This window comes from Streptomyces tauricus (genome assembly GCF_014650955.1).
In the GTDB taxonomy this organism is placed as follows: Bacteria; Actinomycetota; Actinomycetes; order Streptomycetales; family Streptomycetaceae; genus Streptomyces; species Streptomyces tauricus.
The window spans coordinates 1-115,343 of record NZ_BMVY01000029.1; the positions used below are offsets into that span (position 1 = coordinate 1).

At 70.9% G+C, this 115,343-nt stretch carries 94 protein-coding genes and 1 pseudogene (1 of these 95 running past the window's edge); 41 read left to right on the forward strand and 54 right to left on the reverse strand.

All coding sequences use genetic code 11. The features are described from left to right. The 4 genes from IE278_RS31725 to IE278_RS31740 all read right to left on the reverse strand — a co-directional run. The coding region (locus tag IE278_RS31725) for an SAV_2336 N-terminal domain-related protein (protein WP_189777100.1) at nucleotides 1-4,809 on the reverse strand (4,809 nt) is incomplete at its 3' end. Further along, nucleotides 4,799-5,833, reverse strand: a complete 1,035-nt coding sequence (locus IE278_RS31730) for an AAA family ATPase (RefSeq protein ID WP_189777102.1) — start codon at nucleotides 5,831-5,833, stop codon at nucleotides 4,799-4,801. The genes IE278_RS31725 and IE278_RS31730, both read right to left, overlap by 11 nt. Before the next feature lie 100 nt (nucleotides 5,834-5,933). Continuing rightward, nucleotides 5,934-7,721: a VMAP-C domain-containing protein gene (locus IE278_RS31735; RefSeq protein WP_189777104.1), complete on the reverse strand. Its 1,788-nt coding sequence runs from the start codon at nucleotides 7,719-7,721 to the stop codon at nucleotides 5,934-5,936. Continuing rightward, nucleotides 7,718-8,146: a CU044_2847 family protein gene (locus IE278_RS31740; protein WP_220451693.1), complete on the reverse strand. Its 429-nt coding sequence runs from the start codon at nucleotides 8,144-8,146 to the stop codon at nucleotides 7,718-7,720. Before IE278_RS31740 ends, IE278_RS31735 begins: the two co-directional genes overlap by 4 nt. 247 nt (nucleotides 8,147-8,393) lie before the next feature. Between IE278_RS31740 and IE278_RS31745 the strand changes: the two genes are divergently transcribed. Beyond that, nucleotides 8,394-12,164 carry a S8 family serine peptidase gene (locus tag IE278_RS31745; RefSeq protein WP_189777106.1) on the forward strand — a complete coding sequence of 1,257 codons (3,771 nt, stop codon included), beginning with the start codon at nucleotides 8,394-8,396 and terminating at the stop codon, nucleotides 12,162-12,164. An 89-nt stretch (nucleotides 12,165-12,253) separates the two neighbouring features. On the opposite strand, the gene IE278_RS31750 is transcribed toward IE278_RS31745, so the two are convergent. The 3 genes from IE278_RS31750 to IE278_RS31760 all read right to left on the reverse strand — a co-directional run bounded on the left by IE278_RS31750 (nucleotide 12,254) and on the right by IE278_RS31760 (nucleotide 16,605). After that, on the reverse strand, nucleotides 12,254-13,708 hold the full coding sequence (locus IE278_RS31750) for a carboxyl transferase domain-containing protein (RefSeq protein WP_189777108.1): 1,455 nt from the start codon (nucleotides 13,706-13,708) through the stop codon (nucleotides 12,254-12,256). Further along, nucleotides 13,701-15,185 carry an acyl-CoA synthetase gene (locus IE278_RS31755; protein ID WP_189777110.1) on the reverse strand — a complete coding sequence of 495 codons (1,485 nt, stop codon included), beginning with the start codon at nucleotides 15,183-15,185 and terminating at the stop codon, nucleotides 13,701-13,703. The genes IE278_RS31750 and IE278_RS31755 overlap by 8 nt, the downstream gene beginning before the upstream one ends. Nucleotides 15,186-15,252: 67 nt before the next feature. Beyond that, the gene (locus tag IE278_RS31760) at nucleotides 15,253-16,605 is read right to left on the reverse strand and encodes an SLC13 family permease (protein WP_189777112.1); all 1,353 of its coding nucleotides are present in this window, start codon (nucleotides 16,603-16,605) and stop codon (nucleotides 15,253-15,255) included. A gap of 205 nt (nucleotides 16,606-16,810) precedes the next feature. Between IE278_RS31760 and IE278_RS31765 the strand changes: the two genes are divergently transcribed. Then, complete coding sequence (locus IE278_RS31765; RefSeq protein ID WP_189777114.1) at nucleotides 16,811-17,533, forward strand: FadR/GntR family transcriptional regulator; 723 nt, start codon at nucleotides 16,811-16,813, stop codon at nucleotides 17,531-17,533. Between the two features lie 222 nt (nucleotides 17,534-17,755). Then, nucleotides 17,756-18,430 carry a Type 1 glutamine amidotransferase-like domain-containing protein gene (locus IE278_RS31770; protein WP_189777265.1) on the forward strand — a complete coding sequence of 225 codons (675 nt, stop codon included), beginning with the start codon at nucleotides 17,756-17,758 and terminating at the stop codon, nucleotides 18,428-18,430. Between the two features lie 139 nt (nucleotides 18,431-18,569). On the opposite strand, the gene IE278_RS31775 is transcribed toward IE278_RS31770, so the two are convergent. Then, nucleotides 18,570-19,679 (reverse strand): MerR family transcriptional regulator, encoded by a 1,110-nt coding sequence (locus tag IE278_RS31775; protein ID WP_189777116.1) that lies wholly within the window; start codon nucleotides 19,677-19,679, stop codon nucleotides 18,570-18,572. A 146-nt stretch (nucleotides 19,680-19,825) separates the two neighbouring features. On the opposite strand from IE278_RS31775, the gene IE278_RS31780 reads away from it, so the two are divergent. Next, on the forward strand, nucleotides 19,826-20,710 hold the full coding sequence (locus IE278_RS31780) for an ATP-grasp domain-containing protein (protein ID WP_189777118.1): 885 nt from the start codon (nucleotides 19,826-19,828) through the stop codon (nucleotides 20,708-20,710). A gap of 31 nt (nucleotides 20,711-20,741) precedes the next feature. Here the strand turns inward: IE278_RS31780 and IE278_RS31785 are convergent, their stop codons facing one another. The 10 genes from IE278_RS31785 to pgfA form a co-directional block, all read right to left on the reverse strand. Continuing rightward, nucleotides 20,742-21,398 (reverse strand): hypothetical protein, encoded by a 657-nt coding sequence (locus IE278_RS31785; RefSeq protein WP_189777120.1) that lies wholly within the window; start codon nucleotides 21,396-21,398, stop codon nucleotides 20,742-20,744. Continuing rightward, entirely contained in the window at nucleotides 21,367-22,194 is an 828-nt protein-coding gene (locus IE278_RS31790; protein ID WP_189777121.1) for an FkbM family methyltransferase, read from the reverse strand. Before IE278_RS31790 ends, IE278_RS31785 begins: the two co-directional genes overlap by 32 nt. Continuing rightward, a complete protein-coding gene (locus tag IE278_RS31795; RefSeq protein WP_189777123.1) occupies nucleotides 22,191-22,520 on the reverse strand; it encodes a Trm112 family protein in 330 nt (109 codons plus the stop codon). Before IE278_RS31795 ends, IE278_RS31790 begins: the two co-directional genes overlap by 4 nt. Then, a complete protein-coding gene (locus tag IE278_RS31800; protein ID WP_189777126.1) occupies nucleotides 22,420-23,439 on the reverse strand; it encodes a DMT family transporter in 1,020 nt (339 codons plus the stop codon). The genes IE278_RS31795 and IE278_RS31800 overlap by 101 nt, the downstream gene beginning before the upstream one ends. A gap of 3 nt (nucleotides 23,440-23,442) precedes the next feature. After that, nucleotides 23,443-24,201 (reverse strand): class I SAM-dependent methyltransferase, encoded by a 759-nt coding sequence (locus IE278_RS31805; protein ID WP_189777128.1) that lies wholly within the window; start codon nucleotides 24,199-24,201, stop codon nucleotides 23,443-23,445. After that, entirely contained in the window at nucleotides 24,198-25,574 is a 1,377-nt protein-coding gene (locus IE278_RS31810) for a condensation protein (protein ID WP_189777130.1), read from the reverse strand. The genes IE278_RS31805 and IE278_RS31810 overlap by 4 nt, the downstream gene beginning before the upstream one ends. Continuing rightward, on the reverse strand, nucleotides 25,571-30,361 hold the full coding sequence (locus IE278_RS31815) for an alpha-(1->3)-arabinofuranosyltransferase (protein WP_189777269.1): 4,791 nt from the start codon (nucleotides 30,359-30,361) through the stop codon (nucleotides 25,571-25,573). The genes IE278_RS31810 and IE278_RS31815 overlap by 4 nt, the downstream gene beginning before the upstream one ends. After that, nucleotides 30,358-31,155, reverse strand: coding sequence for a class I SAM-dependent methyltransferase (locus tag IE278_RS31820; protein ID WP_373312138.1), 798 nt, complete (start codon nucleotides 31,153-31,155; stop codon nucleotides 30,358-30,360). Before IE278_RS31820 ends, IE278_RS31815 begins: the two co-directional genes overlap by 4 nt. Then, nucleotides 31,152-32,303: a glycosyltransferase family 4 protein gene (locus IE278_RS31825; protein ID WP_189777132.1), complete on the reverse strand. Its 1,152-nt coding sequence runs from the start codon at nucleotides 32,301-32,303 to the stop codon at nucleotides 31,152-31,154. The genes IE278_RS31820 and IE278_RS31825 overlap by 4 nt, the downstream gene beginning before the upstream one ends. A 339-nt stretch (nucleotides 32,304-32,642) precedes the next feature. Continuing rightward, entirely contained in the window at nucleotides 32,643-33,620 is a 978-nt protein-coding gene (gene pgfA, locus IE278_RS31830) for a cell envelope lipid trafficking protein PgfA (RefSeq protein WP_189777133.1), read from the reverse strand. Between the two features lie 335 nt (nucleotides 33,621-33,955). Here pgfA and IE278_RS31835 point away from each other — a divergent pair, with 335 nt between their 5' ends. The 4 genes from IE278_RS31835 to IE278_RS31850 all read left to right on the forward strand — a co-directional run bounded on the left by IE278_RS31835 (nucleotide 33,956) and on the right by IE278_RS31850 (nucleotide 37,269). Further along, nucleotides 33,956-34,108: a hypothetical protein gene (locus IE278_RS31835; protein WP_189777135.1), complete on the forward strand. Its 153-nt coding sequence runs from the start codon at nucleotides 33,956-33,958 to the stop codon at nucleotides 34,106-34,108. A 2-nt stretch (nucleotides 34,109-34,110) separates the two neighbouring features. Beyond that, nucleotides 34,111-35,352 carry a PucR family transcriptional regulator gene (locus tag IE278_RS31840; RefSeq protein WP_189777137.1) on the forward strand — a complete coding sequence of 414 codons (1,242 nt, stop codon included), beginning with the start codon at nucleotides 34,111-34,113 and terminating at the stop codon, nucleotides 35,350-35,352. Nucleotides 35,353-35,542: 190 nt separating this feature from the next. After that, nucleotides 35,543-36,316, forward strand: coding sequence for an IclR family transcriptional regulator (locus IE278_RS31845; protein WP_189777139.1), 774 nt, complete (start codon nucleotides 35,543-35,545; stop codon nucleotides 36,314-36,316). Next, nucleotides 36,313-37,269 (forward strand): SMP-30/gluconolactonase/LRE family protein, encoded by a 957-nt coding sequence (locus IE278_RS31850; RefSeq protein ID WP_189777141.1) that lies wholly within the window; start codon nucleotides 36,313-36,315, stop codon nucleotides 37,267-37,269. The genes IE278_RS31845 and IE278_RS31850 overlap by 4 nt, the downstream gene beginning before the upstream one ends. A gap of 129 nt (nucleotides 37,270-37,398) precedes the next feature. On the opposite strand, the gene IE278_RS31855 is transcribed toward IE278_RS31850, so the two are convergent. Next, entirely contained in the window at nucleotides 37,399-38,094 is a 696-nt protein-coding gene (locus tag IE278_RS31855) for a GntR family transcriptional regulator (RefSeq protein WP_246570948.1), read from the reverse strand. Nucleotides 38,095-38,206: 112 nt separating this feature from the next. Here IE278_RS31855 and IE278_RS31860 point away from each other — a divergent pair, with 112 nt between their 5' ends. From IE278_RS31860 to IE278_RS31895, 8 genes are all read left to right on the forward strand, one after another. Next, nucleotides 38,207-38,800, forward strand: a complete 594-nt coding sequence (locus tag IE278_RS31860) for a YbhB/YbcL family Raf kinase inhibitor-like protein (RefSeq protein ID WP_189777143.1) — start codon at nucleotides 38,207-38,209, stop codon at nucleotides 38,798-38,800. A gap of 45 nt (nucleotides 38,801-38,845) precedes the next feature. Further along, complete coding sequence (locus tag IE278_RS31865; RefSeq protein ID WP_189777145.1) at nucleotides 38,846-39,757, forward strand: SCO6745 family protein; 912 nt, start codon at nucleotides 38,846-38,848, stop codon at nucleotides 39,755-39,757. Nucleotides 39,758-39,995: 238 nt separating this feature from the next. Beyond that, nucleotides 39,996-41,354: an extracellular solute-binding protein gene (locus IE278_RS31870; protein WP_189777153.1), complete on the forward strand. Its 1,359-nt coding sequence runs from the start codon at nucleotides 39,996-39,998 to the stop codon at nucleotides 41,352-41,354. Then, nucleotides 41,351-42,292 carry a carbohydrate ABC transporter permease gene (locus tag IE278_RS31875; protein ID WP_189777155.1) on the forward strand — a complete coding sequence of 314 codons (942 nt, stop codon included), beginning with the start codon at nucleotides 41,351-41,353 and terminating at the stop codon, nucleotides 42,290-42,292. Before IE278_RS31870 ends, IE278_RS31875 begins: the two co-directional genes overlap by 4 nt. Then, on the forward strand, nucleotides 42,289-43,200 hold the full coding sequence (locus IE278_RS31880) for a carbohydrate ABC transporter permease (protein ID WP_246570951.1): 912 nt from the start codon (nucleotides 42,289-42,291) through the stop codon (nucleotides 43,198-43,200). The genes IE278_RS31875 and IE278_RS31880 overlap by 4 nt, the downstream gene beginning before the upstream one ends. Before the next feature lie 49 nt (nucleotides 43,201-43,249). Next, a complete protein-coding gene (locus IE278_RS31885) occupies nucleotides 43,250-44,215 on the forward strand; it encodes an arabinan endo-1,5-alpha-L-arabinosidase (RefSeq protein WP_189777157.1) in 966 nt (321 codons plus the stop codon). Between the two features lie 117 nt (nucleotides 44,216-44,332). Next, entirely contained in the window at nucleotides 44,333-45,847 is a 1,515-nt protein-coding gene (gene arfA, locus IE278_RS31890) for an arabinosylfuranosidase ArfA (RefSeq protein WP_189777159.1), read from the forward strand. Nucleotides 45,848-46,070: 223 nt separating this feature from the next. Next, nucleotides 46,071-46,976, forward strand: a complete 906-nt coding sequence (locus IE278_RS31895) for a sulfite exporter TauE/SafE family protein (RefSeq protein WP_189777161.1) — start codon at nucleotides 46,071-46,073, stop codon at nucleotides 46,974-46,976. Nucleotides 46,977-47,161: 185 nt separating this feature from the next. Here the strand turns inward: IE278_RS31895 and IE278_RS31900 are convergent, their stop codons facing one another. After that, nucleotides 47,162-48,718: a helix-turn-helix domain-containing protein gene (locus tag IE278_RS31900; RefSeq protein WP_189777163.1), complete on the reverse strand. Its 1,557-nt coding sequence runs from the start codon at nucleotides 48,716-48,718 to the stop codon at nucleotides 47,162-47,164. A gap of 65 nt (nucleotides 48,719-48,783) precedes the next feature. Beyond that, nucleotides 48,784-49,689 carry a LysR family transcriptional regulator gene (locus IE278_RS31905; protein ID WP_189777165.1) on the reverse strand — a complete coding sequence of 302 codons (906 nt, stop codon included), beginning with the start codon at nucleotides 49,687-49,689 and terminating at the stop codon, nucleotides 48,784-48,786. 163 nt (nucleotides 49,690-49,852) lie between these two features. Between IE278_RS31905 and IE278_RS31910 the strand changes: the two genes are divergently transcribed. Next, nucleotides 49,853-50,065 carry a hypothetical protein gene (locus tag IE278_RS31910; protein ID WP_189777167.1) on the forward strand — a complete coding sequence of 71 codons (213 nt, stop codon included), beginning with the start codon at nucleotides 49,853-49,855 and terminating at the stop codon, nucleotides 50,063-50,065. A gap of 62 nt (nucleotides 50,066-50,127) precedes the next feature. Here the strand turns inward: IE278_RS31910 and IE278_RS31915 are convergent, their stop codons facing one another. Next, on the reverse strand, nucleotides 50,128-50,889 hold the full coding sequence (locus IE278_RS31915; protein ID WP_189777169.1) for an intradiol ring-cleavage dioxygenase: 762 nt from the start codon (nucleotides 50,887-50,889) through the stop codon (nucleotides 50,128-50,130). Nucleotides 50,890-51,166: 277 nt separating this feature from the next. Here IE278_RS31915 and IE278_RS31920 point away from each other — a divergent pair, with 277 nt between their 5' ends. Then, nucleotides 51,167-52,159, forward strand: coding sequence for an arabinan endo-1,5-alpha-L-arabinosidase (locus tag IE278_RS31920; protein WP_246570954.1), 993 nt, complete (start codon nucleotides 51,167-51,169; stop codon nucleotides 52,157-52,159). After that, entirely contained in the window at nucleotides 52,141-53,574 is a 1,434-nt protein-coding gene (locus IE278_RS31925; protein WP_189777174.1) for a family 43 glycosylhydrolase, read from the forward strand. Before IE278_RS31920 ends, IE278_RS31925 begins: the two co-directional genes overlap by 19 nt. Nucleotides 53,575-53,749: 175 nt before the next feature. On the opposite strand, the gene IE278_RS31930 is transcribed toward IE278_RS31925, so the two are convergent. The 8 genes from IE278_RS31930 to IE278_RS31965 form a co-directional block, all read right to left on the reverse strand. Then, complete coding sequence (locus IE278_RS31930; protein ID WP_189777176.1) at nucleotides 53,750-55,321, reverse strand: pyridoxal phosphate-dependent aminotransferase; 1,572 nt, start codon at nucleotides 55,319-55,321, stop codon at nucleotides 53,750-53,752. 152 nt (nucleotides 55,322-55,473) lie between these two features. After that, nucleotides 55,474-56,532 (reverse strand): aldose epimerase family protein, encoded by a 1,059-nt coding sequence (locus IE278_RS31935; RefSeq protein WP_246570957.1) that lies wholly within the window; start codon nucleotides 56,530-56,532, stop codon nucleotides 55,474-55,476. Nucleotides 56,533-56,628: 96 nt separating this feature from the next. Further along, nucleotides 56,629-57,876, reverse strand: coding sequence for a multiple monosaccharide ABC transporter permease (gene mmsB / locus IE278_RS31940; RefSeq protein ID WP_189777177.1), 1,248 nt, complete (start codon nucleotides 57,874-57,876; stop codon nucleotides 56,629-56,631). Nucleotides 57,877-57,881: 5 nt separating this feature from the next. Next, entirely contained in the window at nucleotides 57,882-59,423 is a 1,542-nt protein-coding gene (mmsA, locus tag IE278_RS31945) for a multiple monosaccharide ABC transporter ATP-binding protein (RefSeq protein WP_189777179.1), read from the reverse strand. 35 nt (nucleotides 59,424-59,458) lie between these two features. Further along, on the reverse strand, nucleotides 59,459-60,571 hold the full coding sequence (gene chvE, locus IE278_RS31950; protein ID WP_189777182.1) for a multiple monosaccharide ABC transporter substrate-binding protein: 1,113 nt from the start codon (nucleotides 60,569-60,571) through the stop codon (nucleotides 59,459-59,461). Nucleotides 60,572-60,706: 135 nt separating this feature from the next. Then, nucleotides 60,707-61,675, reverse strand: a complete 969-nt coding sequence (locus IE278_RS31955) for a hypothetical protein (protein WP_189777183.1) — start codon at nucleotides 61,673-61,675, stop codon at nucleotides 60,707-60,709. Nucleotides 61,676-61,810: 135 nt separating this feature from the next. Continuing rightward, the gene (locus IE278_RS31960) at nucleotides 61,811-62,824 is read right to left on the reverse strand and encodes a zinc-dependent alcohol dehydrogenase (protein WP_189777185.1); all 1,014 of its coding nucleotides are present in this window, start codon (nucleotides 62,822-62,824) and stop codon (nucleotides 61,811-61,813) included. 142 nt (nucleotides 62,825-62,966) lie between these two features. Continuing rightward, nucleotides 62,967-64,127, reverse strand: coding sequence for a mandelate racemase/muconate lactonizing enzyme family protein (locus tag IE278_RS31965; protein ID WP_189777187.1), 1,161 nt, complete (start codon nucleotides 64,125-64,127; stop codon nucleotides 62,967-62,969). A 264-nt stretch (nucleotides 64,128-64,391) separates the two neighbouring features. Here IE278_RS31965 and IE278_RS31970 point away from each other — a divergent pair, with 264 nt between their 5' ends. After that, entirely contained in the window at nucleotides 64,392-65,141 is a 750-nt protein-coding gene (locus IE278_RS31970; protein WP_189777189.1) for an SCO2400 family protein, read from the forward strand. A gap of 196 nt (nucleotides 65,142-65,337) precedes the next feature. Here the strand turns inward: IE278_RS31970 and IE278_RS31975 are convergent, their stop codons facing one another. Continuing rightward, the gene (locus IE278_RS31975) at nucleotides 65,338-65,775 is read right to left on the reverse strand and encodes a MarR family winged helix-turn-helix transcriptional regulator (RefSeq protein WP_189777191.1); all 438 of its coding nucleotides are present in this window, start codon (nucleotides 65,773-65,775) and stop codon (nucleotides 65,338-65,340) included. Nucleotides 65,776-65,888: 113 nt separating this feature from the next. Here IE278_RS31975 and IE278_RS31980 point away from each other — a divergent pair, with 113 nt between their 5' ends. After that, nucleotides 65,889-66,911 (forward strand): NADP-dependent oxidoreductase, encoded by a 1,023-nt coding sequence (locus tag IE278_RS31980; protein WP_189777193.1) that lies wholly within the window; start codon nucleotides 65,889-65,891, stop codon nucleotides 66,909-66,911. 108 nt (nucleotides 66,912-67,019) lie between these two features. On the opposite strand, the gene IE278_RS31985 is transcribed toward IE278_RS31980, so the two are convergent. Both IE278_RS31985 and IE278_RS31990 read right to left on the reverse strand, forming a co-directional pair. Beyond that, nucleotides 67,020-68,180 carry a serine hydrolase domain-containing protein gene (locus IE278_RS31985; protein WP_189777195.1) on the reverse strand — a complete coding sequence of 387 codons (1,161 nt, stop codon included), beginning with the start codon at nucleotides 68,178-68,180 and terminating at the stop codon, nucleotides 67,020-67,022. Between the two features lie 58 nt (nucleotides 68,181-68,238). Beyond that, a complete protein-coding gene (locus IE278_RS31990; RefSeq protein ID WP_189777197.1) occupies nucleotides 68,239-70,797 on the reverse strand; it encodes a M14 family zinc carboxypeptidase in 2,559 nt (852 codons plus the stop codon). 224 nt (nucleotides 70,798-71,021) lie between these two features. Here IE278_RS31990 and IE278_RS31995 point away from each other — a divergent pair, with 224 nt between their 5' ends. Both IE278_RS31995 and IE278_RS32000 read left to right on the forward strand, forming a co-directional pair. Beyond that, entirely contained in the window at nucleotides 71,022-71,885 is an 864-nt protein-coding gene (locus IE278_RS31995; protein ID WP_189777199.1) for a hypothetical protein, read from the forward strand. A gap of 187 nt (nucleotides 71,886-72,072) precedes the next feature. Beyond that, nucleotides 72,073-72,870 (forward strand): EI24 domain-containing protein, encoded by a 798-nt coding sequence (locus tag IE278_RS32000; RefSeq protein WP_189777201.1) that lies wholly within the window; start codon nucleotides 72,073-72,075, stop codon nucleotides 72,868-72,870. Here the strand turns inward: IE278_RS32000 and IE278_RS32005 are convergent. Further along, the gene (locus IE278_RS32005; RefSeq protein WP_189777203.1) at nucleotides 72,860-74,155 is read right to left on the reverse strand and encodes a pyroglutamyl-peptidase I; all 1,296 of its coding nucleotides are present in this window, start codon (nucleotides 74,153-74,155) and stop codon (nucleotides 72,860-72,862) included. The two genes, IE278_RS32000 and IE278_RS32005, sit on opposite strands and share 11 nt — an antisense overlap. A gap of 145 nt (nucleotides 74,156-74,300) precedes the next feature. Beyond that, nucleotides 74,301-74,888, reverse strand: a complete 588-nt coding sequence (locus IE278_RS32010; protein WP_189777205.1) for a TetR/AcrR family transcriptional regulator — start codon at nucleotides 74,886-74,888, stop codon at nucleotides 74,301-74,303. A 150-nt stretch (nucleotides 74,889-75,038) separates the two neighbouring features. Between IE278_RS32010 and IE278_RS32015 the strand changes: the two genes are divergently transcribed. Continuing rightward, complete coding sequence (locus tag IE278_RS32015; RefSeq protein ID WP_189777208.1) at nucleotides 75,039-77,477, forward strand: glycoside hydrolase family 3 protein; 2,439 nt, start codon at nucleotides 75,039-75,041, stop codon at nucleotides 77,475-77,477. Between the two features lie 160 nt (nucleotides 77,478-77,637). Here IE278_RS32015 and IE278_RS32020 read toward each other — a convergent pair whose 3' ends face one another. After that, entirely contained in the window at nucleotides 77,638-78,552 is a 915-nt protein-coding gene (locus IE278_RS32020) for an SGNH/GDSL hydrolase family protein (protein WP_189777210.1), read from the reverse strand. A 198-nt stretch (nucleotides 78,553-78,750) separates the two neighbouring features. Here IE278_RS32020 and IE278_RS32025 point away from each other — a divergent pair, with 198 nt between their 5' ends. Next, the gene (locus IE278_RS32025) at nucleotides 78,751-79,245 is read left to right on the forward strand and encodes a DUF3145 domain-containing protein (RefSeq protein WP_107018521.1); all 495 of its coding nucleotides are present in this window, start codon (nucleotides 78,751-78,753) and stop codon (nucleotides 79,243-79,245) included. A gap of 249 nt (nucleotides 79,246-79,494) precedes the next feature. Here the strand turns inward: IE278_RS32025 and IE278_RS32030 are convergent, their stop codons facing one another. The 5 genes from IE278_RS32030 to IE278_RS32050 form a co-directional block, all read right to left on the reverse strand. Further along, nucleotides 79,495-80,799, reverse strand: a complete 1,305-nt coding sequence (locus IE278_RS32030; protein WP_189777212.1) for a beta-ketoacyl-[acyl-carrier-protein] synthase family protein — start codon at nucleotides 80,797-80,799, stop codon at nucleotides 79,495-79,497. Nucleotides 80,800-80,884: 85 nt separating this feature from the next. Continuing rightward, a complete protein-coding gene (locus tag IE278_RS32035; protein WP_055611752.1) occupies nucleotides 80,885-81,133 on the reverse strand; it encodes an acyl carrier protein in 249 nt (82 codons plus the stop codon). Between the two features lie 71 nt (nucleotides 81,134-81,204). Continuing rightward, nucleotides 81,205-82,236 carry a ketoacyl-ACP synthase III gene (locus IE278_RS32040; protein WP_189777213.1) on the reverse strand — a complete coding sequence of 344 codons (1,032 nt, stop codon included), beginning with the start codon at nucleotides 82,234-82,236 and terminating at the stop codon, nucleotides 81,205-81,207. Between the two features lie 22 nt (nucleotides 82,237-82,258). After that, a complete protein-coding gene (locus IE278_RS32045) occupies nucleotides 82,259-83,176 on the reverse strand; it encodes an ACP S-malonyltransferase (protein ID WP_189777215.1) in 918 nt (305 codons plus the stop codon). A gap of 89 nt (nucleotides 83,177-83,265) precedes the next feature. Next, nucleotides 83,266-84,471 (reverse strand): PucR family transcriptional regulator, encoded by a 1,206-nt coding sequence (locus IE278_RS32050; protein ID WP_107018517.1) that lies wholly within the window; start codon nucleotides 84,469-84,471, stop codon nucleotides 83,266-83,268. A gap of 85 nt (nucleotides 84,472-84,556) precedes the next feature. Between IE278_RS32050 and IE278_RS32055 the strand changes: the two genes are divergently transcribed. After that, nucleotides 84,557-85,213 (forward strand): pirin family protein, encoded by a 657-nt coding sequence (locus tag IE278_RS32055; RefSeq protein WP_189777281.1) that lies wholly within the window; start codon nucleotides 84,557-84,559, stop codon nucleotides 85,211-85,213. A 15-nt stretch (nucleotides 85,214-85,228) separates the two neighbouring features. Here IE278_RS32055 and IE278_RS32060 read toward each other — a convergent pair whose 3' ends face one another. Next, entirely contained in the window at nucleotides 85,229-86,065 is an 837-nt protein-coding gene (locus IE278_RS32060; RefSeq protein WP_189777217.1) for a helix-turn-helix domain-containing protein, read from the reverse strand. A 145-nt stretch (nucleotides 86,066-86,210) separates the two neighbouring features. Here IE278_RS32060 and IE278_RS32065 point away from each other — a divergent pair, with 145 nt between their 5' ends. Further along, entirely contained in the window at nucleotides 86,211-87,299 is a 1,089-nt protein-coding gene (locus IE278_RS32065) for an aldo/keto reductase (RefSeq protein WP_189777219.1), read from the forward strand. A gap of 25 nt (nucleotides 87,300-87,324) precedes the next feature. Here the strand turns inward: IE278_RS32065 and IE278_RS32070 are convergent, their stop codons facing one another. Both IE278_RS32070 and IE278_RS32075 read right to left on the reverse strand, forming a co-directional pair. Then, nucleotides 87,325-88,146, reverse strand: coding sequence for a serine hydrolase domain-containing protein (locus tag IE278_RS32070; protein WP_189777221.1), 822 nt, complete (start codon nucleotides 88,144-88,146; stop codon nucleotides 87,325-87,327). Nucleotides 88,147-88,212: 66 nt separating this feature from the next. Then, the gene (locus IE278_RS32075; protein WP_189777223.1) at nucleotides 88,213-88,683 is read right to left on the reverse strand and encodes a GNAT family N-acetyltransferase; all 471 of its coding nucleotides are present in this window, start codon (nucleotides 88,681-88,683) and stop codon (nucleotides 88,213-88,215) included. 95 nt (nucleotides 88,684-88,778) lie between these two features. Here IE278_RS32075 and IE278_RS32080 point away from each other — a divergent pair, with 95 nt between their 5' ends. Continuing rightward, nucleotides 88,779-89,243 (forward strand): MerR family transcriptional regulator, encoded by a 465-nt coding sequence (locus IE278_RS32080; RefSeq protein WP_189777225.1) that lies wholly within the window; start codon nucleotides 88,779-88,781, stop codon nucleotides 89,241-89,243. After that, nucleotides 89,240-90,256 (forward strand): aldo/keto reductase, encoded by a 1,017-nt coding sequence (locus tag IE278_RS32085; protein ID WP_189777227.1) that lies wholly within the window; start codon nucleotides 89,240-89,242, stop codon nucleotides 90,254-90,256. The genes IE278_RS32080 and IE278_RS32085 overlap by 4 nt, the downstream gene beginning before the upstream one ends. 212 nt (nucleotides 90,257-90,468) lie before the next feature. Here the strand turns inward: IE278_RS32085 and IE278_RS32090 are convergent, their stop codons facing one another. From IE278_RS32090 to IE278_RS32100, 3 genes are all read right to left on the reverse strand, one after another. Beyond that, entirely contained in the window at nucleotides 90,469-91,371 is a 903-nt protein-coding gene (locus IE278_RS32090; protein WP_246570965.1) for a DUF4429 domain-containing protein, read from the reverse strand. Nucleotides 91,372-91,429: 58 nt separating this feature from the next. Beyond that, nucleotides 91,430-92,653 (reverse strand): alpha/beta hydrolase, encoded by a 1,224-nt coding sequence (locus IE278_RS32095; RefSeq protein ID WP_189777231.1) that lies wholly within the window; start codon nucleotides 92,651-92,653, stop codon nucleotides 91,430-91,432. Nucleotides 92,654-92,755: 102 nt separating this feature from the next. Then, nucleotides 92,756-93,433 (reverse strand): TetR family transcriptional regulator, encoded by a 678-nt coding sequence (locus tag IE278_RS32100; RefSeq protein WP_189777233.1) that lies wholly within the window; start codon nucleotides 93,431-93,433, stop codon nucleotides 92,756-92,758. 149 nt (nucleotides 93,434-93,582) lie between these two features. Between IE278_RS32100 and IE278_RS32105 the strand changes: the two genes are divergently transcribed. Both IE278_RS32105 and IE278_RS32110 read left to right on the forward strand, forming a co-directional pair. Continuing rightward, nucleotides 93,583-95,199 (forward strand): MFS transporter, encoded by a 1,617-nt coding sequence (locus tag IE278_RS32105; RefSeq protein ID WP_189777234.1) that lies wholly within the window; start codon nucleotides 93,583-93,585, stop codon nucleotides 95,197-95,199. Between the two features lie 330 nt (nucleotides 95,200-95,529). After that, entirely contained in the window at nucleotides 95,530-95,838 is a 309-nt protein-coding gene (locus tag IE278_RS32110) for a small hydrophobic protein (RefSeq protein ID WP_189777236.1), read from the forward strand. A gap of 405 nt (nucleotides 95,839-96,243) precedes the next feature. Here IE278_RS32110 and aceE read toward each other — a convergent pair whose 3' ends face one another. Then, the gene (gene aceE / locus IE278_RS32115) at nucleotides 96,244-98,991 is read right to left on the reverse strand and encodes a pyruvate dehydrogenase (acetyl-transferring), homodimeric type (RefSeq protein ID WP_189777238.1); all 2,748 of its coding nucleotides are present in this window, start codon (nucleotides 98,989-98,991) and stop codon (nucleotides 96,244-96,246) included. Nucleotides 98,992-99,497: 506 nt separating this feature from the next. Between aceE and IE278_RS32120 the strand changes: the two genes are divergently transcribed. The 6 genes from IE278_RS32120 to IE278_RS32145 all read left to right on the forward strand — a co-directional run bounded on the left by IE278_RS32120 (nucleotide 99,498) and on the right by IE278_RS32145 (nucleotide 104,248). After that, nucleotides 99,498-99,935, forward strand: a complete 438-nt coding sequence (locus IE278_RS32120; protein WP_055519877.1) for a DUF3052 domain-containing protein — start codon at nucleotides 99,498-99,500, stop codon at nucleotides 99,933-99,935. 130 nt (nucleotides 99,936-100,065) lie between these two features. Beyond that, nucleotides 100,066-100,533 carry a peroxiredoxin gene (locus IE278_RS32125; protein WP_189777239.1) on the forward strand — a complete coding sequence of 156 codons (468 nt, stop codon included), beginning with the start codon at nucleotides 100,066-100,068 and terminating at the stop codon, nucleotides 100,531-100,533. A 139-nt stretch (nucleotides 100,534-100,672) separates the two neighbouring features. Beyond that, entirely contained in the window at nucleotides 100,673-101,248 is a 576-nt protein-coding gene (locus IE278_RS32130) for a TerD family protein (RefSeq protein WP_055617911.1), read from the forward strand. A 138-nt stretch (nucleotides 101,249-101,386) separates the two neighbouring features. Continuing rightward, the gene (locus IE278_RS32135; protein ID WP_189777241.1) at nucleotides 101,387-101,962 is read left to right on the forward strand and encodes a TerD family protein; all 576 of its coding nucleotides are present in this window, start codon (nucleotides 101,387-101,389) and stop codon (nucleotides 101,960-101,962) included. Between the two features lie 279 nt (nucleotides 101,963-102,241). After that, a complete protein-coding gene (locus IE278_RS32140; RefSeq protein ID WP_189777243.1) occupies nucleotides 102,242-103,387 on the forward strand; it encodes a DUF475 domain-containing protein in 1,146 nt (381 codons plus the stop codon). Nucleotides 103,388-103,510: 123 nt separating this feature from the next. Further along, a complete protein-coding gene (locus IE278_RS32145) occupies nucleotides 103,511-104,248 on the forward strand; it encodes a TerD family protein (RefSeq protein WP_189777245.1) in 738 nt (245 codons plus the stop codon). Nucleotides 104,249-104,624: 376 nt separating this feature from the next. Here IE278_RS32145 and IE278_RS32150 read toward each other — a convergent pair whose 3' ends face one another. Then, nucleotides 104,625-105,551 carry a TerD family protein gene (locus IE278_RS32150; protein ID WP_189777247.1) on the reverse strand — a complete coding sequence of 309 codons (927 nt, stop codon included), beginning with the start codon at nucleotides 105,549-105,551 and terminating at the stop codon, nucleotides 104,625-104,627. 212 nt (nucleotides 105,552-105,763) lie between these two features. On the opposite strand from IE278_RS32150, the gene IE278_RS32155 reads away from it, so the two are divergent. From IE278_RS32155 to IE278_RS32165, 3 genes are all read left to right on the forward strand, one after another. Beyond that, a complete protein-coding gene (locus tag IE278_RS32155; protein ID WP_189777249.1) occupies nucleotides 105,764-106,927 on the forward strand; it encodes an HpcH/HpaI aldolase/citrate lyase family protein in 1,164 nt (387 codons plus the stop codon). Between the two features lie 61 nt (nucleotides 106,928-106,988). Next, nucleotides 106,989-109,610: a phosphoribosyltransferase gene (locus tag IE278_RS32160; protein WP_189777251.1), complete on the forward strand. Its 2,622-nt coding sequence runs from the start codon at nucleotides 106,989-106,991 to the stop codon at nucleotides 109,608-109,610. Beyond that, complete coding sequence (locus tag IE278_RS32165; RefSeq protein WP_189777253.1) at nucleotides 109,610-110,428, forward strand: HAD family hydrolase; 819 nt, start codon at nucleotides 109,610-109,612, stop codon at nucleotides 110,426-110,428. Before IE278_RS32160 ends, IE278_RS32165 begins: the two co-directional genes overlap by 1 nt. On the opposite strand, the gene IE278_RS32170 is transcribed toward IE278_RS32165, so the two are convergent. The 3 genes from IE278_RS32170 to IE278_RS32180 all read right to left on the reverse strand — a co-directional run bounded on the left by IE278_RS32170 (nucleotide 110,412) and on the right by IE278_RS32180 (nucleotide 112,067). Next, nucleotides 110,412-111,107 (reverse strand): DedA family protein, encoded by a 696-nt coding sequence (locus IE278_RS32170; RefSeq protein WP_373312141.1) that lies wholly within the window; start codon nucleotides 111,105-111,107, stop codon nucleotides 110,412-110,414. The two genes, IE278_RS32165 and IE278_RS32170, sit on opposite strands and share 17 nt — an antisense overlap. 72 nt (nucleotides 111,108-111,179) lie before the next feature. Next, entirely contained in the window at nucleotides 111,180-111,401 is a 222-nt protein-coding gene (locus tag IE278_RS32175) for an FmdB family zinc ribbon protein (RefSeq protein WP_189777255.1), read from the reverse strand. 9 nt (nucleotides 111,402-111,410) lie between these two features. Next, a complete protein-coding gene (locus IE278_RS32180; RefSeq protein ID WP_189777257.1) occupies nucleotides 111,411-112,067 on the reverse strand; it encodes a DUF4383 domain-containing protein in 657 nt (218 codons plus the stop codon). A 577-nt stretch (nucleotides 112,068-112,644) separates the two neighbouring features. On the opposite strand from IE278_RS32180, the gene IE278_RS43425 reads away from it, so the two are divergent. Continuing rightward, nucleotides 112,645-113,717 (forward strand): IS630 family transposase gene (locus IE278_RS43425; RefSeq protein WP_444546117.1). Its coding sequence is split into 2 segments (ribosomal slippage): nucleotides 112,645-113,088 and nucleotides 113,091-113,717, totalling 1,071 coding nucleotides; the frame shifts between segments, so codons are not numbered across the junction. Between the two features lie 8 nt (nucleotides 113,718-113,725). Here IE278_RS43425 and IE278_RS42525 read toward each other — a convergent pair. Continuing rightward, nucleotides 113,726-113,889 (reverse strand): annotated as a pseudogene (locus tag IE278_RS42525) (GntR family transcriptional regulator); the annotation flags it as partial. A gap of 1,182 nt (nucleotides 113,890-115,071) precedes the next feature. After that, on the reverse strand, nucleotides 115,072-115,343 hold the 3' portion of the coding sequence (locus tag IE278_RS32195; RefSeq protein WP_308434956.1) for a DUF6082 family protein. The gene runs 409 nt beyond the window's last position; 272 of the gene's 681 nt are visible here — the last part of the coding sequence; its start codon lies off the right edge, out of view; the stop codon is at nucleotides 115,072-115,074.

A 115,343-nucleotide genomic window follows, 5' to 3' on the forward strand; every position in this document is an offset into this window, starting at 1 on the left:
CGCCGGCCCGGCCGACCGCGCGACGTCGGCCTGCCGAGGGGGCGCGGCCTGCCGGGTGGTCGCGGGCGGCTGGGCGGGCGCGGGGAGGGTGGCCTCGGGGCGACGGGGGGACTGGGACCGGTGCGGGGTCCCGGACCGTTCGGCGGCCCCGGACTGTCGGGCTGTCTCGGACGGCGAGGGTGTCTCAGGTGGAGAGGGTGTCTCGGACGGTGGGGTGGTCTCGGATGGTGAGGCGGCCTCGGGTGGAGAAGGTGTCTCGGACGGTGACGCGGTCTCGGGGGGCGGTGGGGTCTTCGGATCGTGGGTGGGGGGTGGTTCGCCCTCGGGGGTCAGGCGGATCGAGCACGCCACCGAGAGCCCCGGCACCGGCCACCCGCGTAACCCGCTGTGCAGCGCGTGCTGGGCCGCGCCCGCGCGCCGGAGCGGATGGCGGCGCGTGATGCGGCGCGCCTCCCTGAGCAGGTGGTCCAGGAGCCGTTCGGACACGTTGGCGGTCTCGCCGTGCACGAAGGCCACCGGGTCGTCGACGTGCCAGGACAGCTCGACGGACGCGGTGAAGGCACCACCGCCCGAACTGGGCAGGGACAGCTCGTGGCTGGCCTGCCGCGTGGTGAGGTCGACCTCGTAGTACGTGAGGCGGGGCCCCGACGTGGGCGTACCGCTGAACGCGTCGGGGTCGAAGAGCGCCAGTGCGCCGTCGGGCGGCTGGAACACCACGGCGGTGCGCCCCGGCTCGGGGAGGGGGATCGACACCCGGCGGCGGGTGCTGAACGGGCCGCGTACGAGGTCGCGCTGCCCCGGGGGAGGGTCCGGAACGCGGTCCGGGATCTCCAGACGGCAGGACCAGGCGAGGGGCGGCCCGTCGTCGCCCTCGGGACGCAGGGGCCGGAAGTGGACCGGGCCCACCGGGACGTCACCGCTCGTCAGCTCCTCGTAGAGGACGGGGGAGACGACCACGGCGATGTCCGACTGCTCCAGAGAGGGGGGCAGCGGGGTGGTGAGGGGAGGGCGCGCGGTGTGCCAGAACGTCAGCCGGATCCTGGGCGGGTCCGGTACCTCCAGGAGGATGTCGGGCAGATCGCGCAGCGTCGCGGTCAGCACGTTCAGCACGGATGCCCCGGGCGAGGTGAGGACGAGGTAGCCGTTGTCGACGGCCTGCATGTCGTACTGGTCGGAGGTCAGACCGCTCAGCGAGAGCAGCCAGGCCATGGTGTGGGAGAGCGTGCTGTGGGCTCCCCGGTGGCCGCCGGGTTCCGTGAACTCCATGGTGACGGTCGGCCGGTTGTCGTCGGGGGCGGCCCGCAGTTCGCGGTACAGCTCCAGCAGCGTGGGGTCGGGCTCGCCGAACTGCCGGTCCTGCAGCTCCTCGTACGCCTCGTACGAGTCGATGGCCTCGGCGACGCGGCCCTGGCCCTTGAGGGCGAGCATGTGCAGGCGCCGGAAGTCCTCGCGGTCGGGGTGGAAGCGGAGCAGATCGCCGAGGTCGGCGGCGGCCTGCTCGAACCGGCCCAGTTCCAGGTCGAGTTCGGCGCGCGTGACGCAGAGCGTGAGCCGCAGGGCGCGCAGGCGGGTGCGGGTCGTCTCCGCGGCGGGCCCGGGAACGTCGTCGACAGGGTGGCCGTCCCACAGGTCGAGCGCGCGCTGGACGGCGTCGCGGGCCTCGGTCGGATCTCCGGCGTCCCGGCGGGACTTCGCCGCGGCGATCAGTTCCTGGCAGCGGTTCACGTCGATGGTGTGCGGGGTCGCGTACAGGGCGTAGCCGTCGGCGGTGGTGGCCACTACCCCGGGGCCGAGGGTGTCGCGCAGTCCCCCCGCGTACGTGGCCAGGAGTCGTCCGGCGCGCTGGGGAGGGCGCTGTCCCCACAGGCCGGCCGTCAGTTCGTCGTACGTCACCGTCCGGCCGTGCCAGAGGAGCAGCATGCTGAGCAGGGCCTGTTCGCGCGGGGAGTTGGCGGGCAGGGTCCGGCGCCCCCGGCTGATCCGTACGGGTCCCAGCAGCCGATAGCGGTACTCGTGTGCGGTGACGGCGTCCAGCAGCCGGGAGTAGGACGGGGTCAGGAACAGGTCCCTGCCGCGGCGCTGGGTCGCCAGGTCCGTGGCGACGAGGGGCCGGACGGCGTCGTCGAACCCCGACCGGAACTCACCCGGAACGCCGCCCAGCTCGCCGGGCGGCTCTCCCTCGGCCAGTTCGCGCAGCAGGTGTCCGAGGTCCTCCAAGTCTTTCGATTCGCCCCGCGTATCGTCCGCCGCCGACGCGTGGGGCGAGATCTGCGCGCGGGATGAGATCTGCGCGGGGGGCGAGATCTGCGCGAGGGGCGAGATCTGTACGGTGCCGTCCGGGCGCAGCAGCAGGCTGTGGGGGGTGAGTCCGCCCTGTACGACGCCGTGTGCGTGCAGCGCCTTCAGACCTTGCGCGACCTGCTGGGCCAGGGGTGCGAGCAGGGTGAAGGGGAGCTGGAAGCCGCCCTCGGCGGTGAGTTCCGCGACGGTGAGTCCTTCCATGAACTCCGTGACCAGGTACGCGGTGCCGTCCTCGAAGCCGTCATCGAAGCCGTAGTCGTGCACGGCGAGCACATTCGGGTGCTCCACGCCCGCGAGGGTCCGCGCGGTCTCCAGGAACCGCTGCCGCCGTTCCGGCGCGACGGTGTACCGGTGCACCGTGACCGTCCGGTCGAGCCGGGTGTCCCGGGCGTGGGCGTGCGTCACGTGTGTGCCCGGGCCCAGGGGGCGTTCGAGCCGGTATCTGCCGAGCACGAGTTCCGCGGTGCTCTTCGAGGGCGGGCCGCCCATCCGCCGTACGGACTCCTCCCGCACGGCGGCGAACGGTTCGCCCGCAGCCTCCTCGCCCCCGGGGCCCGTACCCCTGCCGCCCGGGGCGAGCACGCGGAACTCACCGGCCGACAGGCCGGCCCGTTCGTCGATCAACGCGCCCACGCGGGACAGGAGTTCGGAGGTGCGGCCGTACGCGGAGCGGGGCAGGGTGCGGCGCAGCAGCTCCCGTACACCGGGCCGGAAGACGTATGATCCCGTCGCCCCCGGGAGCGCGATCAGCGCGCCGCTGAGAATGACCTCGGCCAGGTGCTGGGGCCGGGGGTGCCGCTCGATCGCCGCGTGGACCAGCCGCATCACCGGCAACTCCGTTGCTCCGACGGCCAGATGACCGGCCAGCCGGAAGGCCTCCGGGGAGGCGAGGGAGCGGAAGCGCAGCAGCAGTTCCTCGGCGGAGAGCCGCTCGACGTCGCTGAGGCCGTGCTCGTCGACCGGTGCGGGTGGCGGGCCGGTCCCCAACAGGCCTACGGCGCCCGGTAGTCGGCCGCCGCCCGCGACCAGGGACGACCAGTTCGCCAGCCAGGGTGCCGAGGCCTCCAGTACGGGGAGGGGGAGGATGCCGTGTGGCAGGTCCTCCAGCGCGTACGAGTCGACGGCGTACGAGGAGTTGGGCGTCGCCGGGCCCGGTGCGGTGATCCGCGCGGTCGTGGCCGGGAGGGCGGTGGTGCGCCACAGGCGTTCCGGCAGCGGCTGGACCAGGGCGACCGGCATCCGGGCCGACCAGCGGCGCAGTGTGCCGTACCAGCGGGCGCCCGGCGGGCCGTCCCGCCACTGCGGGCCCATGCAGTCGCTGAGGAGGAGGGTGACCGTACGGCCGTCGGCGAACGACTCCTGCGAGCCGGGGCGGCGTACCGTGCCGTCGGCTTCCAGCCGGTGCAGTTCCACCGTGCGGAAGATGCCCGACTGTGCGAGTGCGGTGTGCAGTTCGCGTACGAGCGGGCGCCAGACGGGCATCGTCGGGCCGGTGTCGTGCACGAGGTGCAGGGTCAGCCAGCGCTCGGTCATCGGCCGCAGCACGGGCAGCCACCACTGGGGTGCGGCTCCGAGCCGGGCGATGCGGTGCGCTGTGGCCGCCTCGTCGAGTTCCTGGCCGACCGGGGCGGGGACGCTTCGCTTGAGGGGGCGGAGGGCTCGTTGGAGGGTGAGGGGGTGGGGGAGCATCGGGGGTGCGGGGGCGAGGAGGGAGGTGAAGGGGCCTTGCGCCTCCCGGCCGCCGGTCGGTGTGCCGGGGCCGGGGCCTGGCAGGCGGAGGGGGACGCGGGTGTCCGAAGGCTCGGGGCGGGCCGGGATCTCGGGTGCGGGTCCGCTGGGGCCGGCCGCGCGGTTCCCCGCGCCCCTCAGGTCGGTCGGGGTGGCCGCCTCGGGAGAGTGCGGCCGGTCCGTGGCGGGGGATGCCGTGGGGCGGGGCGGGGGAGCGGGTGTCTCGGGGGGCGGGATATGGGCCGCCAGCCAGAGGACTTCGGCCAACTCGACGGCGGTGGGCACCGGGCCGCTGCGCGCTTGAGCGAGCAGGCCGGCGAGGAGGGCGACGCCTGTGGCGCGAGCGGCATCCGTGCCGCCCGTGCCACCTGTGCTGCCTGCGGCACCCGTGCCGTCCGCGCTGCCCGTGCCGCCTGCGGCTCCCGTGGCGCCCAGGTCACCCGCAGCGCCCGCCCCGCCTTCGGCGCCCGTGCTGTCCGTGCCACCTGTGCCGGCCGCGCTGACCCCGCTGGCCGCAGCTCCCGTGCCCCCTGCGGCTCCCGTGCCGTCCGTGGCGCCCGGGCTGTCTGTGCCGCCCGCGCTGCCCATACCGTCCGCAGTGTCCGTACCGCCCGTGCTGCCCGCGCAGCCCGTGCCACCCGCAGCGCCCGTGCCACCCGCAGCGCCCGTGCCGCCCGCGTCGGCCGTGTCCGCCGCGCCGCCCGCAGCGTCCGTGGGGCCCGCGTTGCCTGCGGCTCCCGCAGCGGCTCCGCCCTCGCCCGTCTCAGGGTCAGAACGCATCCGGTTCTTCTCCTGGGTGGCTTAGGTAGGGCATTAGTTGGTCGGCCAGGTCGTTGCGGGATGTGGCGTCTGTGCCTGCTACGCCCGTCAGGTAGATCGCGTTGAGGAGTTGGTCCGTGGCCAGTTCGCCTTCGGTTCCGCGGGAGAGGAAGCGCTCGATCAGGGCGCGGGCGTATGCGTCGGGTTCGCCCAGGTGGGCGCGGACGATGTGTTCCAGGTGGGCGGCGCGGGGCTGGTGGAGTTCGAGGCGCACGCAGCGGCGCAGGAAGGCCGGCGGGAACTCGCGTTCGCCGTTGCTGGTCAGGACCACGAAGGGGAAGGCCCGGCAGCGGACCCGGCCGCGCGAGACCCCGACCCGTTCGTCCGTGCCGTCGATCATGACCTCGGCCGTGGGGGTGTGCCGGGCGGAGCGGACCAGCTCGGGGATCTCGTACTGGCCCTCCTCCAGGATGTTGAGGAGGTCGTTCGGCAGGTCCAGGTCGCTCTTGTCGATCTCGTCGATCAGCAGCGCCCGCGGACGGCCGTACGGGAGGAGCGCCGTGCCGAGCGGTCCGAGCCGCAGATGGTCCTGCAGCTCGCTGTCCTCCGGGAGCACGGGGCCGGCCGCGGAGTCGGGACGGGCGTCGCGTGCGGCCGCGTACAGGCGGGACAGCGGGTCGTACTGGTACAGGCCGTTGTGCAGCGTCGTGCGGCTGGTGATGTTCCAGCGGAGGACGGGGCCCAGCCGCAACTCCCTCGCCACCGCGTACGCCAGGCTCGACTTCCCGCTGCCCGGCGGGCCCGTCACCAGGAGCGGCCTGCGCAGATAGAGGGCCGCGTTGACGAGCTGCACGGCGCGGTCCGTGGCGCGGTACGTGCGAGCCCGGTGCCGGCGGTCCGGCGACGTGGCCGACGCGTCGTCATCCTCGGCGGGCGTCGCCAGCTCCGGGCCGCCGTCGAAGTCACGCCAGGGCGGCGGCGCGGGCAGCTCGGCGATGCCGTCGTGGGGCTCGCTCGCTCCCGTGTAGACGGGCCACAGGGACATGGTCTCTCCGAACGTGTTCCGATGTGCGGTTCTGGCTTCCGTTGTGCGGTTCTGGCTTCGGTGGTCTGTTCAGCAGGGCTGTGCGTCTGTTCGGCGTGGTCTAGCCGACCGGGTTGTGCAGGTAGCCGGTGGGATCAGGCAGGCATTCGGGGTCCTCCCACAGCAGGGCCAGGTCGTACGCCCAGTGCGGCTCCGGGGCGTCGGATGCGTACGCCGTCTCGCGCAACTCGTGCACGAAGCGCGGCAGTTCGCGGGGCGGCAGTTTCGCCAGGTGTTCGGCGAGGCGGTCCAGGAACTCCGCGCCCCGGCAGTCACCCGACTCCCCGCACCGGTGCTCGCCCCGGCAGCCGGTGCGCGGCCACAGCATCACCGGCACCGCCGCGTTCAGGCTCGCCTGGAACAGTCGCCGGACCCGGTCCGCGCGCGGCGGCGTGGCGAAACCCACCATGTCGGCGTCGCGGCGCAGCCCGATGGTCAGTTTCACCTGGTCCTGGCCGACCGACCAGCAGTCGATACGGTGCAGCCGGGCCGCCGGCCGCTCGTCCAGGTACTGCCACTTCTGCCGGAGCTTGTGCTGCAGACCGCCGCTGCGCCGACGCTCCAGGTCCAGCACGACGAGCGGTGCGAAGGAGCCGAGCGGGCTGTCGTCGTCCGCGCTGCGCTGCCAGTGCGCCACGTCCGTGTTGAGCCAGCGGCGCGGCAGCACGAAGGCCAGCAACTCGCGGGCTCCGACCGACAGTTCGCGGTACGCCTCGTCGATCCGCTCCAGTGTGTACGGGCGTACCCGGTCGACCGGGAGGCGGCGCGAGCCCACCACCCGCCGGTGCCCGCCGTTGTACGCGGACACCTCCACCAGGAAGGACCCGTCGCCGGAGCCGCTGGGCGCGATCTCGACGAGGATCGGCGACCAGGTGTGCGCGGCGTCGCGGGCGGCCCCGCGCGAGGGTCTTCCGGGGGCCGGGTCGGGACGGTGGGCCTGCGGCGCCGAGGGCCAGGCGCGCAGGGCGGTCCGGGTGGGGGCGTCGTCCACGAAGTCGGCGAGGCGGGCCGTGAAGCGGGTGACGGCGGCCGGGTCCGGTACCTCGGAGAGGAGGTACCAGGCCGCGTCCCAGAGGGAGGTGAAGCGGTGGGGAGGGAGCGGGGGGCCCAGGGGGCCTACGGCGTCCTGGTACAGCCGTTCGGGACCGTATTCCGGGGCGCCGGTGGGAGCGGGGGCTGCGGAGGCTGGTTGGTCCAGTTGTCGCAGTAGGTGTCTCAGGTGTTCCTTCTGCTGCTGGTCGTAGTCCGGGGTCGGGATCAGGTCCGCCAGGCGGGGCCAGTAGCGGGCCATGACCTGGGCGGGGAGCATCCGGCCGTTGCGGATCTCGGGGCTGCGGGCGGCGGCCGAGACCATGCCCACGACCCGGCCGGTGTCCGCGAGGGTCACGGCCGCGCCGCTGAACCCCGGCGCGAGCGGCTGCCCGTGCGCGGCCCACGACTCCAGCTGGACCCACTCGCCGGCGATCAACTGCCGCGCGGTGGCCCGGTATTCGGCGAGCGTCCCCTCGTCGTACCGCTTGGGGAAGCCGTAGGCGAGGAGCCTGCGCGGCGGATCCCCGTACGCGTCGGTCGGCGTCGCGAACTCCGCCGGCTTCAGCGGCACCGGCCGGTCCAGCTCCAGTACGGCCAGATCGCCCGGGTCGCTCTCGCGGCCGTCCCAGCCGCCGTGCGCGACCACCCGGGCGGGGATCTCCTCGTAGCCACCGTGCGCGAAGGACACCGCGACCGAGTCGGTGTCCCTGCGCGCCACGACATGGGCGCAGGTCAGAACGTGCCGCTCGGTGACGAGGAAACCGGCACCGGTGTCCCGCCCGCAGCTGATTCTCGCGTGCCAGGAAGCGCTGCTCATGGGCGCGGGGTGGTCTCCGGGGAAGTGGGGGCGGACTCGGGTGGGGCGAGGACGGCGGGGGTGGCGGGGGTTGCGGGGGCCGCGGAGGCGGGATCCGGGAGGTCGGCCGGGCGCTCGGGCGACCAGGCGAGCTTGACCACGAGGTGGCCCTCGACCGCGCTCTTCGCGATCAACGCGCCCGCCTCCGCCGTGAGTTTGACGCCGAACTCGATCTCCACGGAGTCGGGCTTCAGCGAACCGTCCCTGAACACGCGGAGCGCGGCGCCGGCGGCGGCCCGTACCCCCTCCAGCGAGCCCTCGAAGGTGCGGGTCGCCGCGACCGTACCGTCCGCCCGGGCCACCAGGCGGGAACCCGACTCGTCCTCGGCTCCCTCGACGACGACCACGGCCCCGTCATCGGTCTTGAACTCCACTAATCCGTCCATGGCACCGCACATCCCCCGTGTCCGTCACTGGTGAGCACCTTCATTGTCACGGACGGTACTTGGCGCTGTCGCGGTTTCCACCGGTCGTTCACCGCTCGCTCGGCGCAACCTGGCGGAAAACCGCCAGGGCAGCTTCCCGCCAGGCTCCGTCCGCGCCACCGCGACACCGGCCCCCCGACACTCTTCGCAGCACCTGGGCACCACCAGACCCGGCAAGCTCCGAGAAGGTCAGAGACGAGGGGCACGGATGAACATCAGAGGATCCGCGAGACACGGGGCGGCGCTCGCGTCGGCCGGGCTCGTACTCGCCCTCCTTCCCGCGGGCGGGGCCCACGCGCAGGACCCCGGCGCCCGGCCCCGTACCTCCACCGCGTCCGCCGCCCACACCGTCACCCTCGTCACCGGCGACCGGGTCACCGTCACCGAACTCGGCGGCGGCAGGCGGACGGTGACCGTCGAGCGGGCGAAGGGGGCGACCGGCGCGGTCCGTACGCAGACAGCGAACGGCGCCCTGACCGTCGTACCGGACGAGGCGCTGCCGTATCTGCGGGCGGGCACCCTGGACCGGCGGCTGTTCGACGTGGACGAGCTGATACGCCAGGGCCTCACCGACCGGAAGACCGACGAGCTGCCCCTGATCGTCACGTACGAGAAGGGCGCGCGGGCGGTGACTCCGCGCGGAGCCGAGCGGAGCCGCGCGCTGCCCAGCATCCGCGGGGCCGCCGTCGCGGCGGACAAGGGGCGTACGTTCTGGCAGGCCCTCACCCGGCAGGACGGGACCGGCGACGACGGGTCCGGCGACGACGGGTTCGGGGCGGACGGGTTCGGCGCGGACGGGATCGGCAAGGTCTGGCTCGACGGGCGCGTCCGTGCGGAGATGGCCGAAAGCAACGCCCAGATCGGTACGCCGGAGGCCTGGGAGGCGGGGCTGACCGGCAAGGGCGTCACCGTCGCGGTACTGGACACCGGGGCGGACGTCGGCCATCCCGATCTCGCCGGGCGGGTCTCCGTGACGAAGAGTTTCATCGAAGGGGAAGAGGTGGCCGACCGCAACGGCCACGGCACGCACGTCACGTCGACCGTCGGCGGCAGCGGCGCCGCGTCCGGCGGCAAGGAGAAGGGCGTAGCACCCGGCGCCACGCTCGCCGTCGGGAAGGTGCTCGGCGACCAGGGCTCGGGCAGCGAGTCGCAGATCATCGCGGGCATGGAATGGGCCGCGCGGGACGTCGGCGCCACGGTCGTCTCCATGAGTCTCGGGTCGACGGAGCCCAGCGACGGCACCGACCCCATGGCCCAGGCCGTCGAGACGCTCACGAAGGAGACCGGCGCGCTCTTCGTCGTCGCCGCAGGCAACACCGGCGCCCCCTCGTCCATCGGCTCGCCCGGCGCGGCCGACTCCGCGCTGACGGTCGGCGCGGTCGACTCCGCGGACCTGGCCGCGTACTTCACCAGCGCGGGCCCCCGCCACGGCGACAACGCCCTGAAGCCCGACCTGTCCGCCCCGGGCGTCGACATCCTCGCCGCCCGCTCCCAACTCTCCGCGGGCAGCGGCGACTACACCGCCATGAGCGGTACGTCGATGGCGACACCCCATGTCGCGGGTGTGGCCGCCCTCCTCGCCGAACGGCACCCCGACTGGACCGGCGCGCGGCTCAAGGACGCGCTCATGTCGACGTCCCGGCAACTCGACTCCTCCGCCTATGTCTTGGGGGCCGGACGCGTGAGTGTGCCCGACGCGGTGAAGGCGGAGGTCACGGCCACCGGGAGCGCCGATCTGGGCTACTACCGCTGGCCGTACGAGTCCAACCGGCCGGTCACCAGGACCGTCACCTACACCAACTCGGCCGACAAAGCGGTTGAGTTGAGGCTGACCGTGGCGGGCGTGCCCGACGGGGTCGCGACGCTCGCCGACTCCACCCTGACCGTCCCCGCGCACGGCACCGCCGCCACGACCGTGACGGGGGACGGCGGCAAGGCCCCGGTGGGCAACACCAGCGGGCGGATCGTGGCGTCGACTGCGGACGGCACGCCCGTCGCGCACACCGCCTTCGGGCTGGTCAAGGAGGAGGAGCGGTACACCCTCACCGTCCACGTCAAGGACCGGGACGGCGACGCCACCGCCGCCGACCTCGTGGTGCAGCGACTCGCCGAGGGCGTCGATCCGTTCCCGGAGCACGTCGGTGAGACGGGCACGGTCGAACTGCGGCTCCGGCCGGGCACGTACAGCCTGAACACCTTCCTCGACGTGCGCGGCAGCCGTGGCGCCGACTCGCTCGGGCTCGGCTTCCTCGCGGCACCCGAGATCGAACTCGACCGGGACCGTGAAGTGACGCTCGACGGAAGCCGGTTGAGGGAGATCGCGGCCCGCGTCGACCGGCGTACCGAGACCCGGCAGCTGCTCATGGAGTACGCCCGGGCGGCGAACGGCTCGGACGTGTTCGGGGCCGTCCAGGTGCCCATCAAGTACGACAGTGTCTTCGCGGCGCCCACCGCGAAGGTGACGAAGGGCAGCTTCGAGTACCGGACCGTGTGGCGGCTCGGGAAGCCGGTGCTGGAGGTCAGGGGCGTCGGGGAGGCCGTGGTGCAGCCCGGGGGCACGCTCGTCGAGGGCCGCCGCAAGCTCCCGCTCGTCGATGTCGGCACCGGCGACTACGGCGGGCGGAACGTGCGGGGCAAGGCCGTCCTCATCCGGATGAAGGAGGGCGCGGTGCCCTCCGGCATCGCCCAGGCCGCCCAGGACGCGGGCGCCGAGGCGCTGTTCGTGACGGACGACGTCCCGGGGCGGCTCAACGCCTGGTTCGGCACCGACGACAACGCGGACCGGCCGCTCCAGATCGCCACCGTCGACGCGGCGGACGCGGCGCGACTGCGGTCGGCGGGACGGGCCGAGATGAACGGGACACGCAACACGCCCTACACGTACGACCTTTCGGAAGGCCACAAGGGGAGCATCCCGGCGCGTGACCTCACCTATGAGCCGTCACGCCGCCAACTCGCCGTGCTGGACACGGATTTCCACGCGGTGAAGCCCGTCGCGGGCAGTGAGTTCCGGTACTCGCTCACCGACGACTCGTTCCCCGTCGGCATCGGCTTCCAGGAACGGGCCGACTTCCCGGCCGAGCGGACCGACTACGTGTCCACGGGCCCCGGCCAGCTCTGGCACGAGTCCGTCACCATGGGCGCCGGGGACCTGGAACAGCGCAGCGGGCTCGTCCGCTACCGAGGGGGTACGAGTGCGGACCTCGACTGGTTCCGGCCGGTCTGGCATCCCTGGCTCGGCACCGGGCTCGGCTGGGGGCAGCAGCGCTCCGGCTCGACACTGCAGTTCAACGTCCCCGGCTGGGGCGACTCCGGGCCCGACCACACCGGCTTCGGCAACGTGTGGGACGAGAGCAGCGGCATGACGCAGTTCACCGAGGTCTACCTCGACGGGGAGTCGGTCGACCGGCGGACCGGCTCCGGTGCGTACGTCTGGGACGCGCCCGCCGACGAGCACACGTACAAGGTCGTCACGGACACGACCCTGGACGCGGACCGCTGGGAGGTCGCCGTGAAGGGCCGCTCCGAGTGGACCTTCCGGTCGGCGGCCACCCCGGGGGACCGCTGGACGACCCTCCCACTGATCAACCTGGGCTTCGACATCGACACGGACCTCGCGGGCCGGGTACGGGGCGGCAGCCGCCTGCCGGTGAGCATCAGTGCCTCGCACGTGACGGACGCCGCCGCCGACTCCGCGGGGGCGCGGGGAACTGCGCGGCCGGCCCGGAGCGACCCGCGGCCGACAGCGGACGCTCCGTCCCCCGGGACCATCGGCGGGGCGAGCCTCGAAGTCTCGTACGACGAAGGCAAGTCGTGGCGGACGGTGAAGGTGTCCGGTGCCGACGCTGGCGCTGGCGTCTGGCGGGGGACTCTGCGTGTGCCGCGCGACGCCGAGTACGTGTCGCTGCGGGCCTCGGCGGCCGACGACCGGGGCGGCTCGGTGAGCCAGGAGATCATCCGGGCGGTGGGCGTGCGGTAGCCGCGAGGTGAGCGGGTGGTGGGGGGACGGGAGCGGGTGGTGGGCGGATGCTGGACGCCGCCCACCACCCCCACTACCCACCGCCCGCGCTACGAAGCTGGTGGCGCCGGTGACGCTGAGGGCTCCGGTGACCGCAGCGGCTCCACTACTCCGCGCACGACCCCCAGCTCCACCAAGTCCTGCGGCCGAATGTGGAGTTGGTCGGCCGTGGCCCGTACCTCCGCCGCCGGGCGCTTGAGGATGGCAGCCGCGAGTTCGGGGGCGATGACGGAGAAGTAACTGTCGGGCGTGGCCCATGTGTTGTCGGGGGCCGCGAGAGCCAGCGCACCACCCGAGCCGCCCTCCCCGATCAGCAGCGTGGTGACCGGGGTCTCCGCGGCTGCCACCGCTCCGAACAGCTCCGCGATCGCCGCCCCCGCGCCCTGCCGCTCCGCCTCCGCGTCGTTGGCGGCACCCGGGGTGTCCACCAAGGTCAGTACGGGGATACGGAGTTGGTCCGCGAGCCGGATCAGCCGGGTGGCGGTGCGATAGCCGGCGGGGCGCGTGGCGGTGCCGGTCTGGGCCGCGTAGGCGACCGTACGGCCGTCCTCCGCCCGGACGCCGAAACCGCAGAGCATGCCCTCGTCGCTGCCGCCGCAGCGGTCACCGCTGATCGCCGCCCGATGGATGAGGAAGGCGTCCAAGTAGGCCTCGGCGCGCGGTCGTTGAGGAGCGCGGGCGGCGCGTACCGCCTCCCAGCCGGTGGCCGGGAGACCGGCGTCGCCCAGCGCCGGGGGCGGCGGCACGGGGTCCGTCGACGGGTTGCTCAGGAGCCGGAGCCAGAGCGCCAGCGCCGCCGGCAGCTCCCGCTCGGGCACCACCGCGTCGACCGCCCCCGCCGCGCACTGCGCCTCGGCCGTGTACGCGGCCGGGTCGGCGTCGGGCGGGCGGACCCGCGAGCCCGCGAAGCCCACCTGCGCGCCGGGCAGCGCGAGGATCACATCGGCGCCCGCGCCCAGGGTGGCCCAGCCGCCGCCCGTGGTCGGGTCGCGCAGCACGGCGATCTGGGGGAGCCGGGCCGCCCGGGTGAGCGCCGACTGCCGCGCCACGCGCTGGAGTTGGACGAGTGCGCGCATGCCTTCCTGCATACGGCTGCCGCCCGTCGCGACGAGGGAGACGACCGGGAGGCGGTGTTCGCGCGCGTAGGTGTGCGCGGCCTCCAGCCGGTCGCCCGTGCGCTCGCCCAGCGAACCACCGAGGAACCCGAACTCGAAGGCGATCAGCACGGCCGTGGTCGTACCGCCGTCCTCGCCGCCGATGGCGGCGGTGCCGCAGACGACGGATTCCTCCTCGCCGGTGCGGCCCGCGGCCCGGGCACGCGAGGCGTCGTACCCCTGCCAGGCCAGGGGGCCGTCGGGCCCGTACGAGCCCGGTGAGTCGGGGGCGGGCAGTTCCGTGAAGTCGGTGAAGTCGGTGAAGTCGGTGAAGTCGGTGGCGACCAGGGCGATCGCCTCGCGGGCCGTGCACCGCCGGGAGGCCTCGGGCGCCCCGGGCGGCTCAGTCATGGGCCAGCGCACGCTTCATGATCTTGCCCATGTCGTTGCGGGGCAGGGCGTCGAGATGGTGGACGACCCGGGGACGCTTGTGCGGGGCGAGACGGTCGGCCACATGGTCCGCCAACTCTGCGGTGGAAGGCGGGTTTTGCGGGTCGGAGGGCACGATCCACGCCACGATCCGCTCGCCGAGGTCGGCGTCCGGCTCGCCCGTGACCGCGGCCTCCCGTACGCCCGGGTGCTCGATGAGCGCGTTCTCGATCTCGCCCGCCCCGATCTTGTAGCCGCCGCTCTTGATGAGGTCGGTGGCCTTGCGGCCGACGATGCGTACGTATCCGTCGGGGTCGCGCACCGCCATGTCGCCGGTGCGGAACCAGCCGTCCTCGGTGAACGCCGCCGCCGTCGCGTCGGGGCGGTTCAGGTACTCGGTGAAGAGGTTCGCACCCCTGACCTGGATCTCGCCCACGGTCTCCCCGTCGTACGCCTCCACGGCCGTCGTGCCGTCCTCCTCCGTCAGCCGCAGCTCGACGCCGGGCAGCGGTACGCCGACCGTGCCCGCGCGGGGCTCGCCGTCGGCGCGGACACTGGTGTTCATCAGGGTCTCGGTCATCCCGTACCGCTCGATGACCCGACGGCCCGTCGCCCGCGCGATCCGCTCGTGGTCGTGCATCGGGAGGGCCGCCGAACCGGACACGAGCAGCCGTGCCCCCGCCAGCGCCTTCGCGAGCGCCGGGTCGTCGGGCAGGGACTCCGCGATCCGGTGGTACATCGTCGGCACCCCGAACAACATCGTGGCCCCGCCGCTCAACTCCCGTGTCACGCCGGCCGTCTCGAAGCGGCCGAGGTGCCGTACGGAGCCGCCGCGGCGCAGCGGGCCGAGGATGCCCAGGATCAGGCCGTGCACATGGAAGAGGGGCAGGCCGTGCACGAGGACGTCGTCGCCGGTCCACCGCCAGGCGTCCGCGAGGGCGTCCAGGGTGGTGGCGACGGCCCGGCGGGGGATGACGGCACCCTTCGGGGGGCCGGTGGTGCCGGAGGTGTAGACGACGAGGGCGGGCAGCTCATCGGCGAGGTGGCGCGCGTCCGGGGCGGGGGACGTGGCCGGCCCCGTGGCGCGTACGTCGATGTCGACGCGCGCCAAGGAGGCCAGGGCGGCGGGGAGTTGGTCGTCGGGGGCGGCCAGCACCAGGCTCGGCGCGCTGTCCGCCACGATGTGCCCCAGCTCGCTCCCGCCCGACCTCGGGTTGAGCGGCACGGCGGGGACACCGGCCAGCAGCGCGGCGACCACGGCGACGGCCGTCTCCAGGGTGGGCGTGGCCCATACGGCGATCCGGCCCGCCTCCCCGATACGGGCTGCCAGCGGGGCGGCCGTCGCCGCGAGTTCGCCGTAGGTCAGGGAGCGGTCGCCGAAGCGCAGGGCCGGCCGGTGCGCGGCGGTGCCGTCCGGGTCCGCCAGAGCCTCGGTCAGGGCCGGGAAGAGAGAGGACACGCGTGCGTACTCCTTGATCGTCGGTCGTTCGTACGAGGGTGCCGGACCCGGCGGGGCGTGCCGGTGGTCACCCCCAGTCGGGTACCACCAGCGCGAGCCACACCACGGCGGGGACCACGGCCACCACAATCCCTCCATACATCATCAGCTGCCGGAAGAAACGCTCCCGGTCGACACCGGGTGCCGCGGCGAGAACCAGGGCGCCGTTCGTCGAGAACGGGCTCACGTCCACCACGGTCGCCGACACCGCGAGCGCCGCGACCATGCCGATCGCGCCGATCTCGCCCTGCGCGAGGAACGGCACCGCCAGCGGGATCAGCGCGCCCATGATGCCGACCGAGGAGGCGAACGCGGAGACCAGCGCGCCGATGTAGCAGAGCAGGACGGCCGAGAGCAGGGGTACGCCGATGTCGCTGACGCCCTCGCCCGCCCAGTCGATCGTGCCCATCTCGTCGAGGACACCGACGTACGTCAGCACACCGCAGATCAGCAGGACCGTCGGCCAGGCGATCTGACCGACGGCGTTGCGGCTGTCCTCGGGCCAGGCGGTGCTGAGCAGGACGGCGAGGGTGATGGAGGTGAGCCCGGCGTCCAGGTCGAAGGCGAGCACGGCGACGACGAGTGCGACGAGGGCGGCGAGGGTGGCGATACGGGCGGGGTTGAGCCGTGAGGTGTCGTCGTCGGGGACCAGCCTTTCCCCGTTCTCCTTCTCCTTGTCCTTGTCCTTGTCCTTGTCCTCTTCCTTCGTCTTCTTCCCGTCCTCGTCGCCGTCCCGGTCGGCTTCTGTGGCCTTCTGCCGGTCGGTCTCCTCGGCGCGGCTCAGTTTCAGCCCTCCGAACAGCACGAACACCACGGCGGCGATCACGAGGTTGACGATGAGGGAGGCGAGGAAGAGGGCGATCTCGCTGCCGGGGAGGTCCTCGCGCTCGACGATGCCGTTGACGATCGACCCGTAGATGCTGATGGGGGAGAAGCCGCCGCCCTGGGCGCCGTGCACGACCATCGCGCCCATCAGCAGCGGGCTGATGGAGTAGCGCGCGGCGAAACTCAGGGCGATCGGCGCGACGATGGCGACGGCGGCCGGACTGACCGCGCCGATCGCGGTGAGCGCGCCGGTCAGCACGAACATCACCCACGGGATCAGCACGACGCGCCCGCGCACGAGCCGGATCGAGGCGTGCACCAGCCAGTCGGTCGTGCCGTTGGCGCGGGCGATCGCGAAGAGGTACGTCACGCCGACGAGTACCACGAAGAGGTCGCCGGGGAAGCCGGCGAAGATCTTGTCGGCGTCGAGGTCGGCGACGAGTTCGCCCACTCCGAAGGCGGCGGCGAAGGCGAGGGCGCCCATGTTGATGGAGCGGGTGGTGGCGATCACGAACACCACGACGAGCACGAGGATCGATATCAGTTCGGCGGACATACGGGCTCCCGTCTTTGGGTCCCTTGTCGAGTGGGGAGGGGGGTACGGCGGCGGGGTGGGGGGCGGCGGTACGACCGGGCAAGTGGCTGAGTGGCCAAGTGGCTGAACCACATTGGGCGGCCGTGGTGGAGAGCGTCAAGAGAGATGACGTAAATTGGCTCAGCCACTCATCCACCAGATCGAGAGGTAAGGGGGAAGACCGGACATGACCGACCCGTTGCGGCCCATGGGGTCCAAGCCGCGCCTGTACGAGCAGGTCCTCGACCGGCTGCGCAGTTACGCCGCCGAGGGCGGCCTCGGTGCCGGTGACCGGCTGCCGCCCGAGCGCGATCTGGCGGCCAGGCTCGGGGTCAGCCGCGCCTCCGTGAAGCAGGCCATAGTGGTCCTGGAGGTCCAGGGGCTGGTCGAGGTCCGCCACGGCGGCGGCACGTACCTGCTCCGCGACACCCTCGACGCCGAACCGGTGGAGCAACTCGTCGACCGGCGGCGCCGGTTGCCCGACGTACTCGACGCGCGCGAGGCCCTGGAGACCAAACTCGCGGAGCTGGCCGCCGAGCGGCGCACCGACGAGGACGTGGCCGCCATGGACTCCGCGCTCGCGCACATGCGGGCCGAGATCACGGCGGGCGGACACGGGGTGGAGGGCGACCGGCTCTTCCACGCGGCGGTCACGGCCGCCGGGCACAGCACGATACTCGCCGAGTTCATGCGCTCCATCGCCGACCAGATCACCGAGAGCCGGCACGAGTCGCTGCGCCAGCCGGGGCGGCCGACGCGTTCCCTGACCCAGCACCGGGCGATCTTCGACGCGATCGTGGCCCAGCAGCCGGGGCGGGCCGCCGCGGCGATGCGGCGGCACGTACAGACGGTGGCGCGGGTGCGGTTGCTGGACTGGGACCCCGAGGACAGCGAGCGGCAGGGGACCTGAGGGCGTGGTGGTGAGCGGCGAGGCGGTGAGCGGCGAGGTCACCGACGGGCGTGATTAGGATCGGTCGTCATGACCGAGTCCACAGCAGCAGAGTCCGAACCCGCCGCATCCGCCTCAGTCTCAGCCTCCGGCTCCGGTTCGGGCTCCGGTTCGGGCTCCGGCACCAGGCCGCCGACCATCCTTGCCACCTCCGGTGGCCACCGGGGCTGGGGTGCCCGGACCATGGTGGAGTTCGACGCGCTGGTGCATCACGCGGTCGAACTGTCGGGTGCGCACGGGCGCCGTCCCCGGGTGATGTACGTCGGTACGGCGATCGGGGACGCCGAACACTTCGCGGCGCGGATGGCCGAGGCCGCGCGGGTCGCGGGGTTCGACCTCGTGCCTCTCAACCTCTTCCCGAGGCCCAACTTCGACGACGTCGAAGGCGCCGTCCTTGAGCAGGACGTCGTGTGGGTCATGGGCGGCTCGGTGGCCAACCTTCTCGCGGTGTGGCGGGTGCACGGCCTCAACGACATCCTGCGCAGGGCCTGGCGGTCCGGAGTCGTGCTGAGCGGGGTCAGCGCGGGGTCGATCTGCTGGTTCGAGGGGGGTACGACGGACTCGTTCGGGCCTGAACTGCGGCCGGTGACCGACGCGTTGGGGTTTCTGCCGTACGGCAACGGGGTGCACTACGACTCCGACGCGGGCCGCCGCCCCCTGATCCACGACCTCGTGGCGGACGGGACGCTTCCCACGACGCACTGCACGGACGACGGGGTGGGGCTGGTGTACCGGGGGACGGAGCTGGTGGAGGCGGTGGCGGAGGTTCCGGGGAAGGGGGCGTATGTGGTGACGCGGGACGGTGACCGGGCGGTCGAGGAGCGGGTTACCCCGCGGCGGTTGCCGGGGGTTGGGTAGGCCCACGGGGCCCACGGGGCCCACGGGGCCCACGAGGTCCACGGGGGTGGGGGTGCGGGGTGTTCGGCGGGTGCGGGCGGTGGGGGCTGGCCGCGCCGTTCCCCGCGCCCCTAAAAGATTGCGCCGTTCCCCGTGCCCCTTATATGGGTGGTCGGGGTGTTGTTGTTATGTGTGCGACCACGCAGCTCACGTTGTCCGGGGCGCCGGCTTTGTTTGCCTTGGTGATCAGGGTGTGGGTTGCCTCGGAGGGGGTTGTGGATGTTTTGAGGGTCTGTTTCATGACGTCCTCGGGGACTGTTGTCGAGAGGCCGTCCGAGCACAGGAGGTAGCGGTCGCCGGGGCGGGCGTCGTGGAGGCGGATGTCGGGGGGCGCTGCGCCGGTGCCCGTCAGGGCTTTCGCGAGCAGCGTGCGCTGGGGGTGGGACGTGGCCTCCTCCGGAGTCAGGCGGCCCTCGTCGAGCAGCGACTGGACCACCGTGTGGTCGTGGGTGATCCGGAAGAGTTCGCCGTCGCGGAGGAGGTAGGCGCGCGAGTCGCCGATGTGCACCAACGCCAGTTGTGAGCCCGTCCACACCATCGCGGTGAGGGTCGTGCCGGTCTCCGGGTCCGTCGGGCCCGCCACCTCCCGCACCGCGTCCGTGGCGCCCTGGACCGCGTCCTCCAGGAGGTTGAGGACGCTTCCGGCGGCCAGCGGTTCGGCGTCCAGGAACTTCAGGGCCTCCACGGCGGCGCCGCTCGCGGGCGCGCCCCCGGATCCGAAGCCGTCCGCGACCGCCAGGACGCGCGTGCCCGCGTACGCCGTGTCCTGGTTGGCGGGGCGGACCCGGCCGGTGTCGGAGAGGGCGGCGTACCGCAGTTCCAGCGAGGGGGTGGGTGCAGGGGTGTCGGGAGTGCCAGGGGGCATGGTGGTCTCCTTGCTCGGGAGAGAGGGCGTGAGGTGGGTCACCAGGAAGGACGCCAGGTCTCGGCGTGTGGCCGTCTCCCTCTCGATCCGCGACCAGAACGCTCGGATCTCCCGTGCGGCGGACGCCGGTTCCAGGGTGCTGACCTCGCGGATCTCGGCCAGCGGCATGCCGAGGCGGCGCAGCCACGCCACCAGGCGTGCCTGCTCCAGTTGCTCCGGCGCGTAGTAGCGGTAGCCCGTCTCCGGGTCCACCCGCGCGGGACGCAGCAGCTCCAGCTCGTCGTACAGCCGGAGTGCCTTCGGCGACAGTCGGCATGCCTTCGAGAAGGCCCCGATCGTCATCATGGCGTTCCTCCCTTTCGACACCGATGGTGTGGTCTCACCGAAGGTGAAGGTCAAGCGGCCCTCTAATTCCCGTGCCGCTCCGTGGGGCGGTTGTTAGCCTGCGACCGGTATTACCGGAGTCGGTCCATCTTCTGAGGAGCCCCCCCGTGGCACGCACCACACCCCGCATCGCCCTGGTCACCTGCCAGGAGGTACGGGACACCGGGTACGACCGTGATCTGCCCGTCCTCGCGGACGCGGTGCGGGAGGCCGGGGCGGACGTCGCCGTCGTGTGCTGGGACGACCCCGACGTCGAGTGGGGCGGTTTCGACCTCGTCCTGATCCGCTCCACCTGGGACTACAGCTGGCGGGCCGCCGAGTTCCTGGCGTGGGCCGACCGGTGCGGCGCCGCGACGACGCTCGCCAACCCGCCGGAGGTCGTGCGGTGGAACGCCGACAAGCGGTACCTGGGCGACCTGGCCGCCGCCGGTGTGCCCGTCGTCGACACCCGCTACCTCGCTCCCGGCGACCCGGCCGACCTGCCCGGCGACCGCGAGTACGTCGTCAAGCCGACCTCGGGGGCCGGGGCCCGGTACGCGGCCCGCTACACCCCCGACGAGCACGACACCGCCGTACGGCAGCTGGAGCGGATGCACGCCGAAGGGCTGACCGCGATCGTGCAGCCGTACGTGCGGAGCATCGACACGGCTGGTGAGAGGGCCCTGCAGTTCTTCGGGGGGCGTTTTCTCCACGCCATCCGCAAGGGGGCCGTCCTCGAATCCGGCACCGCCTTCGACGACAAGAAGGTCCCGCACCCGAACCTGCGCGCCTGGCAGCCGAGCCCCGCCGAACTCGCCGTTGCCGAGCGGGCGTTGGCCGCCGTGCCTGGTGCGCCGGAGCTGCTCTACGCCCGCGTGGACCTGGTGGACGGCGACGACGGGGCGCCCCGCGTCATGGAGCTGGAACTCGTCGAGCCCAATCTCTTCCTCTTCCTGCACGAGGACTCGGTGCCGGTCGTCGCCCGGGCCGTCGTCGAGGCCGCCGCCCGCTGACGAGCCGGAAGGCCCCGGGTCCCGCGGGTCCTCAGCGGAGCGCCACGCGCTGCAGCAGCCCCCAGGTGAACTCCGCCACGCAGTCCCGCCGTACGCCGTCCGGGCCGCCAGTGCCACCCGTGCCGTCCGTGCCGTCCGTGCCTTCCGTGCCACCAGGGCCCTCCGGTGCCGTGAACGCGAGTCCCCAGCGCGTCGGCGCCGAGCCCTCCAGCGGTCTGGCCGGGGCGAAGGCGCGGGCGGCCTCGTCGACCGTGCACGACCACGGCGTCAGGTCGGACAGCGACCGCAGCTCCGGGGCGGGGGCACCCGGCGCGCGGACCAGCCACTCGTTCCAGGCCACCCCGCCCGGCGCCACCAGCACCTCGAAGCGCAGGTCCGGCCAGAGGGGTACCGGCCACAGGTACGCCTCGCAGGACAGATCGCCGATCCGCCGGGGCGTCACCGACTCCGGGTCGCCCAGGATCGAGCGGTAGCGAGTGACCGCGCCCCGGCTTCTCGGCGCGTGCCGCATCGCCTGCCAGCGCCGGTTGGCCTCGCGCATCTCGGCGACTGAGGCGCCCAGCGTGTGGCGGGCGTCCTCCACGAGGTCCGGATTGTGGTCGGCCATACGGCGCAGCAGGACGAGCTGGAAGTCGAGCGGGGTGAACGGTCCGGCGCTAGCCGGCTTGGCGGGAGGCATGCCTCCCATCGTGGCCCACCTGCCGCGCGTGCCGCCCGCCCGGGCACCGGCCGTCGGGGAGGAAGAGCACCGAGTTCACGTACCGGACGTATCCCGGGCCCCGGAACAGCACCCGGCGCAGCAGGCCCTGCGAGACCACGTGGGAGGCGCGCGCCTGGTGGGCCTCCAGGTCGAAGGAGGACAGCGGCAGCCAGGTGTCACCGGGCAGCACCCAGCCCTCGTACCCCCGCTCGGCGAGGTGGGAGACGACCGTGTCGATGGGCTGGATGCGGGCCTCCAGCTCGATGAACAGGGCCGGGCGGTCACGGGTGAGGAGGGTGCCCGCCCCGCGCAGCACCGCGAGTTCGCTGCCGTCCACGTCGATCTTGATGAAGCCGACGTCGTGGAGGTTCAGGCTGTCCAGGGTGAGGCAGGGGACGTCCAGGGCGCGGGCGTGGATGTCCCGCCGGACCAGGGAGGAGACGCCCCGGTCGCCCTGGTCGCCGGGCGGCAGCCACAGACGGGCCGTGCCGGACCGGTCGCTCGCGGCGGCGCGGACGACCTGTACGTTCCCGGGCGTCGCGGCGGTGATCAGCCGGGCCAGATGCGGGACCGGTTCGACCGTCACCACGCGGCGGGCCCGGGCCGACAGACGGCGGGTCCAGGGGCCGTACCAGCCGCCCACGTCCACCGCGGTCCTGCAGTCGGGCGGGCAGAGCTCGCCGAGCCGGGCCAGTTCGGGCTCGAAGCGCGGATAGACGAACCGGGCGGCCGAGGCGACCAGCCGTACCGGCACGAAGGGGGCCAGACGGGCTGCCAGGGTCATGGCGTCATCGACCCCGGCTTCCGGGGCCCGCCGCTGGAGCCGCTGAGGTCGCCGCGGGAGCCGTCGAGGTCGTCGCCCCCGGTGATCCGCAGCAGCAGGTCCTCGTGCTCGTCGTCCGTCACCTGCTCGCCGGAGGACGGGAGGAGCTGCGGGATGCCGTCCACGATCGGATAGCGGCGCCGCAGCCGAGGGTTGTAGAGAGCGGCCTCGGTGCCCTCGGCGGCCTCAGGGTCCCGCGTACTCCCCGTCTCCTTTCCGAGGAGATGCAGCGGTCCCTTGTCCAGCGGGCACGCCAGTATCTTCAGCAGCGGGTCGTCCGGGTTCATGGCTGGTCAACTCCCTTGTGGGGGATAAGGGTTGTGGTGTGGGCGGTGGGTCGTGCTTGGGCATCGCGAGGAGTACGGAGACCGCCAGCGCCGTACCGCCGATCCGCAGCGCCAGCCGCAGCGGATCCTCGGGCAGCGCCTCGCCGAACGAGACCGTGCCGAGGACCGCCGTGAACAGGCAGGTCACCGTCGTGCAGACCGGCACGATCAGCGAGGCCCGGCAGCGCTGCAGCGCCGCCTGTGACATGACGAGGCCGAACACCCCGGTGAAGACCAGGAGATACGGGTACGGGGAGCGCAGCACGCCCAGCACCGCGCCGCCGAACCCGCTCCCGGTGAGGTGGTTCGACACGCCCTTGATGGCCAGCGAACTGACCCCGTACAGCAGGCCCACCGCCACGCCGTACTCGACACCCGTCGTCGGCATGCGGTGCCGGTGGCGGGCGCGGCGCTCGGCCGACGAGTACAGCCAGACACCCAGCGCCAGCGACGGTACGCAGACCAGCAGGATCAGCGGGGCGGGGGCGCTGCGGCTGACCGTGTCGGAGCCCTCCTTCAGGGACAGCACCACCATCAGGAGCGCGAGGAGGATCGCCCCGAGCGCGTACCGCTCACGGCCGGAGGTCTCCTCGCCGAGCAGGACCGAGGAGAGCAGGACGAGGATGACGAGCCCGGAGACGAAGATGCCCTGCGCGGCGGCGATCGGCAGGGTGCGGTAGACGACGAGCTGCGCGCCGAAGCCCGACGCCAGGGCGAGGGACCCGCCGATCCACAGCCAGCTGCCGAGGACCAGCCGCAGCAGCCGGGCGGGCCGGCGGACGCTCACCTCGGGCAGCGACGACAACGCCCGTTTCTCCAGGACGAATCCCGCGCTGTAGAGCACGTTCGCCAGCAGTGCAGCGGCCACCCCCCACCACATGGTCTACGTCCTTCGCGCGTGCAGGAGGAGGATCGAGGCCGTCGACGGGACACGGCACGCGAGGCGGTCCAGCGGGCGCAGCGGCCGCGGTACGCCATGGAAGGGCGCACCCCGCAGCCGTACGACCTCGAAGCCCGACGCGGTCACGAACTCCCGTAGGGCGCGGGGGGTGTAGAGCCGCAGATGGCCCACCACCTCCTTGCCGGGGCGGCCGTGGATCGCGCGCAGGCTCACCTCGGAGAAGACGGGCTGGACACCGGCGAGGAGCAGGGCCCGGTTGTACCAGGCGGCCAAGTTGGGTGTGGAGAGCATGAGATGACCTCCGGGGCGCAGGATCCGGTGGATCTCGTCGAGCGCCGCGTCCGGGTCGACGAGGTGTTCCACGACCTCGCTGAACAGGACGGCGTCGGCACTGGCGGACCTGAACGGCAGTCCGCCGTCGGTGAGTTCGCCGCGTACGGCGTACGGGAGCCGGGCGTGGGCACGTCTGAGGGCGTCCTGGGACCAGTCGACGCCGACGATACGGTGACCGGCGAGCAGCGGTGCGGCCGTCGCGGCGGCGGTGCCGTCGCCGCAGCCGATGTCCAGGACCGTACGCGGGCCGGAGGTGGCCGGGCCGAGTGCGTCCGCGAGCATCCGGGCCTGCCGCAGACTGCGGGGCGTGCCGGAGGCGACCGGGACGGCCGGGTCCTCGTAGAAGTCCCGCAGTCCGTGCGGTCCGTGCGGTCCGTGGGTCGGCCTGCGGGGTGGGGCCGTGGTCATGGGGTACTCCCCGGGTGGCGTCCTGAGTGACGATCCGTGGCGCGTTCCGTGGCGTGTTCCGTCGCGTGCAGGTAGTGCTCGAAGAGGTCTCGCAGGTGGCTGCCGTCGCCGTGGCTCAGCAGGGCGCGGGACCAGCGGAGCGCCACGTGCAGGCGGCCCGCCGTGGCGGCCGTCGTCACCGTCAGCCCGCGCGGCATCCGGGCCGGCGCCGAGAACCACACGGCGTGCGCCCGCCCGGCCTCCTCCCCGAAGTCCAGGGCGTACGGAACGCGGCCGATGTTGCTCAGCAGCGTGGTCGACGTCCACGGCCCGGCGGCTCTGCGCAGGCCCCTGGTGAACGCGGCCCGCCAGGCGACGGGCACCACCGGGGCCGTCAACAGGGAGGCGCCGCGGCCCAGTTGGGGGCGTGGCTGCGCCTTGAGGGCGCGGGTGCGGTCCGCCGTGCGGCGCAGCAGCGCGGCCATGTCCGAGGCGTCCAGCTCCTCGGGGGCGAAGGGGACCTCGACGAGCCGTGTGCCGTTGCCGATCGGCATGTCCGTGCCGCGCGGGCGGTCGTCCACCGGCATCGTGATGCGCAGCGGACGCGGCCGGGCCCCGTGCTCCCGGTTCCAGTGCGCGATCATCAGCGCGGTGGCGGCCATCAGCTGGTCGTTCACGGTGTACGGGGAGCCCTTGGGCCGCCGCGGGACGCTCAGCTCGGTGACGAGCATGCCGTTGCCGTGGTGCTGGGGAGGTTCCGGGGTGCCGTGCGCGACCCGGGCGGGCGGTGCCCAGGATGAGGGGGTGTCGGTGGCGCGCGGGGCCTCGGCCGTCGTGTCGCGGGTCGGGGGCGCGGCCGGGGAGTTGTCCCGGCCGCCGTACAGCTCCGCCGCGGTCGCCAGGACCCGCAGACAGGCCGGGCCGTCGAGAGCTGTGTGGTTGATGGTGAGGAACAGGACCGTGCCGTCGGCCGCCGGGTCCCGGACCATCTCCAGCCGGATCGGCGGCGCGGCCGAGAGCGGCGGGGCGTCGCGCAGCGCCCGGTCCCGGGCGTGCTTCAGCGCGTCCCGGTCGGGCGCCGGGAACAGGACCGCCTCCACATCGGCCGCGGGGGTCAGCTCCCACTCGTACCGCCTCCCGTACCAGGGGCGCGCCGCCTCGCGCATCAGGATGCGGGGGTGGCGGTGCAGGGCCCCGGCGAACGCGGCGCGCAGGCGGTCCGGGTCGAGGTGGCCCGGCAGGTGGACCTCGATGTGGACGGTCTCCGGTTCCTCCTCCTGGAGGCAGTGCCGGGCGACCTCGTCCACCACGGGGAACGGGATGCGGGCGGGTGGCCCCGCCGGGCCGCCGGGGCCGTCGGTGCCGTCGCGTGCGGGGTGGTCCAGCGCGGTCATGTGGGTTCACCCTCCCTGGAACTCCTACGGCTCCCGGCCTTCCCGCGGCCACCGGTCCCTCCGCGGCCACCGGTCTCCCCGCGGTCGGCGGACCGCGCGGTCCCCGTCCCGCCGAGCTCCGGCGGTCGCGGGTACCCCGGCCCCCGGGCCGAGACGGTAGGACCGGACTCGGCCCGTGGCAATCCGGACGGAGCGCCCGGCCGGGACCCGCTCCGCGCCGCTCCCACCGGTCCTGTCGGAGCCGCCGGTCCCGCCGGATCCGCTGGTCCCGCCGGTCCTGTCGGTCCCGCCGGCGTCGAGGGACCGGACCCGGTCCACAGCGCTCCCGGCGCTCCCGCCGGCCCCGTCGCTCCCGCCGGTCCCGGCGGAGTGATCGGACCGGACTCGCTTCGCGGCGGCCCCGTCGGTGTGAAGGGCGGCGGCAGTGTCCCCGGAGCCCCTGGCGACCCTGGGGCCCCCGGAGCGCCTGGCGCCCCAGGCGCCCCCGGCGCACTGGACGCCGCCGTCGCTCCCGGCCCCGCGTGCTGCCCCCGGCTCCGGTGCGGCAGGGGTGTAGTCGGGGCCTCGGAGCCCGGCGGCGGGGCCGGGAACGCGCCCCGGTCCGGCCGGTCGGGATCGCCGAAACGGTCCGGGCCCCCGGGCCCCGACCCGCCGTCGCCCCGCGTCCCGTACGACGCCTCGCCGACCGTCACCAGACCCGCGAACAGGCCGATCAGCGCCAGCAGTTGGGCGGTGCGCCCGAACGCCCCGGCGCCCTCGGCGACCGGCTCCCCGGCCCCCGTCGCGGCGGCGATCCCGGCCCCCGCGAGCGCGAGGAAGGCGAGGGGTACGAGCAGTTCGTGCCGTCGCCGGGCGAGCAGGGCCAGGACCGGCACCAGCAGCGCGAAGAACCCGGCGATCACGATCCCCACCAGGGTGAGCGCGACCGTGCCCAGGATCAGGCCGGGCGCGGGCGGTACCGGCGAGGGCGCGTCCGGATTGGGCGAGCGCCGCCGGAACAGTACGAGCCCCGCCAGGACGAGGATCCCGACGCCGCCGCCGATCAGCCCGGCCTCGTACACCGTGGACGGCTCGTACGAGAGCTTCACCGTGCCGCCCTCGCCCGCCGGGATCCGCCAGCCCTGCTGCCAGCCGTCGAGGCGGACCGGGTCGAGTTCGCGGCCGTTCAGCGTGGCCTTCCAGCCGTCGTTGAAGTTCTCGTACGTCGTCAGGTAGGAGGCCGCGCCCGAGCCGACGGTGACTTCGCGGCGGTCGCCGAGCCAGTCCCGTATGCCCAGTTCACGGCTGACCGCGGTCGGGGCGGTGACCGTGCCGCGGGTCAGCGTGACGTCGGTGACGGCCAGCGGTCCGGCGTCACCCGCCTCGACCCGGTGGGAGCCCGAGCCGAGTGACAAGTCGGCGTCCGCGCGCCCCTCCTGGCAGAGCGTCAGCTCGACCGGGCGCCGCTCCACCAGGTCACCGACCGTTCCCTTGGCGCTCGTCTCGTACAGCTCGTCGTCCACGGCGAGCGTCGGGCCCTTCCCGCAGGGCAGCTCGAAGGCGCGGGAGGAGAGGGCCTTCGGGGTGCGGTAGCGGTCGTCCAGGGCGGGGATGTACGCCTCGGTCAGGCCGACCGGAAGCTGCATGTCCTCGTCGGCGAGGGGGTTGTGGACGGTCAGCGGGGCCGTCTCGGTGACGGTGATGTCGAGCCGGTCCGTGGTGATCGGGTCGAAGCGGACGGCGCCGTTCTCGTCGACCCCGGCGACGACCGCGCCGTCCGGGGAGCTGATGTTGACCTCGGTGGGCCGGGTGGACAGCCCGCCGGCCGGGGCGAGGACGACCTCGTCCACCGGCTGCTTGCCCGTCCAGCTCAGCCGGATGGTCGGGTCGTCGCCGGCGATCCACGCGGTGGTCAGGTCGCCGTCGGTGAGGTTGCGCGGTGACAGACCGGTGCCGAGGCGGGCCGTCGAGCCGGCCGCCGCGGTGATCCGGTCGTTCTGCTCGGGCGCCACGTCGTACAGCAGCGCGTCGAGCGCGTCACCGGGTACGGGGATCGCGCTCGCCTTCACCTCGTACGTACCGGCCGCGTCCGAGTTCCAGCGGCGGTGCAGCCCGACCTCCGTGCCCGTCGGGGAGAAGCTGCCCGGGTCGGAGGTCCGGTGCAGGGAGACTGTCTCGGCCGCCGCCTCGGCGTTCTCGGCGTCCCTCGGGAGCCGCAGCATGCGGGTCACCTGGACGTCCGGAACGGTGATCTCGGAGAAGCCCGCGCCGGACAGACCGGAGTGCCGGGCGGTCGACTCGACGACGGTGATCCTCAGCCAACTCGTCGGCCCCTCCGGGGCCTTGACGGCCTGCCGCGAACCGTCGGCCCGCAGCGTGCTCGTCTCCGAGCCGCGTTCGGTCTCCACGCGCACCCGGGTCGGCGCCGAGCGCACACTCTCCTGCGGCAGCGGGGTGACCCGGATCGACGCCGGGACCTCCGTCTCGTCCGTGAAGCCGATCCGCAGCCACTGCCCGTCCGCCGAGCCCACCGCGCCCTCGGCCCACGCCGTGTCGGGGTTGCCGTCGAAGGCGTTCACCGGGTCGTACTGCGGCAGGTAGTAGAGCCAGTTGCCGCTCGACGACGCGGTCACGGTGCGCGCCCCGCGCAGCTCGGCGACCGTCTGGTGCCGCAGCCCGTCCGAGGGCAGGATCTGGTGCGGTTCCTCCCCGGCGTCCTGGTAGCTGCCGGAGTGATTGCGTTCGTTGCGGGTGTACGTGTACGAGGTGTTGGCGCCGACCAGGCCGAACCGGGTGTCGGCGCGCCGCAGCCCGTCGCCCGTCACCTGGAGGCCGGGGGCGCCGAGACCGGGATGGTTGTCGCCGGTCAGCACGCTCGCCCGGTCCCGCATCGCCGGGTCGGCGGCCAGCGGCAGCAGCGCCTCGGGCCCGCCGGACACGACGGCGGTGTCGGCGACGGCCTTCAGCCCGGCCTGGCCCGGCCGGGGCACGTCGGCGGCCGGCTCGTAGATCTCGACGGCCCGCTGCCGCGGGTACAGCCCCTCTATCTGGATGGGGGTGTTCTCCGCGATGCGCCCGCCCGTCATGAGCGGGCCGAAGCCGGTCAGGCGCCGGTAGCCCGACTGCTCCAGGGTCCGCTTCACGGTCGTGGTCGGTACGTAGCCGACCTGGTCCGGGTCGAGATCGTTGCGTACGACGATGTAGTGGACGCCCGCCCGGCCCAGGTAGTCCGCCAGACCCGGCACTTGGCCGCCGGTCTGCAGGGACTGCTCGACGGCGTCCATCGCGCGCCGGTTGCCCGCGGTGCCGAACGGCACGTAGTCCCGCTGGGCCCAGCGGGAGTCGGCGAGCACGTCCAGGGGCTGGTCGATGGTGGCGCCCCACGTGAAGATGCCGTGCGCGGTGGCGGGCACGACCAGGGCGCGGGAGTCCGGCGAGTACTTCTCCAGCCAGCTCGCCGTGGACTTCCAGTACTTGGGCAGCTCCTGGAACGAACCGGGCTGCAGGATCGACCCGTTGAGGTAGGGCCAGGCGAGGCCCGGCAGGACGAGGATCGCCGCGATCAGTGCCGCGTACCGGCGGCCCCGTACGGGACGGGCGCCCTGGGCCCGCGCGGCGACGCCCACCAGATGTGCCAGGCCGAGGACCAGCGCGAGAGCGAGTCCCGTCTGGAACTTGTAGATGTTGCGGAAGGGGGCGAGCCCGCCGTCCAGCCAGTCCTGGACCACCCCGTGGAAGGGCGCGCCGAACGAGCCGCCGTAGCCGGCCAGGGTGATGAGTGCGGCCGTCAGCACGGTCAGCACCAGCCAGCGCCGCTCGGGCATGTCACGGCGGGCCAGCCCGGCGAGGCCGAGGCCGGCCGCCAGCGCCGAGGAGACGACGGCGACCGCCGAGGCCGTCACGGTCCAGCCCGCGGGCAGCCAGGCCTCACCGAAGTGCAGATAGGCGACCCAGTTGCCGGCGCCGCGCAGGGACTCCGTCGCCGACATGGTGTCCGTCGTGGTCTGCGAACTCTCCACGTAGGGAAGGAAGTTCTCGCCGTAGATGCCGAGGACCAGCAGGGGGACGACCCACCAGGCCGTCGCCAGGAGCACCCCCGGCACCCACCAGGTGATCAGCTTGCGCTGCCGCGGACCGCGCGGGCGGGACAGGAGATACAGACCGACGGGCAGCAGGGAGGCCAGGGTGGAGGCCGCGTTGACCCCGCCCATGAAGGGGATGAGCAGCGCCGAGCGCAGGGCGGCCACCCGGGCGCTGTAGCGGTCGTTCGTCAGCGGCAGCAGCACCCACGGCAGGAAGGCGCCGGGCAGGGCCGCGGCCGAGGTCGAGCCGACGACGATCGTGAACACCGGCCACAGCGCGTACACCACCGCGCCCAGCAGCCGGGAGGCGGAACTGCCGATGTTCAGGCGCTCCGCGAGCCGCAGCGCGCCCCAGAAGGCGACCGCGACGATGAGCGACATCCACAGCCGCTCGGCCAGCCACACCGGCAGCCCGACCAGGTCGGTCAGCCAGTAGTACGGCAGCATCGGGAAGGCGTAGCCGACGTACTGGTCCGCGATACCGCCGAAGCCGCCCCGGTCGTGCCACAACTGGCCGAGGTCGGCCAGGAACTGCCCGGGGTCGAGCGCGACACCGAGCTTGGTGTCGAAGGTCTGCCGGCCCGGGTCCACGGCCAGGAACAGCACGAGGACCACGGCCCAGAAGCCCACCAGCCACCGCCGCGACCGGGGCCCCCGCTCGGGGCCGGGGTCCGGGGCGAGGGGACGGGTCGCCGCCGGGGGAGGGGCCTGGACCGTGCTGGTCATGGACACCGCCGGAGAATGAGGAGGAGGTTCCAGGTGGCGAATTCACGCAGTCCCGGCGCTCTGGCCACGGTCTGGGCGAGGAACGGCCAGTAGCGGGAGCGTGCCGAGACGACCGTGACGTCGTCCCGGGCACGCACCTGCCGCAGGGTGGATCCGATGTGCACGGCGAAGAGGTTCTCGCCGAGGGTGTGCTTGGCGGGCCTGCCCGTACGGCGCCGGTAGCGGGCGCGGGCCCGTTCGGCGCCCAGGTAGTGCCAGGGCGCCCACTCGTGACCGCCCCAGGGGGACAGCCAGTTGGTGAACGACACGTAGATCAGCCCGCCGGGGCGGGTGACGCGGACCATCTCGCTGAGGAAGGTCTGCGGGTCGGCGACGTGTTCGAGGACGTTGGAGGAGAAGCAGACGTCGGCGACGCCGTCCGCGAGAGGCAGCAGATACCCGTCGGCGACGACGGAACCCTCGGGCGGCTTCGGACCGAGTTCGCGCATGTCCGGCTCGAAGAGATAGCCGTGCGCGCCCCGCCTGCGGAACTCCTCGGTGAAGTAGCCGCCCCCGCCGCCCACGTCCACGACGGTCCGGCCCTTGACCGGACCGTCGTACGCCTCCACCTGGTCGGCGGCGTCCCGGGCGAGCAGCGAGTAGCAGCCCTCGGGGTCGTCCTGCTCGTGGCGGAAGGCACGGAAGAGGGCGAGGGAGCGGCGCAGGGAGGGGTCCCGCAGGCCCGTGCCGGGCCCGGGGCCCCCGCTCCTGCGCCGAGGAGCCCTCTGCCGTGGGTTCTTCCGCCAGGGGGTCATGGTGTCCAGCCCCTCACCGCCTCCGTCGCCACGGCTCTGAACTGGCGAACCGTGCGGTGCCACCGGTACTGGGCGGCGCGGTCGCCGGCCGCCTTGCCCATGAGGGTGCGACGGTGGGTGGACAGGGCGAGGGTGCACCAGGCCGCGGCGAACGAGGACTCGCCGCGGGCCAGCAGGCCCGTCTCGCCGTTCACGATCGAGTCGCGCAGGCCGGGTACGTCGAAGGCGATCGCGGGTGTCTCGCGGGCCGCCGCCTCCGTGACCACCAGACCCCAGCCCTCGACGGCGGAGGGGTGCAGCAGCAGCCAGGCGGCACAGAGCAGGCGGTGCTTCTCGGCCTCGGAGACATGGCCGGTGAACTCGACGCCGGGACCGGCGAGTTGCTGGAGCCGTTGCCGTTCGGGTCCGTCGCCGACGATCACCAGCCGGCCGCCGGTGACCGGGCGGACCCGTTCCCACAGGCGCAGCAGGAGATCGATCCGCTTGTACTCGACGAGCCGTCCCACGGCCACGAACAGCGGTTCCGGCGAGCGTCCGGCCGGTGCGCCCGGCTCCTCCACGCCGTTGTGGACGACCCGGATGCGTTCGCGCTCGACGCCGATCGCACGCAGCGCGTGGGCTGTCGACGGGGAGACGGCGACCAGCAGGCCGCCGCGCTGCCCGCCCGCCAGTGCCCAGTGTTCGAGTCTTCGTCCGAGCCGGGCGGCGGGGGCCAGCGGTCCGCCGAACCGCATCCGCCACAGGTCGGTGTGTACGTGGTTGACCAGGCACAGGGTCGGTCCTCGGTGCCACAGCGGCGCCAGGTACGGCATGCCGTTGCAGACCTCGACGAGCAGGTCGCAGTCGCCGACCTGTCGCTGGAACGCCGATCTGGCGCGCAGGTAGTGGCCGAGGTCGCCGCCCGCCGACACGACACGGTAGTCGCGGTACGCGGCGGGGCCGCCGCACAGCAGGGTGACCTGGTGGCCGAGGTGGGTCAGGCCCTCGGCGAGTCTGTCGACGAGGAGTTCGGAGCCGCCCGCTGCTTCGTTGCCGTAGTCACGACGGGCGAGGAAAACGATTCGGCGCGGCTGTGGGGGGAGCGCCAGTTGTCGCTGCGCGGAGCGGGGGAAGGCGGCGCGCAACGACGAAGGCACGTGCTGGGGCATGGGTGCTCCAACTCGTCTCGGGGTGCGGAACCAGCGTGGGGCGTGGGGGGTTGGTGCGTTCCGGTGCGTGTGAGGGTGTGCGTTCGGTGCGGGAATCCTGAATTTCCCGCGGTGGCTGTCCGTATGGAGGGGTGGAGCCGATCTGCCGGTACTTCGGTGGGGTCTGTGCGGGTTTCTGCGGGACTTCTGTGGGGTGTGATCCGTGGGGGTGATCGGGGACCGCTGTGACGGGGGTGTGGGTGGACTGTGTTCGGGTGGGGTGGACAGTTTTCGCCCGCTGGTTCGCTGCGGCTACTCACCGAAGTGACAATTTCGGGGCTTTGTGGAGCTGACGTCTCATCACATTGTGAGCGCTTGCTGGGAGCTCTCGGGCGTATCGGGATGCGGACGTCGTCGAGCGACCAAAACGGCACCCACCGCGGTGAGGACGAAACCGGCGATTCCCGCCCCCAGCGGCAACGTCAGTCCCACCATGCGCAGCAGACCGCTGTCCGTGTCCGCGAGATCCACCTGCTTCTTCTGGGTCTCGGGCGTGAACGCGATCCGCTTGCTGTCGAGCAGGACGACGGCGTCCTTCTTGGTGCCGGGCGCCCTGAGCGTCTTGCGGGGGCCGATCGCCGCGTAGATGATCCGGCCCGTGCGCTGGTCGGCGACCAGTTCGACGCCGTGGTTGGAGTACCACTCCTCGGCGAGCACCTGGCCGGCGTCCTCCACGCCCACGAGGGTGCCCGGCACGAGCCGGGTGCCGGTCTTGGTCGCGGGCACGGTTCCGGTGAACCGAAGTCCCTTGTACCCCTGGATCCGCTTCGTACCCCGGTACTGCAGCGTGACGGTCGAGCCGAGGGTGTTGTCCCACCAGATGTACGAGCGTTTCTGCACGTCGAAGGGGAATTTGAGGTACGCCTCGCCCTCGAAGTACGGCTTCTCCTCGCAGCAGTGGACCGGCTTGTTCGTCTTCCGGTCGGTCACCCAGCGCTCCATGGTCCACTGGAGCGAGTCGTGCGGGTCGGCCGCGGGCAGCGACTTGTCCGTGTCGACGGACGTGGACACGTCCCAGACCGCCCGGCCGCTCTTCTCGCTCTCGGCGACGTCCCCGCGGACCTGCCGGGTGATGGTGATCTTCTTGTCGCGGACGGTCTCGATCTCGTCGGTGTCGAAATAACTGCCCGTGCCGGTGAAGACGGTCGTCTGGTCGGTGTCGATGGGAGTGCGCTGCGCACGTGGTTCGACGTACCAGGCGAGCAGGGGGGCCAGGACGAGCAGGAACACGCCCAGACCCAGTATGACCAGTGAGAAGGGTGTGGCAGAACGGCGCATCCGGGCACTCCAAGGGCTCTTGGTGACGCGGCACGCACAGGTGCCGGCACGGTGGGGGAGGGTGCAGGTGCGGTATGGGCCGGGAACCGTAGGCGCACCCTTGACGAAGTGTCAATGCGTTGCCGACACTGAGGACTTGCCGGCACTGGGACGCGTCGGCGCTGCGAACTCGTCGGCCGGGGCGAGGTGGGCCCGGTGGCGAAGGGGATGTGCCGTGTCCCGAAAGGGACGCGGGGAACTGCGCGATCAGCCACTGTCGGCCCGCAGATCCCGGACGGCGCTCCCAGCGGAGCGCTTCGGTGGGAGTGACCTTTCGACAGAGAGGCTGACCCGCGATGTCCAGACTGCCCGCCGTCCTGCTGACCGTGACGGTTGCCGCCGTGCTCGCCGTGGGCGCCGCCCTCGGTGTCGTCGCGCTGCTCGACGCGACCCCGGAGCAGCCGAACACGCCACTCATCACCTATGAGACGGCCGGCCGGGAGCGCTGACCATGGCTCTCCGCCCGGCACCCGTCACCGTGCGCTCGGCCTGGCACGACGTACCGCGCCTCCAGGTGCGGCAGTTCGCCGCGCTCGCGATGGCCGAGGCGCCCGCGCTCGCCGAGGAGATCCTCCAGGAGATACAGCACGAGTATCCGCATCTGCCGGTCGTGCTCGACGACTCCGGCGAACCGATGGCGCTCGTCGGGATCCGCCGGGCCATCGAGGTGTTCGTCCAGCATCTGGAGACCGCCGAGGGCCGGCCGCGCGTCCACCCCGAGGTGTTCCAGGAGTTCGGCCGCGGCGAGGGCCTCAACGGCCGCAGCCTCGACTCGCTCCAGGCGATCTACCGGCTCGGTGTACGGCTCGCCTGGCGCCGTTTCGCCGAGATCGGGACGCGCGTGGAGATCCCGCCACCCGCGATGTACGAGCTGGTCGACGCCGGATACGAGTACCTGGACGGGCTGGTCGACCAGTCCGTTCGCGGTTACGCGGAGGCCGCCGCCCGGCAGGCCGGGGAACGGCTGCGGCTGCAGCGCCGGCTGATGGAACTGCTGCTCGCCGAGCACCACCGCGGTGATCCGGCCGAGGCGCTGACCGAACGGGCCGCGCGGATCGGCTGGCCGCTGCCCGGCAAGGTCGCGGTCGGCGTATTACTGCGGCCCGCCCGGGAGGCCGTCGCCCCCGCCGTGAGCCAGGGCGTCCTGCTGGACATGGAGTACGAGCAGCCCCGCATGGTCGTGCCCGAGCCCGACGCCGCCGGGCGCCCCGAACTGCTGCACCGGGCGCTGACCGGCTGGGCCGGCGCGATCGGCCCGCCGGTGCCCCTGCGTGACGCGGCGAAGTCGCTGCGCTGGGCGGAGGCCGCGGTACGGCTGATGGAGCGCGGGCTGCTGCCGGCGGGCGAGGTGCTGTACTGCACCGAACACACCGAGGCGCTGGTCCTGCTGCAGCCGGAGGAGCTGATCGACGACCTGGCCCTGCGGTGTCTGGAGCCGCTCGCCCACTGCGGTCCCACGCACGGGCGGCGGCTCGCCGAGACGATGCTGGCTTGGCTGGAGACGCGCGGCGGGGCTCCCGAGGTGGCCGCGCGCCTGGGGGTGCATCCGCAGACCGTACGGTATCGCCTTCGGCAGATCAGGGAGCTGTGGGGGGACGAGGTCGATGACCCCGACCGGCGCTTCGAGCTGGAGCTGGTGCTGCGGGCTCAGCGCCTCCGGGGTGAGCTGGGTGACCCCCGCGCCCGCCGCTGAGACCGAACCTTCCTTCCCGCCCACCCACCCGTTTCAAGCAGTCCACCGATGGGCCTCCGGAGCAGGGGTTCAAGCAGCCCCACCCCCACCGCTCACGCGCGCCCATTGCCCCGCCCAACCCGTGTGAGTAGCCTGTGTTCGCTATGCCGATCGGCTGTTGAAATTTCGAACATAAGGGAGGGGGCCAGTTGTGGGACGCCTCGTACCTGCCGTAACCAGGGCTCTCGACATACTTGAGCTCTTCCTCGACGGGGACGGCACACTCTCCGCCCCCGACATCGTGCGCCGGCTCCAGTTGCCGCGCACCACCGTGCACGAACTGGTGACGACACTCGCCGCACGTTCGTACATCACGCCCGTACCGGGTCAGCCCGGACGCTACCGGCTCGGTGTACGGCCGTACCAGCTCGGCAGTCGCTACTCCGAGCAGCTGGACCTCGCCGCCGAGGGCCAGCAGGTCGCCCGGTCCGTCGCGGAGACCTGCGACGAGACCGTGCACGTGGCGATCCTGGAGGGCACGGACGTCATCTACATCGCCAAGGTCGACTCCACGCACGCCGTGCGCATGGTGTCCGCCGCCGGGCGCCGCCTCCCCGCCCACTGCACCTCCGTGGGCAAGATGCTGCTCGCCTCGCTGTCCGAGCCCGAGCTGACCTCGCGGATCCCCGACGACGCCGACCTGATCCGGATGACGCCGAACAGCATCACCGACCCGGCCGCCCTGCGCGAGGCCCTCGTCGAGATCCGCGCCCGCGGTATCGCGGTGGAGAGCCGGGAGTCGAACCCCGACGTCAGCTGCATCGCCGCGCCGGTGCGCGACCGCACGGGCCAGGTAGTGGCGGCGCTCTCCATCTCGGTGCCGATGATCCGGTGGAGCGAGGACCGCAAGGTCGAGCTGGAAGGGCTCGCCGCCAAGGGCGCGGCCGAGCTGTCGGAGCGACTCGGACACCGGAGTGTGGGATGACGACGGGTCGGGCGAAGGGCCGGACGGCGCGGACGCACGCGTACGAGGTGGCGGTCCGGGCGGAGGCGGCCCTCGGGGAAGGCCCCACGTGGGACGCCGACGCCGGGCGGCTGATCTGGATCGACATCCTCGGGTCCCGGGTGTTCACGTACGACCCGGTCTCCGGCCGGCGCACGGTGCTCGCCACCGAGCAGCACGTGGGCGCCGCCAAGCCGCGGGTGGGCGGCGGCCTGGTCGTCAATCTCCGTGACGGGATCGGCCTGTACGGCCCGGACTCCGTCACGGGTTCGGGCCCGGGTTCCGGTCCGGACTCCGTCACGGGTCCGGGCGGGAGCACTGCCGGTGGCCCTCAGGAATTCCGGTGGCTGCACCGCGAGGTCGTCCCCGGCCGCCGTGCCAACGACGCGGCGGTCGCGGCCGACGGCTCCCTGTGGGCGGGCACCATGCGCTACGACGAGGCACCGGGCGGCGGCTCGCTCTCCCGGGTCGCGCCCGACGGCACGGTCACGACCGTCCTCGACGACGTGGCGGTGAGCAACGGCACGGGGTGGAGCCCCGACGGCCGCCTCATGTACTACATCGACTCGCCGACGCGACGGATCGACGTCTTCGACTTCGACGGCCGACAGGTCTCCAACAGGCGGCAGTTGGCGGTCGTCGAGGAGGGTGAGGGCTTCCCGGACGGGCTCACCGTCGACGCCGACGGCTGTGTCTGGGTCGCCCTGTGGGACGGCGGTGAGATCCGCCGCTACACCCCGTCCGGCACGCTCGACCGTGTCGTGGAGCTGCCCGTACCGCGCCCCACGGCCTGCGCGTTCGGCGGCGCCGACCTGACCGACCTGTACATCACGACGGCCCGTACGGGCCTGGAGGCACCGCACCCGCTCGCCGGCTCGGTGCTCGTCGTACCGGGCGCGGGCAGGGGCGTGCCCCAACCGGCCTTCGCGGGCTGAGAGCTGCCGACCGCCGTCTGTCGCCTGCCGACCGCCGACCACTGTCTGGCGTCTGCCGACCGTCGACAGTCGGTTGTTGGCCGGCGGCCGGCGGTTGAGGGCCCGTCCCGCCCGGGTCCCGAACAGCGCTCAGACGCCCTGACCTGAATCGTCGGTCAGGGCGGCGGCGGTCATGGTGAGGTGCTCGACCAGGACCGCCGCCGCGGTGTCCGCGTCGCGGGCCAGCGCCGCCTCCTCCAGCCTGCGGTGTTCCCTCGCGCCGTCCCGGCCGGGTGTGCGGTGCGCCGACCAGCGGCGGGCCAGTTCGCTCGCGGTCCACAGACGGTCGAAGGTCTCCAGCAGCACGGGGTTGCCGCACCCCTCCAGCAGCGTGCGGTGGAAGACCCGGTGCGCCTCGGCCCAGGCGGCGGTGTAGTACTCGCCCTCCGCCGGCTCGTACGCAGGGGTGCGGGCCAGCCGATGGTGGGCGGCCCGCACCCGGCTCTCCCAGTCGAGGTCGCCGCGCTCGACGGACATGCGCAGTACGACCGGTTCGACGGTCCTGCGTGCCTCCGCGATCTCCTGCCAGCGCCGGTCCGAGTAGGACGGGACCGTGAATCCGCGGTTCGGCAGCCGGTCGGCCAGCCCTTCCCCGACCAGTCGCAGGAGCGCCTCGCGCGTGACGGCCAGACTCACGCCCTCCTCCTTGGCGAGGTCCTGCGGCTTGAGGGCGTCGCCAGGGGCGTGGTCCCCGCGCATGATCGCGTCCCGCAGATGTGCGTAGACCTGCTCGGAGAGCATCTGCTTCCCGGCGGGGGCCGGGGAGCGGGGTGGCGTGTCAGTCATGACCTAAGCATAGACGATTTCGCAGATAATCGATTATTGGTGTTACTGTCGATTCTGTGGTCGCCGGGCCACACCCCCGAACACACAGCTCCGCGCCCCGAAAGGAACACCCATGTACGCCGACGACCCCTTCGCCCGCCTCCCCGAGGCCGCGTCCTTCACGGTCACCAGCACCACCGTCGCCGACGGAGCCGCCTGGCCGCCCGAGCAGCACGCCGCCGGGCAGCCCGGCGGCCGGGACCTCTCCCCGCAGCTGTCCTGGAGCGGCGCCCCGGCCGGCACCAGGAGCTACGCCGTCACCGTCCACGACCCCGACGCCCCCACCGGGTCCGGGTTCTGGCACTGGGCGGTCGCCGACATCCCCGCCACCGTCACGGAACTGCCCGAGGGCGCCGGTGACGACACGGGCTCGGGCCTGCCGGAGGGCGCGTACCAACTGCCCAACGACGCCCGGATGGCCCGTTACATCGGTGCCGCTCCGCCGGCCGGGCACGGCCCGCACCGCTACCTCGTCGTGGTGCACGCCCTCGACACCGCCTCCATCGGTGTCCCCGCCGACGCCACGCCCGCCGTCCTCGGCTTCACCATGGCCGGTCACATCCTCGGCCGCGCGCTCCTGACCGCCACTGCCGAGACCCCGGCCGAGACCCCGGCCGACACCTCTGCCACCACCTCTGCCGAGAGCCCGGCCGAGACCTCCGCCTGAGGTACCGCCTGAGACACCGCCCAACTCCCTGGAGGGACAACCCTGATGGACCTCAGTGCCGTCCGTGAAGTCAGCCACGCCGTCAGCGCGGCCCATCTGTTCACGTACCTCGTCCCCGAAGGGGCCCAGGAGGCGGCCGAGTTCGGTGTGACCGACCGCGGACCGGCGTACCTGGCGTTCCGGTCGGCCGCCCTGGGCGCGGTTCCGTGGCAGGTCACGCTCGCGGCCTTCTACAACTTCAGCCCCCGGGCGGTCCGGGCCATGGACGGCGTGTGGGACGCCGCCCCGCCCGAGCGGTGGCAGGCCGCCCGGTTCGTGGCCGTCGGGCGGGCCATGCGGCGGGTGGGCGTGCGTATGACGGCCGACCGGCTCGCCGAGGCGCGCTCGCTGCTCGACCCGGTCGTCGCGGGCGCCGACTACGCGGGCAGGGTGCTGGCCGCGGCGAACGCGTCGGTGGCGCTTCCGTCGGATCCCCTCGTGGCGCTGTGGCAGCAGATCACGGTGGTGCGCGAGTGGCGCGGCGACGCGCACCTCGTCGTGCTCGCCGACAACGGCGTCGGGCCGTGCGACTGCCTGGTGCTGCACACCGCGGCGGGCGGCCTCCCGACGGCTCTCGCGCGCACCACCCGCCGGTGGAACGACGAGGAGTGGGCCGCGGCGACGGCCCGCCTGGCGGCACGCGGCTGGCTCAACTCCGGTGCCCCTGTCCCCAGTTCCTCTGTCCCCGGCGCCACGGGCATCGGCGCCACGGACACCGCCGCCGCGCTCGCCGATGCCACCCTCACCGACGCCGGCCGTGCGTCGCGCGAGCGGATCGAGGCGGAGACGGACGAGTACTGCGCCGCGCTGTGGGCGCCGATCGGCGAGACCGGCGCCCGCCGCCTCGCCGCACTCATCGCGCCGATCACCGAGGCGTTCACGGCGGCGGGGACCTTCCAGGCCGTTCGTCCGGCCTGAGCCGACATCCCCGGGCGTACCCGTGCGCTCCCATGCGCTCCCGGGCGTCCCCAGGCGTCCCCGGACATCCCCGGGCGTCCCCGCCATCCATAGGTATCCACAGGTATCCACAGGGAAATTCCTGCGCAAACCATTGACGGGTAAGCGCTTCCTATCTACGGTCCGTTCGAAGTTACGAGCACCAATCGAAATCTCGAACAGAGATATCTCGGAACCTCTCGAACAGATGGGGCAGGGCATGGGACGACCTGGCCTGAATCGCAGGCAGCTCCTGGCGGGACTCGGCGGCGTGACGGTCGCGGGCAGCCTCGGATTCGCCGCGCTCGGCACCGGAGCGGACGCACTCGCCTCCGGCGCGGACACCCGCGTCCGCTACTGGAACCTCTTCAGCGGCGGCGACGGCTACAACATGATCGCGATGCTGGACTCCTTCCGGAAGGCCAATCCGGACATCGACGTGAAGGACTCCACCCTCCAGTGGGGGAGCCCCTTCTACACCAAGCTGGCCATGGCGGCGGCGGGCAACCGCGCACCCGACCTGGGCGTCATGCATCTGGGCCGGGTCACCGGGTTCTCGCCGGGCCGGCTCCTGGACCCCTGGGACGTCGACCTGCTCGCCAAGTACGGCGTGCGGGAGGCGGACTTCAACCCCGAGCTGTGGAAACGGGCCGTCATCGGCGGCAAGCTCTACGCGCTCCCGCTCGACATCCACGTCCAGCTCTGCTTCTACCGCAAGGACGTGCTGAAGAAGGCGGGCCTCCTCGGCGACGACGGCCACCTCGTGCCGGTCACCTCCGTCGACGAGTGGTTCGACGTCCTGAAGGAGGCCAAGAAAGCCACCAAGAAGGGCCTGCAGACCATCGGCATGTGGTCGAGCGACCAGAACTTCCAGTGGTGGTTCTTCGTCGCCTTCTACACCCAGCTCGGCGGCACCTGGTTCGACGACGCCGACACCGAGGTCACCTTCGACACCGACAAGGCCACGCGGGTACTGGAGTTCCTGCGCCGGCACATCACCGACGGGTACGTGAACCCGGGCTTCGCGGGCGGCGCGGGCGCCGAACAGTTCGTCAACGGCGGCCCGTTCGTCTGGGAGGGCAACTGGTCGGTGCCCGTCTTCGACGGCGCGAAGATCGAGTACGGTGCCACCCCGCTGCCCCCGGTCTTCGGCGAGCGGGCGACCCACGCCGAGTCCCACTCCTTCGTCCTGCCGCACCAGGCCGACCGGGGCGGCGCCGCCAACGAGGGCGCGCACCAACTCGCCGCGTACATCGTCCAGCACGCCCAGCAGTGGGCGGCCGGCGGCCACATCCCCGCCTACACACCCACCCTGTCCACGGCCGCGTACAAGAGGATGAACCCGCAGAGCGAGTACGTCTCGGCGATGGACCACCAGGCCACCGAGCCGAAGGTGTGGTTCGCCGGGTCCACCGGCATCCTCGCCCAGCGCGTCGGCCCGATCGTCGTCTCCTCCACGGTGGGCTCCGCCAAGCCGGACGCCGCCGCCCGCAGCATGAAGAGCACGCTCACCGAACTGCTCGCCTCGAAGAACCCCATGGACGGCAGGACCGCCGCGCAGGGAGGTGCGGTCGTATGACGACGACCAGCGCAGAGACCGTCATCGCCCCGGCGCGTACGAGGGCCGCCGCGGACACCGCCACCGTCCGCCGCAAGCAGGGCTTCCAGCACGGCGGCTGGTTCGTCGCCCCGTTCCTCGTACTGTTCGCGCTGTTCGTGATCTGGCCGCTGCTGCGCGGCCTCTACCTCAGTTTCACGGACGCCAACATCTCCGGCGACGCCACGAACTTCATCGGCCTCGACAACTACCGCGAGGCCCTGGACGATCCGCTGGTGTGGGAATCGCTGGGCCACAGCGCCTACTTCACGCTGCTGGTCGTGCCCTGCATCACCGTCCTCGCCTTCCTCCTCGCGATGCTCGCCCACCACATCGAGCGCGGCAAATGGCTGTGGCGGCTGTGCTTCTTCGCCCCGTTCCTGCTGCCGTCGACCGTCGCCGCCAACCTGTGGCAGTGGCTGTTCAACCCCGGCACCGGGATGGTCAACCACGTCCTCGGCCTGGAGACGGCGTGGCTGACCGACAAGTCGTACGCCATGCTCGCCGTCGTCATCTGCACCCTGTGGTGGACGGTCGGCTTCAGCTTCCTGCTCTACCTCGCCGCCCTCCAGGGCATCCCCGCGCACCTCTACGAGGCCGCGAAGCTGGACGGCGCGAACGCCTGGCACCGCATGGTCCACATCACCCTGCCGATGCTGCGGAACATCACCGGACTCGTCCTCGCCCTGCAGATCCTCGCCTCGCTCCAGGTCTTCGACCAGGCCGTGGTGATGATGGACTTCCTGCCGGGACCCGAGGGCTCCACGCGCACCTTCGTGCAGTACACCCTCGAAGAGGGCTTCACCAGCTACCGCGTCGGCTACGCCTCCGCGATCTCCATCATCTTCTTCGTGATCATCGCGGCCGTCGCCCTCGCCCGGATGTGGCTGCTGCGCAACCGTGAGGAGGGCGGCCGATGACCACCGCCGCAGCACAGACCCGCGACGAGGCCCGGACACCCGTAAAGACCAGCGGAACCAAGGCAGTTGGGTCCAAGGACCGCAAGCCCTGGACGCCCAGCCAGATCGTGCTCACCCTCGTCGCCACCGCCGTCTCCGTGGTGTTCCTCGCGCCTCTGGTCTGGGCGCTGTTCACCTCGCTCAAGTCCGAGACCGAGGCCGTCGAGGTGCCGACGCACTGGCTGCCGGAGGAGTGGACGACCCAGGCCTGGTCGGCGATCTTCGAGACCGGCAACATCACCAACTGGTTCGTGAACTCGGTGGTGGTCTCGGTGTGCGTGACGGCCGTGGTCCTCACGGTCAGCGCGCTCGCCGGATACGGTTTCGCCCGCACGGAGTTCCGCGGCAAGAAAGCCCTGCTGGGCCTGGTCATGACCGGCCTGATGGTCTCCCCGGCGGTCCTCGGCGTGCCCCTCTTCACCACCGTCCAGCAGATGGGGATGGTCGACACCTACTGGGGCATGATCCTGCCGCAGTGCGCGCCCGCCGCGATGGTCTACATCCTCTACAAGTTCTTCCAGGGCATCCCGCACGAGCTGGAGGAGGCGGCCTTCATCGACGGCGCGGGCCGCTGGCGGGTCTTCTTCACCATCGTGCTCCCGCTCTCCCGCCCCTCCCTCGCCGCGGTCGGCATCTTCACGTTCATCGCGTCCTGGAACAACTTCCTGTGGCCGTACATGGTGACCAACAACCCCGACCTGATGACCATGCCGAACGGCATCGCGACCGTCATGAACTCGTACGGCATCCAGTGGGCCCAGCTCATGGCCGGCGGCCTGATGGCGGGCCTGCCGCTGATCATCGTGTTCGTCTTCTTCCAGCGCCAGATCGTGGCGGGCGTCGCGCACACGGGCCTCGCGGGCCAGTAGCCCTCAGTCCTTGTCCGTCATCCCGTAACTCCCCTCAAGGAGCTACCAGTTGAAGCGGTTCAGACTCGCCGCGGTACTCGCCGCGGCCCTCCTCGCCCTGCTCCCGACGACGGCGCAGGCGGCCGAGTACCCGGACCCCCTGCCTCTCACCGGCCAGCAGATCATCCACGACCCGACCGTCATCCGCCTCAAGTCGGGTGAGTACGCGGCCTATTCGACCGGCGGGATCATCGGCGCCCGCCTGTCGAAGGACCTCAGACACTGGGACGACGCGGGCAACGCCTTCGCCGAACCGCCGTCCTGGTGGTACGAGTACAACGACACCGGCGACCCCTGGGCCCCCGACATCTCCTACCGCGCGGGCCGCTACTGGCTCTACTACGCGGTCTCGTCCTGGGGCACCAACCACTCCGCGATCGGCGTGGCCACCTCCGACTCCGGCCGGCCCGGCACCTGGACCGACCACGGCAAGGTCCTCACCTCCGGGACCACCGACACCTGGAACGCCATCGACCCGGCGATCACCAGGGCCGACGGCAAGCTGTGGATGGCGTTCGGCTCGTACTGGACCGGCATCCGCATGGTCGAACTGAACCCCGCCACCGGCAAGGCCGTCCCCGGCACGACGGTCCACCACCTGGCGACCCGCCCGGACGCCCCGTACGCGGTCGAGGGCCCGTACATCGTCAAGCACGGCCGTTTCCACTACCTGTTCGCCTCGTACGACGCGTGCTGCGCGGGCGTGAACAGCACGTACAAGATCCGGGTCGGCAGATCGGCCTCGATCACCGGCCCGTACGTGGACAGCACCGGCACCCCCCTCCTCCAGGGCGGCGGCGACCTCCTCCTGGAGGGCCACGGCAGATACATCGGCACGGGCGGCCAGTCGGTCTTCAGCGACCGGGGCAAGGACTGGCTGGCGTACCACTACTACGACGCGCAGGACGAGGGCACCCCGAAGCTGGCGCTCAACCGCCTCAGCTGGTCGAAAGAGGGCTGGCCGAAGGTCTTTTAGCTATCAGGGGCGCGGGGCCGTGACCTGTGCGGCTCCGCCGCGTGGGCGCGACCAGCCACCACGCACCCGCACCCGCCGACGAAACCCGAGCCCCCTCCCGAAAGGCGAAAAGGCACCATGCAAGAAAAGGCACGCTTCACCCTGGACCCCGCTTTCACGGTCGGCGAAGTAGACCCCCGCCTGTTCGGCTCGTTCGTAGAACACCTGGGCCGCTGCGTATACACCGGCATATACGAGCCCGGACACCCCACCGCCGACGAGGCGGGCCTCCGCCAGGACGTCCTCGACCTGGTGAGGGAACTCGGCGTCACAACGATCCGCTACCCCGGCGGCAACTTCGTCTCCGGCTACAAGTGGGAGGACTCGGTGGGCCCCGCCGAGGACCGCCCCCGCCGCCTGGACCTGGCCTGGCGCTCCACGGAGACGAACCGCTTCGGCCTGTCCGAGTACATCGCGTTCCTGAAGAAGCTCGGCCCTCACGCCGAGCCGATGATGGCGGTGAACCTCGGCACGAGAGGAGTCGCCGAGGCCCTGGAACTCCAGGAGTATGCCAACCACCCCTCGGGCACGGCGCTCTCCGACCTCCGCGTCGCGCACGGCGACAAGGATCCCTTCGCCATCCGCATGTGGTGCCTGGGCAACGAGATGGACGGCCCCTGGCAGACCGGGCACAAGACGGCCGAGGAGTACGGCCGCCTCGCCGCCGAGACGGCCCGCGCCATGCGGCAGATCGACCCGGGCGTCGAACTCGTCGCCTGCGGCTCCTCGGGCCAGTCGATGGAGACCTTCGCGGAGTGGGAGGCCACGGTCCTGGCCGAGACGTACGACCTGGTCGACCACATCTCCCTGCACGCCTACTACGAGCCCCACGACGGAGACGTCGACTCCTTCCTGGCCTCCGCCGTGGACATGGAGTCCTTCATCGAGAACGTGGTCGCCACCTGCGACCACATCGGCGCGCGGCTGAAGTCGAAGAAGCGGATCAACCTCTCCTTCGACGAGTGGAACGTCTGGTACCTGTCGCGCACCCAGGAGGAGGCCGAGCGCAACCCGCTGGACTGGCCGGAGGCACCGCGCCTCCTGGAGGACAACTACAACGTCACCGACGCGGTGGTGTTCGGCTCGCTCCTGATAGCCCTGCTGCGGCACGCGGACCGGGTGACGATCGCGTGCCTGGCCCAGCTCGTCAACGTCATCGCGCCGGTCATGACCGAGCCGGGCGGCCCGGCCTGGCGCCAGACGACGTTCTTCCCGTTCGCGCAGGCCTCGCGCTACGGGCGGGGCGAGGTCCTCGACGTACGCGTGGACTCACCGACGTACGAGACCGCGAAGTACGGCGAGACGGACCTGCTGCACGCCACCGCCGTGCGCGCGGAGGACGGCTCGGTCACGGTCTTCGCCGTCAACCGCAGCCGAACGGAGTCACTGCCGCTGGAGGTCTCACTCGACGCCCTAAGCCTGACGACGGTGACGGAACACAGCGCCCTGTCCGACGAGGACCCGGACGCCCGCAACACCCTCACGGCCCCGGACCGGGTACGCCCGCACGACGTCCCGGGCACCACACTCCAGAACGGCAAACTCACCACCACCCTGGACCCGCTGTCCTGGAACATGATCCGCCTGGTCTGAGCCGCCGCCCGCCCTCCGCGGCCCGGAAAGCCGCGGTGCCCCGGCCCTCCCCGGCCGGGGCACCGTCGGTCCGGCTCGGTCTGCCCGGCACCACCTGTGCGGCGTCCTCATCCCACGCTCAGGCAATCCTCAGCTCCGGCGCCTAGCGTCCCGTTCGTCCCTTCCGTCTCCCGAGGCGCTTTCCGGAGGGGCCTCGCGATACGACGGGACGGACACGGACACGATGCGCACGCTGGTACTGCTCGCCCTGGCGGGCCTGGGCGCCCAGCTGGTGGACGGCAGCCTCGGTATGGCCTACGGCGTGACCTCGACCACCCTGCTGCTCTCCCTGGGCACCAACCCGGCCGCCGCCTCCGCCACGGTCCACCTCGCGGAGATCGGGACGACCCTGATGTCCGGCGCCTCGCACTGGCGCTTCGGGAACGTGGACTGGAGGGTCGTCGTCCGGATCGGGGTGCCCGGAGCCGTCGGGTCGTTCCTCGGGGCGACCGTCCTGTCCGGGCTGTCCACCGGGACCGCCGAGCCGCTGATGTCCCTGATCCTGCTGGGGCTCGGGCTGTACGTCATGTCCCGGTTCACCTTTCGCGGCCTGCCCGAGGGCAATCTCGGCAAGCCGCTGCGCAGACGGTTCCTGTCGCCGCTCGGCCTCGTCGCCGGGTTCCTCGACGCGACCGGCGGAGGCGGCTGGGGGCCGGTCGGTACCCCGGCGCTGCTGGCCGGCGGCCGGATGGAGCCGCGCAAGGTCATCGGGTCCATCGACACCAGCGAGTTCCTCGTCGCCGTCGCCGCCAGCCTCGGTTTCCTCTTCTCCCTCGGCTCCCAGGGCCTGAACTGGCGCTGGGTCGCCGCGTTCCTGATCGGCGGCCTGATCGCGGCGCCCGTCGCGGCCTGGCTGGTGCGCCTGCTGCCCCCGCGCGTCCTGGGCTCGGCGGTCGGCGGCGTCATCGTCGTCACCAACGTCCGTACGCTGCTCAAGAGCGACTGGGTGGCCGCCCCGGGCGCGGTGAGTGCGGGTGTGTACGTGCTGCTGTACGCCCTGTGGGCCGGGGCGCTCGCGTACTCGATCCGCGCCCACCGCAAGGAGAGGGCGGGGGAGAGGGAGAGGCCTCTGGCTTCCCTGGACGCCTAGGGGCCCCAGGGACGCGGGGAACGGCGCGACGACCAGCCTCACCGAACCCGCACCCGACACGGCCTCGCATCCGGCACGGACCCCGCACGGACCCCGCACGGACCCACACACGCCGGTGCCCCGCGCGGGAGCGCGACCGCGGCGAATGACCTCCCCCGTGGGCCATTCGCCGCGCACTGTGGACGTTATGAGGCGACGTCCGCCGACGACCACCGTGCACGCTGGCCAGATTCGGCCGGTGGGTGTGCACGCTGTCCAGCGCCCGTCACGCGCAGGGCGTGTACCAGGTCGTGCACGCCCGAGCCGGTGGTCAGCAGATCGCGGTTGAGGAGGCGTTCGGCGGCGCGCAGATGGGCGCGGACCGTGTTGCGGCTCAGCCCCACCCGCGCGGCCGTCCGCTGCGCGTCGGTGTTGGCGTCGATCCAGGCCTCCACGGTGACGTACAGATCGCGGTGCCGGGTGTCGCGCAGAGGGCGCAGGAAGGGTTCCGCCCACGCCGTCGCGGGGGAGGTGCGCAGGAGTTCCCCGAGCGGGGGCGCGACCAGCTGGACCGTGTCGGTCTGGGCGGCGGAGTCGGCGGGGTCGCTCTGGAGCGCGGTGAGGGACAGGGCCAGATCGAGCGTGGCGCGGGTGCGGACCTCGCCGAGGTCGACGCCCAGCGCCTCCTCCGCCCGGCGGCAGTGGGCCGTGACGGTGGTGCGGCTGAGGTGCAGCAGCCGGGCCACGCCGGACCGGGAGAACGTCACCGCGAGGCGGACGACGTCCTCGGTGGGCTTGGGGACGGACTGCAGCGGTTCCAGATAGGCCCGCGCCCAGGCGAGGGCCGCCCGGCGCGGCAGTACGTGCACCAGCGAGGGCCGGCCCCGGTAGGCGGCCAGCCGGCCGGGGGAGTTGCGGGCGACGGCGAGGGCGTGCACGGCCTCGTTGTAGGCCTCGCCCGTGGCGGCGAGCGGATGGGGCCTGCTGACGCCGAGCGCGTACCCCGGGTTCTTCGCGACGAGCCGCCGCAGCACCTCGCCCTGCCGGAACCGGCCGCCCCCGGACTCCGGGTCCTCGACGGCGACGGGGCAGATCAACTGCTCCTTGAAGACCGGGCAGTTCACCATCAGACCCGGGCCGTGGTAACCCGACGGGTCCAGATAGGTCCGGGTCAACCGGTCGCGGTCGGCGGGCGGGCAGTGCAGGAGATGGACGCGTACGCGCTCCGCGTTCAGCAGCGGCGGTACGTCCCCGGTGGTCATCCGGCGTGCCATGGTGACGTCCCCGGCGAGCAGCGCGGTCAGTACCGCGAAGCGCAGTTGCGCCGCCTTCGCCTCGTACCCGCGCGTGCCGCCGTCGGCGTCCGACGCCCTGCCCAGCAGGTCGAGGATGCCGCCGGCCTGCGAGGCCAGGGCTGCGGCCTCCCGCGACAGCGCCGACGCGCTGACCGTCACCAGTACCGGGCGCGGTTCGCGTCCGCCGAAGGCCTCCAGGCGCACCTCCCGCTCGCCGACCCGTGTGGTGGCCGCGGCCAGCCGTCCGCCGGACAGCCGCTCCACCTGCTCCGTCAGCGCGTCCGCGATCCGCCGGGGGAAGCCGGCCGTGGCCGCCTCGACCGCACCCTCGCGGCCGATCCACGCGACGTGCGCCCCGGTCCGGCGCCCGAGCCAGTCCAGTACCTCCGCCGGGGTGCCCTGCCGCCGTACGAACCGCAGCAGTTCGTCGACGTCCTCCCCGTGTCCCGGCACCCCCACAGCTCTCACGCACCTTCCCTGCCCCGCGTCCACGGTCCGCCAGGGGGGCACCCTAGTGCGCTCCCCTGTGACGGTCACGCCACCGCTGTGGGTGCCAGTTCCCGGAGTTCGGCGAGGGCCGCCGCGACGGCCGGGCGCTCATGGCCCCCGGCGCGGGTGCAGGTGAGGAGTTTGCGGTGCGGGTCGCCCGCGCAGCGGACGCGGGTGATCGGCAGATGGGGAGGCAGATGGGCGAGCCGGGGGACGAGGGCGACACCGAGGCCGTGCGCGACGAGGTGGGCCATGACGTTCCAGTCCATGGCCAGGTGAACGACGTCGGGGGTGAAGCCCGCGGCGCCGCATGCGGACAGCACGTGCGGTCGGCAGGGGCTGTCGGCGACCGGCGCGATCCAGTCCTCGCGCGCGGCCTCCGCGAGGTCGATCAGCTCGCGTCCCGCCAGCCGGTGCGTGCCGGGTACGACCAGGTCGAACGGGTCGTCCAGCAGCGGCCGTTGGTCGAAGCGGGCGTCGCCGGGCGGTGGGTTGCGCGGGGTCACCTCGACGACCGCGAGGTCGGCCCTGCCCTCGAAGAGCAGGTCGAAGCCCTCCAGGACGGCCGCCTCCTGGATGCGTACGGAGAGCCGGGGATGGCGTGCGCGCAGCCGGGCCGCCATCGGGGCCAGCAGTACCGAGGCGGCCGTCGGGACACCGCTCACCCGCAGCAGTCCGGCCGGATCGTCGTGGTCGGCGCGCAGGTCCAGCTCGGCCTGGTCCCAGCGGGCCTGGATCGCGTCGGCGTGCGTGATCAGGCTGCGCGCGGCGGGGGTCAGCCGCACGCCGCGGCCCTGCGGTTCCAGCAGGTCGACTCCCAGCTCACGGGCGAGCAGGCGGACCTGCTGGGAGGCGGCGGAGGTCGTCAGATGCAGGGCGCGGGCGGCGGCGGTGACGGTGCCGTAGTGCTCGACGGCGCGCAGGACATGGAGTCGCCGCAGATCAATCATGAAGCCCAGGCTTAAGGGTCACGTCCGGAAAGTCAACGTGGACGCACACGGTCGTTCCGTTACACCCTGGGGTGTACCGAGTCCTTCCGCTTCCGGGGGCGCGGGGAACTGCGCAGTCAGCCCTCACGCACCCGCGGCCGAACCACACGTAAGGAGCCCACACATGACCAGCGCGGCGACAGCGCACCGCACGCCCGCCGGCGAGGCGTGCCCGTACTGCGGGTGGCCGGACCGTGCGGAGCCGTTCCAGGTGGTGTCCCGGCACGGCACCGCGGAGGGCCACACGGTGTGGACCCGTTGCGGGTGCGGCTCGCTCCAGGTGCGGGTCGTCGACGCGCGGGGCATGCGGGTGCTCAGCCGTAGTGGGCGGGGGTGAGTGTTCGGGGTGCGGGCCGGTGGGGGCGACCCCCACCGGCCCGCACCCCGACGAGTGGCCGATCAGGAGGTCTCGACGCCCAGCGTCAAGGAACCCGCGTACCCGGCAGTCGTCGAACTGCCCAGCGCGGTCAGGGTCAGCAGACCGGAAGCCGCACCTCCGTCGTCGTAGATGCCGTCCTGCGCGAGCGTGGTCCGCGGCACGGTGTTCGCCGCGTACACCGGCAGCGCCGCGACCCTCGTGGTGATGGCCTCGTTGAAGAACAGCTGCCCGGTGTGCAGTTCCTGACCGCCTTCGAACGAGCCGTCGGAGGTCAGCGTGACGTCGGTGTGCACCTTGATGTGGATGTGGATGCACCGCCCCCGGTACCAGCCGGGGTAGACCGTCGTGATCTTCGCGACGCCGTCGGTGCCCGTGAGGACCCCGCCGCGCAGGAACGTGCCGTTGTCGGGTTCGTCGTGCCCGTTGCCGCCGACGAACCCGGAGTACTCGCCGAGCGCGTCGCAGTGCCAGATCTCCACCAGCGCGCTGTCGAGCGGGGCGCAGGTGTCGTCGTCGACGACGGTGAGCGTGAGCTCAAGCGGAATGCCGGTCTTGTCCTCGCTGATGTCGGCGCGGACGAGTTGTCCGTCGAGGTAGTAGGGGCCTTCGGTCATCTCCTTCGTGAGGGTGCAGACGGCTGCGGCGGCGGCCGGCTGCTGGTCGGCAGCCGTAGTGGGGGCCGTGGTGGGGGCCTCGGGGAGCGTGGCACCGACGGCCAGGGTGGCCGCGGTGGCGCCTGTCGCTACGAGCACGGTTCGACGTCCGATCGATGTGTCTGTCATGAACACGGCACCGTAGAAACGGAATCTGTCGAATCGCTGTGGGTCAGGCAAAGTGACGAGGCGTCAAGTCTGTTGTGAGACAGCGGCGACGCCGAAAAACTTTCGACGCTTACCGGGGCGCGCGGGGCTGTGTGAACCGTTGACGCGCAAGGGGTTCGATTCTACGTTCCGGTCATCCCTCTCGTTCGAAGTCATGACCATTGTCCGTCATTTCGAACGAAAGCCCTTCCCGTCAGCTCCTCTCCCGTCAACTCCCCCCACTCGTAGGAGGATCCGCGTGAGCCGCACCTCCAGCACCCCCGCCCGTCGTACGCGCCGCAGGACCGCACTCCTCGCCCTCCCCGCGGCGGTCCTGCTCGCCCTCGTCCCCACCAGCGCCTCCGCGTACCCGAACCCGGGCACCGTCACCGGCTCGACCGTCGTCCACGACCCGACGATGATCCGCACCTCGTCCGGCCAGTACCTGCTGTACGCGACCGGCGGCGGCCTCAGTCACAAGACGTCGACGAACCGCATCGCCTTCAGCGCGGGCTCCGACGCCTTCGGCACCAAGCCGGGCTGGTGGTCGTCGTACGCCACCGAGGCCTGGGCGCCCGACATCTCGTACGCGGGCGGCAAGTACCTGATGTACTACGCCGTCTCGACCTTCGGCTCGAACAGGTCGGCCATCGGGCTCGCCGGTTCGACGACCGGACTGCCCGGCTCCTGGAGCGACTACGGGACGGTCTACACGTCCACCACCTCCAGCGACTACAACGCCATCGACCCGAACCTCTTCGTCGACGGCGACGGCAAGTGGTGGCTGTCCTTCGGCAGTTGGTGGACCGGGCTGAAAATGATCCAGATCAACCCGTCGACCGGCAAGCAGCTCTCGACGAACACCACGCGCTACTCGATCGCGTCCCGCCCGACCGGCACCAAGGCCGTCGAGGCGCCGTACATCGTCAAGCGGGGCGGCTACTACTACCTGTTCGCCTCGTACGACACCTGCTGCGCCGGCACCAGCTCCACGTACAAGGTCAAGGTCGGGCGGGCCACCAGTGTCACCGGGCCGTACTACGACAAGAACGGCATCTCCCTGATGAACAACGGAGGCACGCCGGTGCTGGAGTCGCACGGCCGGTACATCGGGCCCGGCGGGCAGTCGATCATGGCGGACTCGGACGGCGACCTGATCGTCTACCACTACTACGACGGCCAGGACAACGGCACTCCCAAACTCGGCATCAACCTCCTGAACTGGAGCAGCGGATGGCCCGTCGCCTACTGACCCTGCTGGCCGCGCTGCTCCTCGCCCTGTCGCTCGGACAGTCCTCGGCTAGCGCGGCCACCTTCGCCAACCCGGTCAAGTCGGTGAAGGGCGCCGACCCCTGGATCTCGTACCACGACGGCAACTACTACCTCGTGACGACGAGTTGGACCGACGTCATCACCATGCGCAAGTCGCCGACCCTGGGCGGGCTCGCCACCGCGCCCAGCGTGCAGGTGTGGAAGGGCGACGCGGCCTCGCGCTGCTGCAACATCTGGGCGCCCGAGCTCTACTACTCCGGCGGCAAGTGGTACCTGTACTTCGTGGCCGGGCAGAACATCGCCGACTACAACCCGACCCAGCGCACCCACGTCCTGGAGAGCTCCGGGTCCGACCCGATGGGGCCGTACACGTACAAGAACCAGCTCAACAGTGCCTGGATGCTGGATCCGAGCGTCATGAACGTGAACGGGCAGCTGTATCTGCTGGGCAGCGCGAGCGGCGGGACGCAGAACCTCGTCATCGCGCCGATGTCCAACCCGTACACGCTCAGCGGGTCCTTCTCGACGATCTCCACGCCCACGTACGACTGGGAGAGGTCGGGCGGGACGGTGAACGAGGGGCCCGAAGTGCTGCAGCGCGGCGGGGTCACGCGGATCATCTACTCCGCGAGCGGGTGCTGGACGCCCGACTACAAGCTCGGGCAGCTGACCCTGACCGGCTCCAACCCGCTGGCCGCGTCCTCCTGGACGAAGAAGTCCACGCCGGTCTTCCAGCGCAACGACAGCGCGGGGGTGTACGGGCCGGGCCACAACGGCTTCTTCACCTCACCCGACGGGAGTGAGAGCTGGATCGTCTACCACGCCAACGACAGCGCGAGTGACGGGTGTGACAACGGGCGGACGACGCGGGCGCAGAAGTTCACGTGGAACTCCGACGGGTCGCCGAACTTCGGTGCGCCGGTGGCGCTCGGTTCGAGTCTGGCGGGGCCGTCCGGGGAACCGTCGAGCACATCCACCACGTACACGCTGACCAACCGCAACAGCGGTAAGTGCCTTGAGGTGGCCGGTGGTTCGACTGCCGACGGGGCCAATGTGCAGCAGTACGCGTGCAACGGCGGGGCCCATCAGCGGTGGCGGGTCGAGGACCGTGGTGACGATACGAGCCGGCTCGTGAACGTGGGGTCCGGGAAGGTGCTGGACACGGCGGACTGCTCTTCCGCGGACGGGGCCGACCTGCGGCAGTGGGCGTGGCTCGACAACACGTGTCAGCGGTTTCGGTTCCTGGCCACGAGTGGGGGGTTCGTGCGGATCGTGAACCAGGCTTCCGGAAAGGTGGCGGATGTCGCGGACTGCTCCTCCGCCGACGGGGCGGACGTCCGCCAGTGGACATGGCTGAACAACAACTGCCAACAGTGGCGCCCCAACCCCGCATAACCCCGCGTCAACTGGGCCCGCGCCCCCAAAGACAAAAGATTGCGCCGTTCCCCGCGCCCCTTAAGGGGCGCGGGGAACGGCGCAATCTTTTAGCTCAGCCGCCACCCGCCCGCAGGTGGCGGCGGGTTTTTAGGGGCGCGGGGAACTGCGCAGGCTGTAAGCGCCCCCCAGGCGGTCAGCCGGCTCGGTTGGGGGCGCCGGCCGCAGGCCAGCCCGCTCCGTTGGACGCGCCCGGCGTGTTCGGCCAGCCGCCAGGCTGCTGCTGAGGCACCGGCTGCGGCTGCGGCATCGCCTGGGGCTGCGGCGGGAACCCCTGCTGCGCATACTGCGGCTGACCCTGAGCCGCCACCGCGGTCAGCCCGCCCGGCATCCCCGTCGTCCCCCGCGTCTGCGCCGCGGTCAACGGCTGCGGCTGCCCGACCATCCCGTTGGCCGCCGCCACGAGCGGCTGCGGCTGCGGCGGTTGCTGCGGAAGCTGTTGCGGCGGCTGCGGCTGCTGCACCATGCCGTTCGCCGCGCCCGCGAGTCCCGGGTAGCCCTGCCCGTTCGTCGAGCCGACGAGCCGGTCGACCGCCGCCGTCCCCGAGCTGTAGCCGGTCCCCGTCGCCAGCTCGGGCACGGGAGCGGCCGAGCGCCGGGTGGTCCCGTACAGCACCGCTTCCAGGCCGACCACCAGTCGGCGTACGTCCTCCTGCGGGCGCACCACGAGCCGTACGAAGCGGCTGGACGAGCCGATCTTGTTGCCGCACTCGCGGACCAGGATCCGGTGCTCGGTGAGCAGTCGGTCCCGGACCACGGTGCCCTCGGCGCCCACGGGGAGACGCACGAAGAGGAAGTTGCCCTGCGAGGGGTAGACCGTGAGGCCGGGCAGCATGGAGAGCTGGCGCGCCATGTCGAGCCGGTCGCGGCGCACCATGTGCAGGCTCTCCATGTACTCGGCCCCGTAGTCCTTGAGCATGAAGACCACGGTCTCCGCGAAGGCGTTCAGGTTCCACTTGGGCAGCATCGAGCGGATGCGGCCGGCGAGGCCCGGGTTGGCCACCATGTAGCCGAACCGCACGCCGTGCAGCCCGAAGTTCTTGCCGAGGCTGCGCAGCACGATGACGTTGGGGCGCATCACCGCCTCCTCGACGATGCTCGGCTCGTTCTCCGCGTCGGCGAACTCCAGGAACGACTCGTCGATGACGATCAGGTCGAGGTCGGCGAGCGCGTCGCAGAACGCCAGGATCGTCTGCTTGGGCAGGAAGCCGCCGTCGGGGTTGTTCGGGTTGCAGATGACGGCAGCCCGGGTGCCCCTGGAGCGTATGAACTGGATGTACTGCGCCGGGTCGAGGGCGAAGCCGTTGCTCTCCTGGAGCGGGAACATGTCGACGCGCTTGCCGGTCTCCAGCGGCTGGTCGGTCCAGCGGCCGAAGGTGGGGACGGGGATGGCGAGCGACTCCCGGACCAGCAAGTGGTCGATCCAGGTGATCAGTTCCGTGGACCCGTTGCCCATCGCCACGCACTGCGGGGGAAGTTGCAGCAGGTTGCACAGTTCGGCGGTGATGGTGTCCGCGCTGCTCGGGTAGTACGTGATGATGTCGCGCAGCCGGTTGGTCAGCTCGTCCATCATCCTGGGCGAGGGAAAGTACGGATTGCACGGGATACAGAAGTCCACCGGACCCGCCTCCCCGCTCTCTCGTGCCAGCGCGGCCATCGAGGGGCTGTGCGCGCCGGTGCGGAACAGCGAGGTGACATTGTCGGCCATGGACCCTCCGTCCTTGAGGGGCGGCCCGAGCGGGTACGCGGGCGGCGGCCCGAGCGGGGATACCCGGACCGCCTCTAAGTACGTGCGCCTGTGTGTCCCTGTTCAACGACTGTGAATCGATGTGGAAGTTGTGAACCACCTGTGAAGGGTGGTCACATGTTGAACGAATGGACCGTCGTCGAACGGTAGGTCTCACCCGGCCTGAGCACGGTCGAGGGGAACTCGGGGCGGTTCGGCGAGTCGGGGAAGTGCTGGGTCTCCAGGCACACCGCGTCGCCCTGCCGGTAGGTCTTGCCGCCGGTGCCGACGAGGGTGCCGTCCAGGAAGTTCCCGGTGTACAGCTGCATGCCCGGCTCGGTCGTGGCGACCTTCAGGGTGCGGCCGGAGACCGGCTCCCTCAGGTGCGCGATGTGCTCGGGCCGCTCCGTGAGTCCCTTGTCCAGGACCATGTTGTGGTCGATGCCCTTGGCGTACAGCAGTTGTGGATCGTCCTGCCGCAGGTCCGCCCCGAGCGTCTTCGGCGTACGGAAGTCGAAGGGAGTGCCCGCGACCTCGGCCAGCTCGCCGGTGGGGACGAGTCCCGCGTCGACCGGTGTGTAGCGGGACGCGGCGACCAGCAGCACATGGTCGTGGACGGAGCCGCCGTCCTCGCCGGCCAGGTTCCAGTACACGTGGTTGGTGAGGTTGACGACCGTGGCGCGGTCGGTGGTCGCCTCGTAGTCGACGCGCCAGTCGCCGCGCGCGGTGAGGGTGTAGGTGACCCGCACCGTGAGCGTGCCGGGGTAGCCCATCTCGCCGTCGGGGCTGGTGCGGCGCAGGATCAGGCCCACGTCGGAGCCGGACTCGTAACCCTCCACGTCCCAGATCCGCCGGTCGAAGCCCTCGGGTCCGCCGTGCAGGTTGTGGCCGCCGTCGTTGACGGGCAGTTCGTGGTCCTTGCCGTCGAGGCTGAACCGGCCCTTGGCGATGCGGTTGCCGTACCGGCCGATGATCGCGCCGAAGTACGGGCTGGACGTCTCGTACGCCTCGACGGTGTCGAAACCGAGCGAGACGTTGGTGTGTCCGCCGCGGCCGTCGGGGAGTTCCAGGGACTGGACGATGCCGCCGTAACTGAGGACCTTCAGCCGTGTGCCGCCGTTCTCCAGCGACCAGCGGTGGACCTTGGTTCCGTCGGAGAGTTCGCCGAAGAGTTCCTTCACCAGTTCGTTCACCGGTTCCTGTCTTCCCGAGACGTTAAGTGGTTCCTGACGCGCACAAAGCAAAATGGGGCCCCGTGGACCGTACGTCCACGGGGCCCCACCTGCACGTTACGAACCGACCTTGCGCTTGTTCCAGACGTCGAAGCCGACCGCCAGGAGCAGCACCAGGCCCTTGATGACCTGCTGCCAGTCGCTGCCGACACCGACGAGGTTCATGCCGTTGTTGAGCACACCGAGGACGACACCACCGATGATCGCGCCGAGGACCGTGCCCACGCCGCCGCTCATCGACGCGCCGCCGATGAACGAGGCGGCGATCGCCTCCAGTTCGAAGTTCACACCGGCCTTCGGCGAGGCGGCGTTGAAGCGGGCCGCGAAGACCAGACCGGCCAGCGCCGCGAGCATGCCCATGTTGAGGAAGACCAGGAAGGTGACCTTCTTGTCCCGCACACCGGACAGCTTCGCCGCGGGCAGGTTGCCGCCGATGGCGTAGATGTGGCGGCCGATGACGGCGTTGCGCATCACATAGCCGAAGCCCACGACGAGGACGCCGAGGATGAGCAGCACGACCGGCGCGCCCTTGTAGCTGGCGAGCATCATCGTCACCGTGAGCACCGCGGCGACCAGGGCCACGATCTTCAGCAGGAACAGCTTGAACGGCGGTACGTCGAGCGCGAACTCCTGCTGCCGCCTGCGGTCACGGAACTCCTGCAGCACGATGAACGCGATCACCGCGAAGCCGAGCAGCAGCGTGAGGTTGTGGTAGTTGGTGTCCGGGCCGACCTCGGGAAGGAAGCCGTTGGAGACCTTCTGCAGACCCTCGGGGAACGGGCCGAGCGTCTGGCCCTCCAGGAAGATCTCCGTCAGACCGCGGAAGGTCAGCATGCCCGCGAGGGTGACGATGAAGGATGGTATGCCCAGATACGCGATGAAGAAGCCTTGCGCGGCTCCCGCGGCGGCGCCCAGGAGCAGGCACAGCACCACGGCGATCGGCCAGTCGAGGTCGTGCTTGACCATCAGTACGGCGGCCACCGCGCCCACGAAGGCGGTGAGCGAGCCGACCGACAGGTCGATGTGGCCCGCGATGATGACGAGCATCATGCCGATCGCGAGGATCAGGATGTAGCTGTTCTGCAGCACCAGGTTGGAGACGTTGCGCGGCAGCAGCAGGTCGCCGTCCGTCCACACCGCGAACAGCACCACGATCAGGCCCAGCGCGATCAGCATGCCGTACTGCCGCATGTTGCGGCGCATGCCCTCCACCATCAGCTGCAGCAGGCCGTCGCCGCCGCCGGTCGAGCCGCCCTTGCCGGCGGGGGCCGGCGCGGGGGACTTGGCGGTCACATTCGTGCTCATCGGTCTTACCTCTTGTCCTTCGTCATCTGGCGCATCAGCACTTCCTGCGTGGCCTCGGCCCGCGGGACCTCACCGGTCAGCCGCCCGGCGGACATCGTGTAGATGCGGTCGCACATTCCGAGCAGTTCGGGCAGCTCGGAGGAGATGAAGACGACCGCCTTGCCCTCGGCGGCCAGTTTGTCGATGACCGTGTAGATCTCGAACTTGGCGCCCACGTCGATACCGCGGGTCGGCTCGTCGAGGATCAGCACGTCGGGCCCCGCGAAGATCCACTTGCTGAGGACGACCTTCTGCTGGTTGCCGCCCGACAGCTTGCCCACCGGCTCGAAGACGGTCGGCGCCTTGATGTTCATCGACTTGCGGAAACCCTCGGAGACCTGCCGCTCGGCGTGCTCGTCGACGACACCGCCCTTGGCGACCTTGCCCAGCGCGCTGAGCGTGATGTTCCGGTTGATGGTGTCGATGAGGTTGAGGCCGTAGTGCTTGCGGTCCTCGGTCACGTACGCGATGCCGTGCTTGACCGCGTCGGACACGGTCTTCGTACGGATCTCCTTGCCGTCCTTGAGGACGGTGCCGCCCGCGTACCGGCCGTAGGTGCGCCCGAAGACGCTCATCGCGAGCTCGGTGCGCCCGGCGCCCATGAGCCCGGCGATCCCGACGATCTCCCCGCGGCGCACCTGGATCGACACGTCGTCGACGACCTTGCGCTGCTGGTCGATCGGGTGGTGCACGGTCCAGTTGCGGATCTCCAGGGCCGGCGCCGCGCCCACCTCGGTGTCGTGCGGGGTGCGCTCCGGGAAGCGGTGGTCGAGGTCGCGTCCGACCATGCCGCTGATGATCCGGTCCTCGGTGGTCTCCTCGGCCTTCACGTCGAGGGTCTCGATGGACCGCCCGTCGCGCAGGATGGTCACCGAGTCCGCGACCGTCTCGATCTCGTTGAGCTTGTGCGAGATGATGATCGAGGTGATGCCCTGGTCCTTGAGACCCAGGATGAGCTCCAGGAGCTTGCCGCTGTCCTCGTCGTTCAGAGCCGCCGTCGGCTCGTCGAGGATCAGCAGCTTCACCTTCTTCGACAGCGCCTTCGCGATCTCGACGAGCTGCTGCTTGCCCACGCCGATGTCGGCGACACGGGTGTCGGGGTGCTCGTCGAGCCCGACCCGCCGCAGCAGTTCGGTCGCATGCTTCAGCGTCTCGGTCCAGCTGATGAACCCGCGCGTGGCGTGCTCGTTGCCGAGGAAGATGTTCTCCGCGATGGAGAGGTAGGGCACCAGGGCAAGCTCCTGGTGGATGATCACGATGCCGTGCTGCTCGCTCGCCCTGATGTCCTTGAACGTGCAGGGCTCACCCTCGAAGAGGATGTCGCCCTCGTACGTCCCGTGCGGGTGGACGCCGGAGAGGACCTTCATGAGGGTCGACTTCCCGGCGCCGTTCTCCCCGCAGATGGCGTGGACCTCGCCCGGCCGGACGCTCAGGGAGACGTCCGACAGCGCCTTGACGCCGGGAAAGGTCTTGACGATCGAGCGCATTTCCAGGACGGGTCCCGCCATGGTCGTGCCTTCCAATCCTTAGAAAACGGCGGTTGTTACTTGAGGTCGCTTTCCTTGATGTAGCCCGAGTCGACGACAACTTCCTTGTAGTTGGACTTGTCGACGTTGACCGGGTCCAGCAGGTAGGCGGGGACGACCTTGGCGCCGTTGTCGTACGTCTTCGTGTCGTTCGTCTCGGGCTTCTTGTCCTTCAGCACGGAGTCGACCATGTTGGCGGCGACCTCGGCGAGCTTGCGGGTGTCCTTGTAGACGGTCTGCGTCTGCTGGTCCGCGATGATCGACTTCACCGAGGCGACCTCGGCGTCCTGGCCCGTGACGATCGGCAGCGGCTTGCTCTTGGAGCCGTAGTCGTCCGACTTGAGCGCGGACAGGATGCCGATGGAGATGCCGTCGTAGGGCGAGAGCACCGCGTCGACCTTGGCGCTCTTGTACGCCGAGGTGAGCAGGTCGTCCATGCGCTTCTGGGCGGTGCCGCCGTCCCAGCGCAGGGTGGTGACCTGGTTGAGCTTGGTCTGGCCGGACTTGACGACGATCTGCTTCTTGTCGATGTACGGCTGCAGGGCGTTCATCGCGCCCTTGAAGAAGTACTGGGTGTTGTTGTCGTCGTTCGAGCCGGCGAAGAGCTCGACGTTGAACGGGCCCTTCTTCGAGCCGTCCTTCAGACCGAGCTTCTCGACGATGTAGCCGCCCTGGAGCTCGCCGACCTTCTCGTTGTCGAACGACGCGTAGTAGTCGACGTTCGGCGAGTTGAGGATCAGGCGGTCGTAGGAGATGACCGGGATGTCGGCTTCCTTGGCCTGCTGCAGAACGTTGTCGAGCGACTTGTTGTCGATCGCCGCGATGATCAGCGCGGAGACACCCTGCGTGATCATGTTCTCGATCTGCGAGACCTGGGTGTCCGGGTCGTCCTCGCCGTAGGCCAGCTTGGTCTTGTAACCGGCCGCCTTGAGGTTCTTCTCCACGTTGGCGCCGTCGGCGATCCACCGCTCGGAGGACTTGGTCGGCATGGCGATACCGACGGTGCTCCCCTTCGCGTCTCCCTTGTCGCTCTCACTGCCGCCGTCACTGTCCTGCCCGCAGGCGGAGAGGGTGAGGGCGAGAGAGGCTGCCGCGGCTATGGCGGAGAGGGCTGCCTTGCGATTGCGCATGATCATCTTCCTTGATGCTCTGACGGAGGCTCGGTCTTCAGTTGTGAAGGTGGTGGAGCTCGGAACGACCGAGAGGAGGTGTGTGGGATTGTGTTCGGCCGCGTCGTCTTTTGTGAAGGGGGTGTAGTCGGAACGTTATGAGGGAATGTCAAAACGTTGGAGTGTCCCCGGCAGCCGCGAACCGAGCGGCGCCATGTCGCCGTCCGCCCCGTGCCGCGCCAGCAGGTCCAGGGCCAGCCGGCCGCGCCGGACCCTCTCCCGTGCCGTGGACAGCGTCAGCTCCCTCATGTGGTGGCCGTACGGGTAGATCCCGGGAGCCTTGGACAGGCCGAACTTGAGGTACAGCGGTGCGCCGCGCCGGATCAGCTCGGCGACCTCGTACATGCGCACGTAGCCGCCGAGATCGTCGGGAGCCTCGATGTACATGTCCATCGGGGCCGCGCTGACCCTGCGGATCTCCGTCAGGTGGTCCAGCGTGAGATCGCTGGGCACGTTGATGGAGTCTCCGCCGAGCTGCTCGTACACGGCGTACGCGGCCGGGTTGACCGGACCGATGAGCGCCGAGACCTTGAGCGTGGTGTCGGCCGGAATGATCCCGGCGACACGGGCCCTGTGCAGAGTCCACAGCACGCCCTCGTCAGCCACGAGGAGGCACTTTACGCCCAACTCCGTTGCGCGTACGGCGTCTTCCAGACAGCCCGCCACCGCATCGTGACCACGCGCCCTGGTACCGCCGCCCCGCGAGTCCGTGCGGGTCGAGCCGCCGATGTCCCAGGTGCCGCGCGGGCCGGTGAAGAGGCACAGCTCGATGTCCCGCTCGGCGGTGGCGTCGACCATCTCGGTTATCTCGGCGTCGGTCAGCATCCAGATGCCGCTGCCCTGGCTGATCCGGTGGATCGGCACATCGAGCCGCGAGGACTCCTTGAGGACCACGGCCAGCGCCTCGGGCCCCTCGCACGAGGGGATCTCGGTACGCCATGTGCCGCCTCCCGGGAAGGAGTGCGGGGAGGCGTCGGCGGGGGACAGGGCGGGGGCGCCCAGGCCGAGCGCGGCGAGCGCCTGCTCGGCGGGTCGACGGGCCGCTCTGGGAGAAGCGTCGGTCACAAGCGTTCCTTAGCTCTGGCAAAGTAGTATGCGTTCGATATGTCGGACATGGTTCGTGTCGGTGGATGTACGCCGGTGCGGAGCGTCAGGTCTCCGCACCGGCGTACGGATCGGGGGTCGGCCGGACCGGCGCCCCTAGGGGCGCAGCAGCACCTTGCCGACCTTCGGATCGCCCGACCCCACCAGCTCGATGGCGTGGGCGAACTCGTCCAACGGAAGTTCGTGCGTCACCAGCGGCAGCGGATCGAGGAGACCCGCGCCGAAGACCCTTACCGTGTGCGCCCAGGCCTCCGGCGGCGCGCCGAAGACGGTGTGCACCTCCAGCTGCCGTACGACCAGGTCCGTGGGGTCCAGGCCCTCGGCGCCCGCCGCCGGGATGCCCGTGAGCACCAGCCGGCCACCGCGTCTGAGCAGCGAGGCGGCGGTGGTCGCGGCGGTCGCCGAACCGGCGGTCTCGATCACCACGTCGAAGTCGGCGGGCAGCTCCTGGTCCCGGGTACGGAAGTCACTGGCGCCGAAGGTCCGCGACAGCTCCTCACGGTCCGGGCGGGTGCCCACCACCAGCAGCTCCGAGGGCGAACCCGCCTTCAGGAACTGCACGGCGAACATACCGAGCGTGCCGGTGCCGACGACCGCCACCCGCTCACCGGGCCGCGCGTTCGCCTTGAGCGCCGCCGCCGCGATGCAGGCCGCGGGCTCCAGGAGCGCCGCCGCCGTCAGGTCCGCGTCGTCGGGAAGGACGTGCAGCAGCCGGGCGGGCAGCGTGAGCGTGCCGGCCATGGCGCCGGGCTGGGTGAAGCCTGTCTCCTCGTAGCCGGCCGTGCACAACGTTGTCTCGCCCTCGTGGCAGCGGTCGCAGACCTGGCAGTTGCGGAACCCCTCGCCCACCACCTTGCGGCCCACCAGGCTCTCGGGCACCCCGCCGCCGACCGCCTCGACCGTCCCTGACCACTCGTGGCCCGGGGTCAGCGGGTAACAGACGTACCCCTCGGGACGGTTGCCCTGGTACACCTCGCGGTCACTGCCGCAGATCCCGCTCGCGTGGACCCGTACCATGGCCTCGCCCGCGGCGGGTGCCGTGGGCTCGTGGGGGGCCAGCCGGTGCTCGCCCGGCCCCTCGATGACGACGGCCTGGGATGCGGCGCTCATGACAGCTCCGTGGCGGTGGGGCGGGTCGGGGTCCCGAAGAGGCGCTGCGCCCTCCGGTCCGCCACGGCACGCGACGACGGCGGTGTCCGGCGGCGGGGCACAGCCTGCCACAGACCCCTGTACAACTCGGCGCCGGGCGGCGTCACTTGGCGGCACCCTTCGGCTTGCGCTGCTCCCAGCCGTCCGCCCACAGGTCGAAGCGCGCCTGCTGCTGCGGGAACTCCGCCGCCGCGTCCGTGTCCAGCTCGACGCCGAGACCGGGCTCGTGCGACAGCTCGAAGTAGCCGTCGACGACCTGCGGGGCGCCCTTCACGATCTTCTTGATGTCCGCGTCCGCGAAGTCGTTGAAGTGTTCGAGGATCTTGAAGTTCGGCGAGCTGAAACCGACCTGGAGGGAGGCGGCCGTCAGCACCGGACCGCCCACGTTGTGGGGCGCCACGAGGACGTAGTGCGCCTCGGCGGTCGCCGCCAGCTTCCGGGTCTCCCAGATGCCGCCGAGGTGGCCGACGTCCGGCTGGATGATGTCCACGGCCTGGCTCTCGAACAGCTCACGGAACTCGATGCGATCGTGAATACGCTCACCGGTCGCGACCGGGATGTCCACCTTCGCGGCCACCTTCTCCAGCGCCTTGAGGTTCTCCGGCGGGACCGGCTCCTCCAGCCACGCGGGCTTGAACGGCGCGAGTTCACGCGCGAGCCGGATGGCGGTCGCCGGCGAGAAACGGCCGTGCATCTCCAGCATCAGCTCGGTGTCCGGACCGATCGCGTCCCGGACCGCCTCGATCAGCGAGACCGAGTACAGCGACTGCTCGTGGTCCAGCTCGAAGTGGCCCGTCCCGAACGGGTCGATCTTCAGCGCCTTGTATCCGCGCTCGACTACCGCCTGAGCCGCCTTGTGGTACGCCTCCGGAGTGCGCTCCGTGGTGTACCAGCCGTTCGCGTACGCCTTCACGCGGTCGGTGACCTTGCCGCCGAGCAGCTGCCACACGGGCACGCCCAGGGCCTTGCCCTTGATGTCCCAGCACGCCATCTCGATCACGGCGATACCGGACATGACGATCTCGCCGGCGCGCCCGTAGTCGCCGTACTTCATACGGCGGACGAGGTCCTCGACAGCGAACGGGTCCGAACCGAGAATGTGATTGGTCTGCGCCTCCCGCAGATAGCCGATCAGCGCGTCGGTGTGCCCCAGCATGCGGGTCTCACCGACCCCGGTGATGCCCTCGTCGGTGTGCACCTGGACATAGGTCAGGTTGCGCCATGGCGTCCCGACCACGTGTGTGCTGATTCCGGTGATGCGCACGGAAATTGCCCCTTGTGCTCTGCGGCTGCTTTTTCTTCTGTTCGAGATTTCGTCACACGTTCGAAATGCTGGCCAGACAGTAAGGATTGGGCGGTGGAAGTGTCAATGGGTCGAACGAAGAACGGTTTCGGCGGAGATGGCGAAGGAAGGCGCGGAATGGTCCGGGCTGTCCTCAACTGGCACACCCGAACGGGCAGTTCGGCACAGAACTTTCACAGCTTCGGCTGTGAACGTGACCTGAGCGGAGTTTAGTCTTCCGGCGTCATGGACTACTGCCTCCCGTGCCAACGGCACCTCAATGGCGCCCTCGCTTGCCCGGGGTGCGGTACATCGGCCGAAGCGTGCCGGGAGTACGCGGCCTCCCTGGACGACCGCGACGACGCCGACGGGCGGGACGACGCGACGGACGAGGACGACGGCGACGAGCCGGAGGGCGGCGGTGCGGGGCGCCGGGCCCGGCGCGGACGCGGCGGGAGCCGCGGGGTGCGCGCGAACCGGCGGGACCGGAAGGCCGCGCTGCACCGGCGGCGGCGCCGGCGGGTGCTGCTCGTGGGAGCGGGGCTGCTGCTCGCCGCGGGCGGGCTCAGTCTGGCCGAGCTGGGTATAGAGGCACCCTCCTCGGAGCCGAAGGCGTCGGCGGCGGAGGAGTCGTCGGCAGGCGCCTCGGCCGCCGCGGACGGATCGGCGTCGACCGGGGGAGGGGGCGCCGGGTCGGCGGGGGCGTCGCCCTCGGCCTCGGAGACGAAGAAGTCCGAGAAGTCGGAGAAGGACAAGGACAAGAACAAGGACAAGAAGGACGGCGAGGAGGGGGCGGACGAGGAGGACACGGAATCGGCCGGTCCGTCGTCGTCGACGTCCGGTACGACGTCCTCGGCGCCGGCCTCCGCCCCGTCCGACCCCGGGGCGTCCGACCCGGGTACGCCGGATCCCGGCCCCACGACGAGCGACCCGACCCCGGACCCGGACCCGACCCCCACGGAGCCGTGCGACCGCTTCTTGTGGTGGTGCACGTAACCGCCGGCCGCGCCGTTCCCCGCGCCCCTTCAGGGGCGCGGGGAACGGCGCAGTCTTTTAGGGGCGCGGGGAACGGCGCAGTCTTTCGCTTCTAGGGGCGCGGGGAACGGCGCAATCCTTTGCTTTGAGGGGGCGCGGGGAACTGCGCGAGTAACCCCCACCGGGCTGCACCCAGCGTCGTAGGGGGCGGGCCCCGTCAGGAGGCGTCCAGCATCCGGGACAGGAGCCCCCGCAGGGACATCCGCTCCTCCCGCGACAGCCCGGCCAAGGGCTCCCGCGCGAACCGCAGCGACAACCGCAGACTCCGGGCGACAGCCCGCCCCTCCTCCGTCACCGCCGCCAGCTTGACCCGCCGGTCGGACGGGTCCGGCCGCCGCTCCGCCAGCCCCCGCGCCTCCAGCCGGTCCACGATCCCGGTCACGTTCGACGGCTCGCACTTGAGCTTCTGGGCCAGCCGCCGCATCGGCAGCGGCTCAAGGGAGAGCAGGCTCAGCAGCCGCGCCTGCGCCCCGGTCAGCGCGTGCTCCGCCGCCGCCTCCTCGTACTCCTCGTGATAGCGGGCCACGACCGTGCCGATGAGGTCGACGACCTCAAGGGTCAGGGGGTCGAACGAGGGAGTCTTCTGTGCGGCCATGACCGACAGGCTACTCGGTTACTTGACATCATGAAATATTCAGGAGCATGGTTGTTTCACATACTGAAGCATTCTCATGTGTGGAAACCGTTGCACCAGGAAAGGCGCCCTCCATGACCGACACAGCCGAGCTCCCCACCGTCAACCGCGAATGGCATCTCGTCAGCCGTCCGGTCGGCGTCCCGAAGCCCGAGGACTTCGCCCTGGTCGAGGCCGACCTGAAGCAGCCCGGCCCGGACCAGATCGTGGTGCGCAACAAGCACCTCTCCGTGGACCCGTACATGCGCGGCCGTATGAGCGCGGCGAAGTCGTACGTCGCCCCCTTCGAGCTGGGCAAGGTCATGCAGGGCGGCGCGGTCGGCGAGGTCGTCGCGTCGAACGCCGAGGGCGTCTCCGTCGGCGACCACGTCCTGCACCACTTCGGATGGCGCGAATACGCCGTCTTCGACGCCAAGCAGGCCGTCAAGGTGGACCCGGAGGCCGCGCCCCTGACCACGTACCTCGGCGTCCTCGGCATGACCGGCCTCACCGCGTACGCGGGTCTGCTGCGCACCGCCGTCTTCAAGGAGGGCGACTCCGTCTTCGTGTCCGGCGCGGCCGGCGCCGTCGGCAGCCAGGTCGGCCAGATCGCCAAGCTCAAGGGCGCCTCGCGGGTCATCGGCTCGGCCGGTTCCGACGAGAAGGTCAAGCTGCTGGTGGAGGAGTACGGCTTCGACGCCGCCTTCAACTACAAGAGCGGCCCGGTGAGCGAGCAGCTCAGGAAGGCCGCGCCGGACGGTATCGACGTGTACTTCGACAACGTCGGCGGCGACCACCTGGAGGCCGCGATCGGCTCCCTCAACCTGCACGGCCGTATCGCCATCTGCGGAATGATCTCCGTCTACAACAACACGGAGCCGGCGCCGGGTCCGAAGAACCTCGCGCGGCTCATCGCGACGCGCGGCCGTATCGAGGGGCTTCTCGTCGGCGACCACTACGACCTGCAGCCGCAGTTCGTGCGGGAGGTCGGGCCGTGGGTGGCGTCCGGCGAGCTCAAGTACCGCGAGACGGTTGTCGAGGGCATCGAGAACAACCTTGAGGCGTTCCTCGGGGTCCTGCGAGGCGACAACACGGGCAAGATGATCGTCACGCTCTGACCTGGACGCCAGTGGGGCCCGACCTCAAAGACTGCGCCGTTCCCCGCGCCCCTTCAGGGGCGCGGGGAACGGCGCATCTTTTAGGGGCGCGGGGAACGGCGCAATCCTTTAGCTCGGCCCCCACCGGCCAGCAGCCGAGTGAACGGCCAGGACCAGCCGCTGGTTCTCCGGGGCCGCGCCGCCCGGGAACGCGATCCGCCGCCGTGTGTACCCGTACGCCAGCCCGCTCCGCGGATCGGCGAACCCCTGCGACCCGCCGGCCCCACTGTGTCCGAAGGCCCCCGCCCCCAGGAACGGATGCCACATGTCGGCGGTGGCCTGGAACCCCAGCCCGTACGACTTGTGCGCCCGCGCCACCAGGTCGTACCCCACGGAGTGGATCTGCCCCACCTCCGCGACCGTGTCCGGCTTGAGCAGCGCCGCGCGCCCGTTCACCTCCCCGATGGCCGCCGCGTACATCCCGGCGAGCCCGCGCGCGGAGGCGACCCCGCCCGCCGACGCCTGCCCGAGGGCCCGCACCGCACGGGAGTTGGGGAAGTCCACCAGCGGTACGGCCCCCGGCACGTGCTCGTTGAACGCGATCGAAGCCAGCGTGTGCGGCCCCCGGGGCGTCGCGTCCAGCAGCGCCTGCTCCGGCGGCGTCGGCGCCATCGGCTGCACCCGCAGGTACCGGTGCTCCTCCGACTCGGGCAGCCCCAGATGGAAGCCCAGCCCGTACGGCGCGCGGACCCGCTCCTCGTAGACCTCCTGGAGCGTACGGCCGGTGACCCGCCGGACGACCTCGCCCGTGAGCGCGCCGATCACCAGCGCGTGGTACCCGAAGGCCGTGCCGGGCCGCCAGAACGGCCGCTGGCCGGCGAGCCGTTCGGCGATCACCCGGTCGTCGGCGAGTTCGTCGAGGGTGAAGCCCGCGTCCGCCCCGACCACCCCCGCCCGGTGGGCCAGCAGCTCCCGCAGGGTCACCGCCGCCTTGCCCTCCGCCGCGAACTCGGGCCAGTAGTACGCCGCTTCACGATCCAGTTCCAGCGTGCCGTCCTGCACGAGCAGGGCGACCACCAGGTGGGCCGCGCCCTTCGAGGAGGAGAAGACACCGAACAGCGTGTCGCCGTCGGTGTCCGCGCCGGTCCACAGATCGACGACCCGCCGCCCCCGTACGTACGCGCTCAACTGGCCCGCGTAATCCGGCCGTTCGGCGGCGACGACGGAGGCGAACTCCTCGCGCACCGCCTCGAAGCCTTCGGCGACGGTGCCGTGGATCTCCTGTGCCATCCGTGCTCTCCTCGTAGTGCCGAAACTCTGTTCTCAGGTCCCTCTGTACTCTCCGTGCTCAGGACACCGTCAGCAAGGCCCGCGCGACCTGCGCGAACTCTCCCTTCGGATGATCGCGGAAGAGCGGCTCCGTGCCGAACAGCACGGCATGCGGCCCGCTGACCACCGACGCCCGGCCCGCGGCCTGCGCGGGCCCGCCGTCGCCGTCCTCCAGCGCACGCCAGTGCCCGGAGACGAGCGGGTTGCCACGCGCGTACGACTGCTCCACGCGCACCCCGGCGCCGAGGCCGGTGAACCACACGGGCGCGTAGACGAAGCTGTGGTCGGGAGCGCCCGCGGTCACTCCGCCGCCGGTCGAATTGACCACGCGCACCACGCCGTTGGCGTCCGGGTTGCCCTCGACCGCGTCGACGGCGAGGAGCCCGGCGGCGGCGTTGAGGGCCGCTCCGGTGGCCCCGCGGCCCACCAGTCCCGCCCGGGCCAGGAAGGTGTCCAGGGCGGTGCGCGCGGCCGGGGTGAGGTCCTCGGGATCGAGCCCCGAGGACGCGAACAGCACATCCGCCCGCGACCAGTCGAAGCCCGCGTTGAGGACGGTCGTGGACACCGGGATGACGTCGAAGTTCATCTCCCGCAGCGCGAACAGCTCACCGGGCGTGACCGCCGCGGCCACCCGGACCCGTCGCAGCGGGGCGCCGCCGGTGGCCTTCGTCGCGTCGAAGGCCACGTCGTACCTCCGCGCCGCGGCCTCTGCCTTCCCGCGCGCCGAGGCGGGCACGATCGCGCTGCCGTCGGCCGCCCGCCGCACCGCGACCCCGTCCGCGAGCAGGGAGTTGAGCGCCGCGATCTCCCGGGCGTCGTCGAGCCGCAGTCGCAGCCGCGGAGCGCCGCTGCCGCCCGGCGCCACGTACCCGACCTTCGCGGCGGCACGCACCGCCCGGTCCGGCACGGCGAGCTTCGAGGTCCGTACAGTGTCGACGGTCGCGCCCCAGAGCCGGCCCAGGCTCCAGCCGGAGATGTCGTACATCACCGACACCTTGTCGCTGATGTCCCGCCCGTCCGCCAGCATCACATTGGCCATGCCGCGCTTGGGCTGCCGCAGATCGACGACGTACGAGCCCTTCGCGTACGCCTTCCCGCCGAGCCGGAAGTCCGCCGTCGCCCTGCTGACCCGGACGTCGTTGGCGAGCAGGTGGTCGACGAGGCGGGCCGCGGCCGGTGCCGAGCGCTGGGCGTCCGCACCCGCCGGAATCACGTACGCGCGCGGGAAGTCGGTGGTGTAGACGTCCTCCGGGCCGATGCCCGGAACGCCCGGCACCGTCTCCGGCGAGACGGGTACCTGCGCCGCGCCCGTCACGCTCCGCCGGAAGACCTCGATCTGGTCGGCGACGAGTGAACTCCGGTGCGTACGCGCGTAGTCGAGGCTCGCGCGCATCGCCGCGCCCGCGATGGCCACGTTGATCGCCGAGCGGCGGCGCAGCTCTGCGACGGGCAGCTCGTCGTACTCGTCGTTGTTCACCGCCATCGGGAACTCGACCGTGTGGGCGGCGACCGTGCCGTGGAAGGGCATGTACTGCGGGGTGAAGATCGGCGGCCAGTCGTCCCAGCCCTCCTCCTGGTCCCGGAAGGGGATCTGGGCGGGCTCGACACCGTCCTTCCCGGGCGTGTAGCCGAGGCCGTTGACGGCGGCCTCCATGCCGAGGGCGTTGGCGTAGGTGTTCTTCAGGAAGAGGTCGTACTCGTAGTTCTCGCCGTGCGGGGGTGTCGTCGGCTCGATGAGGGTGCCGTTGACGTACCCGTGCAGGTCGACCATGAGCGCGGGCTGCTTGTCGATCGCGATCTGCCGCATGGCCCGTACCTCGGGCTGCGAGGCGGTCACGAAGTCCCGGTTCAGATCGAAGCCGTTGGCGTTCGCGCGGGTGCCAGCGATACGGCCGTCCGGGTTCGCGGTGATGTTGAAGTACACGCGGTGGTGGGCGAGGAGGTCGGCGGTGGACCCGTCCCGTGCCGTGGCCAGCTTCTCGATCAGCTTGAGGGAGGCGTCCGTGCCCTCCCACTCGTTGCCGTGGATGTTGTTGTTGAAGAAGACCGGCGCCTTGTAGTCGCGCTTGACGGCGGGGTCCTTGGCGGCGGCGACGGGCGCGTTCTCGATCAGCTCGCGCATACGCTCCTGGGCGCGCGTCTGCCGGGCCGACTCCGGCGCGGTGACGGTGACCAGAAACAGCCGGTGCCCGCCGGCCGAACGGCCCGCGACCTCCACACTCACCCGGTCGCCCAGCCGCTGCAGCGCGTTCAGCCTCGGGGCGATGGCGTGGTACGGGGTGAGGCCCAGCTTGACGGACTTGTCGGCCGGGTTCTCCGGGTCGGGGGCCAGGACCTGCTCACGCGGATAGCCGCGTACGGCGCCCGTGCTGTCGGGGGCGAGTCCGGTGACCGGGGAGGTCAGGGCACGCTCGGTGGCGCTCTCGGGCGCCTTGGCGGCGCCGCCGCTCGCCGGGGGGCCGGATCCCTCGCGGACCGGGGGTGCCGGGTCGGCGACGGCGCCGTTCGGGGTGAGCAGGAGCGTGGCCGCCGCGGTGGCGGTGGCCGTGGCGATCAGGACGGGTCTCGGCAGGCGCACATGTACCTCCACGGAGAGGGTCCGGCAGGGGTCACTCGGGTACCGGGAGGTCTACCTGTTCGACTCCCCTGCAACAAGGGGGCGTTGATGTCACGCGCGGCACCAATGGGGCGGAGGCCGGGTCCCCGGGCGGGCTGAAGGGGCATGCTGGAGGCCGGTAACGGACCCGAGCGGACCCGGCAGGCACCCGGCAGCACGCGTGCGTGAGGCGAGGAGAGCAGCCCATGGCAACGATTCCGTCGCTCCCCAGCAGGGATGACGTCGCGCGGATCGCGCGCAGCACGACCGACATCACCGGCCAGCTCCTGGACACCGCGGGCAACCTCACCCGTATCGCCGTCAACACCTTGGACCCGAGGGACGGTTCGGGTGCCGAGGTACTGCGGGTGCTGCGCGAGACGACCGCCGAACTCGCCGAGGCGAGCGCGTCGCCGCAGGCGCAGGAGGCGTTCTACCGGATGGTGGACACGCTGACGCGGCTGGGGACGAGCGGGGCGCCGCTCGCCGTCCACCCGGTCAGCGAACCGGCGCGGGCGCTGCTCACCGCGCTCGGGGACAGCCTGCTGCCGCTCCTCGACGCGGTGGAACCGGCGGTGGAGGAGGCGGCGGAGGCGCTGGGGGAACTGGTGGACGCCTCGTCGCCGCTGCTGCCCGCGGCGGCGGGGGTGGCGGCGGGCACGCTGCTGGTGCTCGCGCCCGTGATCCGGGCCGCGGCCGATGTGCTGCGGGAGTCGTCGCCCGAACTGCGGCGCATCGCGCACGCGTTGACGTCCGCGGTGGCTCCGCTGCTGCCGCTGCAGGTGGCGTTCGCGGAACGGGCCGCGGGGGCGGGGGCGGGGGTGGCCCGCGCGGTGGTGCCGCCGTTGGCGGACCTCACGGAGGTGGCCGCGGCCGGCTTCCGGGCGGGGCGGCCGTTGCTGATCGCGGGGGAGGAGATGGTGGTCTCCGGCCTCGAACAGCTCCAGCCGCTGCTTCTCGCTTCCGCGGGGTGGGCGGGGAGGGTGGCGCGGGCCGCGTCGGTACGAGTCGCCGCGGCGGTCTCACCGACGACACCCACGGCGGTGGTGGTAACGACCACCCCAAGGTGACGACTGATTGCGCAGTTCCCCGCGCCCCTGAAGGGCGCCCCTAGGGGCGCGGGGAACTGCGCAGTCTTTTCGGTTTTCAGGGGCGCGGGGAACGGCGCAATCTTTTGCCTTTAAGGGTGCGGGGAACTGCGTGCGCAGCCTCCGCCGCGGCGCAGCCGGGGTGGGGGTGGACCGGTAAGGTGTGGGGATGCGCGATCTTGGGGTGGGGTTCAGGTACTTGATGCGCGGCCAGCGCTGGGTCGCCACGCACGGAAAGCAGTTCGGCTTCGGACTGATCCCCGGCCTCATCACCCTCGTCCTGTACGCCGCGGCCCTCGTAGCCCTGGCCCTGTGGGGCACGGACTTCGTCACGTGGGCCACCCCCTTCGCCGACGACTGGTCGAGCCCCTGGCCCGGCCTCTTCCGCGGCTTCCTGACGGCAGTCCTCTTCGCCCTCGCCCTCCTCCTCTCCGTGATCACCTTCACGGCCGCCACCCTCGTCATCGGCCAGCCCTTCTACGAGAGCCTCTCCGAGAAGGTGGACCGGGACGTGTCCCCGGACGGCACGGCCCCCGAGTCGGGCCTCCCGCTCTGGCGCGAACTGCTGATCTCGACCCGCGACAGCCTCCGGATCGTCGCGCGGGCCGTCGTCTGGGGCGTGCTGCTCTTCGCGCTCGGGTTCATCCCGTTCGTCGGACAGACCGTCGTCCCGGTGATCGGCTTCTTCGTCACCGGCTACTTCCTCACCGAGGAACTGACGGCGGTCGCCCTGCAACGCCGCAATATCGTGCTCCGCGACCGCCTCACCATGCTCCGCTCCCGCAGGATGCTGGTCTGGGGCTTCGGCACCCCGCTGGGCCTCGCCTTCCTCGTCCCCTTCGTCGCGGTCTTCCTGATGCCCGGCGCGGTCGCGGGCGCCACCCTGATGGCCCGCGACCTGCTGGGCGAGGAGACCCGCGAGGAGAACGAGGAGAGCGAGGCGGACGACAACTCCGTCAGTCGGTGACGTCCGCCGTCGTGTCACCCGACGTGTCACCTGACGCGTCACCCGTCGCGTCCGCCGCCACCGTCAGGATCGACCGCACCTGGGCGATGATGTCCAGCCGGTTCCGCACGAACTGCGCGTCGGTGACCGTCCCGCTCGCCGGATCCGTGTTGCCCGCCCCGAACTCCAGTACCGGCGTGTGGACATGGCCGCCGGGCAGCGAGCCCGCCAGACCGAGCCGGTCCCGCAGCAGCGTCGCACGGTACGCGATCTCGTTGGACAGGTAGTTGCCCCCGCCGCCCGCACGGGCCGTCGAGCCCGCGGTCGGCCCCTCGGGGCGTACGACGGGCTCCGTCCCGCCCGCCGGGATCTCGGTCACCGACGTGTTGTCGTACACGGGGAAACGCCCCGTGCTCGCCGCGACGATGTCCTTGTACGGGAGTGTGGTCGTCGTCCATTGCGGCTGGGAGGCCGGGTCGGTCACCGGCACGGTCTCGGTGCGGGAGGCGTTCTCGTTGTCCGGGAAGCCGCCCCGCCAGGCCCCGTTGGTGCGCTCGACGTCGAAACGGCCCACCCGGCCCTGGCTGACCGTAGTGAACAGGTCGACGTGGGGGAGGTGCGGGCGCAGGGTCCGCTCCACCGTTCCCTCGGCGAAGTCCTGCCAGCGGACCGGGAAGACGGCCGTCTCGACGCGCGCCGGACCGTCCGCCGTGTCGATCACCGTGCCGTCCAGTGCGAGCGCGGTCGCCCCCGACGGATTGGAGATCCGTACGTCCCGGTCCAGCGTGAACGGGTCGAAGCCGGTCACCAGGATCCGCTTGATCTTCTTCGTGTGCGCGTACCGGATGGTGTCCTGGCCCCGTGACGTCCGCTCCAGCGCGGCCAGCAGCTTGGCGCGCCGGGCCTCGCTGAGCCCGAACTCCGGCTGCCACTGCCGTACTTCACGGGTCATGCCGAGCCGGGCCCAGTACAGCGGCCGGTCGTCGTCCCTGCTGAGGTCGCCGCCCGCGGGGCCGCGGCCCTGGGCCCGGTCCACCGCCCGCCGCCACAGCCGCGAGCCGAGCCGTTCGACCAGCCGCTCGGCCTGCGCGTACGAGCGGGTCCTGTCCAGGGCGCGGGCGAACTCCGGTGCCACCGTGTCGAATCCGGACCGGGTCAGGATCTCCTGGGGTGCCGCCCGGTCGAGGCGCTGCTCCTCCACGGTGGGCGCGGCCGCGGGGTTCTCCGCGGCGAGGGCGGGCGGTGCGGCGAGTCCTGCCATCAGGGCCAGGCCGAGGGCGCCGATCCGAACACGTATGTGCGTCAAGGCGGTTCAGGTCCTTCCGTCGCGAGTGGGGACGTCGTCGGATGGCGGCAGTATGCGCGACGCACGGGACACACGCCATGCCGCGTGACCCCCGGGGCTCCGGAGATCCCCGGGGCTCCGGAGATTCCCGGGGCTCCCGAGACGATCAGCCCTCGCCCTTGTCCCCGTCCTCGCCCAGCAGCGTGAGGAAGTCCCGGAACGCCGCCGGCATGTCCACCGACTCCGGCGCGAGCAGCCACTGGTACTGCAGCCCGTCCATCACCGCGACGAGCAGCGGAGCCGCCCGCTCCGGTGTGAGCCCGCTCGGCAGCCGCTCCCCGTACTCGGACCGCAGCACCTGCGCCATGTTGGCGCGTACGGCCTCGTACCGTTCGGTGAAGAACTCGCGCGCCGGATGCCCCTCCGTGACGCTCTCCCCGAGCAGCGCCGAGAAGGTCTGTACGATCCCGGGCCGCATGGCGTTGTACTCGACGAGCTGCCCGAGCAGTTCGAGCCGCCACCCGGTGCCGGGCACCGCGTCCCACTGGTCGCGCTCCGCCAGTACGGCGACGAGCAGCGCCTCCTTGGTGGGGAAGTGGTGCAGCAGCCCCTGCGGGGTGAGGGCGACCCGCTCGGCGACCGCCGCCAGACTCGCGCCCCGGTAGCCGCGCTCGGCGATCACCTCCAGCGCCGCCCGGAGGATCTCCGCACGCCGCTCCGTGCCCCTGGCCGATCTGGGCGCCCCGCTCGTCATGACGTCACCGTACGTCCGACACGCCCTCCACGCCGTCCCGCGTACAGCGAAGGTAACGTCGGCATAACAAAACCTACCGATCAGCAGGTGGCGAGGGCAGGATGGCACCGACGGAGCGGAACAGAACGGACTCAACGAGGAGGCACGGCCATGGCAGGAACGCGGCCCACCCCGGCCGATCAGGCCCGTGAGGCAGTGGTCGAGGCGGCTCTCGCCCGCCTCGACCTGGACGACAAGGCGCGGCTGCTCGCCGGACAGGACATGTGGTCCCTGCCCGAGCTGCCCGCGATCGGGCTGAGGTCACTGGTCATGTCGGACGGCCCGATCGGCGTCCGGGGTGTGCGCTGGACCGCCGACGACCCGTCCATCGCCCTGCCGTCCCCGACCGCGCTCGCCGCCACCTGGGACCCCGCCCTGGCCCGCCGCGCGGGCCGGCTCCTCGCCCAGGAGGCCCGCCGCAAGGGCGTCCACGTCCTGCTCGCCCCCACGGTCAACCTGCACCGCTCCCCGCTCGGCGGCCGGCACTTCGAGGCGTACGGCGAGGACCCGTACCTCACCGGACGGGTCGGCACCGGATACGTGACCGGTGTGCAGGAGGGCGGCGTCGGGACCACCGTCAAGCACTTCGTCGCCAACGACGCCGAGACCGACCGCTTCACCGTGGACAACAAGGTCTCACCGCGCGCCCTGCGTGAGCTGTACCTGGCCCCCTTCGAGGCCATCGTCGAGAACGCCCACCCGTGGGGCATCATGACCGCCTACAACTCGGTCAACGGCACGACGATGAGCGAGCACCGCTACCTGGTCAACGAGATCCTGCGCGGCGAGTGGGGCTTCGACGGCTTCAACGTCTCCGACTGGATGGCCGCCCGCTCGACCGTCGGCGCCATCGAGGGCGGCCTGGACGTCGCGATGCCCGGCCCGGTCACCGTGTACGGCGACAAGCTCGCCGCCGCCGTGCGGGCCGGCGAGACCGACGAGGCCAAGGTCGACGGGGCCGTGCGCAACGTCCTGCGCCTCGCCGCCCGCGTCGGCATCCTGGAGGGCGCCGAACCGGTCGTCACCGAACTCCCCGAGACCATCGACGGCGAGGCGCTGGCCCGCGAGATCGCCCGCCGCGCCTTCGTCCTCGTACGCAACGAAGGCGCCCTGCCCGTCCCCGCCGGACACTCCGTCGCGCTCATCGGCGCCGCCGCCCGTGACGCCCGCGTGCTCGGCGGCGGCTCCGCCACCGTCTTCCCCGCCCACGTCGTCTCCCCGCTCGACGGCCTCACCGCCGCCCTGCCCGAAGGCACGCTGACGTACGCGGTCGGCGCCGACCCGAGCCAGGAACTGGCCGCCGCCGACAAGGGGTTCGAGCTGCGCGCGGTCTGCCGCGACACCGAGGGCAACGTGCTGGGCACCCGCTCCGCGCCGAGCGGCCACATCCAGTGGATGGGCAACGACCTGCCCGACGGGGTCACCCACGACCGCCTCCACAGCGTCGAACTCACCGGCACCTTCACCCCGCGCGAGAGCGGCCCGCACACGTTCGGCATCAAGGGACTGGGTGCCTTCACGCTCACCATCGACGGCGCCGAGCACTTCGACGGGGTCCAGAGCACCGACCTGGACGACCCGTTCGTGACGTTCTTCGGCGACCCCGTGAAGCACGCCACGGTGGACCTGACGGCCGGCAGCTCGTACGAGATCTCGCTGCGCCACATCGTCGTCGTGCCCGCCGACGCGCCCATGCGGGTCATCAGCTTCACGCTCGCCCACCAGGAGCCCGCGCGCGACCCCGACGAACTGATCGCCGAAGCCGTCGAGGCGGCCCGCGCCGCCGACACGGCCATCGTCGTGGTCGCCACGACCGAACGCGTCGAGTCCGAGGGCTTCGACCGCGCGGACCTGCGACTGCCCGGCCGCCAGGACGAGTTGGTGCACGCGGTCGCCGCCGCCAACCCGAACACCGTCGTGGTCGTCAACTCCGGCTCCCCGGTGGAACTGCCGTGGCGCGAGGAGGCCGCCGCGGTGCTCCTCGGCTGGTTCCCGGGCCAGGAGGGCGGCGCTGCCCTCGCGGACGTCCTCACCGGCGCCCACGAGCCCGGCGGACGCCTCCCCACCACCTGGGGCCCGCTGGAGTCCGCCCCCGTCACCGCGGTCACCCCCACCGACGGCGAACTCCCGTACACGGAGGACGTGTTCATCGGCTACCGCGCCTGGGAGAAGGAGAACCGCACCCCGACGTACCCCTTCGGCCACGGCCTCGGCTACACCGACTGGACGTACGACGAGATCGACGTGACGGGCACGACGGTCACGGTCCGCGTCACCAACACCGGCACCCGCACCGGCCGCGAGACGGTCCAGCTCTACCTGGCCCCCGCGGACCCCACCCCCGACCGCCCCACCCGCTGGCTGGCGGGCTTCGCAGCGGTGGAGGCGGCCCCAGGAGAGTCGGCACACACCTCCATCGACCTCCCCGCCCGAGCCTTCGAGATCTGGGACGAGGACTCCGACACCTGGACGCCGGTGAAGGGCACCTACGAGATCGAGGCCTCCCACTCACTCACGGACACCCGCCTGAGGGCGCCCATCAGCATCTAGCTCCCAGGGGCGCGGGGAACGGCGCGGTCTTTTCGTTTTGAGGGGCGCGGAGAACGGCGCGGTCTTCTCCCTTCAGGAGCGCGGGGCCGAGACATCTGCGGCTCCGCCGCGTGGGCGCGACCAGCCCCCACCGGTCCCGCACCCGACAACGCGCCCCCCGTCACCGAGATGCCGTACGGGACGTGACAACCCCGTACGCCATCTCGGCCAGCCGCGCCTGACCGTTCACGCTCGGATGGAACCAGTCCCAGTGACTCAACTGCGCGGTCCCGAACCGGTATTCAAAGACCGCCCCGCCATCGAACCGGCACCGCCGATCCTTCGCACACACCTCTTCGAGAACCGAGTTGTACGACTCGACCCGGTCCTGCACCCGATCCCGTCGCGTCGTCGCCGCCGTACTCAAAGAATCGGCGTCACCCAGCATCGAAGGACAGATCCCCAGCTTCCAGATCTGCTTGCCCATCGGATTCGTCCGCCCCTGTGACCACAGCCGCTTCAGATCGGGCACGCTGGACACGTACACCTGCGTCTTCGGCAACGCCGACCGCAGGGTGCTCAGCGCGTCCTCGAACTGGGCGCGGAAGTCCTCGACCGACGTCATCGCGGACACCGACGATCGGCAGGCGTCGTTCGCGCCGGCCATCACCGTGACCAGCTGGGGCTTCTTCGCCGCGGCCTGCGCCATCTGACCGGGCAGGTCGGCCATGCGGGAGCCGGTCACCGCGTAGTTCCAGCTGCGCTGCGAGGCGCCGGTCCTCCCCAGGAGCCGTACCGCGAGACTCTTCACCTTCGCGTCGGTGCCGGTCGCCCACGAGACCTCGGGGCAGTCGGTCAGCACCGAGCAGGCGTCGAACCCGCGGGTGATCGAGTCACCGACCGCGGCCAGCGAACGCGGGCTGCGGTCCCAGTCGGGGGTGGGTTTCGGTGAGGGCTTTCTGCTCTGTCCGTCGGCTCCCGTCGGCCCGGAGGAGTTGCCGCCGACCGCGTCGCACCCGGTCAGTCCCGCGACGCCGACAAGAGCCGCCACGACGGCCGCGACCAGGCCCCGCGAACGGTGACCACGGTTCCGCATCCCCAGTTCCCCTCGTTCGTCGCGCAACGGCAGCTCACCCCCGAGCGTCCTCCCGGGTGAAACCTCCGTGTTTCCGGGCGCCTGGAGCGACGGTACGTCACACTCCTTGCGCCGCCGCACGGTAGCCTCGCCACGTGGCCGCACTGCCACTGAACGATCCGCCAAGCCGCAAAGTGCCCGCTCTGTCCGGAGGTGCCAGTGACGACACGTGGAGTTCTCTACGTGCACTCCGCGCCGCGTGCGCTGTGCCCGCACGTCGAGTGGGCGGTCGCGGGCGTGCTCGGTACGCGGGTCAGCCTCGACTGGATCCGGCAGCCCGCCTCGCCCGGCACCTGGAGATCCGAGTTCTCCTGGAAGGGCGAGGTCGGTACGGCCTCCAAGCTCGCCTCGGCGCTGCGCGGCTGGCAGATGCTGCGCTTCGAGGTCACCGCCGAGCCGTGCGCCACCGCCGAGGGCGAGCGCTACAGCTGCACCCCCGACCTCGGCATCTTCCACGCGGTGACCGGGATCCACGGCGACATCCTGATCCCCGAGGACCGCCTGCGCGCCGCCCTGGCCCGCTCCCAGCAGGGCGAGACCCACCTGGAGTCCGAGCTCACCAGACTCCTCGGCAAGCCCTGGGACGACGAGTTGGAACCTTTCCGCTACGCAGGCGAAGGCGCCCCGGTCCGCTGGCTCCACCAGGTGGTCTGACCCCAAAGGGCCGCGGCGAACTCTCAAGGGCGCGGGGAACGGCGCAGTCTTTGGCTTTTCGCCTTTAGGGGCGCGGGGAACGGCGCAATCTTTTGCCTTTCGCCCTTCAGGGGCGCGGGGAACGGCGCAACAAGCCACCAACGCCCCGCCCCCGACGCCCCGCCCGCAGCGCCCCACAAACGCAAGCGGCCCGGCCCCAAGAAGAGACCGAGCCACTCACCAACCAGGCCAAACGGCCGAACGGCCGACTCAGACCGTGCGGAACGCCAGCACCACGTTGTGCCCACCGAACCCGAACGAGTCGTTCAACGCGGCGATCCGCCCCTCGACAGGCAACTTCCGAGCCTCACCCCGGACGATGTCCGCGGTGGCCTCCGCCTCGGGGTCGAGGTTCTCGACGTTGATGGTGGGCGGCGCGATCCGGTGGTAGAGCGCCAGCACCGTGGCGACCGACTCCACTCCACCGGCTCCACCGAGCAGATGCCCGGTCATGGACTTCGTACCGGACACGGCGAAGTGGTCGGCGTCGTCGCCGAACACCTTCCGCAGTGCCTTCAGCTCGGCCACGTCACCGGCCGGCGTGGAGGTCGCGTGCGCGTTGACGTGCACGATCTCCGCCGGGTTCAGGTCGGTGCTGTCGAGCAGGTGCTGCAGAGCGGCCGCGATACCGCGGCCCTCCGGCTCCGGCTGCACGATGTCGTGGCCGTCGGAGGAGATGCCCTGACCGACCGCCTCGGCGTAGACACGGGCGCCGCGCTTGGCGGCGTGCTCGGCCGACTCCAGGACCAGGACGCCGGCGCCCTCGCCGAGGACGAAGCCGTCACGGCCGATGTCGTAGGGACGCGAGGCGCCCTGCGGGTCGTCGTTGTTCTTGGACATCGCCATCATGTTGCCGAACGCGGCGATGGGCAGCGGGTGGATGGCCGCCTCCGTGCCACCGGCGACGACGACGTCGGCGCGGCCGGTACGGATCATCTCGATGGCGTAGCCGATGGCCTCGGCGCCCGACGCGCAGGCGGAGACCGGGGTGTGTACACCGGCGCGGGCGCCGACGTACAGGCCCACGTTGGCCGAGGGGCCGTTCGGCATGAGCATGGGGACGGTGTGCGGGGAGACGCGGCGTACGCCCTTCTCCTTCAGCACGTCGTACTGGTCGAGCAGGGTGGTCACGCCACCGATGCCGGAGGCGATGACCGCGCCGAGCCGGTCGGGGTCGACGGTCGCGCCCCGCTCGGCGGTGTCCGACGTCTCGGCCGGCTGGGCGCCGGCCTTGTCGGTGAAACCTGCGTCGGCCCAGGCCTCCTTGGCCGCGATCAGCGCGAACTGCGCCGAGCGGTCGAGGCGGCGGGCCTGCGGGCGCGGAATGACCTCGCCCGGCTCCACGGCGATCTGCGCCGCGATACGGACCGCCTGGTCGGCGGCCCAGTCCTGCTCCAGAGGGCCGACGCCGGAACGTCCGGCGACCAGTCCCTCCCAGGTAGAGGCTGCGTCGCCACCCAGCGGTGTGGTTGCGCCGATACCGGTGACGACCACGGTGCGATTGGTCGGGATCACGGGAATTCTTTCTCCAACGGATACGAGGATTCAGCGGCGCCACCGCCGGGTGGCGGGGCTAGCGGCACTCGGGGTGAGGGTTGGCTCAGCCCTGGTGCTTGAGGATGTACTCGGTCGCGTCGCCGACCGTCTTGAGGTTCTTGACGTCGTCGTCGGGGATCTTGACGTCGAAGCGCTCTTCGGCGGCGACGACGACCTCGACCATGGACAGCGAGTCGACGTCGAGGTCGTCGGTGAAGGACTTCTCCAGCTGGACGTCCTCGACCGGGATGCCGGCGATCTCGTTCACGATGTCGGCGAGACCGGCGACGATCTCTTCCTGAGTGGCGGCCATGTCAGGCGCTCCTTCTTGTGTTTCCAGAGGGTGTGGCGGAACTGCCGCCCGGAAAGTTCCGGACGGTGTGACTAGGGGAGGGTAACGACCGTCGCGGCGTACACGAGACCCGCCCCGAAGCCGATGACGAGCGCGGTGTCGCCGCTCTTCGCCTCGCCGGTCGCCAGGAGCCGCTCCATAGCGAGCGGGATCGAGGCGGCCGAGGTGTTACCGGTGGTGCGCACGTCACGCGCGACCGTGACGTGTTCCGGCAGCTTGAGAGTCTTCACCATCGAGTCGATGATCCGCTCGTTGGCCTGGTGGGGAATGAAGACGTCCAAGTCGTCCGCGGTGAGTCCGGCGGCTTCCAGCGCCTCCTTGGCGACCTTGGCCATCTCGAACACGGCCCAGCGGAACACCGCCTGGCCTTCCTGCGTGATCGCGGGAAACTTGACCTCGCCCTTGGAGTCCAGGGGCAGCTGGGACACGTCCCCGCTCCTGAACTGGTCCCAGGGCACGGTCTGCTTGATGGTGTTCGACTTGTCGCCCTCGGAACCCCAGACGGTGGGGCCGATGTGCGGCTCCTCGGAGGGGCCGACGACGACCGCGCCCGCGCCGTCACCGAACAGGAAGGCCGTCGCGCGGTCCTCCAGGTCGGTCAGGTCGGACAGCCGCTCCACGCCGATGACGAGTACGTACTCCGCCGAACCCTCGACGATCATGCCCTTGGCGAGGGTCAGTCCGTAGCCGAAGCCGGCGCAGCCCGCCGAGATGTCGAAGGCCGCGGCCTTCGCCGTGCCGAGCTTGTCGGCGATCTCGGTGGCGACGGCCGGGGTCTGGCTGAAGTGGGAGACGGTCGAGACGACGACGGCGCCGATCTGCTCGGCGCTGATCCCGGCGTCGGCGATCGCCTTGCCGGACGCCTCGATCGACATCGCGGCGACGGTCTCCTCGTCGTTCGCCCAGTGCCGGGTCTCGATGCCGGAGCGCGAGCGGATCCATTCGTCGGACGAGTCGATGCGTTCGAGGATGACCTCGTTCGGGACGACACGAACCGGGCGGTAGCCGCCCACGCCGAGGATCCGCGCGTAGGGGGCGCCCTTGCGGGCCTTGATCTTCGACATGCTCTGTCGGCTCCTTACGCGCTCAGGCCGAGGCGTGCTCGGCGATGAGCTCGCGAGCCGCTTCGAGGTCGTCGGGTGTCTTCAGCGCCAGCGTCTTCACGCCGGGCAGCGCGCGCTTGGCGAGACCGGTCAGTGTGCCACCGGGGCACACCTCGACCAGCGCGGTCACGCCGAGTTCCTTGAAGGTCTCCATGCACAGGTCCCAGCGGACCGGGTTGGCGACCTGACCGACCAGACGGGAGACGACCTCGGCGCCCGTGGCGACGGCGTGGCCGTCCTTGTTCGAGACGTAGGTGACCGTCGGATCGGCCGGTGACAGCTCCTCCGCGGCCTTCGCGAGGACATCGACGGCCGGGGCCATGTGACGGGTGTGGAACGCGCCCGCCACCTTCAGGGCCACCACCCGGCGTACGCCCTCGGGCTTGTCCGCCTCCAGGGCGGCCAGCTCCTCCAGCGTGCCCGCGGCCACGATCTGGCCCGCGCCGTTCACGTTCGCCGGGGTCAGGCCCAGCTTCTCCAGGTGCGGGATCGTCACTTCGGGGTCGCCGCCGAGCAGCGCCGACATACCGGTGCGGGTGACGGCGGCGGCCTCGGCCATCGCCAGACCCCGCTTGCGCACGAGCGTCAGTGCGGCCGTTTCGTCCAGGACGCCCGCGAGGACGGCGGCCGTGATCTCGCCGACGCTGTGCCCGGCGACGGCGGCGGGCGCCGTGGCACCGAGTGCCGAGGCGGACAGGAGACCCGCGGCGACCAGCAGCGGCTGGGCGACGGCGGTGTCCCGGATGGCGTCCGCGTCGGCCTGGGTGCCGAAGTGGGCAAGGTCGAGCCCGATGGCGTCCGACCACGCGGCGACGCGGTCGGCCGCGCCAGGGAGGTCGAGCCAAGGAGTCAGGAAGCCGGGCGTCTGGGCGCCCTGGCCGGGAGCGACGAGTACGAGCACTCTCACACTCTCTCTTGTGAACGGGCACGGCCGCCCGTGGGGACAGGGACGAAGAACAGGAGGGGGAATTGTAGGTCCCCGACAAAAGCCTAGAGCTGGGGATCTCCATCGGCCAGACGCCCCAGGATCAGCGCGATCCGCAGCGTGAACGCCGAACGTACGTCGGAAGGCGACCAGCCGGTGACGTCAGTCACACGTCGAAGCCGGTAGCGCACGGTGTTGGGGTGCACGAAGAGCATCCGCGCCGCGCCTTCGAGACTGCTCGCCTGTTCGAGATAGACGCTCAGCGTCTCCAGGAGCGCGGACCCGGCCTCCTCCAGCGGTCTGTAGATCTCCTCCACCAGCTGATCGCGCGCCGCCGGGTCACCGGCGATCGAACGCTCCGGCAGCAGGTCGTCCGCCAGCACCGGCCGGGGGGCGTCCTGCCAGGCGAAACACGCCTTGAGCCCGGCTGCCGCGGCCTGCGCGGAACGGGTCGCGGCCAGCAGGTCGGGCACCACGGGGCCGGCCACCACGGCCCCCGCGGCGTACGGGCCGATCAGGGACTTGGCGACGGCCAGGGGGTTGTCGCTGCCGCCCGCGATGACGACGAGACGGTCGCCGAGGACACCGGTGAGCACCTGGAGCTTGGCGTGCCGGGCGGCCCGCCGGATGGCCTCCACGGTCAGCTCGCTGTCACCGTCGGGTGCCGTGCCCAGCACCACGCAGACGTGTTCGGGCGAGTTCCAGCCGAGGGCCGCGGCCCGGGACACCGCCCCCTCGTCGGCCTCGCCGGACAGCACCGCGTTCACCACCAGCGACTCCAGGCGGGCGTCCCAGGCACCGCGTGCCTCGGCGGCCTGCGCGTACACCTGGGCGGTGGCGAAGGCGATCTCCCGGGCGTACACGAGCAGCGCCTCGCGGAGCACGTTCTCGTCGCCCGGGGCCGCGACCTCGTCGATCGCGGACTCCATCACCTCGATCGTCGTCCGCACCATCTCCACGGTCTGGCGCAGGGTGATCGCCCTGGTGAGCTCGCGCGGGGCGGTGCCGAAGACGTCCGTGGAGATCGCCTGGGGGGCGTCCGGGTGCCGGAACCACTCGGTGAACGCGGCGATACCGGCCTGCGCGACGAGGCCGATCCACGACCGGTTCTCCGGTGGCATCGCCCGGTACCAGGACAGCGTCTCGTCCATGCGCGCGATGGCCTGGGCGGCGAGACTGCCGGACGACTTCTCCAGCCGCTTCAGGGTCGCGGTGTGCGCGTGGGCGGCGCGCGCGGCGCGTTCGGTGTTGCTGGATTCGGGTTCGGGCACGGAACCAAGACTGCCTTATCCGGACGGCAGGATGCGGCGGAGGGTCGCAGGTGGCACGCCCGGCGGGTCTACCGTGGGTCGCGTGATGGACGTACGGCGCGCAGACGACCGCTACCGGGGAGGCGATCCGGCGGCCGGGATCGAGTCCCTGCACGCCTTCTCCTTCGGCCCGCACTACGACCCGGACAACCTCCGCTTCGGCGCGGTCCTCGCCTGCAACGAGGAACGCCTCGCGCCCGGCGCCGGTTTCGACGAGCACCCGCACAGCCACACCGAGATCGTGACGTGGGTCGTCGAGGGCGAACTGACCCACCGGGACTCCGCGGGCCACGAGTCGCTCGTACGCTCCGGGGACGTCCAGCGCCTCAGCTCGGCGGGCGGGGTCCGCCACGTCGAACGCAACGACGGCGACACGCCGCTGCGCTTCGTCCAGCTGTGGCTCGCCCCGCTGGAGCCGGGCGGCGATCCCGCGTACGAGGTCGTCCACGGCATCGCGGACTCCACGCCGTACGCGGTCCCGGAGGCGGCCGCGATGCTCCACGTCCGCCGTCTCGCCCCGGGGGAGCGCACCGCCGTCCCGGACGCCCGCTTCCTGTACGCGCATGTCGTACGCGGCGAAGTGCTGCTGGACGGCGAGGTGCTGGGCGCGGGGGACGCGGCGCGCGTCACGGACGCGAAGGACCTGGAGGCGGTGGCCCGGGGGAGCGCGGAGCTGCTGCTCTGGGAGATGGCGGCAGGCTGAGCGCCCCGGCAGGCATCATCCCGCGGACAGGCGGGCCAGTGCCGACCGGCTCGCGTCGTCCGCGGGGCGGTAGATCACCACCCGCTGGTCCAGGTCCTGGACCGGCGTGAGCACCTCGAAGTCCACCGAGATCTCACCGGCCTCGGGATGCCGCATCACCTTGCGTCCGCGGCCCTTGACCTTGACGTCCCGCTCGGCCCACATACGCGCGAACTGCTCGTCGTGGGTGCTGAATTCGACGATGAGGTCGGCCAGGCCCCGGTCCTCGGGATGCGCGGCCCACGCGGCGCGCAGATGGGCCACTCCCTCCCGTACGACGCGTTCGCGGTCGACGTAGTACTCGCGGGTCCGGGGATGCATGAGGCACATCCACATGGAGTTGCGCCGCGACGGCGGCAGGGTGCCGAAGTCCACCAGCAGCTCCGCCATCTCACGGTTCCAGGACAGGATGTCGTAGCGGTGGTTCAGCACCATGGCCGGCAGGGGTGACAGGTCGGTGACCAGCCGGGCGAGGGTCGCCGCCGCGGTGGTGGCGGGTCCGTCGGTGTCACCGGGGCGGCGCTGCCTGGCCAGGTCGAAGACGTAGGTGCGTTCGTCGGGGTCCAGGCGCAGCGCCCGGGACAGTGCCTCCAGCACGTCCACCGAGGGCCGCAGCCCGCGCCCCTGCTCCAGCCGTACGACGTAGTCGACGCTGACCCCGGCCAGTTCGGCGACCTCCTCGCGGCGCAGTCCCGGGGTCCGCCGGGACCGGCGACGCGCGGGCAGACCGACCTCGTCCGGATCCAGCCGTTCGCGCCGGGTCCGCAGGAACGCGGCCAGCTCCTGTGTCGCGTCCACGGTGGGGGTCGTCATATGTGATCCAACAGCCGGGGTAGGACTCGTGTTCCCAGGAACTTCCTTCCCTTACCCCTGGCCCGGGGCGGTCACAGACTCGCTGTCGACAACGGAAGACGAGCACAGACGGATCACGAGTACATCCGGGCAACAGGAGGACACCATGTCACTCACCCTCGACAGCTACCGGCTGCTGGGCCGCTCCGGGCTGCGGGTCTCACCGCTGGCCCTGGGCACCGCGACCTTCGGCACCGAGTGGGGCTGGGGCGCCGAGCGGGACGAGGCGCGCAAACTGTTCGACCTCTACGTCGAGCGCGGCGGCAACTTCATCGACACCGCCAACACCTACACGGAGGGCAGTTCCGAGCGCCTGCTGGGCGAGTTCGCCCGCGACCACCGCGAGAGCCTGGTGCTGGCGACGAAGTACACGACGCTGCGCCGACCGGGCGACCCCAACTCCGGGGGCAGCCACCGCAAGAGCCTGTTCGCGTCGGTGGAGGCCAGTCTGCGACAGCTGGACACGGACTACATCGATGTCCTCTACCTGCACGTGTGGGACTTCACGACCCCGGTCGAGGAGATCCTGCGCGGCATGGACGACCTGGTCCGGCAGGGCAAGATCCTGTACGTGGCGATCTCCAACGCCCCGGCCTGGCAGGTGTCGCGCATGCAGACGATCGCCGATCTGCGCGGGTGGTCACCGCTGGTCGCCCTGCAGATCGAGTACAACCTGATCGAGCGCACCGGCGAACGCGACCTGATCCCGATGGCCCGCGAGATGGGGCTGGCGGTGATCCCGTACTCGCCGCTGGCCGGCGGCGTGCTCAGCGGCAAGTACGGCCGCGCCGACCTGACCCCGGCGGACGGGGCATCGGGTGGCGCGTCCGGCGCCCCGTCCGAGGACGGCACCCGCAGGAACTTCAACCTCGCCCTGGGCACGCTCACCGAACACAACCTCGCCGTCGCCGACACGGTGAAGGAGGTCGCCGCGGAACTGGGCCGCACCCCCGCGCAGGTCGCTCTGGCCTGGACCCTGCGGAAGCCGGGCGTGACGGCACCGGTCATCGGCGCCCGTACCCCCGCGCAACTGGAGGGCAACCTCGGCGCCCTGGACGTCTACCTCACCGCCGACCAGCTGGCCCGCCTCGACGAGGCGAGCAGCATCGGCCTCGGCTTCCCGCACGACATGCTCGCCGGCGACCACATCCGCAGGGTGACGAAGGGCGACCTGCGGATCGAGACCCGCCGCTGACACCCGATCCCCGACGGGTGGGGACTCAGCGACCCAGTTCGGCCAGGACCGCGTCCGTGAACGCGGGCCACGCCTCCGTCGCCCAGGGGCCGAACGCCCGGTCCGTCAGGGCCACGCAGGCGGCGCCCGCGTCCGGGTCGATCCACAGGAACGTACCCGACTGCCCGAAGTGGCCGAAGGTGCGGGGCGAGGACGAACTCCCCGTCCAGTGAGGGGACTTGGAGTCGCGGATCTCGAAGCCGAGGCCCCAGTCGTTGGGGTTCTGGTGGCCGTAGCCCGGCAGGACGCCCTTCGTGCCCGGGTACTGCACGGTCATCGCCTCCGCGACCGTGCGCGGGTCGAGCAGCCGCGGCGCCTGCACCTCGGCGGCGAACCGCACCAGGTCGTCGACGGTCGACACACCGTCCTTGGCGGGGGAGCCGTCGAGGGTCGTCGACGTCATCCCGAGCGGTTCGAGGACCGCCTGCTTCAGATACTCGCCGAAGGGGATCTCCGTCGCCTTCGCGATGTGGTCGCCCAACTGCTCGAACCCGGCGTTGGAGTACAGCCGCCGCTGTCCGGGCGGAGCCGTCACCCGGTGCTCGTCGAAGGCGAGCCCGCTGGTGTGGGCGAGCAGATGCCGCACGGTGGACCCCTCGGGCCCGGCCGGCTCGTCCAGTTCGACGGCCCCCTCCTCGTACGCCACGAGCACGGCGTAGGCGGCGAGCGGCTTGCTCACGGAGGCCAGCGCGAAGGGTCGGGCGCCGGGTCCGTGGGTCCCCGGTACGGTGCCGTCCGCCCGTACGACGGCGGCGGCAGCGGTGGGTACGGGCCACTTCTCGATCAGCGCGAGGCTCTGCAAGGACATGCCCAGAGCCTACGGTCACCGTGCGGCACCGGGTTCGGGCAGCACCCGCCTTTCAGGGGCGGCCGGTCAGAACTTCAGCCGCATCAACGGATCCGGGGTCCGGACGAAGCCCATCGACGCGTACAGCGGCGCGGCCTCCGGCGAGGCGGTCAGATCGATCTGCCCGACCCCCCGCTCCCGGAACCACACCACCAGCTCCTCCATACAGGCCCGCGCGTACCCCCGCCGCCGCACACCGGGATCCGTCGCGACGCTGAACACGTAACCGATCCGCCCGTGCGGATTCCCGGGCCGCCCGATCCGGTACTCCACGGTCCCCGCCACGAGCGCCCCCAGTGCCCCAGGCCGCTCGGGGTGGTCGACGACGAAGGCCGCGAAACCCCCGTCGGGATCGGCCAGCCGACCCCGTACGGTGGCCAGGGACTCGGCGTGCCAGCCGGTGGACGTGTCCGCCCCCGCCATCGAGTCGATCAGGACTTGACGCAGTCGGAGCAATTCCTCGGCGTCCTCGGGCACGGCCCGGCGTACAAGGCTCATGATCGGCACGCTAGCCAGCGCGGCGCCCCGTGTCGTCGGAATTTCATCTTCTTCCGCTTGCTTGGAGTGCACTCCAAGGTTTTAGCGTGGGGGCCATGACGGTGATGGAGACCACGGAGCCCGGGACCGACGTCTGCGTGCCCCCGCCGCAGGCGCTCAGGCGCCCCGACGGCCGGGACCAGTACACGATCAGCGAGGTCGTCGCCTTCACCGGCCTGACGGCGCACACGCTGCGCTGGTACGAGCGGATCGGGCTGATGCCGCACATCGACCGCTCCCACACGGGCCAGCGCCGCTACAGCAACCGCGACCTCGACTGGCTCGACCTCGTCGGCAAGCTGCGGCTGACCGGGATGCCGGTCGCCGACATGGTGCGGTACGCGGAGATGGTGCGCGCGGGCGACGAAACGTACGCGGACCGATTCGCGCTTCTCGAAGCGACGCGGCGGGATGTGCGGGCCCGGATCGCCGAGCTCCAGGACACCCTCGCCGTGCTCGACCGGAAGATCAATTTCTATGCGGACGCCGGGCAGGCCCTGGCGTCGGAGAGGTCCCGATGACGGACAGCAGGATCGCGAAGGCACCGCTCGGCACGGGCGGCCCCGAGGTCGGCGTGCAGGGCCTCGGCTGCATGGGCATGAGCTTCGCGTACGGCCCGACGGACGCCGAGGAGGCACGGGCCACCCTGGAGCGCGCGCTGGAGCTGGGCGTCACGCACTACGACACGGCCGACGCGTACGGGCAGGGGGAGAACGAGCGGTTCCTGGCGCCGTTCTTCGCGGCGCACCGCGACGAGGTGGTCATCGCGACGAAGTTCGCCATGACGATCCCGCCGGACGAGCCGACCAAGCGGATCATCCGCAACGACGGGCCGTACATCCGGCAGGCGGTCGAGGCGAGCCTCAAGCGCCTGGACGTCGACGTGATCGACCTCTACTACATGCACCGCCGTGATGTGAACGTCCCCATCGAGGAGACCGTCGGCGTGATGGCCGAGCTGGTCCGCGAGGGGAAGGTCAAGCAGCTCGGTCTCAGCGAGGTGACGGGCGGGGAGCTGCGGGCCGCGCAGAGCGTGCACCCGATCGCCGCCGTCCAGTCGGAGTGGTCGCTGTTCAGCCGGGACATCGAGGCGGGTGTCGTCCCCGCGGCCCGTGAGCTGGGCGTGACGCTGGTCCCGTACTCCCCGCTGGGGCGCGGCTTCCTCACCGGTTCCTTCGCCGACGCGGCCAAGGACCTCACCGCCGGTGACTTCCGCCGCCAGCAGCCGCGGTACACGGGGGACAACGCGGCGGTGAACGCGGGTCTGCTGGAGACGATCCGGACGGTGGCCGAGGCCCATGACGCGTCCCTGGGGCAGATCGCGCTGGCCTGGGTGCACCGGCAGGCGGACGTGCACGGGCTGCCGGTCGTGCCGATCCCGGGGACGCGTAGGCGCACGCGGGTGGAGGAGAACACGGCGGCGACGCGTATCGCTTTGACCGACTCCGACCTCGCGGTCCTGGAGCCCATCGCCGAGAAGGTCGCGGGCACGCGCTACCCGGACATGACGTTCACGTCAGCGGGCCGCGAGTAGCCCCCGGGCCGCGCAGTTCCCCGCGCCCCTAAGGATGAAAAGCAGGGGCGCGGGGAACTGCGCGGCCAGCGACAACCGCCCGCACCCGGTGTTTTTAGGGGGCGCGGGGAACTGCGCGGCCGGCTACAGCACACCCGCACCCGGTGTCTTTCAGGGACGCGGGGAACTGCGCACTCGGCAGACGCGCTCAGGCCGGCGTACCGCCGTGGGGCTCACAGCTCCGCCAGCAGCTCCGCCTTCTTCACCGTGAACTCGTCGTCCGTGACGAGCCCCGCCTCGTGCAGCTCACCGAGGTGCCGGATCCGTTCGGCGATGTCCGCCGGATCCCGCCGCGCCCGCGGGACCACCGGGACCACCCCGGCGGCCGGCGGCCCCGAGGCCACGTCGGGCAGGACCGCGGGCCCCCCGGACCGCGCCGCCGCCAGCACGGCCGCCGCGAACGGCAGCGACTCGTGCACCGGCCCGTAGCCCAGCCCGAACACGACGGCGGCCGGATCCTGATCCGCCTGCCCCGGCCGGCCGCCCGCCTCACGGCGCAGCAACCGCAGATGCCCCTCGAAGATCTCGGGCGAACGCCACTCCACCCCGCACAGGTCGGCGACGGCGAACGTCTGGTCGCCGGCCTTCCACTTCGCGGACGAGGCCCCCGTCCAGAACCACCGGAAGGCCACGGACTTCCCGTCGAAGGACGCCTTCCCGTCGTACGCCTTGAACTGGAGCGGCGTCTCGGGAGGCCGCACCAGATAGCGCTCGGCGGGACCCGCGTCCGCGGGCCCGAGCATCGCGCGCAGTTCGTCCGCGTAGTACTCGGCGAGCGTCTCGCGCTCGGCGGGCAGCACGAGGCGGTAGGGATCGCACACATCCCTCAGCTGCCCCGCGGCTGCCTCCATCAGCGGATCCGCGCCCGCCCTCGGCTCGGCACGCAGGACGACCGTCCCGCGCTTGCCGGGCGTCAGCGTCACCGACGCGATCGCGTCGAGCGGGATGCGCCGCTCACCGAGTGCCTGGAACAGCTTCGGCGTGCGGATCCCCCGTTCGAAGCGGATGAGCACGGAGTCGGACTCGAACTCCCAGGCGGCATGAAATCCGGCCAGTACGTCACCCATGCGGGCCATCGTATGCGGCATGCGCTTCCTAGTCCCCTCCCTGAGCGGCCCGCACTTTCCTCGTCCTCTACGCGCGTCCGGCTTCGGCGGTACCGGGCAGACCCTCCCGGCACACGTCGTCCTCGCGCGCGCAGCTGACCGCGCGGTACGCGCCAATACCGATTTCGGCGAAGTTCCGCAGGCTGTCGGTCCCGGGCTCGAAATACCCGGTGTGTCCCTTCGCCCCGCGCGCGGACAGCACCCGCGCGCCGAAGTCGGAGGACATCGGGTCGGCGCCGTGACCGAGCCCGCCGACCTCAAGATGCGGTACGTCCTGGATCCAGTCGTCGGAGTCCCGCACGGCCCACACCCGGGCCGCGGTGCGCAACTGCGCCGCCCGCTCGACCCGCATGCCGGGACTGCCCGCCACCGCTATGTCGGAGACGCGCGGCGGCAGTGAGTGGGCGGCCACCCCGCAGACCACGGATCCGTAGCTGTGGCAGTACAGCGCGACGCGGGAGCGGCCGGGCAGGGCCCGGACGAGGGCGGCGAGCCGGACGGCTCCCTCCTCGGCGCGGGTTCCGGTGGCGGCGTCCATGCCGAGCCCGTTCGGTGTCGTGTAGTCGGCCCACGCGATGACGGCCGTACGCGCCCGGGGGCCGGCCTCCCGCTCGGCGCGGTACAGGGCCTTGGCCATGCCGACCGGTGCCGTGTACTGGCGCTCGGTGCGCTGGAAGGTCAGCAGGTCGGTGTCGACGCCGGGCACCACGACCGAGACCCGCTCGGCCCTGCCGAGGTCTCCGAAGACCTCCGCGACCCGGCCCGAGCCCATCGGGTCGAAGGCGAGGATGCGGCGCTTGCCGGCCATCAGGGCCTCGTAGCGGTGCATCCGGCGGCCCGCGTCGCGCTGGCCGACCGCGGAGAGCCGCTTGTCGTGCATGCGGGCGATCTCGACCTTGCGTGCCTGGCCGAGGGCGATCCGGTTGGCGCGGTAGCGCAGGGCCACCGGCGCCCCGTTCATGTTGCCGACCGCGAGCGGGTAGCGGGCGGCGAGCCGGGCCCGCTGGCGGGTGTCGAGCGAGGCGAAGAACTGGGCCAGCCGGATCGGTGTCGTCCGGTCCGGGTCCGGCAGCCGGTGCCCGCCTATGTGACCGCGTTCCCAGGCGGCGAGGGAGGCCGCGATCGGTGTCGCCGCCCCCCGGTGGCCGCGCACCGCGGTCCAGCCGGTCGTCCCGAGCATCACGAACACCACGGCCAGCGCGAGCAACATGCGCCAGACGTTGAGTTGGGGTGTGGAGTCGAAGGAAGTCACTGAAAGGACACACTAGGAGAACGAGAGGGTCTCGCGTTAACCGAGTGAGGCGGATCACGTTTCTGTTGGGGTGATTGGGGCAAAGTAGTCCCTGCTCTTGAGTTACGGGGTGTCCCGGGTGTCCTCGCGGTCCTCTTTGTCGCGTGTGTGCCAGTTCTCGATCAACGCGGGCCCCATCTGGTCGAGATACGAGGCGGTCAGCTCGCGCATCGCCGCCACGCTGAAGTCCTCGCCCGCGCCCCACCGGCGGGCCGCCAGCCGCATCACACCGCCGAACAGGGCCACCGCCACGCGCGGGCGCGGATCGGCGTCCACGTCGACGCCCTCCCGCTGCGCGATCAGCCGGGCGAGCTGCTCCTCCAGTCCCTCGTGACGCCGCAGGTGGGTGGCGAGCAGTGCGGGGGTCGACTCGATCAACTGGTAGGTGCGCATGTGCAGTTCGATCGGCACGACCGCCTCGATAGCCTCCCCGATGGTGTCCCAGCTCGCCATGACGGCCCGGCGCAGCGCGTCCAAGGGGGCCTCGTGGGGCGGGCGTTGGCGTACCGCGTCGAGGAAGTGCGACTCGGTCATCTCCTGGACGGCGAAGGCCGCCTCCTCCTTGCCGGCGAAGTACCGGAAGAAGGTCCGCTGGGAGACGTCGACCGCCTCGACGATCTCGTCGACGGTCGTCCGCTCGTAGCCCTGGGCCGCGAACAGCTCCAGGGCGGACCGCACCAGCGCGTCCCGCGTGCGCTGCTTCTTGCGCTCGCGCAGGCCCGGTCGTGGCGCCGTGTCCATGAGTCCTCTTTCCTGTCCCCGGTTTCCCTGTCCCCAGTGGGCGCCCAGGTGTCCGTCCGTGGCGCGTGGCCGCCCCGCGGATGACTTGTCAGTTACCGAATTGTGAATTGGTTTGTCAATTGTCAGTGGCTGTCACTAACCTCGAACGCATGACTAGTCAGACCACCGTCGACAAGACGGGCCCGGCCGACGAGGCCCCGACCGCCTCCGGCCCGGCTCCGGCCTCGGGGCTGCGCGGCCACCCGTGGTTCACCCTCATCACCGTGGCCGTCGGCGTCATGATGGTGGCCCTCGACGGCACCATCGTGGCCATCGCGAACCCGGCGATCCAGAAGGACCTGGGTGCCACGTTCGCCGACGTCCAGTGGATCACGAACGGCTACTTCCTCGCGCTCGCCGTCACGCTGATCACGGCGGGCAAGCTCGGCGACCGGTTCGGCCACCGCCAGACCTTCCTGATAGGCGTGGTCGGCTTCGCGGCGGCCTCCGGGGCCATCGGGCTCTCCGACAGCATCGCCTTCGTGGTGACCTTCCGGGTGCTCCAGGGTCTGTTCGGCGCGCTGCTGATGCCGGCCGCGCTCGGTCTGCTGCGGGCCACCTTCCCGGCCGAGAAGCTGAACATGGCGATCGGCATCTGGGGCATGGTCATCGGTGCCTCCACCGCGGGCGGCCCGATCCTCGGCGGAGTGCTCGTCGAGCACGTCAGCTGGCAGTCCGTCTTCTTCATCAACGTGCCGGTCGGCATCCTCGCGGTCGTCCTCGGCGCGGTGATCCTGACCGACCACCGGGCCAAGAACGCGCCGCGCTCCTTCGACCTGCTCGGCATCGCGCTGCTGTCCGGCGCGATGTTCTGTCTGGTCTGGGCGCTCATCAAGGCTCCGGCGTGGGGCTGGGGAGATGTTCTGACCTGGTCGTTCCTCGGGATCTCGGTGGTCGGCTTCGCCCTGTTCGCGTTCTGGGAGAACCGGGTGCGCGAGCCGCTCATCCCGCTCGCCCTCTTCCGCTCCGTACCACTGTCGGCCGGTGTGGTCCTGATGGTGCTCATGGCGATCGCCTTCATGGGCGGCCTGTTCTTCGTCACCTTCTACCTGCAGAACGTGCACGGGATGAGCCCGATCGACGCGGGTCTGCATCTGCTGCCGCTCACCGGCATGATGATCGTCGGCTCCCCGCTGGCGGGCGCGATGATCAGCAAGACGGGGCCGCGTGTCCCGCTCGCGGGCGGTATGGCGCTCACGGCCATCGCCATGTTCGGTGTGTCGACGCTGGAGACGGACACGAGCAGCGGGCTCATGTCGATCTGGTTCGCGCTGCTGGGCCTCGGCCTCGCGCCCGTCATGGTCGGCGCCACCGAGGTCATCGTGGGCAACGCGCCGATGGAGCTGTCCGGTGTCGCGGGAGGCCTCCAGCAGGCCGCCATGCAGATCGGCGGCAGCCTCGGTACGGCCGTCCTGGGCGCCGTGATGGCCTCCAAGGTCGACAACGACCTCGCGGGCAACTGGGCCGACGCGGGGCTCCCGAAGCTCTCCCCGGCCGAGCTCGACCAGGCCGCGGAAGCGGTGCAGGTCGGCGCGCCGCCGGTGGCGCCGGGCACGCCGCCCGAGATCGCCGCGAAGATCACGGACGTCGCCCACGACACGTTCATCTCCGGCATGAGCCTGGCGAGCCTCGTCGCGGCGGGCGTCGCCGTCGTGGCCGTCTTCGTCGCCTTCCTCACCAAGAGGGGCGCCAACGCGGAGGCAGGCGCGGGAGTCGGCCACATCTAGTCCGTAGTCAGGCCGCAGTCAGCCCTCAGTCCGTAGTTCGGTTTTCGAAATCCCTTTACACCCCGCCGAGTTCACTCGGCGGGGTTTTCGCCTATCTGAGTGACACCTCTACGTATGACTTTCATACCGCCCGTCACCCGGGTCAGAGTGGTCTCAACTGATCTGTACGGAACGGGCAGTTCGGTTGAAGCCGCGGCGTGCTGCCGGAGGGGGGCAGCACGCCGCGCAACCGTCCAAAAGAAGTACGCGTCTGAATTGACATGACCGGGGTACCCGACTTCCGAGCCCGAACCGACCGGCCTTCGGTCGGCTCAGAGGTCCAGGGAGTTGATGATGGCGGGCTACAGCCACACCTCGCGCAAACACCCTCGCTCGCGTAGCCGTACGAGGTCACGGAGCGGGCCGGACAGCGCGACGCTCGGAATCATCGGAGTCATCTGCGCGGTCGCCGGATTCTTCGTGCTGGGGATCATCCTCGGTCCGGCGGCCATCGTCTGCGGCTGGCTGGCAATGGGGCGCCGCTGGAACGGTGCCCGGCCGGTAACGGCATTGATCGCCGTGGTACTCGGTGCGATCGACACCGTTCTGGCCATCGTGCTGATGATCGGAATGGCGGCCCCCGGCGGAATGATGTTCTGACCGAGCCAAGAAGCACAGATGTCCCCCGCGCTCCTCCAGAGAGAGCACGGGGGACATCTTCGTCCCGGCGGCCCCCGACGGCGACGGATTGCCGCCTGCGGGCCGCCGGGGGGCCGTCGCGGAGCCGACCGCCCCCTTCGAAGCACCTGCGGCGAGTGAGGGTGGACCGCGCAGTTCCCCGCGCCCCTAAAACCGGGGCTACGCCCCAGCTTCCCCGCTACCGCACCCGCACGAGACAACAGGCCACACCCCGATGCCCTAAGGGGCGCGGGGAACGGCGCGCTCAGCCTTCACTCACCCGCACGGATGCGAGAAGCGGCACCCCGGTGCCCTAAGGGGCGCGGGGAACGGCGCAACCAGCCCTCACGCACCCGCACCCGCACCGAACCGCCCCCCGCCCAGGGGTTACGCGTCCCCTCCCGCGGCCCCAGGATCCGCCGCAGCGACATCCAGCAGCTGATACCGATCGATCGCCTGCTTCAAAAGCGACCGATCGACCTTCCCCTCGCGCGCCAACTCCGTAAGCACCCCCACCACGATCGACTGCGCGTCGATGTGGAAGAACCGCCGAGCGGCGCCCCGCGTATCGGCGAAGCCGAACCCGTCCGCGCCCAGCGACTGGTAAGTCCCCGGCACCCACCGCGAGATCTGGTCCGGAACGGACCGCATCCAGTCGGAGACGGCCACGAACGGCCCCTCGGCACCCGACAGCTTCCGGGTCACGTACGGAACACGCTGCTCCTCCTCAGGGTGGAGCAAGTTGTGCCGCTCCACCTCCACGGCCTCGCGCCGCAACTCGTTCCAGGAGGTCGCCGACCACACATCGGCCCGTACGTCCCAGTCCTCGGCGAGCAGCCGCTGCGCCTCGACGGCCCACGGCACCGCGACACCGGACGCCATGATCTGCGCCGGGATGGACCCTGCGGTCCCCGCCGCGAAGCGGTGGATGCCCGCGAGGATGCCCTCGACGTCGACGTCCGCCGGCTCGGCCGGGTGCTGGATCGGCTCGTTGTAGACGGTGAGGTAGTAGAAGACGTCCTCGCCGTGCGGGTGCTCCTCGGAGGAGCCGTACATCCGCCGCAGCCCGTCCTTCACGATGTGCGCGATCTCGAACCCGTACGCCGGGTCGTACGCGACACAGCCCGGGTTGGTCGAGGCGAGCAGCTGCGAGTGCCCGTCCGCGTGCTGCAGACCCTCACCGGTCAGCGTCGTACGCCCCGCGGTCGCCCCCAGTACGAACCCGCGCGCCAACTGGTCGGCCATCTGCCAGAACTGGTCACCGGTGCGCTGGAAACCGAACATCGAGTAGAAGACGTACACCGGGATGAGCGGCTCGCCGTGCGTGGCGTACGCGGAACCCGCCGCGATCAGGGAGGCCGTACAGCCCGCCTCGGAGATGCCGTCGTGCAGCATCTGCCCGGTCGGCGACTCCTTGTACGCGAGGAGCAGGTCGCGGTCCACGGCCTCGTACTGCTGCCCGAGCGGGTTGTAGATCTTCGCGCTCGGGAAGAAGGAGTCCATGCCGAACGTGCGGTACTCGTCCGGCGCGATCAGCACGAACCGCTTGCCGATCTCCTTGTCCCGCATGAGGTCCTTGAGCAGCCGTACGAACGCCATGGTCGTGGCGATCGACTGCTGACCGGAGCCCTTCTTCACACTCGCGTACGTCTTGTCCTCGGGCAGCGCGAGGGGCTTCGAGCGCACGACACGCGTCGGGACGTACCCGCCGTTCTGCTTGCGGCGGTCGTGCATGTACTGGATCTCTTCGGAGTCCCGGCCCGGGTGGTAGTACGGCGGTGCGCCGGACTCCAGCTCCTTGTCGGAGATCGGCAGGTGCAGCCGGTCGCGGAAGCCCTTGAGGTCGGCGACCGTCAGCTTCTTCATCTGGTGCGTGGCGTTGCGGCCCTCGAAGTTCGGGCCGAGCGTCCAGCCCTTGACCGTCTGGGCGAGGACCACGGTCGGCTGGCCCTTGTGCGCCTTGGCCGCCGCGAAGGCCGCGTAGACCTTGCGGTGGTCGTGACCGCCGCGGCCCAGGTGCAGGATCTGGTCGTCGGTCATGTTCTCGACCATCGCCCGCAGCCGGTGGTCGTGCCCGAAGAAGTGCTCGCGGATGTACGAGCCCGTCTCGGTGGCGTACGTCTGGAACTGGCCGTCGGGCGTGGTGTTCAGCTTGTTGACGAGCACGCCGTCGCGGTCCTGCGCGAGCAGCGGGTCCCAACTGCGGTCCCAGACCAGCTTGATGACGTTCCAGCCGGCGCCCCGGAACTGCGACTCCAGCTCCTGGATGATCTTCCCGTTGCCGCGTACGGGACCGTCGAGGCGCTGCAGGTTGCAGTTGACGACGAAGGTCAGGTTGTCCAGGCCCTCGCGGGCGGCGATGGACAGCTGGCCGAGCGACTCCGGCTCGTCCATCTCGCCGTCGCCGAGGAACGCCCAGACATGGGACTTGGAGGTGTCCGCGATGGAACGCGCCTCCATGTAGCGGTTCATCCGCGCCTGGAAGATCGCACCGAGCGGACCCAGACCCATGGAGACGGTCGGGAACTCCCAGAAGTCCGGCATGGACCGCGGGTGCGGGTACGAGGACAGCGCGCGCGGGGCCTTCGACTTCTCCTGCCGGAAGGCGTCCAGCTGAGCCTCGTCGAGGCGGTCCAGCAGGAACGCGCGGGCGTAGATACCGGGGGAGGCGTGCCCCTGGAAGAAGATCTGGTCGCCGCCGTCACCCCCGTCCTTGCCGCGGAAGAAGTGGTTGAAGCCCACGTCGTAGAGCGAGGCGGAGGACGCGAACGTGGCGATGTGGCCGCCGACACCGATACCGGGCCGCTGGGCCCGGGACACCATCACGGCCGCGTTCCAGCGGGTCGCGTTGAGGATCTTCCGTTCGATCTCCTCGTTGCCGGGGAAGAACGGCTCGTCCTTGGTGGCGATGGTGTTGACGTAGTCGGTGCTGCGCATCTCGGGAACGGCCACGCGCTTCTCGCGGGCGCGTTCGATCAGCCTCAGCATGAGATAGCGGGCCCGCTCCCGGCCGCGCTGGTCCACGGCGGCGTCGAGGGAGTCGAGCCACTCCTGGGTCTCTTCGGGATCGAAGTCAGGGACCTGACTCGGAAGGCCGCCAATGATGATCGGGTTGCGATCGGGTCCGGAAGCCACGCTGTTCCTTCGCTCTCGGGGGGCCGCTTCTTCTCGGTTTCTTCAGTTTTTACTTTGCTTTTTCTCTGGTTTCCTGGGCGTCTGCACCGTTCCCCATCGTGTACCTCGGGAGCGGAAACGTCATCTCTACCGAGAGGTAACCGACACGTTCGCACCGTTCTCCCAAGGGCGGGTCCGGCAAATCGCAACGATACGCCCGACCCGTGACGCGTACCGCAAAGGCATTCGAGTCTCGTACCCTCGTAGGGTTCCGAAATTCACAAAGCGGGCAGATTGCTGTGGTGTGTGTCACCAACGGCTGTGATTCCCTGACTGGAGTTGCGGCGACACGGCCTGGATCGTCACCGTTTCGGCGGTCTTGACGGCCGGGTACTTGCGCGATCCGCCCCGCCCGTGTGGACTACGGCCAATGCTGCGCGCACGCGCGTGGCTTGAACTTCCCCAGGATCTCGGCTTCGCCCGGGCCGGGGAGGACCCCATTACCGAACATGATCAGGAGGCAACCCGTGAGCGCGACCGCGGACCACGCGGAGGAGCGGACGAGCCTGGCCGCCAGGCTGGGATTCCAGCCCGAGCAGGTGGTCCAGGAGATCGGCTTCGACGACGACGTCGACCAGGAGCTCCGCTCGGCCATTGAAGAAGTAATCGGCAGCGAGCTCATGGACGAGGAGTACGACGACGTCGCCGACGCCGTTGTGCTCTGGTTCCGAGACGACGACGGCGACCTGACGGATGCGCTGGTGGATGCCACCACGTACGTCGAAGAGGGCGGCGCCGTCCTGCTGCTGACGCCCAAGACCGGCCGAGACGGTTATGTGGAGCCCAGCGACATCGCCGAAGCTGTGACGACCGCGGGTCTGTCCCAGACCAAGGGCATCAGCGTGGGGAAGGACTGGAGCGGCACGAAGCTGGCTACGCCGAAGACGGCGGCCAAGAAGCGCTGAGGCGCAGCCGAGGCCAGGAGGCCCCCGCCGACTCCGGTCGGCGGGGGCCTCGTCCCTTTGGGGGCACGGTGGGGGCGCTGCGTAGGGTGGGTCACTCGGACGGGTCCATCTAGTGGAGGGATGCAGGACCATGGTCAGCGAGACGATCGGGGTCGGCGACAAGGCTCCGGACTTCGAGCTCAAGGACAACCACGGTGCCACCGTGAAGCTCTCCGACTTCCGGGGCGCGAAGAACGTGGTGCTGCTCTTCTACCCCTTCGCCTTCACCGGCGTGTGCACCGGCGAACTGTGCGAGCTGCGCGACAACCTGCCGCGGTTCGCCGACCGCGACACCCAGCTCCTCGCCGTCTCGAACGACTCCATCCACACCCTGCGCGTGTTCGGCGAGCAGGAGGGCCTGGAGTACCCGCTGCTGTCGGACTTCTGGCCGCACGGCGAGGTCTCGCGCGCGTACGGTGTCTTCGCCGAGGACAAGGGCTGCGCGGTGCGCGGCACCTTCGTCATCGACAAGGAGGGTGTCGTCCGCTGGACCGTCGTCAACGCCCTGCCGGACGCACGGGACCTGAACGAGTACGTACAGGCGCTCGACGCCCTGTAGAGCCCTGGATGCCGACACTTCGGGATTCTTCGCGCCCCAGGGACTGCGGTGGCGGGGAACCTCTCACTAGGATCGGCACGTTGATCCGATACCAACGCACTACGGGGCTTCCCGCCCCCGGACACCAATGGGAGTACTCGTGGGAGTCAGCCTCAGCAAGGGCGGCAACGTATCGCTGTCGAAGGAGGCCCCGGGCCTGACCGCGGTCATCATCGGTCTGGGGTGGGACATCCGCACCACCACCGGTACCGACTTCGACCTCGACGCGAGCGCGATCCTGACGAACGCGGAGGGCAAGGTCAGCAGTGACGCCAACTTCGTGTTCTTCAACAACCTGAAGAGCCCCGACGGCTCCGTCGAGCACACCGGTGACAACACCACCGGTGAGGGCGAGGGCGACGACGAGCAGATCAAGGTCAATCTCGCCGGGGTCCCCGCCGACATCGAGAAGATCGTCTTCCCGGTCTCGATCTACGACGCCGAGAACCGCCAGCAGTCGTTCGGCCAGGTACGCAACGCGTTCATCCGCGTCGTGAACCAGGCCGGCGAGGCGGAGATCGCCCGGTACGACCTCTCCGAGGACGCCTCGACGGAGACCGCGATGGTCTTCGGCGAGCTGTACCGCCACGGCGCGGAGTGGAAGTTCCGCGCCATCGGCCAGGGGTACGCCTCGGGTCTGCGCGGCATCGCGCAGGACTTCGGCGTCAACGTCTGAGCCTGAAAACCCCTGGGGTTCGGGATCCGAGCCCCGGGGCGCTCCACCACTTCCCGTCCGGCGCCGCACACTCCTAGTGCGGCGCCGGACGTGCTGGTACCACGGCACAACCAACGGCTTCACCGGGGAGGACCAAACATGGGTGTCACGCTCGCCAAGGGGGGCAATGTCTCCCTCTCCAAGGCCGCACCGAACCTCACGCAAGTGATGGTCGGGCTCGGCTGGGACGCACGCTCCACCACCGGAGCGGACTTCGACCTCGACGCCAGTGCGCTGATGTGCAACTCGGGCCGGGTGCTCGGTGACGAGTGGTTCATCTTCTACAACCAGCTCAAGAGCCCCGACGGCTCGGTCGAGCACACCGGGGACAACCTCACCGGTGAGGGCGAGGGCGACGACGAGTCCATCCTCATCGACCTCTCCAAGGTGCCCGCCAACGTGGAGAAGATCGTCTTCCCGGTCTCCATCCACGACGCCGACAACCGCGGGCAGACCTTCGGCCAGGTGAGCAACGCGTTCATCCGGGTCGTCAACCAGGCCGACGGCGTGGAGCTGGCCCGCTACGACCTCTCCGAGGACGCCTCCACGGAGACAGCGATGATCTTCGGCGAGGTCTACCGCTACGGCGGCGAGTGGAAGTTCCGCGCGGTCGGCCAGGGCTACGCGTCCGGGCTGCGAGGCATCGCCCTCGACTTCGGGGTCAACGTTTCGTAAAGCGGGTTACGCGGAAGATGGCCCCTGTGATCAACAGGTCGGCCGGGGTGTCACGAAGTGGTGCCAGCACGTGAGACGGCCCAGGTGGCAGAAGGCGCGTCACCTGGGTTCGGACCCTCTGGACCTGCGACTCTTCGAGCGGAAGGGCCCGGCCCTCTCCTTCGGGGAGTCGGCCCTCTAGACTTCGAGGTCAATGTTTCGTAAAGCCGGGTACGGCGGGGGGAAACCCCCTCCGGACTTCGTCCGGGGGTAGCCCCCCAACTCACGATTGGGTAGCCAGTGGTTCTGAAAACCTTCGGCTGGTCGTTCGCGGTCACCGCGCTCGGCCTGGTCGCAGCGGTTTTGATCGGCGGATGGACCGCGTTCGGGATCGTGCTGATCCTGTCCATCCTCGAGATCTCGCTGTCCTTCGACAACGCGGTGGTCAACGCCGGAATCCTGAAGAAGATGAGTGCCTTCTGGCAGAAGATCTTCCTCACCGTCGGCATCCTCATCGCCGTCTTCGGAATGCGGCTCATCTTCCCCGTCGTGATCGTCGCGATCAGTGCCTCCCTCGGCCCGATCGAGGCGGTCGACCTCGCGCTGAACGACGCCGACCGCTACCAGGAACTGGTGACCGACGCCCACCCGTCGATCGCCGCCTTCGGTGGCATGTTCCTGCTGATGATCTTCCTCGACTTCATCTTCGAGGACCGCGACATCAAGTGGCTGGGCTGGCTGGAGCGCCCGCTCGCCAAGCTCGGCAAGGTCGACATGCTCTCGGCCTGCATCGCCCTGATCATCCTGCTCGTCACCGCGCTGTTCCTGGCCCCGCAGGCCCATCTGCACGCCGGGTCCGCCGACAAGGCGGAGACGGTCCTGCTCTCCGGCGTCGCCGGCCTGATCACGTACCTGGTCGTCGGCGGCCTCTCCGGGTTCTTCGAGAACCGTCTCGAAGAGGCCGAGGAGCGCGAGCACGAGGCCGAGGAGGAGGCCAAGGCCAAGGGCAAGCAGATCTCCGCCGGCGCCATGGTCGGCAAGGCCGCCTTCTTCATGTTCCTCTACCTCGAAGTCCTCGACGCGTCGTTCTCCTTCGACGGCGTCATCGGCGCCTTCGCCATCACCAACGACATCATCCTGATGGCGCTGGGCCTGGGCATCGGCGCGATGTACGTGCGGTCGCTGACGGTCTACCTGGTGCGCCAGGGCACCCTGGACGACTACGTGTACCTGGAGCACGGCGCCCACTACGCGATCGGCGCCCTCGCCGCGATCCTGCTGATCACCATCCGCTTCGAGGTCAACGAGATCATCACCGGCCTCATCGGGGTCGTCCTGATCGCCTGGTCCTTCTGGTCCTCGGTACGCCGCAACAAGGCGCTGGCGGCCGCGGAGGGAAAAGCTGACCCCTCGGACGACAAGACAGAGGTCTCGTCCGGGGTGTGACACCGGTCAGGTTGAGGAACGCTCTGTGAGGGGCGGGCGCCGAGGAGTCCTCGGCGCCCGCCCCGGCGTATGAGGCCCCGATCCTTCGTCGGGGCGGGGTGAACAGCCGAGGTGGGGGCGGGAATGAGTTTCTGGGAAGGCATGTGGCGCGGGCGGTCGGCGCAGTTCGACTCGGGCAGCGCGGCGACCAACGCCATCGAACTGACCAAACGGAACCAGACGATCTCACTCAGCAAGCAGGGTGCGGCCACCGGCAATCTCCGTATCAACCTCTCGTGGCGGATGCGGACCTCCGACATAGGCGGGGCCCAGCGGGGGAGTCTGCTGCGCCACCCCTTCAAGGCCCTGAAGCCGGAAGTGGTGCAGGCGCACACCCAGTCCATGGTCAACGTCGACCTCGACCTCGGCTGCATGTACGAGCTGGCCGACGGCAGCAAGGGGGTCGTCCAGCCGCTCGGGGGCTTCCTGGGGGACCTCAACGGCGCGCCCTACGTGAAGCTCAGCGGTGACGACCGGTTCGGCTCCGGCTCGGGCGAGACGATCTTCGTCAACCTCGACCACCGCAAGGAGATCAAGCGGCTGCTGGTCTTCGTCTACATCTACGACCAGACCCCGGCGTTCGACCGTACGCACGCGATCGTGACCCTGTACCCGAGCAACGGGCCCCGGATCGAGATCGGGCTCGACGAGCGGCACTCCCAGGCCCGGTCCTGCGCGGTCGTCATGATCGAGAACGTCAAGAACGAACTCGTGGTGCGACGCGAGGTGAAGTTCGTGTACGGCTTCCAGGCAGAACTGGACCGCCTGTACGGCTGGGGCCTCCAATGGGGCCGAGGCTACAAGGCAAAGGCCGACCGTTAGCGGGCCCCGCAAGGGGCGCGGGGAACTGCGCGCCCGAGCACGCACCGAGCCTCGTCAGGGGCGCGGGGAACTGCGCGGCCAGCCACGACGCATCCGCGACCGAGCACGCACCGGCCCCCGTCAAGGGCCCGGGGAACTGTGCGCCCGAGCACGCACCGAGCCCCGTCAGGGGCGCGGGGAACTGCGCGGCCGGCACCGACCGACCCGCACCCCACGTCCTGCCGGCAGTCGCCCTGCGGACGGCGGCGCCCCAGCGCTCGGGCTCGGGGCCGGCCGCTCAGGGGCGGCTGCGGCCCCGTCGTGGCTGATCGCGCGGTTCCCCGCACCCCCAGAGGCGAAAGGCGGCCGCTTCCCGTGCCCCGGGACGACCGGGGGCTCAGCGGCCGATGAACTGCGGCCCCTGCGGCGGGAGCCGGAAGTCCGGGTCGGGACCCGGCCCCACCGGCTGCGGGTAGCCGTACCCGGACGGCGCCGCCGCGGCAGGCTGAGGCGGCGGCGGATACCCGTACGCAGGCGCACTGGTCGGCTGCGGATACCCGTACGCGGGCTGCGTGGCCGGCGGCTGCTGCCGCGTCGGCTCCGGCCCGGGAGCGGCCGGCGGATACCCGTACGCGGGCTGCACCGGCTGCTGCGGCACCTGCGTGGTCGGCTGCTCGGGCGGCAACGGCTGCGCACCGGCCCGCCCGCCGGCCGCAGACCCCTCCTCGGCGCCGGAGGCGCCAGCGGCCCCGGACGCTTCGGAGGTGTCGGACTCGTCCACCGAGATACCGAAGTCGGCCGCCAGCCCCTGCAGCCCGTTCGAATAGCCCTCACCGAGGGCCCGGAACTTCCAGCCCTCGCCACGCCGGTACAGTTCACCGCAGATCAGCGCGGTTTCCTCACCGGTCTCCGGCTTGATGTCGAAGTACGCCAGTGGCTCGGCGTCCCCGATCGTGGCGTCGAACACCACGATCCGCAGCGCGCGCACCTGGTCGAAGGTGACGCCGTCGGCGGAAGCGACAAGGAGAATCCGTCCCACACCATTGTCAACGCCCGCCAGATCCGACTGAATCGTATCGGTGAGCCCCTCGGCGAGGCCGTCGTTCACGCGCTTCTTGCCGAGTCGCCAGACCTTCCCCGACGGATGCCGGGGCTGGTTGTAGAAAACGAAGTCCTCGTCGGACCGCACACGACCGTCGGGACCGAGGAGGAGTGCGGAGGCATCCACGTCCGGGACACCCCGTCCCGGCGTCCAGCGCAGCACGGCGCGCACCGCCGTGGCGTCCAGCGGGACGTTCGACCCCTTCAGCATGGCGTGCGTCATACGGTCATCCTGCCTTCTCGGCCCTGGTCACGACAACGTGGGGGTGCGCTCCTGTCGCGCTCCCCGCGCGGCCCGCCGCGCAGACGGACGGCACAATGGTGTTTGTCTGCGTTACCTGAATTTCATGCCCGATGGGAATCCCGGACACGGATCTCTACGTACTATTACCGGCCACATATCGTCAGGCCATCTAGCCGCCCCGGGGGAGACTCATGCGTCATTTCGGGCATATTGCCCCTGAGGTGCGGGACCGCCTCTTCTTCCAGGAGCCGTGCGTCTTCACCGCGGACTCCTCGCCCCGAGTGCTGGCCGCAGCACTCGGAGCCACCCTCTACAGCCCCGCGACCAGGCAGAAGCTCGCCGACGACATCGTGAAGCAGGCCGGTCGCGGTGTCGTCTCGATGGTGGTGTGCCTGGAGGACTCGATCGGCGACGCGGACGTCGCGGACGCCGAGGAGAACCTCGTCCGGCAGTTCCGTGACCTGGCAGACCGCCCCGGGGACGAGCTGCCCCTGCTCTTCATCCGGGTCAGAGCGCCCGAGCAGATACCCGACCTCGTCCAGCGGCTCGGCGGGGCCGTGCGGCTCCTGTCCGGATTCGTACTGCCCAAGTTCACGGAGGAACGGGGCATTCCGTTCCTGGAGGCGCTCACCGAGGCCGAGGGCGCGAGCGCGCGGCGGCTCTTCGCCATGCCCGTCCTCGAATCGCCCGAACTGCTGTACCGCGAGTCCCGGGCGGAGACCCTCGCCGGAATCTTCCGGGCCGTCGACAAGTACCGCGACCGCGTACTCGCCCTGCGGCTCGGCGTCACCGACTTCTGCTCGGCGTACGGGCTGCGCAGAGCGCCCGACATGACCGCGTACGACGTGCAGATAGTCGCCTCCGTCATCGCCGACGTGGTGAACGTCCTCGGGCGGGCCGACGGCACCGGATTCACGGTGACCGGGCCCGTGTGGGAGTACTTCCGCGTCCAGGAGCGCATGTTCAAGCCGCAGCTGCGCCGCAGCCCCTTCACCCCGGAGGCCGAGGACCTGCGCGCCGCCCTGATCGAGCACGACATGGACGGCCTGCTGCGGGAGATCTCCCTCGACCGGACCAACGGGCTGCAGGGCAAGACCTGCATCCACCCCTCGCACGTCCTGCCCGTGCACGCCCTCTCCGTGGTCAGCCACGAGGAGTTCAGCGACGCCCAGGACATCCTGCGGCCCGAGCGGGGCGGCGGAGGCGTACTGCGGTCCGCGTACACGAACAAGATGAACGAGGTGAAGCCGCACCGCGCCTGGGCGGAGCGCACCCTCCAGCGCGCCGAGGTCTTCGGCGTCACCAACGAGGACATCGGCTTCGTGGAACTGCTCGCCGCCGGAATCCCGGGCTGATGCCCCGACCCGCCGACACCCCGACCTGCTGCCCCCCGACCCGCCGACACCCAAGGAATCCATGAACAAGGCTGTGAACGACGGGTCCGGCGTCTGGTCCGCGACGGGCTTCCGCCCCGGCACCGGAACCAGGTCCGGAGCGCGTGGCCCCGTCGCCGGGCCCGCAGGAGGGGCGGCCGACGGAGCCGCCGAAGGACCCGTCGGCGAGGTCTGGTCGGGGAGCTGGGTCGCCGGGCGCCTCGGCGTGGAGCTCGTCGGGGACGAGGGGCTCGGGGAGCTGCTGGGGCTCGCCCTGCGGCGCAACCCCAAGCGCGCCCATCTCCTCGTGTCGAACGTGCTCGGCAAGCACGTACCGCAGTCGCCCGCCGTCGTGTACGGCTACGGATTCGCGCTCGGGCTGCGCGTACGCGACCTGCTCGGGGAGGACGAGGCCGGCCGGGCCGTCGTCCTCGGGTACGCCGAGACGGCCACCGGGCTCGGCCACTCCGTCGCGGACGGCGTGGGTCTCGCCCCCTGCCTCCACTCGACCCGGCGCCCCGTCGAGGGCGTCGCGACGGCCGGCGGCTTCGAGGAGTCCCACTCGCACGCCACCTCGCACCTGCTGCTCCCGGAGAACCCGGACCTGCTGGCCGGCGACGGCCCGCTCGTCCTCGTCGACGACGAGTTCTCCACCGGCAACACCATCCTCAACACCATCCGTGACCTGCACGCACGCTATCCGCGCGGCCGGTACGTGATCGTCGCCCTGGTCGACATGCGCTCGGCCGCGGACCTCGGCCGCCTCGCGGACCTCGCCCAGGAGATCGACGCGACCGTGGACCTGGTGACGGCCGCCTCCGGCACCGTACGGCTGCCCGAGGGCGTACTGGAGAAGGGGCAGGCGCTGGTCGCCGAGCACGAGGCGACCGCCGTGGCCCCCGCGCCCCGCCCGGCGCCCGGCACGATCGCCCGCGTGGACCTCGGCTGGCCGCAGGGCCTCGCCGACGGCGGACGGCACGGCTTCACGCCCGAACACCGCGTCCGCCTGGAGGGCGCCCTGCCCGCCATGGCGGCCCGAATAGCCGAGGCGCTGCCGCCCCGCGCCCGCCGAGGCCGCGTCCTCGTACTCGGCTTCGAGGAGCTGATGTACGCGCCGCTGCGGCTCGGTGTCGCGCTGGAGAAGCTGACCGACGCCGAGGTGCGCTACTCCACGACCACCCGCTCACCCGTCCTCGCCGTCGACGACCCCGGCTACGCGATCCGCACCCGGCTCGCCTTCCCCGCCCACGACGGCCCGGCCGACGGGCCCGGCGAGCGGTACGCCTACAACGTCGCGGGCGCCGGCTTCGACGCCGTCGTCGCGGTGGTCGACTCCGCCGCCGACACCCCCGAACTGCACGCCCCGGACGGCCTGTTGGCGCAGCTCGCCGCCCACGCGGGCAGTGTGCTGCTGGCCGTCGTCCCCTCGTACGTCCCCGAACCCGCACGCGATTCCGGTGCGGAGTCCGTACAGGAATCCGCACCGCGATCCGCTGAAAGGCCCTTGATGCTGCCCGAGCCCCTCCGCGGTCCCGACTTCTCCTCGTACGCGGCGGACGAGGTCGGCTGGCTGCTGCAGGACCTCTCGGACACCCGCCTCGAAGCGCCCACCGAGGAGCGCGAGGAGGCCATCCAGAGCGGTGGCGCCCACTACGCGGAGTCGCTGCCGGTGGAGTACCAGCCGAGCCCCGCGTACCAGGAGCTGTTCCGCGACGCGCTCGCCGGCTCGGCCGCCCGGATCGCCCTGGCCGTCGGCGCGGTCACCGAGACCGTCCTCGCCGAACGCTCACCGCGGCCCGTGCTCGTCTCCCTGGCCCGCGCCGGCACCCCCGTCGGCGTCCTGATGCGCCGCTGGGCCCAGCACCGCCACGGCCTCGACCTGCCCCACTACGCCGTCTCCATCGTGCGTGGCCGCGGCATCGACGCCAACGCGCTGCGTTACCTGGCCGCCCACCACGCCCCGGTCGACGTCGTGTTCGTCGACGGCTGGACCGGCAAGGGCGCCATCACCCGCGAACTCGCCCAGGCCATCGAGGAGTTCGAGGCCTCCGACGGCATCACCGGCTTCGACCCGGAGATCGCGGTCCTCGCCGACCCCGGCTCCTGCGTACGCACGTACGGCACCCGCGAGGACTTCCTCATCCCCTCCGCCTGCCTCAACTCCACGGTCTCCGGGCTCATTTCACGTACGGTGCTGCGCGCCGACCTGGTCGGCGAACACGACTACCACGGGGCGAAGTTCTACCGCGAGCTCGCCGGCACGGACGTCTCCGTCGAGTTCCTCGACGCCATCTCCGCCCGCTTCGACGAGGTCGGCGACGCGGTGGACGAGCGGGTCAAGGAACTGCTCTCCGCCGACCGCGCCCCGACCTGGGAGGGCTGGGCGGCCGTCGAGCGGATCAGCGAGGAGTACGGCATCCACGACGTGAACCTCGTCAAGCCGGGCGTCGGCGAGACGACCCGGGTACTGCTGCGCCGCGTCCCCTGGAAGATCCTCGCCCGGGCCGGAGCGGGCGCCGACCTCGACCACGTACGCCTGCTCGCCGAACAGCGCGGCGTACCCGTCGAGGAGGTCGCCGAACTCCCGTACACCTGTGTCGGGTTGATCCACCCCAAGTACACGCGCGGCGCGACCGGCGCCGACGGCAGGGCGGTGACGGTCTGATGCCCGGACCCGCTCCGCGCGCCCTGGTCGCCAGCGACCTCGACCGCACGCTCATCTACTCCGCCAACGCGCTCGCGCTGACCGGACCCGACGCGGAGGCGCCCCGGCTGCTGTGCGTCGAGGTGTACCAGAGCAAGCCGCTGTCGTACGTGACCGAGACCGCGGCCGGACTGCTCACCGAACTGGGCGAGGCGGCGGACTTCGTCCCGACCACGACCCGTACCCGCGAGCAGTACCACCGCATCCGGCTCCCCGGCCCCGCCTCCAAGTACGCGATCTGCGCCAACGGCGGCCACCTCCTCGTCGACGGCGTCTCCGACCCGGCCTGGCAGGCCCGGGTGACCGAGCGCCTGGCGGACGAGTGCGCCCCGCTGGACGAGGTGCGCGCCCACATGGCGGCCACCGCCGACCCGGCCTGGGTGCTCAAGCAGCGGGTCGCCGAGGACCTCTTCGTGTACTTCGTCGTCGAGCGCGACCTGCTCCCCGCGGACTGGGCCAAGGAACTGGCCGTCTGGGCGGAGAACCGCGGCTGGACCGTCTCGGTCCAGGGCCGCAAGGTCTACGCCGTACCGAAGCCGCTCACCAAGAGCGCGGCCATGCGGGAGGTGGCCCGCCGTACGGGCGCGGCCCTGACACTCGCGGCCGGCGACTCCCTGCTCGACGCCGACCTCCTGCTGGCCGCGGACCGCGCCTGGCGCCCGGGCCACGGCGAACTGGCCGAGGCGGGCTGGACGGCACCGGGGGTCACCGCGCTTCCGGAGCGGGGTGTGGTCGCGGGGGAGCGGATCCTCGGGGAGTTCCTCAGCGCGATCCGGTAGGGGTGTCGGTGGGAGTACGGGGCGTACGGGTGCGGGAGTCCTTGTCCTCGTCCTCACGCCGTCGGCCGCCCCGCCCGGGCCTGAAGAGGCGTACGCCCACGAGGACCAGCAGCGCGAGCGCGGCGCCCGCCAGCACCACCTTCGAGTACGCCGACACGTAACCGGCGACGTCGGTCCAGTTCTCGCCGAGGAAGTACCCGGCCAGGACGAAGACGGTGTTCCAGATCGCGCTGCCGAGCGTGGTCAGGCCGAGGAAGACGGGCAGCGGCATGCGTTCGACGCCCGCCGGCACCGAGATCAGACTGCGGAAGACGGGGATCATCCGTCCGAAGAAGATGGCCTTGGTGCCGTGCCGGGAGAACCACGCCTCCGTCTTCTCGATGTCCGACACCTTGACGAGCGGCAGCCGCGCCGCGACGGCGACCGTGCGGTCGCGGCCGAGCAGCGCGCCGACGCCGTACAGCGCGAGCGCCCCGACGACCGAACCGGCCGTCGTCCACAGCAGGGCGGCGAACAGGTTCATCTGCCCGGTGCTCGCCGCGAACCCCGCGAGAGGCAGGATCACCTCGCTCGGGATGGGTGGGAACAGGTTCTCCAGGGCGATGGCGATGCCGGCGCCCGGGGCGCCGAGCGTGTCCATCAGGCCGTTGATCCACTGCGGTGCGCTGCTTTGGGTCACGCACCCGACGCTAGAGAACCGAAGCTGAAGCCAGACTGAAGCCGGGGGTGGGGACCGGCCTGGGCACGCGGGTCAGCCGCAGCAGCCCCCGCCGCAGCAACCGCCCCCGCCTCCGCCACCGCCCGGTGCGGGGGCGGGCGCCGAGGCGGAACCGCCGACCGCCACCGTCGACAGCAGCTTCACCGTGTCGTCGTGGCCGGCCGGGCAGTCCGTGGGCGCGGACGACTCGGCCATCGGACGGCTCTTCTCGAACGTGTCGCCGCAGGTCCGGCAGCGGTATTCATAGCGAGGCATGCGCACAGGTTAGCGGGCGGAACGGCCGTCTCCCAGAGGAGCCGGAGCCGCTCCGGAGCCCGTGGATGCCGTTGATCCCTTGGAGCCCGTGCCCGTGCCCGTGCCATGGTCCAGTGCCTTCGCGCGCAAGTCGGCCCCCGCCTTCACCCGCTGCTCGCGCTCGGCCTGCTCGGGGTTGCGGGACCGCCAGTACGGGTTGTCGTGGGGCAGGGCCGAGCCGACCCGTCCGTACATCCCGAAGAACATCAGCATCACGCCGACCACGAAGCTGAAGAGCACGTTCGGGATGCGGAAGGCGAGGAAGTTGTACTCCGTGTCGAGCAGGGCGAGGTTCAGGAAGCCGCTGAGGATGAAGAGGATGCCGAGGACCATGTTGATCGTCGAGGCGACGTTGCCGCCGATGACCATGCCGACGAAGAGCAGCAGCCCGGCAAGGATCGAGATCACGCTGAGCGCGCCGTTGGTGTTCAGCCCCGAGACGGTGTCCCCGTCGGTGTCGAAGAACCCGACTCTGTCGATCAGTCCCAGGATCCCGAAGGCGAGCAGCACGAGCCCCATGAGCCCCGCGCCGATCCGGTAGAACATGCTGAGCCGATGATCGACCGGCAGATGCTCGTCGAGCCTGATCCGCCGCCTGGGCGCCGTCCGCAGTACATGCGCTGCCATGTCCGCCTCCTTCTGCCACGCACGGAGGTGTCGTGACCCCCAGGATCCGCCAGGGGAGCCGGACCCGCCATCCCTGGCCCGGAGCAGCCACCGACCGCATCCATGGGGACAGGCCACACCGGGCGGGTCGACGCGGGCGGTTCCGGCCGGAGGGAACGCGGGCAAAGGCCGAGCGGACACGAACAAGGGGCGAGCGGACACGAACAAGGCCCAGGCATCCGGCTTCACACCGGTTGACCTGGGCCTTAGTCGTGTCCTGGGACTGGTGGGCGCGGACGGTTTCGAACCGCCGACATCCGCCTTGTAAGGGCGGCGCGACCATTGATCGGGACGGCGCAGTTCGGTGCCGCCGTGGCGGCTACCCAGCTCATCCGCGTGTTCCGACTGCGGCGAACCGCTGTTGACCGTGATTGACCGCACGATGTGGCACGCATGTGGCACGGGGCTGGCACGCCCTGGGCTGAGCGCGCTCGTTCCTCCTCTAATCCAAGTGAACCACTGGCCAAACAGCTACTGAGGTTGAACTCGGGTTGTCTTAGCCACTGACAGGGCTTGATCCTCGCGGTACGCCGTTGTCATGAGGTATGCGCAGGGCGGCGGTCTGTCGGACGAGCGCAGGCAGTTCCGCGAGGGGATCCGGATGAAGGCGGCCGAGCGGTTCGCCTCTGGTGAGCCGAGTTCGGCGATCGCGAAGGAGTTACGGGTCAGCGTCCGGTCGGTCCAGCGGTGGCGGCGGGCCTGGGACAAGCGTGGCCCACGGGCTCTGCGGTCCGCCGGTTCGGCCTCGCCGCCCAGGCTGAGCGAGAGCCAGTTCGCCCAGCTGGAGGCGGACTTGGCCAAGGGACCGGTCGCGCACGGCTGGCCGGATCAGCGGTGGACGCTCTCAAGGATCAAGACCGTGATCGGGCGCCGCTTCCACAAGAGCTACACACTGCAAGGGGTGCACAAGCTGCTCATCCGACACGGGTACTCCTGCCAGGTGCCGGCCAGACGGGCCGTCGAACGCAACGAAGACCAGGTCACCGGCTGGGTGAAGGAGACCTGGCCACAGGTGGAAGGACCGCGGCGGCGCTCGACGCCTGGATCGTCTTCGAGGACGAGTCCGGCTTCTCGATGACGCCGCCCATCGCCCGCACCTGGGCCCGCCGCGGACACACACCCGTCATCCGGGTCCGAGGCCGGTCCCGCCGCCGCATCTCGATCGCCGCACTGACCTGCTACAAGCCAGGCCAACGGTCCCGGCTGATCTACCGGCCCCGCCGCGACGACGGCCGGCGGGACGCTCGCAAGAGCTTCGCCTGGACCGACTACCGCGACCTGCTCGTCACCGCGCACGCCCAGCTCGGCGGGCCGATCGTGCTCGTCTGGGACAACCTGAACGTCCATCTCGCCTACGGGATGCGACAGTTCATCGCCCGGCAGGACTGGCTGACCGTCTACCAGCTGCCCTCCTACGCACCCGATCTCAACCCCGTCGAAGGCATCTGGTCGCTGCTTCGGCGCGGCTGGCTGTCCAACACTGCCTTCACCACACCGGAGCACCTCAGCCAGACCATCCGGCACGGGATGAGGAAGATCCAGTACCGGCCCTATCTCATCGACGGATGCCTCGCCGGGACCGGCCTATCCCTCACCCCAACGACTTCATGAATTCAAGCTCAGTAACGACCGACTGCAATCTCGTAGACGATCTCGCAGTGAGCGGACAGCACCACAATGTCCGCCGTCTCCACCGGCCGCTCCTGGTCGCTGTAATACGTCCGCCGAATGTGTGTGCGGCCTTCTGGATGCCGAGAATCCACGCCTCGGCGATGGTTTTCTGTCAGGTTCCGGTCAGGCCGCTCTCGAACGCAATGAGGGTCATGTCACTGGCCGAGTTGAGAAATTCTGAATATAAGCGAAGGAGACGTGGCGATGTTCGGCGCTTGAATCGACGTGGAGGACGAGTGCAGGCGGGTGTTCAGTGCCGCAGGAGTCACGTTGCCGACAGGTGCAGAGAGGGAGGCTAATAGAGCATACCCATAAAGAGGTTTGTCGATATAGTAATAGCTAGCTAGCTAGCATCTGCTATGCGGTCTTGCCTGAATCCAGTTAAGCGCCCATGCTGTAGGCGTATGACGCAACAGCTACCCGAAGAGATATTTCAGAAGGGCCTGCCTATTATGCAGATTACCGAAAGACTAGATGCGCGCGAGAGTTGCGTGCTGGACCACAACTGCCCGGCAGTTTTTGCGACCACGTCTATCGATATCGCAATCATTGGGCGCTTGGCTGACCGTGAGCTTCGAGACTCGCTCGCTGGTCACGCAAACGTGGGCCCAGGGGAGGAGCTTGTGACAATTCCGCGGATTATTCTAGCCAGTGCGTTTGGTTGCCGGTGTCGGCGTCGGTGATCATTCACTAGTGGAATGGTGCGGCCCTGTAATACGGGCCGCACCTCTGTCGTGTATGGACTAAGTATGAAGTGATGAGATGTAGGGGATTCTCATAGAGTGCGGCATGTCCGATGTCTTCAAGGCCTCCCCTCTAATTTATTCTGAAATGTCGATAGCCAAGATGGTAGGCAAGTCGACTTAGCGCCATTATTCAACGATTTGACAGCGTGCTTGCGGCGCCTATACAAAATAGCCTCCGCAAGAAACCGTGACGGGCTAAAAGAGTCCTCCCCGGTACCCTCGTCGAAAATAGCGAAAATTCTTGCGGGATGAAATGAAATCCCCGAGATAGGTATTTATATCCATGCAAATCGCGAGGCGTCTAGATGCCCCGGCGCAGAAATGCATCGCCGATCAAAATTGCCCAGCGATGTTCTCCACGTCGTCTGGCGATTTGGCGTTCATCGGTCGCACCGCTTCGTCTGAACTGCGAAATACACTGCCGGCCGACACTGGAATCGGTCAAGGAGAAGACCTCTTCGTGGTGCCGTTTGAAGTTCTCATCAGTGCTGGGTGGAATCCTCCTAGCGTTTGATTTCTAGTGGCGTGGCCAGATGGGAGATCCCCAATCAGGCCACGCCCCCATCTCCAACCTGACGCAGATAAGCAAGCTCAGCGAGGTCGTAGAACTTCCGCATTGTTCCGCCGTGCCAGGCTGTACGAGCCCGTGCCGGTCGCGTCACCTCCCAGAAGGTGCGTACAATTTCGTTTCCAAAGGTATGATAGAGCGTCTGCTCTACTTCGTCGTCAGTGAAATATCCAAGCTCATAGCACATGCAGTGGTGAGAAATGATCAGGTTGCAGTAAAGGAATTGCTTCCTGCCTTCATCGGAACTGGCTG

Coding starts and splice junctions, on each gene's coding strand:
- IE278_RS31730 (WP_189777102.1), bottom strand. CDS start 5,833: ATGTCCCTGTGGCCCGTCTACACGGGAGCGAGCGAGCCCCACGACGGC.
- IE278_RS31735 (WP_189777104.1), bottom strand. CDS start 7,721: ATGAGCAGCGCTTCCTGGCACGCGAGAATCAGCTGCGGGCGGGACACC.
- IE278_RS31740 (WP_220451693.1), bottom strand. CDS start 8,146: ATGGACGGATTAGTGGAGTTCAAGACCGATGACGGGGCCGTGGTCGTC.
- IE278_RS31745 (WP_189777106.1), top strand. CDS start 8,394: ATGAACATCAGAGGATCCGCGAGACACGGGGCGGCGCTCGCGTCGGCC.
- IE278_RS31750 (WP_189777108.1), bottom strand. CDS start 13,708: ATGACTGAGCCGCCCGGGGCGCCCGAGGCCTCCCGGCGGTGCACGGCC.
- IE278_RS31760 (WP_189777112.1), bottom strand. CDS start 16,605: ATGTCCGCCGAACTGATATCGATCCTCGTGCTCGTCGTGGTGTTCGTG.
- IE278_RS31765 (WP_189777114.1), top strand. CDS start 16,811: ATGACCGACCCGTTGCGGCCCATGGGGTCCAAGCCGCGCCTGTACGAG.
- IE278_RS31770 (WP_189777265.1), top strand. CDS start 17,756: ATGGTGGAGTTCGACGCGCTGGTGCATCACGCGGTCGAACTGTCGGGT.
- IE278_RS31775 (WP_189777116.1), bottom strand. CDS start 19,679: ATGATGACGATCGGGGCCTTCTCGAAGGCATGCCGACTGTCGCCGAAG.
- IE278_RS31785 (WP_189777120.1), bottom strand. CDS start 21,398: ATGGGAGGCATGCCTCCCGCCAAGCCGGCTAGCGCCGGACCGTTCACC.
- IE278_RS31790 (WP_189777121.1), bottom strand. CDS start 22,194: ATGACCCTGGCAGCCCGTCTGGCCCCCTTCGTGCCGGTACGGCTGGTC.
- IE278_RS31795 (WP_189777123.1), bottom strand. CDS start 22,520: ATGAACCCGGACGACCCGCTGCTGAAGATACTGGCGTGCCCGCTGGAC.
- IE278_RS31800 (WP_189777126.1), bottom strand. CDS start 23,439: ATGTGGTGGGGGGTGGCCGCTGCACTGCTGGCGAACGTGCTCTACAGC.
- IE278_RS31805 (WP_189777128.1), bottom strand. CDS start 24,201: ATGACCACGGCCCCACCCCGCAGGCCGACCCACGGACCGCACGGACCG.
- IE278_RS31810 (WP_189777130.1), bottom strand. CDS start 25,574: ATGACCGCGCTGGACCACCCCGCACGCGACGGCACCGACGGCCCCGGC.
- IE278_RS31815 (WP_189777269.1), bottom strand. CDS start 30,361: ATGACCAGCACGGTCCAGGCCCCTCCCCCGGCGGCGACCCGTCCCCTC.
- IE278_RS31820 (WP_373312138.1), bottom strand. CDS start 31,155: ATGACCCCCTGGCGGAAGAACCCACGGCAGAGGGCTCCTCGGCGCAGG.
- IE278_RS31825 (WP_189777132.1), bottom strand. CDS start 32,303: ATGCCCCAGCACGTGCCTTCGTCGTTGCGCGCCGCCTTCCCCCGCTCC.
- pgfA (WP_189777133.1), bottom strand. CDS start 33,620: ATGCGCCGTTCTGCCACACCCTTCTCACTGGTCATACTGGGTCTGGGC.
- IE278_RS31835 (WP_189777135.1), top strand. CDS start 33,956: ATGTCCAGACTGCCCGCCGTCCTGCTGACCGTGACGGTTGCCGCCGTG.
- IE278_RS31840 (WP_189777137.1), top strand. CDS start 34,111: ATGGCTCTCCGCCCGGCACCCGTCACCGTGCGCTCGGCCTGGCACGAC.
- IE278_RS31850 (WP_189777141.1), top strand. CDS start 36,313: ATGACGACGGGTCGGGCGAAGGGCCGGACGGCGCGGACGCACGCGTAC.
- IE278_RS31855 (WP_246570948.1), bottom strand. CDS start 38,094: ATGACTGACACGCCACCCCGCTCCCCGGCCCCCGCCGGGAAGCAGATG.
- IE278_RS31860 (WP_189777143.1), top strand. CDS start 38,207: ATGTACGCCGACGACCCCTTCGCCCGCCTCCCCGAGGCCGCGTCCTTC.
- IE278_RS31865 (WP_189777145.1), top strand. CDS start 38,846: ATGGACCTCAGTGCCGTCCGTGAAGTCAGCCACGCCGTCAGCGCGGCC.
- IE278_RS31870 (WP_189777153.1), top strand. CDS start 39,996: ATGGGACGACCTGGCCTGAATCGCAGGCAGCTCCTGGCGGGACTCGGC.
- IE278_RS31875 (WP_189777155.1), top strand. CDS start 41,351: ATGACGACGACCAGCGCAGAGACCGTCATCGCCCCGGCGCGTACGAGG.
- IE278_RS31880 (WP_246570951.1), top strand. CDS start 42,289: ATGACCACCGCCGCAGCACAGACCCGCGACGAGGCCCGGACACCCGTA.
- arfA (WP_189777159.1), top strand. CDS start 44,333: ATGCAAGAAAAGGCACGCTTCACCCTGGACCCCGCTTTCACGGTCGGC.
- IE278_RS31895 (WP_189777161.1), top strand. CDS start 46,071: ATGCGCACGCTGGTACTGCTCGCCCTGGCGGGCCTGGGCGCCCAGCTG.
- IE278_RS31905 (WP_189777165.1), bottom strand. CDS start 49,689: ATGATTGATCTGCGGCGACTCCATGTCCTGCGCGCCGTCGAGCACTAC.
- IE278_RS31910 (WP_189777167.1), top strand. CDS start 49,853: ATGACCAGCGCGGCGACAGCGCACCGCACGCCCGCCGGCGAGGCGTGC.
- IE278_RS31915 (WP_189777169.1), bottom strand. CDS start 50,889: ATGACAGACACATCGATCGGACGTCGAACCGTGCTCGTAGCGACAGGC.
- IE278_RS31925 (WP_189777174.1), top strand. CDS start 52,141: ATGGCCCGTCGCCTACTGACCCTGCTGGCCGCGCTGCTCCTCGCCCTG.
- IE278_RS31930 (WP_189777176.1), bottom strand. CDS start 55,321: ATGGCCGACAATGTCACCTCGCTGTTCCGCACCGGCGCGCACAGCCCC.
- mmsB (WP_189777177.1), bottom strand. CDS start 57,876: ATGAGCACGAATGTGACCGCCAAGTCCCCCGCGCCGGCCCCCGCCGGC.
- mmsA (WP_189777179.1), bottom strand. CDS start 59,423: ATGGCGGGACCCGTCCTGGAAATGCGCTCGATCGTCAAGACCTTTCCC.
- chvE (WP_189777182.1), bottom strand. CDS start 60,571: ATGCGCAATCGCAAGGCAGCCCTCTCCGCCATAGCCGCGGCAGCCTCT.
- IE278_RS31960 (WP_189777185.1), bottom strand. CDS start 62,824: ATGAGCGCCGCATCCCAGGCCGTCGTCATCGAGGGGCCGGGCGAGCAC.
- IE278_RS31970 (WP_189777189.1), top strand. CDS start 64,392: ATGGACTACTGCCTCCCGTGCCAACGGCACCTCAATGGCGCCCTCGCT.
- IE278_RS31975 (WP_189777191.1), bottom strand. CDS start 65,775: ATGGCCGCACAGAAGACTCCCTCGTTCGACCCCCTGACCCTTGAGGTC.
- IE278_RS31980 (WP_189777193.1), top strand. CDS start 65,889: ATGACCGACACAGCCGAGCTCCCCACCGTCAACCGCGAATGGCATCTC.
- IE278_RS31985 (WP_189777195.1), bottom strand. CDS start 68,180: ATGGCACAGGAGATCCACGGCACCGTCGCCGAAGGCTTCGAGGCGGTG.
- IE278_RS31995 (WP_189777199.1), top strand. CDS start 71,022: ATGGCAACGATTCCGTCGCTCCCCAGCAGGGATGACGTCGCGCGGATC.
- IE278_RS32000 (WP_189777201.1), top strand. CDS start 72,073: ATGCGCGATCTTGGGGTGGGGTTCAGGTACTTGATGCGCGGCCAGCGC.
- IE278_RS32010 (WP_189777205.1), bottom strand. CDS start 74,888: ATGACGAGCGGGGCGCCCAGATCGGCCAGGGGCACGGAGCGGCGTGCG.
- IE278_RS32015 (WP_189777208.1), top strand. CDS start 75,039: ATGGCAGGAACGCGGCCCACCCCGGCCGATCAGGCCCGTGAGGCAGTG.
- IE278_RS32020 (WP_189777210.1), bottom strand. CDS start 78,552: ATGCGGAACCGTGGTCACCGTTCGCGGGGCCTGGTCGCGGCCGTCGTG.
- IE278_RS32035 (WP_055611752.1), bottom strand. CDS start 81,133: ATGGCCGCCACTCAGGAAGAGATCGTCGCCGGTCTCGCCGACATCGTG.
- IE278_RS32040 (WP_189777213.1), bottom strand. CDS start 82,236: ATGTCGAAGATCAAGGCCCGCAAGGGCGCCCCCTACGCGCGGATCCTC.
- IE278_RS32055 (WP_189777281.1), top strand. CDS start 84,557: ATGGACGTACGGCGCGCAGACGACCGCTACCGGGGAGGCGATCCGGCG.
- IE278_RS32060 (WP_189777217.1), bottom strand. CDS start 86,065: ATGACGACCCCCACCGTGGACGCGACACAGGAGCTGGCCGCGTTCCTG.
- IE278_RS32065 (WP_189777219.1), top strand. CDS start 86,211: ATGTCACTCACCCTCGACAGCTACCGGCTGCTGGGCCGCTCCGGGCTG.
- IE278_RS32070 (WP_189777221.1), bottom strand. CDS start 88,146: ATGTCCTTGCAGAGCCTCGCGCTGATCGAGAAGTGGCCCGTACCCACC.
- IE278_RS32075 (WP_189777223.1), bottom strand. CDS start 88,683: ATGAGCCTTGTACGCCGGGCCGTGCCCGAGGACGCCGAGGAATTGCTC.
- IE278_RS32080 (WP_189777225.1), top strand. CDS start 88,779: ATGACGGTGATGGAGACCACGGAGCCCGGGACCGACGTCTGCGTGCCC.
- IE278_RS32085 (WP_189777227.1), top strand. CDS start 89,240: ATGACGGACAGCAGGATCGCGAAGGCACCGCTCGGCACGGGCGGCCCC.
- IE278_RS32090 (WP_246570965.1), bottom strand. CDS start 91,371: ATGGCCCGCATGGGTGACGTACTGGCCGGATTTCATGCCGCCTGGGAG.
- IE278_RS32100 (WP_189777233.1), bottom strand. CDS start 93,433: ATGGACACGGCGCCACGACCGGGCCTGCGCGAGCGCAAGAAGCAGCGC.
- IE278_RS32105 (WP_189777234.1), top strand. CDS start 93,583: ATGACTAGTCAGACCACCGTCGACAAGACGGGCCCGGCCGACGAGGCC.
- IE278_RS32110 (WP_189777236.1), top strand. CDS start 95,530: ATGATGGCGGGCTACAGCCACACCTCGCGCAAACACCCTCGCTCGCGT.
- IE278_RS32125 (WP_189777239.1), top strand. CDS start 100,066: ATGGTCAGCGAGACGATCGGGGTCGGCGACAAGGCTCCGGACTTCGAG.
- IE278_RS32135 (WP_189777241.1), top strand. CDS start 101,387: ATGGGTGTCACGCTCGCCAAGGGGGGCAATGTCTCCCTCTCCAAGGCC.
- IE278_RS32145 (WP_189777245.1), top strand. CDS start 103,511: ATGAGTTTCTGGGAAGGCATGTGGCGCGGGCGGTCGGCGCAGTTCGAC.
- IE278_RS32150 (WP_189777247.1), bottom strand. CDS start 105,551: ATGACGCACGCCATGCTGAAGGGGTCGAACGTCCCGCTGGACGCCACG.
- IE278_RS32155 (WP_189777249.1), top strand. CDS start 105,764: ATGCGTCATTTCGGGCATATTGCCCCTGAGGTGCGGGACCGCCTCTTC.
- IE278_RS32160 (WP_189777251.1), top strand. CDS start 106,989: ATGAACAAGGCTGTGAACGACGGGTCCGGCGTCTGGTCCGCGACGGGC.
- IE278_RS32165 (WP_189777253.1), top strand. CDS start 109,610: ATGCCCGGACCCGCTCCGCGCGCCCTGGTCGCCAGCGACCTCGACCGC.
- IE278_RS32175 (WP_189777255.1), bottom strand. CDS start 111,401: ATGCCTCGCTATGAATACCGCTGCCGGACCTGCGGCGACACGTTCGAG.
- IE278_RS32180 (WP_189777257.1), bottom strand. CDS start 112,067: ATGGCAGCGCATGTACTGCGGACGGCGCCCAGGCGGCGGATCAGGCTC.